The organism is Citrobacter sp. C348, assembly GCF_047467975.1.
Classification (GTDB): domain Bacteria; phylum Pseudomonadota; class Gammaproteobacteria; order Enterobacterales; family Enterobacteriaceae; genus Citrobacter; species Citrobacter gillenii.
In genome coordinates this window covers 627,700-743,042 of record NZ_JASJUJ010000001.1, presented here as the reverse complement: position 1 = coordinate 743,042, position 115,343 = coordinate 627,700, and the positions used below count along the sequence as shown (strand labels likewise).

Here is a 115,343-nt window from a genome sequence, read left to right as displayed (position 1 = left end):
GTCGTTAAAGCTCTGAACGCGGACGATGGCAAAGAAGTCTGGTCCGTCAATCTGGCGGAAAAAGACGGCTGGTTCTCTAGAGTCTCTGCACAGCTTTCTGGTGGTGTGACGGTTTCCGGTGGTCACGTCTATATCGGCAGCGAAAAAGCCCAGGTTTATGCGCTTAATACCAGCGACGGTACTATTGCCTGGCAGACTCGTGTTGCCGGTGAAGCGCTGTCTCGCCCGGTGGTGAGTGATGGTGTGGTATTGATTCACACCAGCAACGGCCAACTGCAGGCGTTAAACGAAGCTGACGGTGCCGTCAAATGGACCGTCAACCTGGATATGCCATCGCTTTCGTTACGCGGCGAATCAGCCCCGGCTAGCGCTTTTGGTGCGGCGATTGTCGGCGGTGATAACGGTCGCGTGAGCGCCGTGCTGATGCAACAGGGCCAGATGATTTGGCAGCAACGTATTTCTCAGGCGACCGGTCCAACAGAAATCGATCGTCTGAGTGATGTTGACACCACGCCGGTTATCGTTAATGGCGTTGTGTATGCTCTGGCTTATAATGGTAACCTGACGGCGCTTGATCTGCGCAGCGGTCAGATCATGTGGAAACGCGAGCTCGGCTCGGTGAATGATTTCATCGTCGACGGCAACCGCATCTATCTGGTTGATCAGAATGACCGCGTGCTGGCGTTAACCACTGACGGCGGCGTAACGCTGTGGACGCAGAGCGATCTGCTTCACCGTCTGCTGACGTCTCCGGCGCTGTATAATGGTAATCTGGTTGTCGGCGATAGCGAAGGCTATCTGCACTGGATTAACATTGATGATGGCCGCTTTGTGGCCCAGCAGAAAGTCGACAGCTCCGGTTTCCTGACCGAGCCAGTATCGGCTGATGGTAAACTGCTGATCCAGGCGAAAGACGGTACGCTGTATTCCATTACGCGTTAATCGTCCTGCCGCTCGCTTTGAAAAACGGCTCCTGGTGCAGGGGCCGTTTTCCTGTTTTTAACAATGGCGTAAAAATACGTCCGTTGTCTGATGATTTTTTAAATGAGGCTTTAAACATGGTACCTGTGGTCGCGCTTGTCGGGCGCCCTAACGTTGGCAAATCCACGTTATTTAACCGTCTAACTCGCACCCGAGATGCGCTGGTTGCGGATTTCCCGGGTCTGACTCGTGACCGTAAGTACGGTCGTGCTGAGATTGAAGGACGCGAGTTTATCTGTGTTGATACCGGCGGTATTGATGGCACCGAAGACGGGGTCGAAACCCGCATGGCTGCACAGTCGCTGCTAGCCATCGAAGAAGCGGATGTTGTGCTGTTCATGGTTGATGCGCGTGCTGGCCTGATGCCGGCAGATGAAGCCATCGCCAAACATCTGCGTTCGCGCCAAAAACCGACTTTCCTTGTCGCCAACAAAACTGACGGACTCGATCCGGATCAGGCGGTGGTTGATTTTTATTCGCTGGGGTTAGGTGAAATTCACCCGATCGCAGCTTCTCACGGTCGTGGTGTTCTCAGCCTGCTGGAGCACGTTCTGCTGCCGTGGATGGATGACGTAGCGCCGCAGGAAGAAGTGGATGAAGACGCGGAATACTGGGCGAAGCTGGAAGCCGAAGAAAACGGTGAAGAAGAGCCTGAAGACGACTTCAATCCGCAGGATCTGCCAATCAAACTGGCGATTGTCGGGCGTCCGAACGTCGGTAAGTCCACACTCACTAACCGTATTCTCGGCGAAGACCGCGTGGTGGTTTACGATATGCCGGGAACCACGCGTGACAGTATTTATATCCCGATGGAACGTGATGGGCGCGAATATGTGCTGATCGACACTGCAGGCGTGCGTAAGCGCGGAAAAATTACCGAAGCGGTAGAAAAATTCTCCGTTATCAAGACGCTGCAGGCGATTGAAGACGCCAACGTGGTGATGCTGGTGATTGATGCCCGCGAAGGTATTTCCGATCAGGATCTGTCGCTACTGGGCTTTATTCTCAATAGTGGGCGCTCACTTGTCATCGTCGTCAACAAGTGGGACGGCCTGACCCAGGAAGTGAAAGAGCAGGTTAAAGAGACGCTGGACTTCCGTCTGGGCTTTATCGATTTTGCCCGCGTTCACTTTATCTCTGCGCTGCACGGCAGTGGTGTGGGTAATCTGTTTGAGTCAGTGCGTGAAGCGTATGACAGCTCAACCCGCCGCGTCAGTACCGCGATGCTGACCCGCATCATGACCATGGCGACAGAAGATCACCAGCCGCCGCTGGTGCGCGGTCGTCGTGTGAAGTTGAAATATGCGCATGCTGGTGGCTATAACCCACCAATTGTGGTGATTCACGGCAACCAGGTTAAAGACCTGCCTGATTCCTACAAACGTTATCTTATGAACTACTTCCGTAAGTCGCTGGAAGTGATGGGTACGCCGATCCGTATTCAGTTCAAAGAAGGGGAAAACCCGTATGCGAATAAACGTAATACGTTGACGCCAACACAAATGCGCAAGCGTAAGCGTTTGATTCAACATATTAAAAAAAGTAAGTAACCCTTGCTGATTATGAAAACCCGCGCTTGTCGCGGGTTTTTTTCGTCTGTTTATAGTCCTGTGTGTCTGTATAATGTCAATGACTATTCTTTTTTGACCAAGTTTAAATCTAAGAAAGTAGACAATTGTCGAATTTTCATCTTAAAGTGCAGGGGTTGGTACTAGACAAAAATGGCTCCAGACCCTCAAATGGCTAATTAACTTTTCGCTACCTGTAAAAAAATCGACCAGATACATAACTGGCCGGCGTACAGCGTGGTGTTTACCCGCACAACACATACCTTTTCAGGAGAATTATGCAACCGTCTACTCAACCACAAGAAAGCCGAACGTTCTTCGGCCATCCCTATCCGCTAGGCTCGCTATTTTTCACGGAGATGTGGGAGCGTTTTTCGTTTTACGGCATCCGTCCGTTACTGATCTTATTTATGGCGGCCACCGTTTATGACGGTGGAATGGGGCTGGCGCGTGAAAATGCCTCTGCGATTGTCGGTATCTTTGCCGGTACCATGTATCTCGCTGCACTGCCGGGGGGCTGGCTGGCGGATAACTGGCTCGGCCAGCAGAAAGCGGTGTGGTATGGCTCTATTCTGATTGCGCTCGGCCACCTGTCGATTGCGCTCTCTGCTATCATGGGTAACAACCTGTTCTTTATCGGCCTGATGTTCATCGTGCTGGGTTCTGGTCTGTTTAAGACCTGTATTTCGGTGATGGTCGGTACGCTGTATAAAAAAGGCGATGCGCGCCGTGATGGCGGTTTCTCGCTGTTCTATATGGGCATCAACATCGGTTCGTTCATAGCACCGTTGATCTCAGGATGGCTGATTAAAACGCATGGCTGGCACTGGGGTTTTGGTATTGGCGGTATCGGGATGCTGGTAGCTTTGATTATCTTCCGTCTCTTTGCCGTACCGGCGATGAAACGTTACGATAGCGAAGTGGGGCTCGATTCCACCTGGAACAACCCGGTCGCGAAGAAAAACGGTGTCGGTGCGTGGTTACTCGCGCTGGCTGCGGGTGTGGCCGTCGTTGTTACGCTGATTGCTCAAGGCGTGATTGTGATTAACCCGGTTGCGGTTGCCAGCATGCTGGTGTACGTGATTGCGGCATCTGTCGCCTGTTACTTCATCTACCTGTTTGTCTTTGCGGGCCTGAACCGTAAAGAGCGCGCCAGACTGCTGGTCTGCTTTATTCTGCTGGTTTCTGCGGCGTTCTTCTGGTCTGCATTTGAGCAGAAACCGACCTCGTTTAACCTGTTTGCCAACGACTACACAAACCGTATGATTGGCGATTTTGAAATCCCGGCGGTGTGGTTCCAGTCGATTAACGCCCTGTTTATCATCCTGCTGGCGCCGGTATTTAGCTGGGCGTGGCCTAAACTTGCGAGCATGAACATTCGCCCAAGCAGTATCACCAAGTTTGTTATCGGCATTCTCTGTGCGGCGGCGGGCTTTGGCATAATGATGCTTGCGGCGCAGGACGTGCTGGCAAATGGCGGCGCGGGTGTTTCGCCATTCTGGCTGGTAGGCAGTATCCTGATGCTGACGCTCGGCGAACTGTGCCTGAGCCCAATTGGTCTGGCGACCATGACGCTGCTGGCGCCAGAAAGAATGCGTGGTCAGATGATGGGACTGTGGTTCTGCGCAAGCGCGCTGGGCAACCTGGCAGCCGGTTTGATTGGTGGTCACGTCAAGGCTGACCAGCTGGATATGCTGCCAGACTTGTTTGCGCGTTGCTCCATTGCGCTGCTAATCTGTGCCGCAGTTCTGATCGTCCTCATTATTCCGATCCGCCGTATGCTGGAAAATACCCAGACTAAACCGGCCGCTAGCGCCTAACAGAACCTCTATTTTACCGGGGTGAAGTTATGCCCCGGTAAACGCAGGTTACACCGCCTACATGAAGTGCATAGTGGTATCATTAACGACGTCATCAATTTTTCTATAGGCGTCATTATGTCGATTATTTGCCCGGATTGTCACACGGAACTGGAGCCACAAAACGGTGTGGCGCACTGTGAGCGTTGCAATAAAGATATTCAACTGGAAGCGCGTTGCCCTGAGTGCCATCAGCCGCTTCAGGTGCTAAAAGCCTGCGGTGCGGTGGACTACTTTTGCCAGAACGGCCACGGATTGATTTCTAAAAAACGCGTAGAATTTGTGCCGGTTTAACCCGGCTTTTTCTTCCGCGTTTTTTTCGCGACCGTTACGCCTTTCACTTCGCTTTCCACCCAGCCGTCTTCCAGCCGCGTGGTGATGAGATCGCCGGCTTGCACCTGACTGACCTTTTTCAACACGCCGCCGCCGGTGGCGGTAGAAACGCTATAGCCGCGCGCCAGTGTCGCGAGTGGACTGACCGCTTCGAGGTGCGTCACCGCGTTGCCAAAACGTTCTCGTTGCTCGCTAAGCCGTGCACGAATATTTTCCGCCAGCCGATATTCCAGTTGCTGAATGCGCGTTTGTGCACGATGAATACGTGGCTGCGGGTTTTGCTGGTTCAGACGATGCAGTATGCGCTGCTGGTGCTGGTTGGCCTGTTTGATTTGGTTTTCCAGCGCAAAGCTCATCCGCTGACGCAGTCGTTCCAGCGTAGTTTGCTGACGCGCCAGACGTAGCTGAGGGTGTTGCTGTTGCAGACGGTGGAAGGTCTGCGTGAAGCGACGACTACGGTTGGCGAGGTAGTAGTCCATTGCCATGCCCAGACGCTGCTGAACGGACTGAATCTGGCGTAATAATTCCTGCTGATTGCGGCTAACAATCTCTGCTGCCGCAGACGGCGTAGGGGCCCGCAGGTCACTGACAAAATCAGCGATGGTGACATCGGTTTCATGGCCGACTGCACTGACCACCGGGATGCGGCTGGCGAAAATAGCCCGCGCCACGCGTTCGTCGTTAAAGCTCCATAAATCTTCCAGCGAACCGCCGCCACGGCCAACGATTAACACATCGCACTCGTTGCGGGCGTTCGCCAGTTCGATAGCGCGAACGATTTGCCCCGGTGCATCGTCACCCTGTACCGCTGTCGGGTAGATAATCACCGGCAGGGAAGGATCACGACGTTTGAGTACGTGGAGAATATCGTGCAGCGCCGCCCCGGTTTTCGAAGTGATCACCCCGACACAATGAGCTGGCATTGGGAGTGATTGTTTGAACTGCTGATCGAACAATCCTTCGGCCTGCAGTTTGGCTTTGAGCTGTTCATACTTCTGCTGCAATAAACCTTCACCCGCAGGCTGCATGCTTTCGACGATGATTTGATAATCACCGCGCGGTTCGTACAGCGTAATATTGGCGCGCACCAGCACCTGCTGTCCGTGCTGCGGACGGAACGTGACGCGGCGGTTGCTGTTGCGAAACATCGCGCAGCGTACCTGGGCGGTATCGTCTTTTAAGGTGAAGTACCAGTGGCCGGAAGAGGGCTGGGTAAAGTTAGAAATCTCGCCGCTGATCCACACTTGCCCCATCTCTTGCTCGAGCAGCAGGCGCACCGTCTGGTTAAGGCGACTTACGGTAAAAATTGAAGCGGTTTGAGAGGATAACATGTGAGCGGGATCAAATTCTAAATCAGCAGGTTATTCAATCGAAAGTAACATGCTCACAGAGGAGCGCAAGGTTTTTTTGCAAAAAAGTGTGGATGCAATCGGTTACGCTCTGTATAATGCCGCGGCAATATTTAATAACCTCTCAGGTGAGATATTGCCCATGCTACGTATCGCAAAAGAAGCCCTGACGTTTGACGACGTCCTCCTCGTTCCCGCTCATTCTACCGTTCTGCCGAATACTGCTGACCTCAGCACCCAGTTGACGAAAACCATTCGCCTGAACATTCCTATGCTCTCTGCAGCGATGGACACCGTGACGGAAGCGCGCCTGGCAATTGCCCTGGCTCAGGAAGGCGGCATCGGTTTTATCCACAAAAACATGTCTATTGAACGCCAGGCGGAAGAAGTTCGCCGCGTGAAGAAACACGAATCTGGCGTGGTTACTGACCCACAGACCGTACTGCCAACCACCACCCTGCGCGAAGTGAAAGAACTGACCGAGCGTAACGGTTTTGCGGGCTACCCGGTAGTGACGGAAGATAACGAACTGGTCGGCATCATCACCGGTCGTGACGTGCGTTTCGTGACCGATCTCAGCCAGCCGGTCAGCGTATATATGACGCCGAAAGAGCGTCTGGTCACTGTTCGCGAAGGCGAAGCACGTGATGTCGTGCTGGCAAAAATGCACGAAAAACGCGTTGAGAAAGCGCTGGTTGTTGATGACAGCTTCCATCTGCGCGGCATGATCACCGTAAAAGACTTCCAGAAAGCCGAACGTAAACCTAACGCCTGTAAAGACGAGCATGGTCGTCTGCGCGTCGGCGCTGCAGTCGGTGCGGGTGCGGGTAATGAAGAGCGCGTTGACGCGCTGGTTGCTGCCGGCGTTGACGTGCTGCTGATTGACTCCTCTCACGGCCACTCTGAAGGCGTATTGCAGCGTATCCGTGAAACCCGTGCGAAATACCCGGATCTGCAAATCATCGGTGGTAACGTTGCAACGGGCGCAGGCGCTCGTGCGCTGGCTGAAGCCGGTTGCAGCGCGGTTAAAGTGGGTATCGGCCCGGGTTCAATTTGTACGACCCGTATCGTTACCGGCGTGGGTGTTCCGCAGATCACCGCCGTTTCTGACGCGGTTGAAGCGCTGGAAGGTACGGGTATTCCGGTTATCGCTGACGGCGGTATTCGTTTCTCTGGCGACATCGCGAAAGCGATCGCGGCAGGTGCGGCGGCGGTAATGGTGGGCTCTATGCTGGCCGGTACCGAAGAATCTCCGGGTGAAATTGAACTGTACCAGGGGCGTTCTTATAAATCTTACCGTGGTATGGGCTCTCTGGGCGCGATGTCCAAAGGCTCTTCTGACCGTTACTTCCAGAGCGATAACGCCGCTGACAAACTGGTACCGGAAGGTATCGAAGGCCGCGTGGCCTATAAAGGCCGCCTGAAAGAGATCATTCACCAGCAGATGGGCGGCCTGCGCTCCTGTATGGGTCTGACCGGCTGTGGTACTATCGACGCGCTGCGAACGAAAGCAGAGTTTGTACGCATCAGCGGTGCGGGTATTCAGGAAAGTCACGTTCACGACGTGACCATTACCAAAGAGTCCCCTAACTACCGTATGGGCTCCTGATCAGTTTCCGCGCCCGGCTTCTATGCCGGGCGAATTTGTTTCACTTGCCTCGGAATTAGCGTCAATGACAGACAATATTCATAAACATCGCATTCTCATCCTCGATTTCGGATCGCAGTACACGCAACTGGTGGCACGTCGCGTACGTGAGCTGGGCGTCTACTGTGAGCTGTGGGCATGGGATGTTACGGAAGCACAAATTCGCGAATTCAACCCTAGCGGTATCATTCTTTCCGGTGGTCCGGAAAGCACCACCGAAGCGAACAGCCCGCGTGCCCCAGAGTACGTCTTCAATGCAGGCGTCCCTGTATTTGGCGTGTGCTACGGCATGCAGACCATGGCGATGCAGTTGGGCGGCCACGTTGAAGGTTCTAACGAACGTGAATTCGGCTACGCGCAGGTTGAAGTTCAGACCGATAGCGCGCTGATCCGTGGTATCGAAGATTCCCTGACCGCAGATGGCAAACCGCTGCTGGATGTGTGGATGAGCCATGGCGACAAAGTTACCGCTATCCCGGAAGGCTTCGTCACCGTTGCCAGCACTGAAAGCTGCCCGTTTGCCATTATGGCGCACGAAGAAAAACGTTTCTACGGCGTGCAGTTCCACCCGGAAGTAACCCACACCCGTCAGGGCCTGCGTATGCTGGAGCGCTTTGTGCGTGACATCTGCCAGTGTGAAGCGCTGTGGACACCGGCAAAAATCATCGATGACGCCGTTGCCCGTATTCGTGAGCAGGTTGGCGACGACAAAGTGATCCTCGGTCTGTCCGGCGGCGTTGACTCTTCCGTAACTGCCATGCTGCTGCACCGCGCCATCGGTAAAAACCTGACCTGCGTCTTTGTTGATAACGGTCTGCTGCGCCTGAACGAAGCCGAGCAGGTCATGGATATGTTTGGTGACCACTTCGGTCTGAACATCGTTCACGTTAAAGGCGAACAGCGTTTCCTCGACGCGCTGAAAGGCGAGAACGATCCGGAAGCCAAACGTAAAATTATCGGTCGCGTGTTCGTTGAAGTGTTCGACGAAGAAGCGCTGAAACTGCAAGACGTGAAGTGGCTGGCGCAGGGCACCATCTACCCTGACGTGATTGAATCTGCCGCTTCTGCAACCGGTAAAGCCCACGTCATCAAATCTCACCACAACGTCGGCGGCCTGCCGAAAGAGATGAAGATGGGGCTGGTTGAGCCGCTGCGTGAGCTGTTCAAAGACGAAGTGCGTAAGATTGGTCTGGAGCTGGGCCTGCCGTACGACATGCTGTACCGTCACCCGTTCCCGGGTCCAGGTTTAGGTGTGCGCGTACTGGGCGAAGTGAAGAAAGAGTACTGTGACCTGCTGCGTCGTGCGGATGCTATCTTCATTGAAGAGCTGCACAAGGCGGACCTGTACAACAAAGTGAGCCAGGCGTTCACCGTGTTCCTGCCGGTACGTTCCGTTGGCGTGATGGGTGATGGCCGTAAGTACGACTGGGTGGTTTCCCTGCGTGCTGTTGAAACCATCGACTTTATGACCGCCCACTGGGCGCATCTGCCGTATGACTTCCTGGGCCGCGTGTCCAACCGTATCATCAACGAAGTGAACGGTATTTCCCGCGTGGTGTATGACATCAGCGGTAAACCACCAGCGACGATTGAGTGGGAATAATAACCTTCCCCTTTGCCTGATTTTACTCTGGCTATTTGCACAAAAACCCTCTGTCTTTACAGAGGGTTTTTTATTTTTGCAGTCAATCGACCAGTTGTAGCTGCGGCTGTGATTGTGATGGGACGTTCTGGACACGGATATCCATCTGCGGATAGGGCAAGTCGATATGGTTGGCATCCATCGCTTCTTTGATGTTTTCCAGTAGATCGTAATACGTGTTCCAGTATTCGCCGTTACGCACCCAAACGCGAACGTAGAAGTTAAGCGATGAGGCGGCAAGTTCGCCCAGACGCACGGTTACGCCGCGACTCTGATCAACGCGTTTATCCTGCTCGATGATATGAGTAATGACGCGTTTCACTTCTGCAATCCGACTCTGATAGCCAACGCCAATCACCAGGTCGATACGACGAAACGGGTGGCGAGAGTAGTTAATAATATTGTCCGAGATGATTTTACCGTTAGGGATCACCACCTCTTTGCTATCAGCGGTGAGTAGGGTAGTTGAGAAAAGATGCACTTTTTCGACTGTCCCGGTGACTGCACCAATTTGTACGATCTCGCCGGCGCGAAATGGACGCAGGGAGACCAGCAGCACGCCAGCCGCAAAGTTGGACCGCCAGACCGACGGCCAGCCCGGCGGCACCGATGATGGCAATAATGGATGACGTTTCAATGCCGATGCGGCCCAGAGCCGCAACGACAAAAAATGCGAGGATGATGTAGCGGACTAACGCAGTGAAGAACTGGATAATGGTGATATCAACTTTACGCTTTAACAGCAGTTTCTCCAGTCCGCGAGAAAGCAACCGTGAGACGAACTTACCGATAAACAGTAAAATCACGGCGGCAACAATGTTCCAGCCAAATTGAATTACTGCATCGCTGTGCCCAGTGATCCACTCAAGCCCGCTTCGTATTTTCGGAAATAATGTAAAACCCTGCATCGTATTACCCTGTTGAATGTATAAAAATAAAAGGCTTATATAAATATTCAATTACATTTGATATATAAATGTGCACGCCAGTTATATTAATTAACACTATTGGTTAGTGGCATTTGAGCTGTATTTGCGTTTATTATTTCCAATAAACAGAAACATAGAAAAGCAGCGTGAATAGTGTGGTGATAAGGAGCGAAAAGATAGTGTAATTGTGCGGAAATCAAAATTGATTGGCTGGGGTGACGTGTGGCGTTATAAAAATAGTGACAGGAGGGAACACAAATCCCTTACCGGATGGTTAACTGTCAGACGATTAGCCATCCGGTAAGGAATCTTGAAGCGCAGAGCTTTACAGCGGTCTTTAAGCGATTAATGTTTATCGATTTGAACAGGGGAAGTCTGTTGCGACAGGCTGCTCTGTTGGGATTCTTTCTTGTCCTGATGGTGGTGCCACGCACCGATAGCAGAGTAGACGAAGCGTCCAAAGAAGAAGAGGAAGCTGATAAGCAGTACGATCCGGATCATGCGACTGTTAAATCGGTGTCGTTTTCGTAGGCTGGTAACCTGGCTCACAAAGGGTTCCTTAAAGTGTGCCCAACAATGGGCGATGCTTACATTAAGGCACACTGTGAGGGAATGGTCAATTCATCATTATGTAAAAATGCATCAGTTGTTTTATCTTCTTATGTTATGAAAGATAATTTTATTATTTGCATTAATAATGAATTAACGATAACAAAAGAGGAAAAGGGTAATAAATGATTAATGGGTCCTGTTTTTCTTGATATATGTCAAACGCCCTACTCAGGTGATAACTAAAATTGATGAGTCATTATGATGTGTTGTACATCATTGTTTTAAAGTCAGGTGGGATACCTGTCTGAATACCCCTTCAGGATGTGAGGGACTCTACTGAGCATCTATGAAAATCAATAAAAAGTATATTGTTATTAGAGACCAATGGTGGGCACTACCTCTCATCTTACCCTCCCTGCTGTTGCCTTTACTGAGTTGTGTGAACACCTACGCGCATATTAGTACGGGGAACGTCGTTCTTTTTTATCTACCTTTAGCGCTGATGATTAGCCTGATGCTCTTTTTTGGCTGGGCCGCATTACCGGGAATTATCATTGCGATCGGCTGGTATAAACTCCCCCAGGTTGGCGTGTTTGAAACAGTGTCAATCATTGCACACTTTGTCGTAACGATTGTTCTGAGTTGGGGTGGATATCGGGTGTTTGCCCCCCGACGGAACAATGTGGCTCACGGTGACTCGCATCTGATGTTTCAACGTATATTTTGGCAGGTTTTCTGTCCGGCAACGCTGTTCCTGGTACTCTTTCAGTTTGCCGCGTTTGTTGGCGTGTATGCGAGCAAATCAGGGATGATGGGCGTCATGCCTTTCAATACCGGCACGTTGATCAATTATCAGGCCTTACTGACGGGAAACCTTGTGGGTATTCCGCTATGTTATTTCATCATTCGGGCAATACGGAACCCTTTTCACCTGCGCGGCTATTTTTCTCAGTTAAAACAGCAGTTTGATAATAAAGTCTCGAAGACGGAGTTTGCAGCGTGGTTGATAGTATTGACGACGTTGATGACGCTGTTGTGTATGCCGTTAAATGAAAATAGCTCGATATTCAGTACGAATTATACCTTATCCCTGTTATTGCCCGTCATGCTGTGGGGGGCGATGCGTTACGGTTATCGACTTATTTCACTGATGTGGGCGGTCATACTCATTACGGGAATACATCATTATCAGAGCTACATGCCCTGGTACTCAGGTTACGATACGCAGCTGGCGATCACCTCGTCGAGCTATCTTGTTTTCTCCTTTATCGTAAATTACATCGCCGTGCTGGCAACGCGTCAGAGAGCCGTTACCCGACGTACATATCGTCTGGCGTATTTTGATCCTATGGTACATCTTCCAAATCTGCGCGCGTTGAACCGGGAGCTGAAGAAGTCGCCCTGGTCCGTGCTCTGTTTCTTGCGGATCCCTGGCATGGAACCGTTGGTCAAAAATTATGGGATCATGCTACGTATCCAGTACAAGCAAAGAATCGCTCACTGGATAGCGCCCTTTCTGGAACAGGATGAGTACGTCTTTCAGTTATCGGGTAATGACCTTGTCCTGCGGTTTAACACCGAGTCCCACCAGCAGCGCATTGAGGCATTGGATCAGCACATCAAGCAATTCCGCTTTGTCTGGGATGGTATGCCTTTACAGCCACAGGTTGGGATCAGTTATTGCTATGTTCGCTCTCCGGTTAATCATATCTACCTGTTATTGGGCGAACTTAGCACCATTGCCGAACTTTCCCTTGCAACCAATACGCCTGAAAATTTGCAACGTCGTGGCGCCATGCACCTGCAGCGGGACCTGAAAAATAAAGTGGCGATGATGAATCGGCTACAGCAGGCGTTGGAGTACAATCGCTTTTTCCTGATGGCACAGCCCATTTATGGTGTGCGTGGCGATGTGTACCATGAAATCCTGCTGCGTCTGAAAGGGGATGACGATGAAATCGTTACGCCGGATTGTTTCTTACCCGTCGCGCATGAGTTCGGTTTGTCCTCCAGCATCGATCTGTGGGTCATCGAGAATACGTTGAAATTTATGGCTCAGAATCGGGAGAGAATGCCAGCCCGTCGCTTTGCTATTAATTTATCGCCTACCTCGGTGTGTCGCGCCCGACTGCCGACCGACATCGCGCAATTGCTGGCGAAATATAAGATTGAAGCCTGGCAACTGGTCTTCGAGGTAACGGAAAGCAATGCCTTAACCAATGCCGAGCAAGCGCAGGCAACGCTGCTGCAATTGCAGTTACTTGGCTGTCAGATAGCGATTGATGATTTTGGCACCGGCTATGCCAGCTATGCGCGACTGAAAAATGTGAGCGCCGATATCCTGAAAATTGACGGCAGCTTTATTCGCAATATTGTTTCGAATAGCCTCGACTACCAAATTGTGGCATCGATTTGTCACCTGGCGCGAATGAAAAAAATGATGGTGGTGGCGGAGTATGTTGAAAGCGAAGAGATACGCAGCGCGGTGGTTTCTTTAGGAATTGATTATATGCAGGGCTATTTGATCGGTAAACCGCAGCCGCTGCATGAGATTTTGCAAGAACAGGTGCCAGAAATTCTGGCACCTGTAGAAGCGTTATGCGGCGATATCAGGTGAGCGTTCTTCTTCAATTTTAAGCCGCCAGCCCGTTACGGCTTCCCAGTATTGCTGCTCTTTTTCCAGATCGAGCAAAACCAGCGCGTTCTGGCTGAACCAGTCATGCGGGAAGCGCAATGTCCAGTGGTTCTCGTCGGTGATAAGCGTCAGAGTCGGCGGCGTAGTTGTCGCCTGGCGCTGGTTGTTCAACAAGACACCCAGACGTAACAGCTGGATAAGCGGCAGGAACTGCTTCTTCTTAAACAACGCAAAGCGCGGCAGGTCGTCGAGCTTAACCGCTTTGCGATGGTAGCGAACCAATGTCGCCATCATCAACTGCTGTTCCTGGTTAAAACCTGGTAGGTCACTGTTTTGCAGAATGTAAGCCGAGTGGCGGTGCAGGCCACTGTGGTTGATGTTCAATCCCACCTCATGCAGCATGGCGGCCCATCTGAGTAATGCTTCCAGCTGCGGGTTCGCCAGCTTAGGCTGCTGCGCATGCCACTGCTCATACATTTGCATAGTGGTTTCCAGCACGCGGCGCGCCTGTTCGCTGTCGATGTTGTACTGGTTTGCCAGGCTGCTGGCGGTACGGCTGCGTACGTCCTGATGGCGGAAGCGACCTTCCATTTCATACAGTACGCCTTCCCGAAGCGCACCATCAGAAAGGCGCAGCTCACGTATTGCCAGCGCATCAAAAACACCGTACAGGATAGCCAGTCCGGGAACAAAAACCGCTTTCCGCTCCTCGGACAGCCCCGGCATGCTGAGCGCGGCAAAAGAGGAGTGCTTCAGGACTTCGCTGGTCAACATCTCCAGGCGTTCAGGGGTAATAAAACCGTCTTTTTCACCCATCTCCAGCAGCACCTCGTGCGCCGCTTTAATGGTGCCTGAGGCACCCAGCGCCACGTTCCAACCCTGAATTCGAAACTGCCAGGTTAAGGTTTCCAGTTTTTGCGCTGCCGCCATGCGGGCGCGCTGGAAGTTTTCCCGAGTGATAATGCCGCCTGGGAAATACATCTGGGCAAAGCTGACGCAGCCCATCCGACGGCTCTCGACCAGTTTAGGCTCGAAATCTTCACCGATCACCAGTTCGGTAGAACCTCCGCCGATGTCGATCACCAGCTTACGGCCTTTCTCCGGCTGCGTATGTTCCACGCCCATAAAAATCAGTCGGGCTTCTTCGTTACCGGAAATAATTTCGATCGGGTAGGGGATGACCTTTTCTGCGCGCTTGAGAAAATCAGGGGCATTTAGCGCCTGACGCAGCGTATGGGTCCCCACAATACAGACGCTTGATGGGGGAAAGCCCTGCAGTCGTTCCGCGAACAATGACAAACAGCTTAATCCACGCTCCATGGCTTCTTCGCTCAGCTTATTGTCTTCGCCGAGGCCATCCGCCAGATGTACGCGTTGTTTTAGTCGCCCTATAATTTGCATCGCTCCGTCAACTACGCGGGCAATAACCATATGGAAACTGTTTGAACCCAGGTCGACCGCAGCAAATTCCTGCGGTCGTGGTGACTTGTCGTGTATTGGCATAGCGTTTATCCGTCATACTTCAAGTTGTGTATGTGTTGGCTGCATTCGTTCACCCCAGTCACTTACTGGCGTAAGTTCCCGGGGATTCTCTCATTTGCCGCCTTCCCACAACTTGAATTATTTAGGCTAGTGTCAGGTTGCTCGAGTGATTTGATGTAGTCATAAATTGCCAACTGCGACTGAACCTTACGGCGGTTTCCACGTGGCACGTAGCGATTACTCAGTTCTTTATCAATGTAACGGGCTTTTACCGTATCGCTGAACAGGATCTCGATAATATCCAGCACGCGCTGCTTGAGGTGTGGATCCAGCAGCGGTGTGGCGACTTCGATACGATAATCGATGTTTCTTGTCATCCAGTCCGCCGAGGACAGGTATACCTGTTTATCGCCGCCATTCTCGAAGATATAGACCCGGTCATGTTCAAGATAGCGGTCAACGATGCTAATCACGCGAATATTATCACTGATGCCTTCCAGATTCGGGATCAGGGAGCACATTCCGCGGATCAGCAAATTAACCGGTACGCCCGAGCAGGACGCCGCATACAGGCGGTCAACGAGGCCCTTATCGACCAGGTTGTTCAGTTTTAGCGTAATGCCGGAAGAATGCCCCTGCTGTGCATTGGCAATCTCTTTGTCGATCATCGCGTACAGCAGACGTCGTGAGTTCTGCGGGGAAACCAACAGATAATCGAAGGTCACCGGACGATACGGGTTTTCGATAAAGTTGAACACCCGACGCACTTCGTTGGTAATACGCGAATCGGCGGTAAGCAAAGAGTAGTCAGTATACAGTCGCGCCGTTTTTTCGTTGAAGTTCCCGGTCCCGATATGGGCGTAGCGCACCACCTCGTCGCCTTCTTTACGCGAGATAAGGAACAGCTTGGCGTGAATTTTCAGACCCGGTGCGGAGAAGATGACGTGCACGCCGGCTTCGGTCAGACGCTTGGCCCAATGAATGTTGGCTTCTTCATCAAAGCGTGCCTGTAACTCGACGACCACGGTCACTTTTTTACTGTTGTGGGCCGCATGGATCATTGCGTCGATGATGCGGGAGTCTTTTGCCACGCGGTAGATATTGATCTTTATAGCCAGCACGCTCGGGTCAAACGAGGCCTGGCGCAGCAGTTCAAGGACGTGCTCAAAAGTATGATACGGATAATAGAGCAGCACATCACGCTCGCGGATCGCATCAAATCCGTTACGGAACTTCTCGTTATCAAACCAGATATGGCGCAGGCGAGGCAGCGGCTTGTTCACCAGATTAGCTTTGCCAACGTTGGGGAAATTAATAAAGTCTTTAAAGTTATGGTAACGCCCGCCGGGGACGATCGAATCGTAGCGAGAGATCGTCAGTTTTTCACGCAGCACTTCGACCAGCGCATTGGGCATATCTCGCTGATAGACAAAGCGCACAGGCTCTGCGGTCAGACGCTGCTTCAGGCTGGACGACATCAGCTCCATCAGGCTGGATTCCATCTCGTGCACCAAATCGTATTCGGCGTCGCGGGTCATTTTCATCGAATAGGCGTTCAGCGTATCGTAATCAAAGAACCCTTTGAAAATGTCATCCAGGCAATAGCGCAGAATGTTGTCTAGCAAAATCATCGGCTTGCGGCGGCGCGGTGTTTCCGGTGGCAGATTCACAAAGCGGGGAACCTTGTCGGACGGAATTTCCAGCAACGCATAGCGAATGGTATCGCCGCGAATGATCTCTACGGCCAGATAGGTATAGTCGTCCTTCAGAAACTGGACTAAATCTGTCTCGCGGTTAATCAGGATCGGCGTAATGTGCTGGCGCAGATATTGCTTGAAGTAATGACGCAACCAGCTCTGCTGATTGGCTGACAGTTGGCGCTCATTGATTAAGAATATCTGATTGCGCGCCATCTCCAGCAGTAATTCATTGTACAGGCCATCGAACTCCTGATCGGCTTTCAGTACGCGGGCCTGGATTTTGCCTAACAGATGGCGGGAGTGAGAGTTAGAACCCTGCTCTTCGCTAATAATGATGCGGCGTTTTAGTTCGGCAAAACGAACTTTATAAAACTCGTCGAGGTTATTGGAATAGATGCCCAGAAAACGCATCCGTTCAATCAACGGGTTTGACTTATCAGCAGCTTCCTGCAGGACGCGTTCGTTGAACGCTAACCAACTAAGCTCTTTCTCTATGTATAGCTTTTCCTGACCCATTAATACTTTTACTCCGTTTCATTCACGGGACACTACGTGATCATTATGGCGAGCACGACTGGCATGTGCCAGAAAAAATGAGGGGAATTGCAGGATGTAGGCCGGATAAGACGCTTTAGCGTCACCATCCGGCATAAAAGCCCACATGAGTGCCGGATGGAGGTGTGAATGCCTTATCCGACCTACGAGGCAGGGAGGCTATTTTATGCTTCGTCGGCCGCGTAGCCTTGTGGTGGAAGGCGAATGCCGTCCAGCCAGGCTGCGTTATCGCGCATTTGCAGACGACCATCGACAAACCAACTGACCACCAGCGGATAGATGGCATGTTCCTGGGCCTGAACGCGCGCCGTCACGTCATCTTCGCTGTCGCCGTCAAACACCGGCACTTTCGCCTGCAGAATAACCGGCCCACCGTCCAGTTCGTCAGTGACAAAATGAACGGAGGTTCCGTGTTCTTCATCACCGTTTTCCAGCACCTGACGATGTGTATGCAGGCCGGGATATTTGGGCAACAGAGAAGGGTGGATATTCAGCAAACGTTCGGCATAGTGGGCGACAAACGCCGGGCTGAGGATACGCATATACCCGGCCAGTACCACGACGTCCGGCGCATAGGCATCGATCTCTTGTATTAGCTGGCGATCAAAGGCTTCACGGCTGGCAAACTGGCTTGCCTCCAGCGAATGTGCCGGAATGCCTGCTTCGCGTGCACGTTCAAGGCCGAACGCGTCGGCCTTATTACTGAATACTGCACGTAGGGTGCCCTTGATTTTTTTCTGTTTGCAGGCGTCAATGATCGCCTGCAAATTGCTTCCGTTACCGGAAATGAGCACCACTATGTTTTTCATTCAATGACCACACGCTGTTCGGAATCAGACGCTTTGATGATACCGATTCTCCACGCGTTTTCACCTTTTTCATTCAGCAGCGCAAGAGCATTGTCCACTTCAGCTTCTGGCAGAGCGATAATCATGCCTACGCCGCAGTTGAAGGTGCGATACATCTCGTGCTGACTGACGTTACCCGCTGTTTGCAGCCAGTTAAAGACGGCTGGCCATTGCCAGGAGGATTCATCGATTACGGCCTGGGTGTTGTCAGGCAAGACGCGAGGGATATTTTCCCAGAAGCCACCGCCGGTCAGGTGGGCAATTGCGTGCACGTCAACCTGCTCAATCAGTTCCAGAATGGATTTCACATAAATGCGGGTAGGTGCCAGCAGATGATCGGCCAGTGATTTGCCTTCCAGTTCGGTCGTTTCCGGGTCGCAACCGCTGACTTCGACAATTTTACGCACCAGGGAATAACCGTTGGAATGCGGGCCGCTGGAGCCAAGTGCAATCAGCACATCGCCATCAGCCACTTTTGAGCCGTCGATGATTTCTGATTTCTCAACCACGCCTACGCAGAAACCGGCCACATCGTAATCTTCACCGTGGTACATCCCCGGCATTTCAGCGGTTTCACCGCCGACCAGCGCACAGCCAGACTGCAGGCAACCTTCGGCAATACCGGCGATCACGCTGGCAGCGGTATCGACGTCCAGCTTACCCGTGGCATAGTAGTCGAGGAAAAACAGCGGTTCAGCGCCCTGCACCACGAGGTCGTTGACGCACATCGCCACCAGGTCAATACCGATGGTGTCGTGGCGCTTCAGATCCATCGCCAGACGCAGTTTTGTACCTACGCCGTCAGTGCCGGAAACCAGTACCGGTTCACGATATTTTTGCGGCAATGCGCACAGCGCACCGAAGCCACCCAAACCACCCATTACTTCCGGGCGACGGGTTTTCTTTACTACGCCTTTGATTCGATCGACCAGAGCATTCCCTGCGTCAATATCAACACCGGCATCTTTGTAGCTAAGAGAGGTTTTATCGGTCACTGCCTGGTTCCCCACGTGTTTACTTGCAGTAAAAGTTAAATTCGGCGCAATTCTAACAGGGAAAGCAAACGTTTGCGAGTCTGCTCTGCATCGGCTTTTTTCTGCCGTTTTTTTCAGCGATTTACATTCACATACGTCTTTATTTGACCTGAGCCACGAAAATGAAACCGGGTTCAGCCTGGTGCTTGAAACCGGATGACGTAATGCACAGTATCTTACTGAAACCGGTTTCTGTTTTTATCAGCAGTGATGAAATTAACGGTGACCACACGTCAAAAGGAAGGGTCATTAATGAATATCGCAGCATTCGATATTGGTGGTACGGCATTAAAAATGGGCGTGATTAGCGAACAGGGCGAATTGCGGGAAAAGGGCAAGCTGTCAGTGCCTGACTGCGATGGAGACAAAATTTTGCAGGGCATGCTGGACTGGGTTGCAGCCCATCCTGACTGCGAGGGCATCGCCATTAGCGCACCGGGTTATGTCAATCCGACTACCGGCTATATCGAAATGGGCGGAGCGATTCGCCAGTTTGACCATTTTGCACTCAAAGCATGGCTGGAAGAGCGTGCCGGCCTGCCGGTGACGGTTGAAAATGATGCGAACTGTGTCGCGCTTGCTGAGCGTTGGCAGGGGAAAGTAGCCGGTATCGAAAATTTCCTTGTTCTGACCATTGGGACGGGGATCGGCGGGGCGATTTTCTGCAACAACCAACTGGTGCATGGCGCGCGTTTTCGTGCTGGTGAATTTGGTTATATGCAAACAGCCCGACCCGGAACACGTGATGTCAGACGCTATTCGATGAATGAAAATTGCACCCTGCGCGTTTTACGTCATCGCTATGCGGAACATATCGGGAGCGCACTGGAAGACGTCTCGGGCGAAGATGTTTTTGATCGCTACGACGACGGTGACCCTGTCTGCCAGCGTTTAGTCACTGAGTTTTTTAACGACCTCGGCACGGGTCTTTATAACCTCGTTAATGTGTTCGATCCGCAGGTGATATTAATCGGTGGCGGCATTGTTGAACGCCCTGGATTCCTGTCGCTGTTGCGTCATCATTTGGCCTGGTTCGGTATTGCGCAATATATCGATATCGTCAGCCACGGCAACGACGCCGGGTTGTACGGTGCCGTTTACCATTTCAATCAGCAAAACAGAACGGTATAGGAGCTAACATGTCTGGATTTAAAGCAAATTTCATGTGGGGTGGCGCGGTTGCTGCTCACCAACTGGAAGGTGGCTGGCAGGAAGGGGGAAAGGGGATTAGCGTTGCTGATGTGATGACGGCGGGGGCGCATGGCGTCGCTCGCGAAATTACCGATGGCGTGCTGGCAGGAAAAAATTACCCCAACCACGAGGCTATTGATTTTTATCATCGCTACAAAGACGACATTAAGCTGTTTGCCGAAATGGGGTTCACCTGCTTTCGTACGTCCATTGCCTGGACCCGTATTTTCCCGCAGGGCGATGAAACGCAGCCAAATGAAGCCGGGCTGCAATTCTATGATGAACTGTTCGATGAATGCCTGACATACGGTATCGAACCGGTGGTTACGCTGTCGCATTTTGAGATGCCGTACCATCTGGTGAAGGAATATGGCGGCTGGCGTAATCGTAAGTTGATTGATTTCTTTGTCCGTTTTGCCGAGGTGGTCTTCACCCGCTTCCAGCATAAAGTGAAGTACTGGATGACGTTCAATGAGATCAATAACCAGGCTAATTTCCACGAAGATTTTGCACCGTTTACCAACTCCGGCTTGAAGTACCAGCCAGGCGAAGACCGTGAGCCGGTAATGTATCAGGCTGCACACTACGAACTGGTGGCGAGTGCACTGGCGGTAAAAGCGGCGCGTGAGATTAATCCCACGCTGCAAATTGGCTGCATGATTGCCATGTGCCCGATTTACCCGCTGACCTGTGCGCCTGACGATATAATGATGGCGATGAACGCCATGCATCGCCGTTACTGGTTTACCGATGTCCATGTGCGTGGCAATTATCCGCAGCATATTCTCAACTACTTTGAACGTCGGGGATTTGAGCTGGATATTACCGAGGAGGACCGTCAGGCGCTGACTCAGGGCTGTGTTGACTATATTGGTTTCAGTTATTACATGTCCTTTGCTACGCAGGCTTCAGCGGAGAATCCGCAACTGGATTATGACGAAACGAAAAGCCTGGTCTCCAACCCCTATGTGCAAAAATCGGACTGGGGCTGGCAGATTGATCCGGTCGGCCTGCGCTACTCGCTAAACTGGTTCTGGGATCATTATCAACTCCCGCTGTTTATCGTAGAAAACGGATTTGGTGCCATCGATATGCTGGAAAGCGATGGGACGGTGAACGATCAGTACCGCATTGACTACCTGGCGGCCCACATCAGTGAGATGAAAAAAGCCGTGGTGGAAGATGGCGTCGATTTAATGGGCTATACGCCGTGGGGGTGTATTGATTTAGTGTCCGCTGGTACGGGCGAAATGAAAAAACGCTATGGTTTTATCTACGTCGATAAAAATAATGACGGTAGTGGGACATTAGCACGCTCGCCTAAGAAATCTTTTTCATGGTATCAGCACGTCATTCAGACCAATGCTGAATTTTTATAGAATTCAATGGATTGATGCTCGGCCCCGCCCAGCGCGCGGGGCGTGTCTTATACTCATTTTCCAGACGTAAATGACTTTGGTTGATCCATATCAAGCGTATGCAGTGTTGCGCCAGAGAGGAAAAGCGGTATAATCCGGCGATTTTTTTTGTGGTTGCCACTCGTCTGAGGAAAGGAGAAGAGTATGAAGATCGTGGAAGTCAAACACCCACTCGTCAAACACAAGCTGGGATTGATGCGTGAAAACGACATCAGCACTAAACGCTTTCGTGAACTCGCCTCGGAAGTTGGCAGCCTGCTGACTTATGAAGCAACCGCTGGTCTGGAAACCGAAAAGGTGACCATTGAAGGCTGGAACGGTCCGGTTGAAGTCGACCAAATCAAAGGTAAAAAAATCACCGTTGTGCCAATCCTGCGTGCGGGCCTGGGCATGATGGAAGGCGTACTGGAAAACGTTCCGAGCGCGCGTATCAGCGTGGTGGGCATGTACCGTAACGAAGAGACGCTGGAGCCGGTACCGTACTTCCAGAAACTGGTGTCTAACATTGACGAGCGCATGGCGCTGATCGTTGACCCGATGCTGGCCACCGGCGGTTCCGTTATCGCGACTATTGACCTGCTGAAAAACGCGGGCTGTAGCAGCATTAAAGTGCTGGTGCTGGTTGCTGCGCCAGAAGGCATCGCTGCGCTGGAAAAAGCGCACCCGGATGTTGAGCTGTATACTGCATCAATCGACCAGGGGCTGAACGAGCACGGATACATTATTCCGGGACTCGGCGATGCCGGCGATAAGATTTTTGGTACCAAGTAAATGAATAAATAAAAAGAAGCCGACTTTAAGAGTCGGCTTTTTTTTGAATAAAACAACCCAATCGCAATAACAAACAATACTCAGAGGAAAACACTATGACGCGCCGTGCTATCGGGGTGAGTGAAAGACCGCCGCTTTTACAGACAATCCCGCTTAGTTTGCAGCACCTGTTCGCCATGTTTGGCGCCACGGTACTGGTGCCAGTCCTGTTTCATATCAACCCGGCAACCGTCCTGCTGTTCAACGGGATTGGCACGCTGCTGTATCTCTTTATCTGTAAGGGGAAAATCCCTGCTTATCTGGGGTCCAGCTTTGCCTTTATCTCTCCGGTACTGCTGCTGCTGCCGTTAGGGTATGAAGTGGCGCTCGGTGGCTTCATTATGTGCGGCGTGCTGTTCTGCCTGGTTTCTTTCATCGTGAAGAAAGCCGGTACCGGCTGGCTGGATGTGATGTTCCCGCCTGCGGCAATGGGCGCAATCGTTGCCGTCATTGGTCTGGAACTGGCGGGTGTTGCGGCGGGGATGGCAGGCTTGCTGCCAGCAGAAGGACAAATGCCGGACTCTAAAACCATTATCATTTCGATGGTGACGCTGGGCGTAACGGTATTTGGTTCGGTACTGTTCCGCGGCTTTATGGCGATTATCCCGATTCTGATTGGCGTGCTGGCGGGTTATGCACTGTCGTTTGTGATGGGCGTTGTGGATACCACGCCGATTGCCGAAGCCCACTGGTTTGCGCTGCCGACCTTCTACACTCCGCGCTTTGAATGGGTGGCTATTCTGACTATCCTGCCTGCGGCGCTGGTGGTGATTGCCGAACACGTAGGACACCTGGTGGTGACCGCCAATATCGTGAAGAAAGATTTGATTCGCGATCCCGGCTTGCACCGTTCGATGTTCGCCAACGGCCTGTCGACGGTGATCTCCGGCTTCTTTGGTTCCACGCCTAACACCACCTACGGTGAGAACATCGGCGTAATGGCCATTACCCGCGTGTACAGCACCTGGGTCATTGGCGGAGCCGCCATTTTTGCCATTCTTCTCTCTTGCGTGGGCAAGCTGGCCGCCGCGATTCAGATAATCCCGCTGCCGGTTATGGGCGGCGTCTCACTGCTGTTGTACGGGGTGATTGGTGCGTCCGGTATCCGCGTGTTGATCGAATCAAAAGTTGATTACAACAAAGCGCAAAACCTGATCCTGACCTCGGTGATTCTGATCATCGGTGTGAGCGGTGCGAAGGTGCACATTGGTGCGGCTGAGCTGAAAGGCATGGCGCTGGCGACCATTGTCGGCGTTTGCCTGAGCCTGATTTTCAAAGTCATTAGTCTGCTGCGTCCGGAAGAAGTCGTTCTCGACGCTGAAGATGCTGACAGACCGCAACACTAAGTCTCTGACCGGGTGGCATCGCTGCCCGGTTCTATCGCGACGTATTTCTGTGGTAAACTCAACGCGATTTTATGCAATCCTGGGTTGAGGTATCTCTGAACACACCGGCACAGCTCTCTTTGCCACTTTATCTTCCTGACGATGAAACCTTCGCAAGTTTCTGGCCGGGGGATAACTCCTCTTTACTGGCCGCGCTGCAAAACGTGCTGCGTCAGGAACATAGCGGGTATATCTATCTCTGGTCGCGTGAAGGCGCGGGCCGTAGTCATTTGCTGCACGCAGCCTGCGCCGAGCTTTCTCAGCGCGGGGATGCCGTCGGCTATGTCCCGCTGGATAAGCGTACGTGGTTTGTCCCGGAAGTGCTGGACGGGATGGAGCATCTCTCGCTGGTGTGCATTGATAACATCGAATGCGTGGCCGGGGATTCCCTGTGGGAAATGGCGATCTTCGATCTCTACAACCGCATCCTGGAATCAGGAAAAACGCGCCTGCTGATCACTGGCGATCGTCCACCAAGGCAGCTTAATCTCGGACTGCCGGATCTGGCTTCTCGTCTGGACTGGGGGCAAATCTACAAACTTCAGCCGCTCTCGGATGAAGATAAGCTTCAGGCGTTGCAATTACGTGCCAGGTTACGCGGGTTCGAACTGCCGGAAGACGTGGGCCGCTTCCTGCTCAAGCGTCTGGATCGCGAAATGCGCACGTTGTTTATGACCCTGGATGAGCTGGATCATGCGTCGATCACCGCTCAGCGCAAGCTGACTATTCCGTTCGTCAAAGAGATTCTGAAGCTGTAAGCACCGCAGCCGGAAAGACTGCGGTGCATCACATTAGCCGACGATATCCAGCACCTGCTCCGGCGGACGCCCAATTCGCGCCTGGCCGTTGGCCACCACAATCGGACGTTCCATTAGTTTCGGGTTTTCCACCATCGCCTGAATCAGCGCCTCTTCACTCAGAGTCTCGTCCGCCAGGTTGAGCGATTTATAGAGATCTTCTTTCTGGCGCATCAGCTCACGCGCGCTGGACATGCCCAGCATCTGCAGCAGATTACGCAACGTTGCCGCGTCTGCGGGAGTGTCGAGATACAGCACTACTTCCGGCGCAACACCGTTAGACTTCAGTAATTCAAGCGTCTCACGGCTCTTTGAACAACGTGGATTATGGTAGATTTTAATCGCATCTGACATGACTTCTCCTTGCATAGCAATACTGCCGGATGGCGGCCAAAAGGCCTTATCCGGCCTACATACCGCGGCTGGCGTAGGCCGGATAAGACGCAATAGCGTCGCCATCCGGCAAGGGTTCGATAATTACATCTTCGTATAGGGTTTAAAGCGCTCTTGTAGCTGGCGTAGCTGATCGATACGGGCATCGTACCTTGCCTGCTGCTGGCTTCCCAGTTTCACCTGTGAACTTGCGCTGCTGAGCATAGAAATAGCCTGGTCGAGACGCCCCGCCAGCGCATAACCTTCCGCGCGCGCCGCCAGTTCCTGATCGCGGTTATTCAGCGTTGCTTCCGTTTGTGCTAACAGATCCCAGCCGTTGCCGTCATCCTTATAATTAAACGTATAACGATTCAGGATGGTGGCGGCCTCTTTGGCCTGACCGGCCTGTAAATAGGCATTCGCCAGGTTAAGCTGCAATACCGGGTTAACGCGCAAGTCGCGGGCGTTTTTCAGGCGGTTAATTGCCTCGCTGGTTTTCTTCTGACCGAGATCGATATCGGTCGCCAGGTCAAGATACCAGGCGTTGTTCGGATCGGCAGCCAGCAGCGGTTGTAGCGCCTTACGCGCCTCGTCGTATTTACTGGCTTCCATGGCCTGCAACGCACGACCGTATTGCGCTGCGCGCTGTTCGCGGACGTTGCCTTTCGCCCAGTTATCCAGCAGGTCGCTGCCCAACTGGTTGCGACCCGAGTTATACATGCCGAGGGTTCGCGCTTTTGCCAGGTAAAAATCTTCCGAGGATTGCACCACCGTCGGACGCATCTGGTTAGCGCGGTTACGCGCATCCGCCAGACGGCTTTCTGGCAGGGGGTGCGTCAGCAGAATTTCAGGCGGGCGCGTGGAATAGCGCGCCTGATCGAGCAGTTTTTCCAGGAACGTCGGCATGGCCTGTGGATCAAATCCTGAGCGTTGCAGGACCTGAATACCGATACGGTCCGCTTCCTGTTCATTTTGCTGCGTAAAGCTGATCATCCCCTGACGGGTGCCGGCCAGCGTACCGGTCAGTGCTGCCATCCCCGCCTGCGGACTGGCCATCGCCAACAGAATAGAACCCAGAGCCCCCACCCAGGTCAGCGGGGCAGAGCGCTTTTGGTCTTCCATGGCGCGCGCCAGGTGACGCTGCGTAACGTGAGAAATTTCGTGCGCCATCACCGACGCCAGCTGGCTTTCGTTATCGGAATAGCGGAAAAGCGCAGAGTGCAGCACAACGTTGCCGCCAAAGAAGGCAAAGGCGTTTATTTCATCGTTATTAATCAAAAAGAAATGGAAGGGGGTTTTGACGGAGTCCGCGTGTGAGACCAGACGCATCCCCAGAGAATTAATGTATTGAGTCAGCAAAGGATCGTTAATTAACGGCGCACTGCCGCGCAGCTGGCGTACGTAATAGTCGCCCATCTGCATTTCCTGCCCGATGGAAAGCGTGCTCCCTGCTGAGGTTCCCATATCCGGTAGGGTGTCCGCAGTGTCAGCAAATGCGGGCGCGACCTGACCGATGGCCAGTGCAGCAATGAGGGTAGCAACCAGGTTTTTTTTCAACTGCCTGAACATAACCTCTGTCCTGTATTCTTTTTTGAGATAGCCATTTGACCCATGCTGTGAAGTATCGTTCACCCTCAGCCAGCTTTGGGAGTGTAACTGCGAAATTCGACGATGAACACCCAGGAAAAATGTCTTTTCACTTTGCGTAAACCGCTATAAAAAGCGAAGTCTTTTTTGTGACATTTCGATACAATTCGGGATCGCAATCCCGCTATTGAGGTTCATGGAAGGGTTTTATGCTCGAGATGTTGATGCAATGGTATCGCCGCCGCTTTAGCGACCCTGAGGCTATTGCCTTGCTGATTATTCTGGTTGCCGGTTTTGGCATCCTTTTCTTCTTTAGTGGGCTGTTAGCGCCGCTGCTGGTTGCCATTGTGCTGGCTTATCTGCTGGAATGGCCCACCGTGCGGCTGGAAAATATCGGCTGTTCAAGGCGTTGGGCGACATCCATTGTACTGGTGGTGTTCGTCGGTATTCTGCTGCTGATGGCGTTTGTGGTAATGCCGGTCGCGTGGCAGCAGGGGATCTACCTGATTCGTGATATGCCCGGCATGCTTAACAAGCTGTCTGATTTTGCCGCCACCTTGCCGCGACGGTATCCGGCGCTGATGGATGCCGGCATCATTGATGCGATGGCAGAGAATATGCGCGCGCGAATGCTCAATATGGGCGATTCCGTGGTGAAATATTCGCTGGCTTCGCTGGTCGGATTGCTGACGCTGGCGGTGTATCTGGTTCTCGTTCCGCTCATGGTGTTCTTCCTGGTGAAAGACAAAAGCCAGATGCTGAATGCCGTACGTCGGGTGCTGCCACGTAATCGCGGGCTGGCCGGGCAGGTCTGGAAAGAGATGAACCAGCAAATCACCAACTATATTCGCGGCAAAGTGCTGGAAATGGTGGTGGTAGGCGTCGCCACCTGGCTGGGCTTCCTGCTGTTTGGCCTCAACTACTCCTTGCTGCTGGCTGTACTGGTCGGTTTTTCAGTCCTGATCCCGTATATCGGTGCCTTCGTGGTGACCATCCCGGTGGTGGGCGTGGCGCTGTTCCAGTTTGGTCTCGGGACCGAGTTCTGGAGCTGCTTTGCCGTGTACCTGATCATTCAGGCGCTGGACGGCAATCTGTTGGTCCCAGTACTGTTTTCCGAAGCCGTAAACCTGCATCCACTGGTGATTATTCTGTCGGTGGTGATTTTTGGCGGGCTGTGGGGATTCTGGGGCGTATTCTTTGCTATTCCGCTAGCGACGTTAATCAAAGCAGTCGTCCATGCCTGGCCGGATGGTCAGACGATTGACGAGTCATAGACCCTGACGCCCGGCGGTGCAATGCCGCCGGGCCAGAACTTGTCTGACCTCTATACACACTTTCTGAATAATCTTCCTGGGTGTCGTTTTTCTCCGTATTAGCCTTTAACTTGACCAATGTGATGTCTTTTTGTCACACAAGGAATAAGACCAACAGGAGAAAAAAATGGGTCACAACACGCACACGCAACAAAAAGCGGGATGGGTTGGCTATCTCGCCTTTTTCGTCACTATTATCCTTTTTTCCGGCATGTTTTCGAAAAGTACCGACTGGTGGCGGGTGTTCGATTTCACCGTTCTCAACGGCGCATTTGGGCAGATAAACGCGGCAGGCGAGACGGCGGTCTCGTTTCGCGGTGCCGGCGGGATGGGCGCAAAAGATGGCTTTTTATTTGCGCTGGAACTGGCGCCCTCCGTCATTCTGTCACTTGGCATCATCTCCATTACCGAAGGCTTGGGAGGGTTGCGCGCGGCGCAGCAGCTAATGACGCCGGTCCTGCGCCCCTTACTCGGCGTTCCGGGTATTTGCTCGTTGGCGCTGATTGCGAATGTGCAAAATACCGATGCCGCAGCCGGAATGACCAAAGAGCTGGCGGAAGAGGGGATTATCACCGAGCAGGAACGCGCTATTTTTGCCTGCTGGCAAACCAGCGGTAGCGCGTGTATCACCAACTATTTTTCCTCAGGCGCGGCGCTGTTTACGATGGTTACCGTTCCGGTGATAACGCCACTGGCGGTGATCCTGGTCTTCAAATTTGTCGGCGCGAACCTGCTACGGCTGTGGATCGCGCAGCTTGAAAATCGCCGTACGCAGCAGGAGGCCTGAGATGACAACACACGTACGTAAAAATGTCATGGATATGTTCATCGATGGCGCAAGGCGCGGGTTTACCATTGCCACCACCAGCCTGTTACCGAACGTGGTGATGGCGTTTGTGATTATTCAGGCGCTAAAGGTAACGGGGTTGCTCGACGTCGTTGGCCGGGTGTGCGAACCGGTAATGGCGCTGTGGGGATTGCCGGGGGAATCCGCCACCGTGCTGTTGGCGGCGGTGATGAGTATGGGCGGCGGCGTTGGCGTTTGCGCCAGTCTGGTTGTTGCCGGTACGCTTTCAGGACATGATGCCACGGTATTGCTACCGGCCATCTACCTGATGGGCAATCCAGTGCAAAATGTCGGACGCTGTCTGGGGACTGCGGGGGTTCATCCTCGCTATTATCCGCTTATTATTGCGGTATGCGTGATTAATGCGCTGCTCTCTATTTGGGTTATGCAGGTAATTGCCTGACAAGGAAGGTTATGAACTGTTCAATTCTTGGTCTGACGCTATTCCAGCGTGGACACGTTTACGCCCCTGAAGATTTGGGGCAACAGGATATTCTGGTTGCGGGCGGCAAAATTGTCGCCATCGCGCCGTCTATCCTGGCAGACGACTTTCCCGGCTGTCAGTGTATCAATCTCGACGGCGCGATTGTGTGTCCGGGATTTATCGATCAACACGTTCATTTGATTGGCGGTGGCGGAGAGGCCGGCCCCCACACCCGCACACCGGAAGTGCGCCTGTCACGACTGGTTGAAGCGGGTATCACCTCAGTGGTGGGATTGCTGGGTACCGATGGAATTACCCGTCATCCGGAGTCGCTGTTGGCGAAAACCCGAGCACTGGAATATGAAGGCATCAGTGCCTGGATGCTCACCGGCGCGTATTCATTACCCTCCCCCACCATTACCGGCAGTATTGAGCGCGATGTAGCGCTGATCGACAAGGTGATAGGGGTGAAATGTGCGATTTCAGACCATCGCTCATCAGCCCCGAATACCGCGGTGCTGGCGAATATGGCAGCGCAGTCGCGCGTCGGCGGATTATTAGGGCGCAAGTCGGGGATTAGCGTCTTCCATATGGGTGACAGCCCGCGCATGCTGGAGCCGCTGTATGACGTCCTCGCGCATTCAGATGTGCCGATAACCAAACTGCTGCCAACGCATGTTAACCGCGCGGAACCGCTCTTTGAGGCCGCCTTAGGCTATGCCCGCAAAGGCGGTTATATCGACATTACCAGCAGTATTGATGAGCCTGTGGATCCGGCAACAGCCATCGCGACCGCGCTGCGCAGCGACGTTCCGCTGTCGCGGATTACCTTGAGTTCAGACGGTAACGGCAGCCAGCCGGAGTTTGATGAACAGGGCAATCTGACGGGGATTGGTGTGGCCGGATTTGAATCACTGGCACACACGCTGCGCCAGCTGGTGACGGTTCATGCCATTCCTCTGGAGCAGGCATTGTGTCCGCTCACGCGCACGGTGGCGGAGTTTCTGGGGCTTGGGCATAAAGGACGTCTGGCGGTGGGATGCGATGCGGACATTCTGGTGCTGAGCGACGCGCTGGAAGTGAATGACCTGTGGGCGAAGGGGAAATCCGTGGTGAAAGAGAAAAAGGCGTGCGTTAAAGGGACGTTTGAGTAACCGGGCGGTTATCTGCCGGATGGCGACGCTAAAGCATCTTATCCGGCCTACGTGCGTGCATTTGTAGGCCGGATAAGGCGTTCACGCCGCCATCCGGCATTTCACGGTCAGGCGTTTTCCAGAACCCATTTCAGCACGATGTCGTGGTGATTGCTGGTTTTGAAATCATCAAACACATGTTCAATCTTGCCGTCAGCATCCACCAGGAAGCTGATGCGATGAATGCCATCATAGGTTTTACCCATAAATGACTTTTCTCCCCAGACGCCAAACTGCTCGCAAACCTGGTGATCTTCATCGGACAGGAGCGTGAAGTTAAGCACTTCCTTCTCCACGAAGCGGGAAAGCTTCTCCGGTTTATCGGTGCTGATACCCAGCACTTCCACACCGGCTTTTTTTAACTGATCCATGTTATCGCGTAAGCCACAGGCCTGTACGGTACAGCCGGGCGTCATGGCTTTCGGGTAGAAATAAACCAGAACACGCTGTCCCTGGAAGTCGGTTAAATTTACTTGTTCTCCGTCTTGATCCGGCAAGCTAAATTTCGGTGCGATATCACCGGCTTTCAGTGGGTTCATTACTTAACTCCATCCTGTTCATCATGCTGTGAGTAATTGACGACGTTAATACTGCCTTGCGCATTGAGTTCTGTACAGAGTGCTTTAAACGCATCCTCAATATTTGCCGAATCGTGTGATGCAGGGCTATGTGCGGTAATCTGAATAAACAACTGGGCAGCCTTTCCGTTCTCCGCCGGTTGAGTGCGAGAAACCAGTTCGGCAATATTCATTTGATGACTGTCGAAAAGGGCAGTAAAGCGCTCAATCAAATGGGGAGAGTCAGGGACATCAACTTGCACCCATACCGTGGCGGGCATCGCCGGGCGGGGACGGGCGGTTGTACGCTTCATCACAATCAATAAATCCAGCTCTGCGCCTTTCAACGGCAAGGTTGATTCAATCAGGGTGATGGCATTCCAGGTGCCAGACAACAGCATGATAAATGTAAACTCGTCACCCAGCATGGCCAGTCGGCTGTCTTCAATATTACAGCCACAACTGCTGACATGACGAGTGATGGTGTTCACAATTCCTGGGCGGTCGGCACCCAGCGCAGTAATGACCAGATAGTGTTGCGATGACGATGTCAAACCTGTTCTTCCTTTGAGCGGTGAGGTAATTATAAGGAAAGCATAAAAAAAACATGCATACAACAATCAGAAGGGCTCTGGTCGCTTGCTTTTATTGTCGTACCAAACGTACCATTGAGACACTTGTTTGCACAGAGGATGGCCCATGTTCACGGGAAGTATTGTCGCGCTTATTACGCCGATGGATGAGAAAGGTAAAGTCTGCCGGTCGAGCCTGAAAAAACTGATTGATTATCATGTCGCCAGCGGCACCTCGGCGATCGTTTCGGTTGGCACTACCGGTGAGTCCGCCACGCTGAGTCATGATGAACATGGCGATGTGGTGATGATGACGCTGGAGCTGGCCGACGGGCGTATTCCGGTGATTGCCGGAACTGGCGCCAATGCGACCGCAGAAGCCATTAGTCTGACGCAGCGTTTCAACGACAGCGGTATTGTCGGCTGCCTGACGGTGACGCCTTACTACAACCGCCCGACGCAGGAAGGTTTGTTCCAGCATTTCAAAGCCATCGCTGAACATACTGACTTGCCACAAATTCTGTATAATGTGCCGTCCCGTACTGGCTGCGATATGCTGCCGGAGACCGTGGGTCGTCTGGCGAAAGTAAAAAATATTGTCGCTATCAAAGAGGCCACAGGGAACTTAAGTCGTGTTCACCAGATCAAAGAGCTGGTTTCAGACGATTTTATTCTGCTCAGCGGTGATGACGCGACCGGGCTGGACTTTATGCAGCTCGGTGGTCATGGCGTGATTTCCGTTACCACTAACGTAGCGGCACGTGAAATGGCTGAAATGTGCAAACTGGCGGCAGAAGGGCGTTTTGCCGAGGCGCGGGTGATTAACCAGCGTTTGATGCCGTTACACAACAAACTATTTGTCGAACCCAATCCTATCCCGGTGAAATGGGCATGTAAGGAATTGGGTCTTGTGGCAACCGATACGCTGCGTCTGCCGATGACGCCAATCACGGACAATGCTCGTGATATCGTCAAAGCGGCGCTTAAGCATGCCGGTTTGCTGTAAAGTTTAGGGAGATTTGATGGCTTACTCAGTACAAAAGTCGCGCCTGGCCAAGGTTGCGGGTGTTTCGCTAGTTATGTTGCTCGCGGCCTGTAGTTCTGACTCGCGCTATAAGCGCCAGGTGAGCGGTGATGAATCCTATCTGGAGGCCGCACCGCTTGCTGAGCTTCACGCGCCAGCTGGGATGATTCTGCCGGTCACGACCGGTGATTATAACATCCCGGTAACCAACGGCAGCGGTGCTGTTGGTAAAGCGCTGGATATTCGCCCACCGGCTCAACCGCTGGCATTGGTTAGCGGTGCTCGTACCCAGATCGCAGGTGATACGGCAACGTTGCTGGTGGAGAATGGTCGTAGTAACACGCTGTGGCCGCAGGTCGTTAGCGTGATTCAGGCGAAAAACTACACCATTACCAAACGTGATGATGCCAGTCAGACTCTGACGACCGATTGGGTTGACTGGAACCGTCTTGATGAAGACGAGCAGTATCGCGGACGTTATCAAATCTCGGTTAAACCGCAGGGCTATCAGCAGGCGGTAACGGTGAAACTGGTTAACCTTGAGCAGGCCGGTAAGCCGGTGGCAGATGCTGCATCAATGCAGCGCTACAGCGCTGAGATGATGAACGTTATCTCTGCGGGTCTGGATAAGACCGCCACCGACGCCGCGAATGCCGCGCAGAGCCGCTCTGCCGCCACCATGGATGTTCAGAGCGCCGCCGATGACACCGGCTTGCCGATGCTGGTGGTACGTGGACCGTTCAACGTGGTGTGGCAGCGTCTGCCAGCAGCACTTGAGAAAGTGGGTATGAAAGTGACCGACAGTACTCGTTCTCAGGGCAGCATCGCCGTAACCTACAAACCGCTGTCCGATAGCAACTGGCAGGAACTGGGCGCGAGCGATCCGGGTCTGGTATCCGGCGACTACAAACTGCAGGTCGGTGATTTAGACAACCGCAGCAGCTTGCAGTTTATCGATCCGAAAGGACATACTCTGACGCAAAGCCAGAACGACGCGCTGGTCGCCGTCTTCCAGGCAGCATTCAGTAAGTAAAAATCAAGGGCTGGATAACTCCAGCCCTTTTTTCTGGTATGATACGCAAACGTGTGCGTCAGCAGAAAAACGCAATATTTATCGTTATTTCACACCCAGGAGTAATAAAGATGCAAAAGCAAGCTGAGCTGTATCGTGGTAAAGCGAAGACCGTATACAGCACGGAAAACCCGGACCTGTTGGTGCTCGAATTCCGCAATGATACGTCAGCAGGGGATGGCGCGCGCATCGAACAGTTCGATCGTAAAGGCATGGTGAACAATAAGTTCAACCATTTCATTATGACCAAGCTGCAAGAAGCGGGCATTCCGACCCAAATGGAGCGACTGCTATCCGATACCGAATGTCTGGTGAAAAAACTGGAGATGGTCCCGGTCGAGTGCGTGGTGCGTAACCGCGCGGCAGGTTCCCTGGTGAAGCGTTTAGGCGTTGAGGAAGGTATTGAACTGAATCCGCCGCTGTTTGATCTGTTCCTGAAAAACGATGCTATGCACGATCCAATGATTAACGAGTCCTATTGCGAAACGTTTGGTTGGGTGAGCAAAGAGAATCTGGCACGAATGAAAGAGCTGACCTACAAAGCCAACGACGTGCTGAAGAAAATGTTTGATGACGCGGGCCTGATTCTGGTCGACTTCAAACTTGAGTTTGGTTTGTATAAAGGTGAAGTGGTTCTGGGCGACGAATTCTCTCCGGACGGTAGCCGTCTGTGGGACAAAGAAACGCTGGATAAAATGGACAAAGACCGTTTCCGCCAGAGTCTGGGCGGCCTGATCGAAGCCTATGAAGCTGTCGCACATCGCCTGGGTGTGAAGTTAGACTGATCCCTTCCTGAGCCGGCGATCGCTCTCCGGCTCATCAATTCCCCCCTGGTTTGATTACTCTTTCTTATGGTAATCCTGTTCCGAACCGCCTACGATCATCATCATAATGAATAAAAAGTTGAGGTGATTATGCGCTGGCAAGGGCGTCGCGAAAGCGACAATGTAGAAGACAGACGTAACAGTTCGGGCGGCGGACCTTCTATGGGCGGGCCGGGCTTTCGTTTGCCACGTGGTAAAGGCGGCATCATCCTGCTGATTGTGGTCCTCGTTGCCGGTTATTATGGCGTCGATCTCACCGGGTTAATGACCGGCCAACCTGTTTCGCAGCAGCAATCCACGCGATCCATTAGTCCGAATGATGATGAGGCGGCCAAATTTACCTCGGTGATCCTCGCCACGACCGAAGACACCTGGGGCCAGCAGTTTGAAAAAATGGGCCGTACTTATCAGCAGCCTAAGCTGGTGATGTACCGTGGCGCGACGCGAACCGGATGTGGAGCAGGCCAGTCAGTGATGGGGCCATTTTATTGCCCTGCGGACGGCACGGTCTATATCGATCTCTCCTTCTATGACGACATGAAAAGTAAGCTCGGTGCTGACGGTGATTTTGCTCAGGGCTATGTCATTGCCCATGAGGTTGGCCACCACGTGCAGAAACTACTAGGCATAGAACCGAAAGTTCGCCAGATGCAGCAGAATGCCTCGCAGGCGGAAGTGAATCGTCTTTCCGTGCGTATGGAGCTGCAGGCCGACTGCTTTGCTGGCGTCTGGGGCAACAGTATGCAGCAGCAGGGCGTGCTGGAAACGGGCGATCTGGAAGAAGCGCTGAACGCCGCCCAGGCAATTGGTGACGATCGCCTGCAGCAGCAGGGGCAGGGACGCGTGGTACCGGACAGCTTTACGCATGGCACCTCTGAACAGCGCTATAGCTGGTTCAAACGTGGTTTTGATAGCGGCGACCCGGCGCAATGTAATACTTTTGGCAAAGGCATTTAAGATCCTGAGGCAGGGATGTCCGATAACACCGCACTGAATGCGTTAACTGAACACATGGCCCGGGAAGGCATCCGTCGTCTGCTGATTATTAGCGGCGAGGGTCTGTGGCCTCAGGAGCGGGCGCTCGCGCTACGCAACACATTACCCGGCGACTGGCTTTGGGTGGGGGCAACGGCTCCCGCTGAACCGTACTGCACGCCGCAAGCGCTACAAACGTTACTGGGGCGTGAGTTTCGCCATGCGGTTTTTGATGCCCGTCAGGGATTTGACGCTGCGGCGTTTGCCGCCCTAAGCGGTACGCTGCGTGCCGGAAGCTGGCTGGTGCTGCTGACGCCCCCCTGGCTGACCTGGCAAACACATCCCGATGTGGATTCACTGCGCTGGAGTGATTGCGCCGAACCTATCCCTACGCCGCACTTTGTCGAACACTTTCAACGGGTGATGACCCGTGACGGACAAACCCTGCACTGGCAACAGCATCAGCCTTTTGCGCCTGGACATTTTCCCGCGCGCGCTCGCTGGCAGCCAGCCAACGGCGAGCCTCAGCCAGAGCAGGCGGTCATTTTACAGCAGCTGCTGGATATGCCGCCCGGCGTGGCGGCGGTAACCGCCGCGCGAGGCCGGGGTAAATCCGCGCTGGCCGGGCAGTTGATATCACGCATGAAGGCAAGCGCCATTGTTACCGCCCCGGCAAAAGCGGCGACGGATGTGCTGGCGCAGTTTGCCGGAGAACGTTATCGCTTTATGGCGCCAGATGCGTTACTCACCGGCAGCGAAACCGCTGACTGGTTGATTGTGGATGAAGCGGCCGCTATTCCCGCCCCGTTGCTGCATCAGCTGGTTTCGCGTTTTCCACGTGTGCTGTTGACTACCACCGTTCAGGGCTACGAGGGAACCGGCAGAGGGTTCTTATTGAAGTTCTGCGCGCGTTTCCCCCATCTTCTGCGTTATGAACTGCAGCAGCCCATCAGGTGGGCTCAGGGGTGTCCGCTGGAACAAACCGTCAGTGAGGCGCTGGTGTTCGACGATGACACTTTTTTGCATCCCCCTCAAGGCGATATCCACTTCTCCACCTTTGAGTCGGCGGCCTGGCATAGCAACCCGCATCTGCCGCTGGCGGTATACCGGCTGCTCTCCGGGGCGCATTACCGTACGTCTCCACTGGATTTGCGTCGAATGATGGACGCGCCTGGCCAGCATTTTATGCAGGCATCGGCGGCTGACGCGGTGGTGGGGGCCGTCTGGTTGGTGGATGAAGGCGGCTTATCCGCTGAACTTAGCCAGGCCGTCTGGGCAGGTTATCGTCGTCCAAGAGGAAACCTGGTGGCGCAGTCACTGGCGGCGCACGGCGGCGATCCGTTGGCGGCAACGCTCATTGGGCGGCGGGTAAGCCGAATTGCGGTTCATCCTGCTCGCCAGCGAGAAGGTATCGGGCAGCAGTTGATTATGCAGGCCCAGCGTTACTCCACGCAGTGTGACTATCTGTCGGTCAGTTTTGGGTATACGGTCGAGCTATGGCGTTTCTGGCAGCGCTGTGGTTTTGTTCTGGTGCGTATGGGCAATCACCGCGAAGCCAGCAGCGGCTGCTATACCGCCATGGCGTTATTGCCCATCAGCGAGGCGGGAAAACGCCTGGCCGCAACCGAACACCTGCGCCTGCGTCGGGATGCTGACGTTCTGGCACAGTGGAACGATGAGGCGATCCCGGTCGTGCCGCTGAAAGAGACTACGCTTAATGATGACGACTGGCAGGCATTGGCTGGATTTGCCTTTGCGCATCGGCCGCTGCTCACGTCGTTAGGCTGTCTGAGTCGCCTGCTCCAGGGCAGCGAGCTACCTCTTCCGGCATTGCGCGGACGTGTCGACGAGAGATGCGGCGACGCTGAACTGTGCCTACGACTGAAGGTGCCCGGGCGTAAAGCGCTGTTGTTGGTTCAGCGAGCTGAAGCGGCGCAGGCGTTGGCCCAGAACGATGCGGCCCGGACGCAACAGCTACAGAATCGCATTATGCAATGGCAATTTTTTCACTGACTTCTTCAATTTCCTGGCATGGTCATTGCGATTAAGCGGCGTAGAATTACTCTTATCAGTTAAGGAGATCGCCATGAAACATGACCATTTTGTTGTTCAAAGTCCCGATAAACCCGCGCAACAGCTGTTGCTGTTGTTTCATGGCGTCGGCGATAACCCGGTTGCTATGGGCGAAATTGGTTCCTGGTTCGCCCCGCTGTTCCCGGATGCGCTGATTGTCAGCATTGGGGGGGCACAGCCTTACGGTTCCACCGGCGGACGTCAGTGGTTTTCGGTGCAGGGTGTAACGGAAGAGAACCGTCAGGAGCGGGTTGATGCCATCATGCCGGTGTTTATCGAAACCGTGCGTTACTGGCAGAAGCAAAGCGGCGTTTCGCCTCAGGCTACCGCGCTGATTGGTTTTTCTCAGGGGTCTATTATGTCGCTTGAGAGCATCAAAGCCGAGCCGGGACTGGCGTCGCGGGTCATTGCCTTCAATGGCCGCTACGCCACTTTGCCGGAGACGGCAACCACCGCGACGACAGTGCATTTGATTCACGGCGGGGAAGACCGGGTGATCGAGTTATCTCACGCCGTTGCCGCGCAGGAAGCATTAATTCGTGCCGGAGGGGATGTGACGCTGGATATCGTCGAGGATCTTGGCCATGCCATTGACGATCGCAGCATGCAGTTTGCGCTCGATCATTTGCGGTTTACCGTACCGAAGCACTACTTCGATGAAGCACTAAGCGGCGGTAAGCCCCACGATGATGATGTGATCGAAATGATCTAGCCCGTAGGCCGGATAAGGCGAGGCCGCCATCCGGTACTTAATGCCGGGTGGCGCTAACGCTTACCGGGCCTACGGGACTGCGTTTATTTCTTCGGCTGATCCTTGTTCGGCCAGTCATCGTCATCATCCCATTTATCGTTAAAGTCGCGATGCGGGGGAAGCTCCGGTTTATTGGCGAGAAATTTTTTATGGTCAACGCGCTTGAGATCTTTAATCACGTTCAGCAGTACGCCTACCAGAAAAACCAGTACTAAAATCCACCAATACTTTGCCAGCAAGTCCATGCTCATTTCCTCTTGCAGGAACGCTCATCAGGCGACGAGCTGCTCCATGATACGTTGATACATACGGGCAAGCAGCTGCAGGTCGGCGGCATTAACACATTCATTAATTTTATGAATGGTGGCATTGACCGGCCCAAGTTCTACTACCTGCGCCCCCATGCGGGCAATAAAGCGCCCGTCGGATGTCCCGCCTGTAGTCAGTAACTGCGGTTTAATTTCATTATAGTGCTCAATGGCGTTGACCACTGCATCCACCAGTTTACCGCGATCCGTCAGGAACGGCTGACCGGAAAGCCACCAGTCGACGGTATAACGCAGCTGATGCTTATCCAGCAGCGCCAGCACCCGCGATTTGATCATCTCATCGTTGAGTTCGGTGCTGAACCGGAAGTTGAACTGAACAAAAAGCTCGCCGGGGATGACGTTATTGCTGCCGGTTCCTGCCTGAATATTGGCAATCTGCATGCTGGTCGCGGGGAAAAATTCATTGCCCTGATCCCATTCAATGCTTACCAGTTCATTCAGCATCGGCGCCGCGCGGTGCACCGGGTTATCGGCCAGATGCGGATAGGCCACGTGTCCCTGAACCCCGTGAATCGTCAGGTTGCAGGTCAGCGAACCCCGACGCCCGTTTTTGACCACGTCGCCGACGATTTCAGTACTGGACGGCTCGCCGACCAGGCAATAGTCCAGTCGCTCGTTACGGGCCATCAGCGCTTCAACCACCTTTACAGTGCCATTTTTCGCGCTGGCTTCTTCGTCAGAGGTGATTAAAAATGCCAGACGGCCTTTATGATTAGGATGTTGGGCGACAAAGCGTTCTGCCGCCACGACCATCGCCGCCAGTGAACCTTTCATATCGGCAGCGCCGCGCCCGAACAGCAGGCCGTCGCGGATTGTCGGTTCAAATGGCGGATTGATCCAGCGATCAACATCGCCGGCAGGCACGACGTCGGTGTGACCGGCAAATGCCAGCGTCTCACCCTGTCCGCGCCATGCCCAAAAATTCTGTGTGTCACCAAAATCCATACGCTCAACGGTAAAACCTACCGCGCGCAGGCGCTCAATCATTAACGCCTGGCACCCGGCATCATCCGGGCTCAGAGAAGGACGGCGAATAAGCTGCTGTGTCAGCTCAATAACCGGGCACGACATAGACTACACCTCATTAAAAAACAGAGTATAACTGGATTCACTAAAACCCAGCAGCATAGGCTTACCCGGCGCGCAGAGCAATGGGCGTTTGATAATTGCAGGCATTTCAATCATCAACGCGGCGGCGGCGTCAGCCGTGGTGATGTGGCTACGCGTGGCTTCGTCCAGTTTACGCCAGGTGGTCCCGCGCGTATTGAGCAGCGGCTCCCAGCCTAACTCGCTGATAAAGGACTGCATGAGTGCGTTATCCAGACCGTCAACGCGATAATCATGGAAGCGGTACTCAATACCGCGTCCCTCCAGCCAGCGTCGGGCTTTTTTAATTGTATCGCAGTTTTTAATGCCGTAAAGGGTGATCATTTGAATCCTTATTGACGTAATTTGAATATTTATTCTTAATCTGTGTTATTGCAGATAATACATAGTGTCACTCAATCGTTATAGAAAAATATAACATTGTTGAACAACAGTGAATAATGATTCCTGAAAGTTCCAGAATCAGGGATGGCGTAAAATTCAGAATTTACTGCTTTGCATCTGACTGTTTTTCCATCAGAATTGTCAAAGTCGTAGATTATGTATGAATATTTCAAAATATTGCCGTAAGTCACATAAAATTTATGGGTATAGCACATAGTGATGACATACACCCCACACTCGGGAGGATGCAATCACAACCATTGGTTAAATTGTCTTCTTTTAATGATGATGATTTCGTAGAATGCTCATAATAATAAGAGAGGTTGTTATGATTGAACGTGAACTGGGGAACTGGAAAGACTTTATCGAAGTGATGCTTCGTAAATAAATTTCTGGCAGACATCCTGATCCCGCAAGGGATAAAAAAAGGCGACTCATAATAAGTCGCCTTTTTTGTGCTCTGATTATTCCGGGCGTGGCTTCAACGGGAAGCGCCTGCGTACCAGCACAAAAAACAGAGGCACGAAGTAAATAGCCAAAATGGTGGCGGATATCATCCCGCCCATCACGCCGGTCCCTACCGCATGCTGACCGCCGGAGCCTGCGCCGCTGCTGATGGTCATCGGCAGCACCCCGAAGATAAATGCCAGCGAGGTCATTAAAATTGGACGTAAACGCTGACGACAGGCGTGCAGCGTGGCGTCGAGCAAATCGTGTCCTTTTTCATTCATCTCATTGGCGAACTCAACAATTAATATCGCGTTTTTCGCCGACAGCCCGATAACTGTTAATAGCCCGACCTGGAAATAAACGTCGTTTTCCAGACCGCGCATCCAGGTCGCCAGCAGCGCACCAATCACCCCCAACGGCACTACCAGCATGACGGAGAACGGTACCGACCAGCTTTCGTACAGCGCCGCCAGACACAGGAACACCACCAGCAGCGAAATAGCGTACAGGGCAGGGGCCTGAGAGCCCGAGAGCCGTTCCTGATACGACATCGCCGTCCATTCGAGGCCAAACCCAGTCGGGAGCTGATGCACCAGCGATTCCATCACGTCCATTGCCGTCCCGGTACTGACGCCGGGCGCGGCTTCGCCGACGATCTCGACGGCAGAGTAGCCGTTGTAGCGTTCCAGACGCGGTGAACCGGTTTCCCAGCGCGAGGTGGCAAACGCCGAGAACGGCACCATACCGCCGCTATTGTTGCGCACGTACCACAGGTTGATGTCGTCAGGGAGCATGCGATATTTCGCCGCCGCCTGCACGTAGACTTTTTTCACACGGCCGCGGTCCATAAAGTCATTGACGTAACTGGAGCCCCAGGCTGTCTGCAGCGTGTCGTTGATATCATCGATAGAAACCCCCAACGCCTGTGCTTTGCGCTGATCGATATCAATTTGCAGCTGCGGGCTGTCGTCGAGGCCATTATGACGTACGCGGGTGAGAGAGGTGTCCTTCCCGGCAAGTTCTATCAGTTTGTCCCGTGCGGCCATTAACGCGTCATGACCCGCACCGGCGTGATCCTGCAACTCCATATCAAAACCGGCAGAGCTACCCAGGCCGCTGATGGCCGGAGGGCTGCTGGCAAAAACGCGCGCCTCTTTAATCTGGTTAAAGGCTTTGGTGGCGCGTTCGATAATGGCAAATGAGGTGCCGGTGGTCGTGTCGCGATCGTCCCAGTCTTTTAAGCGGACGAACATACGCGCTACGTTCTGCCCGTTGCCACCAGGGCCAGAGCCGACGGTTGAGAAGACCGACATGATGTTGTCTTTTTCATGGGTGAAATAATACTTCTCGACTTCTTCCACCACTTTTAATGTTTGCTGCTGCGTGGAACCGCTGGGCAGCTGTACCGAGGTGGTAAACATGCCGCGGTCTTCCAGCGGCAGGAACGAGGTTGGCAGGCGCAGGAACAGGAATACCATGCCGCCGAGCAGCAAGCCGTAGATCAGGATCCAGCGCAGGCTGCGATGTAAAATTCGGGCAACGCCTTTTTCATAGCGTTCAGCATTGCGGTTAAACATGCGGTTAAACCAGCCGAAGAACCCGGTCTGACCGTGATGTTCACCCTTATGCAGCGGCTTGAGCAATGTGGCGCACAGGGCCGGGGTCAGGATCATCGCCACCAGCACCGACAGCACCATTGCCGAGACGATGGTTATCGAGAACTGGCGGTAAATCGCCCCGGTGGTGCCGCCGAAGAAGGCCATTGGGATAAACACCGCCGACAGCACCATGGCGATACCCACCAGCGCACCCTGGATCTGCCCCATCGATTTCCGCGTGGCTTCACGCGGCGAGAGGCCTTCCTCGCTCATGATGCGCTCGACGTTCTCCACCACCACAATGGCATCATCGACCAGCAGGCCTATGGCCAGCACCATCGCAAACATCGTCAGCGTGTTGACGCTGTAACCAAAGGCATAGAGCACGGAGAAGGTGCCCATTAACACCACCGGGACGGCGATGGTTGGGATAAGCGTCGCACGGAAGTTTTGCAGGAACAGATACATCACGAGGAAGACCAGCGAGATGGCTTCCAGCAGCGTTTTGACCACGTCGATAATCGACGCTTTGACGAAGGAGGTGGTTTCATACGCCACCTTGTATTCCAGTCCGTGCGGGAAATATTGCGACAGCTCATTCAGGCGATTGATAACCAGATTCGCCGTCGCCATTTCATTGGCGCCAGAGGCTAATTTCACCCCCAGACCGGAGGCCGGATTGCCGTTAAAGCGGCTGAGGTAATCGTATTTCTCTGCGCCCATTTCGACTGTGGCGACGTCGCCCAGTTTGACGTCGGAACCGTCCTGGTTCACGCGCAGCGTAATCGCGCGGAAATCGTCCGGCGTTTGTAGCAATGACTGAGCATTGATCGTCGCATTCAGCGCCTGTTTGTCCACCGAAGGCGTACCGCCGAGTTGGCCAACCGCAATTTGCGCATTCTGCGACTCAATAGCGTCGGTGACGTCTTTGGCGGTCATCTGGAAGCTGTTCAGCTTGGCCGGGTCGAGCCAGATACGCATGGAGTATTGAGAGCCGTAGGCGTCAATATCCCCCACGCCGTTAATACGGCTGAGCGGGTCCTGAATATTACTCGCCACGTAGTCGGCAATATCCTGCTTGTCCATTGAGCCGTCGGTGGAGACAAAGGCGATAGTCAGGATATTGGTATCCCCGGTTTTACGTACCGTCACCCCCTGATCCTGTACCGCCTGCGGCAGCTTACGCATCGCCGACTGCAGTTGGTTTTGTACCTGCTGTACGGCTTCGTCAGGATCGGTCCCTGCCACAAAACTGAGCGTCACCGACGCCTGGCCGGTTCCGCTGCTTTGCGACGACATATACATCAGGTTATCGAGACCGGTCATGTTTTGCTCGATAACCTGGGTGACGGTATTTTCCAGGGTTTGTGCCGACGCACCTGGATAGTTTGCGGTGACGCGCACGTTCGGCGGCGCCAGATCGGGATATTGCTCAACGGGCAGCGAAAAAATAGCCAGGGTTCCTGTGAGACACAACAGGATAGCTAACACCCAGGCAAAAATGGGGCGATCGATAAAGAAATTCGCCATTAAAAGAGGACCTCGTGTTTCTGCGTATCGTTATCGGTATGACTTGCTTCACTGTAGCGGCAAGGTACGGGCCAAACGTGGAGAAAAAAAGAAGATAATGTAAATTATCATACGCGTTTACAGCGTACCTTTCGTGCCAACGCCGTCTGGACTGGATGCAGACCAGACGGCGCATTGCTGTTCTTTACGTTAGCTGACTTTCCGTCTCTGCCGATCGAAAACTAATGCTGACCAGCGTGCCGCCCCCGGAGGGTTGCGAGAAGGTCAGTGTACCGCTGAGTCTTTCCGCGCGCTCACGCATAATATTCAAACCATAATGCCCCGCAGGTTCTTGCGGTTCACCGATGCCGACGCCGTTATCGCGGATATACACGGTATGATTCCCATCTGGTGCAGTCACGCAGCTGACGGCAATTTCGCTCGCACTGGCGTGTTTAATGGCGTTCAACACCGCTTCGCGGATGATCTGCAACAGATGCACCTGCATTTGCGCATCCAGCGCCAGCGTCGGTAGCCGGCAATCGAGCGTCAGTTTAGCCGATGTTTGGTTTTGCAGCGTTTCCAGCATTTCATGCAGGGCAGAAGGCAGATCGGCCTGCTGTAAGGTCAGGCGGAAGGTGGTGAGCAACTCGCGCAGTTGACGATACGCATCGTTCAACGCCTGGGAGAAATCGGCCATGATACTCTGCGCCGGGGCATTATCTTCCGGAATCGAACGCTTCAGTAGCGTTAACTGAATGCGCAAATAAGACAGCACCTGTGCCAGCGAGTCATGGAGCTCACGCGCGATGGTCGCTCGCTCTTCCATTAACAACAGCTGCTGAAAATGTTTTTGCGCCTGGTTGAAGTACAGGCCGCGTCCCAGCATGGTTGACACACTATTAAGCAGCGGCGTAGAAGCACTCACGTTAGGGCTTTGCCAGTGTAGTTCGCCATAGACGGTGTCCTGCATGGTGACCGGCAGGATCTGCATCGGCAGGTCGGCACTTTTCGTTCCTTCGCTGATCCGCCAATTATCCCCGACGGTGAGTTCCAGGAAATATGCGGCGTCGTGCTCGCGGACAATTTGTAAAATATGGCGGAAGCAGTGCACGTCAATTTGGCTGGTATTCAGCGCCTGAGAGCACTGATACAGCACTTCCAGGCGGCGATTGGCTTCGTGAAGATCGTGTGTTTTTTCCGCCACGGAGGCTTCCAGCGAGCGGTACAGTTTATGCAGTTCACTCGACATCTGGCTAAACGTCTTCGCCAGCAGCCCCAGTTCGTTGGGCAAGCCGGTATCCAGTTGGGGGATATCAAACTGACCGTGTTCAATCTGCTGGCTGGCCATCACCAGCTTATTGAGGGGACGTACCACCTGCTGGCGAATCCGCCGCAGAGTAAAGAACACTAGCGTAAATATGCCGATCCCGCCTGCCAGCGAGATACCAAACACCAGCATCACTTTGCGCTCAGCATAATGCTGCAGCGCCAGCACGAAGAGGTCGATTTGATTGACATAGTTGTTGATATTGGCCTGATACCAGGGCAAATCGCCACTTATCAGCCGGGCGTTCATTTCCAGCCAGTTCGCATGCAGACGTCCATAGCGGCTTTTTACCGCTTCTGGAACATACCAGGCGTTTAGATTTTGTAATGCCGGCGCGTTTAACGCCTGCTGAAAAAGCTGGCGGTGGGCGCTGATCTGCGGGCTTTGGCTTTGCAGGTCATACCCCAGCCGATAGCTTTGCATACGCAGGGAACCGGCAATATTAATCGCCTCCGCGTCGCGCAAACTGCTGGTGAGCGTAAGCAGCGCAATACCCGTAGAGAGAATTGACAGCAGCACGATGTAGAAAAAAGCCTTGGCTAAACTGGCCGAGACAGGACGCTTTACCGTCACTCGCACATCCTCACACCATGCGCCTCGCGCCTGGTTGCAGCCCGAAAGACTCAGTGTATTTGTTAAATGTTAATAAAATCGCCATGAAACAGGATGGTAACTGAAACACAATTTCATATGCGATGAAATAAATTGATCTGCCACAGGTTCTGGATAAATAGTTGTACTTTCTGGGCAAATGGACATTGCCGCTCACTTCAGGGTCGGTTAATAACAGTCATATAAAGAATAAGGTTTTTGCAACCAAAAAAGAAGGAAGCCATGAATCGTTTTATTATGGTCAACAGCCAACAGTGCCTGGGATGCCACGCCTGTGAGGTCGCCTGTGTCATGGCGCATAACGATGAGCAGCATGTCCTGAGCCAACGGCATTTTCAGCCGCGCATTACCGTCATCAAACATCAGCACCAGCGCAGTGCGGTGACCTGCCGCCACTGTGAAGACGCGCCCTGCGCCAGAAGCTGCCCGAATGGCGCCATCTGCCATGACAATGACAGCGTGCAGGTGGACGCGAAAAAGTGCATTGGCTGTAAATCCTGCGTTGTTGCCTGTCCATTTGGCACGATGCAGATCGTACTGACACCCGTGGCGAAAGGAAAGGTGAAAGCGACCGCGTATAAGTGTGATTTGTGTCAGGGGCGGGAAAAGGGACCGGCCTGCGTCGAAAATTGTCCGGCGCAGGCGCTACAGCAGGTAACGGAAAGCTCGCTTGCCGGTCTGTCAAAAGCACGCAGGCTGCGCGCAGCCAGTCAGGAGAGTCAACCCTGGCATGCGATTGCCAGCGGAGTGACGCCGCATGTCACGAGTAAAGTTGAACAAATGCAGGCCACGCCCGCGCGCGGTGAGCCCGATAAACTGCCGATTGAAGCCCGCAAAACCAGCTTTGATGAGATTTATCTGCCGTTCCGCACGGCGCAGGCTGAACGGGAAGCCTCCCGCTGCCTGAAGTGCGGTGAGCACAGTATTTGCGAGTGGACGTGCCCGCTGCACAACCATATTCCACAGTGGATCGAACTGGTGAAAGCCGGAAACATTGACGCAGCGGTCGAGCTTTCGCACCAGACCAACTGCCTGCCGGAAATCACCGGACGCGTCTGTCCGCAGGACCGACTCTGCGAAGGGGCCTGCACGGTACGTGATGAACACGGTGCGGTCACCATTGGCAATATTGAACGTTACATCTCTGACCGCGCGCTGAGCAAAGGCTGGCGACCGGACTTAAGCCATGTACAGAAAGTCGATAAACGCGTCGCCATTATCGGCGCGGGCCCGGCGGGGCTGGCCTGTGCGGATGTGTTAGCCCGCAACGGCGTCAGCGCTACCGTTTTCGATCGCCACCCTGAAATTGGCGGCTTACTGACGTTTGGTATTCCGGCCTTCAAACTGGATAAATCATTGCTGGCGCGCCGTCGTGAAATCTTCAGTGCCATGGGTATTCATTTCGAGCTGAACTGCGAAGTCGGCAAGGACGTGACGCTGGCCGCGCTGCTGGATGACTACGATGCGGTGTTCGTGGGCGTCGGGACCTATCGTTCGATGAAAGCGGATCTGCCGAATGAAGACGCCCCCGGTGTATATGACGCGCTGCCGTTCCTGATTGCCAATACCAAGCAGGTTATGGGACTGGATGAACTGTCGGAAGAGCCGTTTGTTGACACCGCCGGACTGAACGTCGTGGTGCTCGGCGGCGGCGATACGGCTATGGACTGCGTGCGCACTGCGCTGCGCCACGGGGCAAGCCAGGTCACCTGCGCTTACCGTCGGGATGAAGCCAACATGCCCGGTTCTAAAAAAGAGGTCAAAAATGCCCGCGAAGAGGGGGCTAACTTTGAGTTTAACGTCCAGCCGGTTGAGCTGGTGCTGAATGCCGAAGGGCGTGTCAGCGGCGTGCGTTTCTTACGTACCCAGCTCGGTGAGGCTGATGCACAGGGGCGTCGTCGTCCGGTTCCTGTCGCCGGGAGTGAATTTGTGATGCCTGCTGATGCAGTGATCATGGCGTTTGGCTTTCATCCGCACGGCATGCCGTGGCTCGAGGCGCACGGCGTGAAGGTCGATAGCTGGGGACGTATCGCTGCTGATGTTGAGAGCGCTTACCGTTATCAAACCACGAACCCGAAGATTTTTGCCGGGGGCGACGCGGTGCGCGGAGCCGATCTGGTGGTGACGGCCATGGCAGAAGGGCGTCATGCCGCACAGGGGATCGTCGACTGGCTGGGTATAAAATCAGTTAAATCTCACTAATCAGCGAGTAGGCCGGATAAAACGCGTTAGCGTTGTCATCCGGCAATGCGCCGCATGATTGCCTGATGGCGCGTCGCTTATCTGGCCTACATTGCGCGCAGACAAACCCGGTTTCACGGCGTAGTATTATTGCTCACTTCTCTCCGTGGAGCCGGTATGTCGCAAAAAATTACCCTCATCAAAGACAAAGTCCTTTCCGATAACTACTTCATCCTGCGCAATATCACCTATGAACTGACCCGTAGCAACGGCGAGGTCATCCGCCACAAACGCGAGGTTTACGATCGCGGTAACGGGGCCACCATCCTGCTGTATAACCCGGAGAAAAAGACCGTGGTGCTGATCCGCCAGTTTCGCGTCGCGACCTGGGTCAACGGTAACGAAAGCGGACAGCTAATAGAAACCTGCGCCGGACTGCTGGACAACGACGAGCCGGAAGCCTGCATTCGCAAAGAGGCGATAGAAGAGACCGGCTATGAAGTGGGTGAGGTGCGTAAACTGTTTGAGTTGTACATGTCGCCGGGCGGCGTGACCGAATTAATCCACTTTTTTATCGCGCAATACAGTGACAGCCAGCGGGCGAATGCCGGCGGCGGCGTTGAAGATGAAGATATTGAGGTTCTGGAGCTCCCCTTTACGCAGGCGCTGGAGATGATCAAAACTGGCGAGATCCGAGATGGTAAAACGGTGCTATTGCTGAACTATTTGCAGTCGTCACATCTCATGGACTCATGATCGGAATTTATATTTCTTTACAAAATAACGGCCAATCCGACGATTCTGATTGAGCCTCATCAATCGCGCAAGGAAGATACGGCTCAGGTTGTTGGTTTTGACTTCGGGGTTGTACCGTCCATGCGCTATCGCGTTATTTTCATCTTTCTGCTCGGTTTGCTGCCGGTCCGCTTTTTGTGGGCGGCTCCTGCGCAGCAGGCATTTTCCGACTGGCAGGTGACCTGCAATAACCAGAATTTTTGCGTGGCGCGCAATACCGGTGAACATCACGGCCTGGTGATGACCCTAAGCCGCAGCGCCGGGGCGCATACCGACGCGGTGTTGCGCATCGAACTGGGGGGACTGGACTCCCCCGATGCCAGAGAGGCAGAGATTGCGCCGCGTCTGCTGCTCGACGGTGCACCGTTATCGCTGACCGGCGAGCACTGGAACATTACGCCCTGGCATCTGATGACTGACGATCCTGTCACCATTAGCGCCTTTTTACAGACCGTGCAAAACGCGCAGACGATTACCCTGCAAAAAGGGGGGCAAACCTTGTCGCTGGCAGGACTGAAAGCCTCACTGCTGTTTATTGACGCGCAGCAAAAACGCGTAGGCAGCGAAACTGCCTGGATAGAAAAAGGTGGCGAGCCGCCGCTCAGCGTGCCACCGGCTCCCGCCCTGAAAGGCGTGGCCATCGTTAATCCCACGCCAACCCCCCTGTCTGAACAAGAGCGCAACGACCTGCTGGATTACGGGAACTGGCGGATAAATGGCATGCGCTGTTCGCTCGACCCGATGCGTCGCGAGGTGCGGGTGTCTGCGTTAACGGACGACAAAGCGTTGCTGATGATTGGCTGTGAAGCTGGGGCGTATAACACCATCGATCTGGCATGGATTGTGTCCCGCAGCAAACCGCTGACTTCTCGCCCCGTGCGGTTGAGCCTGCCGTTTAAAACGGATGCAGAAAGCAATGATATGGAGTTGACCAATGCTGCGTTCGATGAAAAATCGCGCGAGCTGATTACGCTCGCCAGGGGGCGTGGCTTGTCGGACTGCGGGATCCAGACGCGCTGGCGTTTTGACGGCCAGCGTTTTCGTCTGGTGCGTTATGCACAAGAGCCAAGCTGTGATAACTGGCATGGCCCGGACGCCTGGCCCACGTTGTGGATCACCCGTTAATTTAACGCCGGATGCGGCTATGCCTTATCCGACCTACGGGCTTGATGGCGACGATCACCCGTTAAGCACCTTATGCGCTTTTTCGACGATGTTCTCTACCGTAAAGCCGAAGTACGGGAATAATTTGTCCGCCGGGGCGGATTCCCCATAGCCAGTCATGCCGACAATAGCCCCTTTCAGCCCGACGTATTTGTACCAGTAGTCGGCAATGCCCGCTTCCACCGCCACGCGCGCGCTGACGCTGGCTGGCAGGACCGATTCCCGGTACGCCTCATCCTGGGCGTCGAAGATATCCGTTGAGGGCAGAGAGACCACGCGGACGTTACGGCCTTCACCTGTCAATTTCTCCGCCGCCAGCAGCGTGATCTCCATCTCTGACCCGGTAGCAATCAGGATAATATCCGGCTTCCCGCCGCCGTCTTTCAGCACGTAGCCGCCGCGGGCAATCTCTTTGACCTGCTCAGGCGTGCGTTCAACCTGTGCCAGGTTCTGCCTGGAAAGGATCAGCGCCGTGGGACCGTTATGGCGCTCAACGGCTAGTTTCCAGCCTACTGCCGCTTCGACCTTATCGCACGGACGCCAGGTGCTGAAGTTGGGCGTCAGGCGCAGGCTGGCGAGCTGCTCTACCGCCTGGTGAGTCGGACCGTCTTCCCCCAGACCAATCGAGTCGTGGGTATAGACCATGATCTGTCGGGCCTTCATTAATGCTGCCATGCGTGCGGCGTTACGGGCGTATTCGACAAACATCAGGAAGGTGGCTGTATACGGGACAAAACCGCCATGATGGGCAATGCCGTTGGCAATGGCGGTCATGCCAAATTCACGCACGCCGTAGTGAATGTAATTCCCGGCCGGGTCGTCTTTCAGCGAGGTTGAGCCTTTCCAGATAGTCAGGTTGCTGGGGGCGAGATCGGCAGAGCCGCCAAGCAGTTCGGGCAGCATCGGGCCATAGACGTTGAGGGTGTTTTGCGATGCCTTACGGGTGGCAATTTTTGCCGGATTAGCCTGCAATTCGCGAATGTATTTCTCGGTACTCTTTTCCCACTCTTTTGGCAGCCCACCACGCATCCGGCGGGTAAACTCTGCTGCCAGTTCAGGATGTGCTTGCTGGTACGCGGAGAAGGTCGTATTCCAGTCCTGCTGGGCTTTTTCGCCTTTTTCCCGCGCGTCCCAGGCCCGATAAATCTCTTTGGGGATGTGAAAGGCGGGATGATGCCAGCCCAGCTTCTGGCGGGTCAACGCCACTTCTTCTTCACCCAGTGCCGCGCCGTGCGCCTCTTCTTTCCCGGCCTTATTCGGCGAACCAAAGCCAATTACCGTCCGACAGATAATGAGTGATGGCTTATCGGTCACGCTTTGGGCTTCCAGAATGGCTTTCTTCACCGCTTCAGGATCGTGCCCGTCTATCTCGTGTACCACATGCCAGTGATACGCTTCAAAGCGCTTCGCGGTATCGTCGGTAAACCAGCCTTTGGTTTCGCCATCAATAGAGATGCCGTTGTGGTCGTAAAAGCCGATCAGCTTGCCCAGTCCTAGCGTCCCCGCCAGCGAACAGACTTCGTGGGAAATCCCTTCCATCAGGCAGCCGTCGCCCATAAAAACATAGGTGAAATGGCTGACAATCTCATGGCCCGGCTGATTAAACTGCGCGGCCAGCGTTCGTTCGGCCACCGCCAGCCCGACGGCGTTCGCCAGGCCCTGACCCAATGGCCCGGTGGTGGTTTCCACGCCCGGCGTGTAGCCCAGTTCCGGGTGCCCGGGCGTTTTTGAATGCAGCTGGCGGAAGTTCTTTAACTCGTCCAACGGCAGGTCGTAACCGGAAAGATGCAGCAGGCTGTAAAGCAGCATTGAGGCGTGACCGTTGGACAAAATAAACCGGTCACGATCGTACCAGTGAGGATCGCTCGGGTTATGGCGGAGAAAATCGTTCCACAGCACTTCGGCAATATCGGCCATGCCCATCGGTGCGCCGGGATGGCCTGAGTTGGCTTTCTGGACCGCATCCATACTCAGCGCACGAATGGCATTGGCAAGCTCTTTACGGGTCATAGGAAATACTCCTTGAAAAGTAAAGTGTTAGAGCGTGTGTTAATTCACACTTTTGGAGAATTTGCAGGCGTTGTCAGCAAAAAGCATAGCAGACAGGCATGGTATTGCTGGCTTAAGCAGGTAACATGGCTGTTATAAATTGATAACAAATTCTTTCTTTGAGTAGTGAGAGTTTGGCGACCTTCAAAGTTTGCGCCGCTGACTGAGGTGATAATGTGCGGCTCTGCAAAAGGGTTACCTGCGCCACTTTATTGATCGATACGTGAAAGGAACAACAAGATGGATGACCAGTTAAGACAAAGCGCCCTCGATTTCCACGAGTTTCCAGTACCCGGCAAAATTCAGGTTTCGCCAACCAAACCCCTTGCCACCCAACGTGACCTGGCGCTGGCCTATTCACCCGGTGTTGCTGCCCCGTGTCTGGAGATTGAAAAAGACCCGCTGGCGGCCTACAAATACACCGCGCGCGGCAACCTGGTGGCGGTGATTTCCAACGGTACTGCGGTACTGGGGCTGGGCAACATTGGTGCGCTGGCCGGCAAACCGGTGATGGAAGGGAAAGGCGTTCTGTTTAAGAAATTTGCCGGGATTGACGTGTTCGATATTGAAGTCGACGAACTCGATCCGGATAAATTTATTAACGTGGTGGCGGCCCTTGAGCCGACGTTTGGCGGCATCAACCTCGAAGATATCAAAGCGCCGGAATGCTTCTACATAGAGCAAAAACTGCGTGAGCGCATGAATATTCCGGTATTTCATGACGACCAGCACGGCACGGCTATCATCAGCACCGCTGCGATCCTCAACGGTCTGCGGGTGGTGGAGAAGAATATCTCTGATGTGCGTATGGTGGTGTCCGGTGCGGGGGCGGCGGCGATTGCCTGTATGAACCTGCTGGTGGCGCTGGGCATGCAGAAGCACAACATTGTGGTCTGCGACTCCAAAGGTGTGATTTACAAAGATCGCGAACCAAATATGGCTGAAACTAAAGCAGCCTACGCGGTGGAAGATGACGGCAAGCGTACACTGGATGACGTGATCGACGGGGCTGACATCTTCCTTGGCTGTTCCGGCCCGAAAGTGCTGAGCCAGGAGATGGTCAAGAAAATGGCGCGTGCGCCGATGATTCTGGCGCTGGCCAACCCGGAACCGGAAATTCTGCCGCCGCTGGCGAAAGAAGTGCGTTCCGATGCCATTATTTGTACCGGTCGCTCCGACTACCCGAACCAGGTCAACAACGTCCTGTGCTTCCCGTTCATCTTCCGCGGTGCGCTGGACGTGGGTGCCACTGCAATCAACGAAGAGATGAAGCTGGCGGCGGTACATGCTATTGCGGAACTGGCGCATGCTGAGCAGAGCGAAGTGGTGGCCTCCGCCTATGGCGATCAGGACCTGAGCTTTGGCCCGGAATACATCATTCCTAAGCCGTTTGACCCGCGTCTGATTGTCAAAATTGCACCGGCGGTGGCGAAAGCGGCCATGGACTCCGGCGTGGCAACGCGCCCGATTGCCGACTTTGATGCGTACATCGATAAGCTGAGTGAGTTTGTCTACAAAACCAACCTGTTCATGAAGCCGATTTTCTCGCTGGCACGCAAAGCGCCGAAGCGCGTGGTGCTGACGGAAGGGGAAGAGGCGCGCGTGCTGCATGCGACCCAGGAATTGATCACCTTAGGTCTGGCGAAGCCGATCCTGATTGGCCGTCCGAGCGTGATCGAAATGCGCATCCAGAAACTGGGGCTGCAGATCAAAGCCGGTGTTGATTTTGAGATCGTCAACAACGAATCCGATCCGCGCTTCAAAGAGTACTGGAGTGAGTATTATCAGATCATGAAGCGCCGGGGGATCACCCAGGAGCAGGCGCAGCGTGCGGTGATTGCCAACACCACGGTGATTGGTGCGATCATGGTGCAACGCGGTGAAGCGGATGCGATGATCTGCGGCACGATTGGCGACTATCACGAGCATTTCAGCGTGGTGAAAGCGGTATTTGGTCACCGCGACGGTGTGCATACGGCGGGGGCGATGAACGCGCTGTTGCTGCCAAGCGGCAACACCTTTATCGCCGATACCTACGTTAACGATGACCCGACGCCGGATCAGCTGGCGGAAATCGCCGTGATGGCGGCCGAAACCGTACGGCGTTTTGGTATCGAACCGAAGGTGGCATTGCTGTCGCACTCCAACTTTGGCTCTTCCAACTGTCCGTCGGCCAGCAAAATGCGCGCAGCGCTGGAGCTTATCAAGGCGCGTGCGCCAGAACTGATGATCGACGGTGAGATGCACGGTGATGCCGCGCTGGTAGAAAGCATTCGTAACGATCGGATGCCGGACAGTCCGCTGAAAGGCTCCGCCAATATTCTGGTGATGCCGAATATGGAAGCGGCGCGTATTAGTTACAACTTACTACGCGTGTCCAGCTCTGAAGGCGTAACAGTCGGCCCGGTGCTGATGGGGGTGGCGAAACCGGTTCATGTATTAACGCCGATCGCCTCTGTTCGTCGTATCGTGAATATGGTGGCGCTGGCGGTTGTAGAAGCGCAAACACAGCCGCTGTAATTTCACTTTAATTAATTCTGGCGCGGGTTTCTCCCGCGCCTTTTTATTTTCCCTTTCTTAGTGATCTCCCTCACCTTTTAAACCTGGTTGCCGAATTTTGTTATTTACTCTGACGAAAAATTGTCACGATGGGGTCAGTTTTAGCAGAGGCGGTGAGCAATGGAAAAAGAACGCATCATCCAGGAATTTGTGCCGGGGAAACAGGTCACGCTGGCGCATCTGATAGCGCACCCCGGCGAAGAGTTGGCGAAAAAGATCGGCGTTCCCGAGTCTGGCGCGATCGGCATTATGACCTTAACGCCGGGTGAAACGGCGATGATTGCCGGTGATTTAGCCATGAAGGCGGCGGATGTACATATCGGCTTTCTCGATAGATTCAGCGGCGCGCTGGTGATCTACGGCTCTGTAGGTGCAGTGGAAGAGGCGTTGCTCCAGACGGTGAGCGGTCTGGGCCGGTTATTAAATTTCACTTTGTGCAACCTGACAAAAAGTTAATCAGAGGCGGCGATGAAACGTATTGCGTTTGTCGGTACGGTGGGAGCGGGAAAAACCACGCTCTTTAATGCGCTCCAGGGGAATTATTCCCTCGCCAGAAAAACACAGGCTGTCGAGTTTAATGAAAACGGCGATATCGACACCCCGGGAGAATATTTTAGCCATCCGCGCTGGTATCACGCCTTAATTACCACGCTGCAGGATGTCGATACGTTGATTTATATACACGCAGCAAATGATTTAGAAAGTCGCTTACCTGCCGGGCTGTTGGATATCGGCGCCAGTAAACGACAAATCGCCGTTATCAGCAAGACGGATGTGCCGGATGCCAATGTCGCCGCAACGCGACAATTACTTCGCGGGATAGGGTTTCAGGAGCCGATTTTTGAGCTCAATAGCCACGACCCAAGCAGTGTGCAGCACCTGGTGGATTATCTGACTGAGCTCAGCCAAAAGGAGGAAAGGGCAGGTGAAAAAACTCATCACAGCTAACGATATTCGTGCGGCCCACGCACGCGGTGAACAGGACGTATCGGTTGTTCTGCGCGCCAGCATCATCACCCCGGAAGCACGCGAAGTTGCGGCGCTGCTGGGCGTCACTATCACTGAATGCGATGAATCCGCGCCGGCAGCCGTATCAACGTCTACGGCAGCACCAACTGCGGCGGATGACGGCAAAACGGAAAGCCAGCGTATTCGCGAAACCATCATTGCGCAGTTACCGGAAGGACAGTTTACCGAAAGCCTGGTCGCGCAGCTGATGGACAAAGTGATGAAGGAGAAACAGTCGCTGGAGCAGGGCGGAATGCAGCCCAGCTTTGCCTCGGTGACCGGCAAAGGTGGCGTCAAAGTCATTGACGGCAGCAGCGTCAAGTTTGGCCGTTTTGATGGCGCCCAGCCGCACTGTGTCGGTTTAACCGACTTAGTCACCGATCAGGACGGGAGCAGCATGGCCGCCGGGTTTATGCAGTGGGATAACGCATTTTTCCCATGGACGCTGAACTACGACGAAATCGACATGATCCTGGAAGGCGAGCTGCACGTTCGTCATGAAGGCGAAACCATGATTGCGAAGGCCGGGGATGTGATGTTTATCCCGAAAGGTTCCAGCATTGAGTTTGGTACGCCGACGACGGTGAAGTTCCTGTATGTGGCCTGGCCTGCGAACTGGCAGTCCTGCTAAGGCGGATGTATGAAGGATTTCATTACCGAAGCATGGCTCAGGGCGAATCATACGCTCAGCGAAGGGGCTGAAATTCATCTCCCCGCTGATGCTCGCCTGACGCCGTCTGCCCGGGAGTTGCTGGAAAGTCGTCGACTGCGCATTAAGTTTATCGATGAGCAGGGAAGCCTGTTTATCGACGACGAGCAGCAGCAGCCGCAGCCGGTGCATGGTTTAACCAGCAGCGATGCACACCCGCAGGCGAGCTGCGAGCTGTGTCATCAACCGGTGGCGAAGAAACCTGACACGCTGACGCATCTGACGGCAGACAAAATGGTCGCTAAAAGTGACCCGCGCCTGGGATTTCGCGCGGCGCTGGACAGCACGATTGCGCTGGCCGTGTGGTTACAGATTGAACTGGCCGAACCGTGGCAGCCGTGGCTGGCGGATATCCGCTCGCGCTTAGGCAACATTATGCGCGCCGACGCCATGGACGAACCTCTGGAAGCACAGGCCATCGTTGGCTTAAGCGACGGAGATTTACACCGGCTCTCGCATCAACCGCTGCGCTACCTCGACCACGATCATCTGGTGCCGGAAGCCAGCCACGGTCGTGATGCTGCACTGCTTAATTTGCTGCGCACCAAAGTCCGCGAAACGGAAACGGTGGCGGCGCAGGTGTTCATCACTCGGGGTTTTGACGTACTGCGCCCGGATATCCTGCAGGCGCTGAACCGTCTTTCAAGTACGGTTTACGTAATGATGATTCTGAGCGTGGCGAAGCATCCGCTGAGCGTCAGCCAAATCCAACAGCGACTGGGGGAGAAGTCATGATCATTGAACGCGCTCGCCAACTCGCCAAACGAACTCCTGCTCGGGTGGTGTTCCCGGACGCGCTGGATGTCCGGGTACTGAAAGCGGCGAACTACCTGCATCAGCACGGTCTGGCTCGCCCCATTCTTGTTGCCAGCCCATTTGCGTTGCGCCAGTTTGCCCTCAGTCACCGCGTGGCAATGGACGGTATTCAGGTTGTTGATCCGCAAAGCAATGTGCAAATGCGTGAAGAGTTTGCCCTGCGCTGGCTGGCCCGTGCGGGCGAAAAAACGCCGCCGGATGCGCGGGAAAAACTCAACGATCCGCTGATGTTTGCCGCCGCGATGGTCAGTGCCGGTAAAGCCGATGTCTGTATTGCCGGCAACCTGTCGTCAACGGCCAACGTGCTGCGTGCCGGGTTGCGCATCATTGGCTTACAGCCGGGTTGCAAAACGCTGTCGTCGATTTTCCTGATGTTGCCGCAGTATCTCGGGCCGTCATTAGGATTTGCCGACTGTAGCGTGGTGCCGCAGCCGACCGCCGCACAGCTGGCGGATATAGCCATCGCCAGTGCGGAAACCTGGCAGGCGATTACCGGTGAAGAGCCGCGCGTGGCCATGCTGTCGTTTTCAAGTAATGGCAGTGCCCGTCATCCCAACGTCGCTAACGTGCAGCAGGCCACCGAGATCGTTCGTGAACGCGCGCCGCAGCTTACCGTCGACGGTGAACTGCAATTTGATGCCGCCTTTGTACCGGATGTCGCCGCGCAAAAAGCGCCCGCCAGTCCGCTACAGGGCAATGCCAATGTGATGGTTTTCCCGTCGCTGGAGGCAGGCAATATTGGTTATAAAATCGCCCAGCGCCTGGGAGGGTATCGTGCAGTAGGCCCCTTGATTCAGGGACTTGCCGCACCGCTTCACGACCTCTCTCGCGGCTGTAGCGTGCAGGAAATTATCGAACTGGCGTTGGTGGCAGCTGTGCCGCGCCAGACTGAAATGAGTCGTGAAAGCGCCTCGCAAACACTGGTTGTTTAGGTCCCGTTCTGGACCCCTTCTACTAAGAGGAAAACACAATGGAAGCATTAGGAATGATCGAAACCCGGGGCCTGGTTGCACTGATTGAGGCTTCTGACGCAATGGTTAAAGCGGCACGCGTGAAACTGGTTGGCGTGAAGCAGATCGGTGGCGGCCTGTGTACTGCCATGGTTCGTGGTGATGTGGCCGCTTGCAAAGCAGCTACGGATGCCGGAGCTGCTGCTGCGCAGCGTATTGGCGAACTGGTTTCTGTACACGTTATCCCGCGTCCGCATGGCGATCTGGAAGAAGTATTCCCGATCAGCTTCAAAGGCGACAGCAACGATATGTAAGTCGTCCATGTGACGCCACTGGATTGTTAAGAGAAAGCTGGCGTCACCCTCTCTCCTTTTCACATTACCTTCTGCGGAGGGTAGGGGGAGGTTTTACCTGAAATATGCCACGGAGGCGGGTATGAAACTGGCAATCGTCACAGGACAAATTGTTTGTACCGTACGCCATCAGGGGCTCGCGCACGACAAGTTGCTGATGGTGGAAATGATTGATGCTCAGGGAAATCCCGACGGGCAGTGTGCTGTTGCTACCGACAGCATCGGAGCGGGAACCGGAGAGTGGGTGCTGCTGGTCAGTGGAAGCTCTGCCCGCCAGGCGCACAGTAGTGACTCATCGCCTGTCGATCTGTGCGTGATTGGCATTGTCGATGAAGTCGTGGCAGGCGGTCAGGTGATCTTCCATAAATAAGGCAGAAAATCATGAATCAACAGGATATTGAACAGGTCGTGAAAGCGGTGCTGCTGAAAATGAAAGACAGCAGTCAACCCGTCAATGCCGTTCAAGAAATGGGCGTCTTTGCCTCCCTGGATGACGCAGTGGCGGCAGCAAAACTGGCACAGCAGGGGCTGAAAAGCGTCGCTATGCGCCAGTTGGCTATTCACGCTATTCGTGAAGCAGGCGAAAAACACGCCAGAGAATTAGCGGAATTTGCCGTCAGTGAAACCGGCATGGGACGCGTTGAAGATAAATTTGCCAAAAACGTGGCGCAGGCGCGCGGCACGCCGGGCGTGGAATGCCTGTCTCCACAGGTACTGACCGGCGATAACGGCCTGACGCTGATTGAAAATGCGCCGTGGGGCGTGGTGGCATCGGTAACGCCGTCCACCAACCCGGCCGCGACCGTCATTAATAACGCCATCAGCCTGATTGCGGCGGGTAACAGCGTGGTATTTGCACCGCATCCTGCTGCAAAAGGCGTTTCTCAGCGTGCGATTGGTCTGCTTAACCAGGCGGTAGTCGCTGCGGGTGGTCCGGCAAACTTGCTGGTGACCGTTGCCAATCCGGACATCGAAACCGCGCAGCGTCTGTTTAAGTACCCAGGCATTGGTTTGCTGGTGGTGACCGGCGGCGAAGCGGTGGTGGAATCGGCGCGTAAACACACCAACAAACGTCTGATTGCCGCCGGTGCCGGTAACCCGCCAGTGGTGGTGGATGAAACCGCCGATCTGGCACGCGCCGCACAGTCCATCGTTAAAGGTGCGTCGTTTGATAACAACATCATCTGCGCCGATGAAAAAGTCCTGATCGTCGTGGATAGCGTTGCTGATGAGTTGATGCGTCTGATGGAAGGCCAGCAAGCGGTCAAACTGACCACGGCTCAGGCCGAACAGCTGCAACCGGTACTGCTGAAAAACGTCGATGAACGCGGTAAAGGCACGGTTAGCCGTGACTGGGTCGGGCGCGATGCGGCCAAAATCGCCGCGGCGATCGGCCTGAATGTCCCGGAGCAAACCCGCTTGTTGTTCGTCGAAACCTCAGCCACACATCCGTTTGCGGTAACTGAACTGATGATGCCGGTGCTGCCGGTGGTGCGGGTGGCTAACGTTGACGAAGCCATTGCGCTGGCGGTCACGCTTGAAGGTGGTTGCCACCATACGGCGGCGATGCACTCACGCAACATCGATAACATGAACCGTATGGCTAACGCCATCGACACCAGCATTTTCGTCAAGAACGGACCGTGCATTGCCGGTCTTGGGCTTGGCGGTGAAGGCTGGACCACCATGACCATTACTACGCCAACCGGGGAAGGGGTGACCAGTGCGCGCACGTTTGTCCGCCTGCGTCGCTGTGTATTGGTGGATGCGTTTCGCATCGTATAAGGAGTGAAAGAGATGGCGCATGACGAACAACTGTGGCTCACACCCAGGCTGCAAAAAGCAGCAACGCTGTGTAACCAGACGCCTGCGGCGAGCGATTCACCGCTGTGGTTGGGCGTTGATTTGGGGACCTGTGATGTGGTGTCGATGGTTGTCGACAGTGAAGGACAGCCGGTTGCGGTGTGTCTGGACTGGGCCGACGTCGTGCGTGACGGCATCGTCTGGGATTTTTTCGGTGCCGTGACCATTGTTCGTCGCCATCTCGATACGCTCGAACAACAACTGGGTTGCCGCTTTACCCATGCGGCAACCTCGTTCCCGCCAGGAACGGACCCGCGTATCTCCATCAACGTGCTGGAATCTGCCGGACTTGAGGTTAGCCATGTGCTGGATGAACCCACCGCTGTGGCGGATCTGCTTCAGCTGGATAACGCAGGCGTGGTGGATATCGGCGGTGGGACGACCGGTATTGCCATTGTGAAGCAGGGCAAAGTGACCTATTCCGCCGACGAAGCGACCGGCGGGCATCACATTTCTCTGACGCTGGCCGGGAACCGTCGTATTCAACTGGAAGAAGCCGAGCAGTACAAGCGCAGTAACGGCAAAGAAATCTGGCCGGTGGTGAAGCCGGTTTACGAAAAGATGGCGGAAATTGTCGCCCACCATATTGCCGGGCAGGGCGTCATGGATTTATGGCTGGCCGGTGGGTCCTGTATGCAGCCGGGGGTTGATGAGCTGTTCCGTAAGCGTTTCCCGGAGCTGCAGGTACATTTACCGCAGCACAGTCTGTTTATGACCCCGCTGGCGATTGCCAATAGCGGAAAAGTAAAAGCGGAAGGAATCTATGCAAGCTGAATTGCAGACCGCGCTCTTTCAGGCATTCGATGCCCTGAATCTGCAACGCGTAAAAACGTTCAGCGTTCCACCGGTCACGCTATGTGGACTGGGAGCGCTCAGCACCTGCGGGCAGGAAGCGCAAACGCGCGGGCTGACGCACATGTTCGTTATGGTGGATAGCTTCCTGCATGAAGCGGGAATGACCGCCTCACTGGAGCGCAGCCTGGCGATGAAAGGCGTGGCGATGACGCTGTGGCCGTGTCCGGTCGGTGAGCCGTGCATCACTGACGTTTGCGCGGCGGTGGCACAGCTGCGCGAGTCAAAATGTGACGGCGTCGTGGCCTTCGGCGGCGGCTCGGTACTGGATGCCGCCAAAGCCGTCGCGTTGCTGGTAACCAACCCAACGCAAACGCTGGCTGACATGACGGAAAACAGCGTGCTGCGTCCTCGTTTACCGCTGATTGCCGTGCCAACCACCGCCGGGACCGGGTCAGAAACCACCAACGTCACGGTGATTATCGATGCTGCCACCGGACTGAAAAAAGTGCTGGCCCACGCCACGCTGATGCCGGACGTCGCCATTCTCGATGCGGCGGTAACGGAAGGCGTACCACCGCACGTGACGGCAATGACCGGCATCGATGCACTCACCCACGCCGTGGAAGCCTACAGCGCGCTGAACGCGACACCGTTTACCGACAGCCTGGCGATTGGCGCGATCGCGATGATTGGCAAGTCGCTGCCGAAAGCGGTGGGCTACGGCCATGACCTGGCGGCGCGTGAAAGCATGTTACTGGCTTCCTGTATGGCGGGGATGGCTTTTTCCAGCGCCGGTTTGGGCTTGTGTCACGCGATGGCGCACCAGCCGGGTGCTGCGCTGCACATCCCGCACGGGCAGGCTAACGCCATGCTGCTTCCTACGGTAATGGGCTTTAACCGCATGGTGTGCCGTGAACGCTTCAGCCACATCGGGCGGGCGTTAACCAATAAGAAATCAGACGATCGTGACGCCATCAACGCGGTTGTTGAGCTGATCGCCGAAGTGGGCCAGACCAAACGGCTCGCTGACGTGGGCGCGAAACCTGAGCATTACAGTACCTGGGCGCAAGCCGCATTGAACGATATTTGTATACGCAGCAACCCACGCACCGCCACGCAGGAACAGATTATCGACCTGTATACGGCGGCACAATAAGGCATACCAGGAAGTAGGCCGGATAAGGCGTTCGCGCCGCCATCCGGCAACAACGCGACATCATTGCCTGATGGCGCTGCGCTTATCAGGCCTACTAAGCACCTGGCAAATGGAGATAGGGCTATGGGAATTAACGAAATCATCATGTACATCATGATGTTCTTTATGCTGATTGCCGCCGTGGACAGGATCCTGTCGCAGTTCGGTGGTTCAGCGCGTTTCCTCGGTAAGTTTGGTAAGAGCATTGAGGGATCGGGCGGTCAGTTTGAAGAAGGTTTTATGGCGATGGGCGCACTGGGCCTGGCGATGGTCGGTATGACTGCGCTGGCACCGGTACTGGCACATGTGCTCGGACCGGTAATTATTCCGCTGTATGAAATGCTGGGCGCGAACCCGTCAATGTTTGCCGGAACGCTGCTGGCGTGTGATATGGGCGGCTTCTTCCTGGCGAAAGAACTGGCGGGTGGCGACGTGGCCGCATGGCTGTACTCTGGCCTGATCCTCGGGGCAATGATGGGGCCGACGCTGGTCTTCTCCATCCCGGTTGCGCTGGGAATTATTGAACCGTCAGACCGTCGTTATCTGGCTCTGGGCGTACTGGCCGGTATCGTGACCATTCCGGTTGGCTGTATCGCAGGCGGTCTGGTGGCAATGTACTCCGGGGTTGAAATCAACGGGCAACCGGTGGAGTTCACCTTCGCGCTGATTCTGATGAACATGATTCCGGTGCTGATCGTCGCCATCCTGGTGGCGCTGGGGCTGAAATTTATCCCGGAAAAAATGATTAACGGCTTCCAGATCTTCGCCAAGTTCCTGGTGGCGCTGATCACCATCGGCCTGGCGGCGGCGGTCATTAAGTTCCTGCTTGGCTGGGAGCTGATCCCGGGTCTCGATCCTATCTTCATGTCTGCGGGTGATAAGCCCGGCGAAGTGATGCGCGCCATCGAAGTGATCGGTTCTATCTCCTGCGTGCTGCTGGGTGCCTACCCGATGGTACTGCTGCTGACCCGTTGGTTTGAAAAACCGCTAATGAGTGTCGGCAACCTGCTGAAAATCAACAATATCGCCGCTGCGGGTATGGTGGCAACTCTGGCGAACAACATCCCGATGTTCGGCATGATGAAAAATATGGATACCCGCGGCAAAGTGATCAACTGCGCGTTCGCGGTCTCCGCAGCCTTCGCTCTGGGCGACCACTTAGGTTTTGCCGCCGCGAACATGAACGCCATGATCTTCCCGATGATTGTCGGCAAGTTGATTGGTGGTGTGACGGCGATTGGCGTAGCGATGATGCTGGTGCCAAAAGACGAAAACGTTCCGGCCGTTGTTGACGCGGAAACCGCAGAAACAAAAGCGGAGGCGCAATCGTGAATACTCGCCAGCTACTGAGCGTCGGTATCGATATCGGCACCACCACCACTCAGGTGATCTTCTCCCGCCTTGAGCTGGTTAACCGTGCGGCGGTGTCGCAGGTGCCGCGCTACGAATTCATCAAACGCGAAATTAGCTGGCAAAGCCCGGTCTTCTTCACACCCGTCGATAAGCAGGGCGGGTTGAAAGAGGCTGAACTTAAAGCGCTGATCCTGGCTCAGTATCAGGCGGCGGGTATTGCGCCGGAAACGGTTGATTCCGGCGCGATCATCATTACCGGAGAAAGCGCGAAAACCCGCAACGCCCGTCCGGCGGTGATGACGCTCTCCCAGTCGCTGGGTGACTTCGTGGTGGCCAGTGCCGGTCCGCACCTGGAATCGGTGATTGCCGGTCACGGTGCCGGTGCACAAACGCTGTCTGAGCATCGTCTGTGCAGCGTGCTGAATATCGACATCGGCGGCGGGACGTCAAACTACGTACTGTTTGATGCCGGAAAGGTCAGCGGCTCTGCGTGCCTGAACGTCGGGGGACGACTGCTGGAAACTGACGGTCAGGGGCGCGTGGTCCATGCGCACCAGCCGGGACAGATGATTGTCGACGAGGTGTTTGGTGCCGGTACCGACGCCCGAACGCTCAATGCGGCGCAGCTTGCTCAGATTGCGCGGCGAATGGCGAATTTGATCGTGGAAGTGATTGAAGGCACGCCTTCTGCCCTGGCGCAGGCGCTGATGCAAACCGGTTTACTGCCTGCGGGCGTGAAACCGGATGTGATTACGCTTTCCGGAGGAGTGGGCGAGTGCTACCGCAACCAGCCTGCCGATCCGTTCTGTTTTTCTGACATTGGACCGCTGCTGGCGACGGCGCTGCATGAACATCCGCGCTTGCGTGAGATGAACGTGCAGTTCCCGGCGCAAACCGTGCGCGCCACGGTGATTGGCGCCGGGGCGCATACGCTGTCGCTGTCGGGCAGCACCATCTGGCTGGAAGGCGTGGCGCTTCCGCTGCGCAATCTGCCGGTGGCGATCCCGGTTGACGACGCTGATTTGGTGGCGGCCTGGCAGCTGGCGCTGGTGCAGCTCGATCTTGATCCGAAAACAGACGCCTATGTGCTGGCGCTGCCCGGGTCGCTGCCGGTGCGCTACGCCGCGCTATTAACGGTCATCGACGCGCTGCTGGCCTTTGTCGCGCGTTATCCGAATCCGCATCCCCTGCTGGTGGTAGCCGAGCAGGATTTTGGTAAAGCCCTGGGCATGCTGTTACGCCCACAGTTACAGCAACACCCGCTGGCGGTCATCGATGAGGTGATTGTCCGGGCGGGGGACTATATCGACATTGGTACGCCTCTTTTTGGCGGATCGGTTGTGCCGGTGACGGTGAAATCACTCGCATTTCCTTCCTGAGGGAACGACTTATGAAACTAAAGACCACATTGTTCGGCAATGTTTATCAGTTTAAGGATGTAAAAGAGGTGCTGGCCAAAGCCAACGAACTGCGTTCGGGGGATGTGCTGGCAGGTGTCGCCGCGACAAGCTCACAGGAGCGCGTGGCGGCCAAACAGGTGTTGTCGGAAATGACGGTGGCGGATATTCGCAACAACCCGGTGATTTCCTATGAAGAGGACTGCGTCACGCGTCTGATTCAGGATGACGTCAACGAAACAGCCTATAACCGCATCAAAAACTGGAGCATCAGTGAGCTGCGCGAGTACGTGTTGAGTGATGAAACCTCTGTCGATGACATTGCGTTTATGCGCAAAGGGTTAACGTCAGAAGTGGTCGCTGGGGTGGCAAAAATTTGCTCCAACGCGGACCTGATCTACGGCGGCAAAAAAATGCCGGTGATCAAAAAAGCCAACACCACGATCGGCTTGCCGGGCACCTTCAGCTGCCGTTTGCAGCCGAACGACACCCGTGACGATGTGCAGAGTATTGCCGCGCAAATCTACGAAGGGCTTTCTTTCGGTGCGGGCGATGCGGTGATCGGCGTTAACCCGGTAACCGATGACGTGGAGAACTTAAGCCGCGTACTCGACACCGTGTATGGCGTGATCGACAAATATAACATTCCTACTCAGGGCTGCGTGCTGGCGCACGTTACTACCCAGATCGAAGCGATTCGTCGCGGCGCGCCGGGCGGGCTGATTTTCCAGAGTATCTGCGGTAGCGAGAAAGGCTTGAAAGAGTTCGGCGTTGAGCTGGCGATGCTGGACGAGGCGCGTGCAGTGGGCGCTGAATTCAACCGTATCGCCGGGGAAAACTGCCTGTACTTTGAGACCGGGCAGGGGTCTGCGCTTTCTGCTGGCGCTAACTTCGGTGCCGATCAGGTGACGATGGAAGCGCGTAACTACGGGCTGGCACGCCACTACGATCCGTTCCTGGTGAATACCGTTGTCGGCTTTATCGGGCCAGAGTATCTCTACAATGACCGCCAGATTATTCGCGCCGGTTTAGAAGATCACTTCATGGGCAAGCTGAGCGGCATTTCGATGGGCTGTGACTGTTGTTACACCAACCATGCCGATGCTGACCAGAACCTCAACGAAAACCTGATGATTCTGCTCGCCACCGCAGGCTGCAACTACATCATGGGCATGCCGCTCGGTGACGACATCATGCTTAACTATCAGACCACCGCGTTCCACGACACCGCGACTGTGCGCCAGTTGCTGAACCTGCGTCCGTCGCCGGAGTTTGAACGCTGGCTGGAAAACATGGGCATTATGGCAAACGGTCGCCTGACCAAACGGGCGGGCGATCCGTCACTGTTCTTCTGATGACGCGGGGATGACACACGATGGATCAAAAACAGATTGAAGAAATTGTACGCAGCGTAATGGCGTCAATGGGTGAGTCACAACCGCAGGCTCAAGCGCCGTCAGCGGAAGTGAAATGCAGCACCACGCAGTGCGCCGCACCAACGGGCGAAAGCTGCGCCATGGATTTAGGATCGCCGGAAGCGAAAGCGTGGATTGGCGTTGAAAACCCGCACCGCGCAGAAGTGTTGACGGAGCTGCGTCGCAGCACCGCTGCACGTGTCTGTACCGGTCGTGCTGGCCCGCGTCCGCGTACCCAGGCGCTGCTGCGCTTCCTGGCTGACCACTCACGCTCGAAAGATACCGTGCTGAAAGAGGTGCCGGAAGAGTGGGTGAAAGCACAAGGCTTGCTGGAAGTGCGCTCGGAAATCAGTGACAAAAATCTGTACCTGACCCGCCCGGACATGGGCCGTCGTCTGAGTGCGGAAGCGATTGAAGCGCTGAAATCCCAGTGCGTGGCGAACCCGGATGTCCAGGTGATTGTCTCTGATGGCCTGTCTACGGATGCCATCACCGCCAACTACGAAGAGATTCTGCCGCCATTGTTGTCTGGATTAAAACAGGCTGGGCTGAAGGTTGGCACGCCGTTCTTTGTCCGCTATGGCCGCGTGAAAATCGAAGATCAGATTGGCGAGCTGCTGGGTGCGAAAGCGGTGATCCTGCTGGTCGGTGAACGTCCGGGCTTAGGCCAGTCGGAAAGTCTTTCCTGCTACGCCGTCTATTCACCGCGCGTGGCGACCACCGTTGAGGCCGACAGAACCTGTATTTCCAACATTCACCAGGGCGGTACGCCACCGGTCGAAGCGGCTGCGGTAATCGTGGATTTGGCCAAACGCATGCTGGAGCAAAAAGCGTCCGGCATCAACATGACCCGTTAAGGAGGCATCATGCCAGCATTAGATTTGATTAGACCTTCAGTCACCGCCATGCGCGTGATTGCCTCGGTAAATGACGGTTTTGCCCGCGAACTTAAATTACCGCCACATATACGTAGCCTCGGACTCATCACAGCAGACTCTGATGACGTGGCGTATATTGCCGCAGACGAAGCGACAAAACAGGCAATGGTCGAAGTGGTTTATGGCCGCTCGCTGTATGCCGGTGCGGCGCACGGACCTTCTCCAACGGCAGGTGAAGTGTTGATTATGCTCGGTGGACCTAACCCGGCGGAAGTTCGCGCGGGTCTGGATGCGATGGTGGCCAATATTGAAAATGGCGCCGCGTTCCAGTGGGCCAATGATGCAGAAAATACGGCTTTCCTGGCACACGTGGTATCGCGTACCGGTTCATACCTTTCTGCTACGGCGGGATGCGTACTGGGCGATCCGATGGCTTATCTGGTGGCTCCGCCATTAGAAGCAACCTACGGGATTGATGCTGCGCTGAAATCTGCCGATGTACAGATTGTTACCTACGTGCCGCCACCGTCAGAAACCAACTACTCGGCGGCGTTTTTAACCGGTAGCCAGGCCGCCTGTAAAGCAGCCTGTAACGCCTTCGCTGATGCTGTTCTGGATATTGCCCGTAATCCTGTCCAGCGCGCGTAAGAGAGGTTGCAATGATCAATTCACTGGGATTACTGGAAGTGGATGGCATGGTGGCTGCTGTAGACGCGGCGGATGCCATGCTGAAAGCCGCGAACGTGCGTCTGCTTAGCCACCAGGTGCTCGATCCTGGCAGGCTAACGCTGGTGGTGGAAGGCGATCTGGCGGCGTGTCGTGCAGCGCTGGATGCCGGTTGTGCTGCTGCTGCGCGTACAGGACGTGTTATCAGCCGCAAGGAGATAGGGCGGCCGGATGATGACACCCAGTGGCTGATCGGCGGTTTTACACGCCAGCCGAGAAAACCAGAACCGAAGAAGTCAGAACCGAAGCCGGAAGTGACATCAGACGTGAAATCAGAGAAGACGCAGGAAACACCGGTGTCCTCTGAATCCTCTGATGAATTACTGGCGTTGTTAACATCGGTCCGTCAGGGAATGACGGCAGGGGAAGTGGCCGCGCACTTTGGCTGGTCACTTGATAAAGCCAGAATCGCGCTGGAACAGCTCTTTTCTGCCGGAGCGTTGCGTAAACGCAGTAGTCGCTATCGCTTAAAAAATTAACCTGTCGGAGGGCCGGGGGCTTCAGTGAAGCTTCCGGCTTCAAAAGTCATGAAAAAGAAACGTACTGCAAACCTGCACCATCTTTATCATGAAGTATTACCCGAAGACGTTAAACTTACGCCGAAAGTGGAAGTGGACAACGTTCACCAGCGGCGAACAACGGATGTGTATGAACACGCACTGACCATTACCGCCTGGCAGCAGATCTACGACCAGCTGCATCCAGGGAAATTTCATGGCGAGTTCACTGAAATCCTGCTTGATGATATTCAGGTGTTCCGTGAATACACCGGTCTGGCGCTGCGTCAGTCCTGTCTCGTCTGGCCAAATTCATTCTGGTTTGGTATTCCTGCTACGCGCGGCGAACAGGGGTTTATCGGCACCCAATGTCTGGGTAGCGCTGAAATTGCCACCCGTCCGGGCGGGACGGAGTTTGAGCTGAGTACGCCGGATGATTACACCATTCTTGGCGTAGTTATCTCTGAAGAGGCGATTGCCCGTCAGGCCAACTTCCTGCACAACCCGGAAAGGGTGCTGCATATGCTGCGCAACCAGTCGGCGCTGGAAGTAAAAGAACAACACAAAGCAGCACTGTGGGGCTTTGTGCAACAGGCGCTGGCGACGTTCAGTGAGAATCCGGCGAATCTGCATCAGCCTGCGGTACGCAAAGTGTTAGGGGATAACCTGCTGCTGGCGATGGGCACCATGCTGGAAGAAGCCCAGCCGATCATCACCGCCGAGAGTATCAGCCATCAGAGTTACCGTCGGCTGCTGTCGCGTGCACGCGAATATGTGCTGGAAAATATGTCGGAGCCGCTGACCGTGCTCGACCTGTGCAATCAGCTGCATGTCAGCCGCCGGACGTTGCAAAACGCCTTTCATGCGATCCTTGGGATTGGGCCGAATGCCTGGTTAAAACGCATTCGTCTGAACGCGGTGCGTCGCGAGCTTATCAGCCCGTGGTCGCAGAGTACGACGGTCAAAGACGCCGCGATGCAGTGGGGATTCTGGCATTTAGGGCAGTTTGCCACCGATTACCAGCAGCTATTCGCCGAGAAACCGTCGCTGACGCTGCATCAGCGTATGCGTCAGTGGGCGTGATGAGATTATTGAGTCGGATGCGACGCTTCGCGTTTTATCCGACCTACGGGACGGTGCCATTATTGAAGTTGTAGGCCGGATAAGGCGTTAGCCGCCATCAGGCAATGACACCCAGTCGCGCACCTGAATAAACTCGCTAAGGGCGGCTTCCGGGCTGTTCGCTTCCGGCTGCCAGTCATACTCCCAGCGCACCAGCGGCGGCATCGACATCAGAATGGATTCCGTACGCCCGCCGGTCTGTAGACCAAACAGCGTGCCGCGATCCCACACCAGGTTAAATTCCACGTAGCGTCCACGACGATAAAGCTGGAAGTTGCGCTCGCGCTCACCCCAGCTCATCACTTTACGACGCTCAACGATCGGCAGGTACGCGTCGGTATAGCCGGTGCCAACCGCCCGCATAAAATCGAAACAGTGGTCGAAGTCCGGGGTATTTAAATCATCGAAAAACAGTCCGCCGATGCCGCGCTGTTCGTTGCGATGCTTAAGGAAAAAGTAGTCATCGCACCACTTTTTGTAACGCGGGTAAACGTCATCGCCAAACGGCTGGCACAGCTCAAGCGCCGTGCGGTGCCAGTGAACGGCGTCCTCTTCAAAGCCGTAGTAGGGCGTTAAATCAAAGCCACCGCCAAACCACCACACCGGATCAGCACCGGGTTTTTCGGCGATAAAAAACCGCACGTTGGCATGACTGGTGGGAATGTACGGGTTGAGCGGATGCACTACCAGTGACACGCCCATCGCTTCAAAACTTCGCCCGGCCAGCTCTGGTCGATGTGCTGTCGCCGAGGCTGGCATCGCGTCACCATGGACATGGGAAAAATTCACGCCCGCTTGTTCAAAAATCCCACCGTTACGCAGCACCCGGCTACGTCCGCCGCCACCCGCTTCGCGCTGCCAGCTATCTTCAACAAATTCAGCGCCGTCTACGGCAGACAGTTGCTGGCAAATATCATCCTGCAGACTGAGCAGGAACTGTTTAACGCGCTGGGCATCGGGCTTCATGATTAACGTTTCTTCGAGTGGGCTTTCTGGTTATCAAACCAGTGGAAATAGCTGATAACGCCATTGGCGATGGCGGTGGCAATTTTCTGCCGGAATGCCGTGGTGCCCAGCAGGCGTTCTTCTTCCGGGTTGGTGATAAATGAGGTTTCTACCAGCACCGAAGGAATGGACGGCGATTTTAGCACCACGAAGGCGGCCTGTTCTGTACTGCGGCTGTGCAGACGGTGTACTGGCTTGATCTTCTTCAGGATGTGCGACCCTAAGGTCAGGCTATTTTTAATGGTGTCGGTCTGTACCAGATCGAACAGCACTTGCTGCAACAAATGATCTTTGTCGGTGGCTTTTTTCCCGGCGACTTCATCCGCGCGGTTTTCACGATCGGACAGATACTTTGCCATGGCGCTACTGGCGCCGCGGTTAGACAGCGCAAAGACCGACGCCCCCGCCGCACTGGGATTGGTAAAACCGTCGGCGTGGATGGACATAAACAGGTCGGCACCGTGCTTGTGGGCGATCTCGACGCGGTCGTAAAGCGGAATAAAGGTATCGCCGGAGCGGGTCAGCCGGGCATCGATCCCCTGGCTACGCAGGATGGATCGCACGTTTTTGGCAATCGCCAGCACCACGTGTTTTTCCTTCGAACCATTGCGACCAATCGCCCCGGTATCAATGCCGCCGTGACCCGGATCGAGAACCACAACGCGCTTTGCGCCTGATTTTTTCGCTTTCGGTTTACTGTGACCATTGCTGGTTTTTAGCGCTTCTTCTTTAGCGATAGCTGGCGACATACCTGACAGCGTCAGGGCAGCCAGCCCGGCTTTCAGCACCTGGCGGCGCGATGTGAGAGTTTTTAGGGGTTTAAAAGTGCTCATACGGCCTGAGTTGTAATAAATAAGTTCCAGATGTTATATCGTATCGCGTAGTCCGTTGCGACGGATCGGGATAATAATTGTTTTACTTTTCATTTCAATACGTGACAGTTGCCTATTATGCCATTTTTTACGCCGCTTCGCGTCAGATATTGGCTTAATCAGTTGTTCACGCCATAATCACTATTTTTAGGGCTAAAAAGGGTCTCAATACCATGGAGATACGCGTATTTCGCCAGGAAGATTTCGAAGAGGTTATCACCCTCTGGGAGCGCTGCGACCTGCTGCGTCCATGGAACGATCCGGAAATGGACATTGAGCGCAAGGTAAATCACGACGTCAGCTTGTTCCTGGTCGCCGAGGTGAACGGTGAAGTCGTTGGTACGGTGATGGGGGGTTACGACGGTCATCGCGGCTCAGCGTACTATCTTGGCGTACACCCTGAATTTCGTGCTCGTGGCATTGCGAATGCACTGCTCAGCCGGCTGGAGAAAAAGCTCATTGCCCGCGGATGTCCGAAGATTCAAATTATGGTGCGTGACGACAATGACATCGTGCTGGGCATGTATGAGCGTCTGGGATATGAACATGCTGATGTACTCAATCTGGGCAAGCGCTTGATTGAAGATGAAGAGTACTGAGTTTCATCCCGCCGACTATGACGGTCACGGGCGTCTGCGCCTCCCTGTTTTGTTCTGGTGCGTGCTGCTGCTTCAGGCGCGTACGTGGGTGCTGTTTGTGATTGCGGGATCTTCTCGCGAACAGGGCAACACCTTACTGAGTTTGTTTTACCCCGATCACGATGCGTTCTGGCTGGGATTGCTCCCAGGTGTTCCGGCAGTGCTGGCGTTTTTACTCAGCGGGCGGCGCTTTGCTTTTCCTGCGCTATGGCGCTGGCTGCGCGGGTTGCTGATCCTGGCCCAACTGGTTCTGCTCTGCTGGCAGCCACTGCTGTGGTTGGGGGGCGATCCGGTCAATGGCGTTGGGCTGGCGCTGCTGGTAGCCGATGTTGTCGCTCTGGTCTGGCTACTGACTAACCCGCGTTTACGTGCCTGTTTTGCCATCGAAAAAGAATAACGGCACTTTTTTATGAAGCCGGACTCCAAGCAACGTTAATTAATAAAGAAAGGATGTGAGATGAAATCGCTGCGTTTGATGTTATGCGCGATGCCGCTGGTATTGACCGGCTGCTCGACGCTCTCGTCGGTGAACTGGTCCGCCGCAAATCCGTGGAACTGGTTTGGTTCTTCGACGGAAGTCTCCGAGCAGGGAGTGGGACAACTCACTGCTGCGACGCCGCTGGATGAGAAAGCCATTGCCGATGCGCTGGACGGAGATTATCGCCTGCGTAGCGGGATGAAAACCGATAACGGCAATGTGGTGCGCTTTTTTGAAGTAATGAAAGATGACAAGCTGGCGATGGTGATCAATGGCGATGGGGGGACCATCAGCCGTATTGATGTACTGGACGGCGATATTGAGTCAGCGTCCGGTGCAGAAATCGGTACACCGTTTAGTGACCTTTACACCAAAGCGTTCGGTAATTGCCAGAAAGCAACCGGCGATGACAGCGCAGGTGTTGAGTGTAAAGCTGAGGGAAGTCAGCATATTAGCTACATTTTTTCCGGTGAGTGGAGCGGGCCTGAAGGCATAATGCCGTCTGACGATACGCTGAAAGACTGGAAAGTGAGCAAAATTATCTGGCGGCGTTAATTTGCGTCTGAACAAATCGACAGACTAAAAAAACAGGTAGAATAACGCCCATCAATGCCACGAGGTCGTGGCATCTTTTTTTCAGGAGGAACAATGTCTCAGGTTCAGAGTGGCATTTTGCCAGAACATTGCCGTGCGGCGATTTGGATTGAAGCCAATGTAAAAGGCGACGTTGAGGCTTTGCGCGCTGCCAGCAAAACGTTTGCTGATAAGTTGGCGACCTTTGAAGCAAAATTCCCGGATGCCCATCTGGGCGCGGTTGTGGCTTTCGGTAACAAAACCTGGCGCACGCTGAGCGGTGGCGTAGGGGCTGAAGAGTTAAAGGACTTTATCCCTTACGGTAAAGGTCTGGCCCCGGCAACGCAGTATGACGTGCTGATCCACATTCTTTCTCTGCGTCATGACGTGAATTTCTCCGTGGCGCAGGCGGCCATGGACGCCTTTGGTGATTGCATCGACGTGAAAGAAGAGATCCACGGTTTCCGTTGGGTCGAAGAGCGTGATCTGAGCGGTTTCGTTGATGGCACGGAAAACCCGGCCGGGGAAGAGACGCGTCGTGACGTTGCGGTTATCAAAGATGGCGTGGATGCGGGTGGTAGCTATGTGTTCGTGCAGCGCTGGGAGCATAACCTGAAGCAGCTGAACCGCATGAGCATCCACGATCAGGAAATGATGATTGGTCGTACCAAAGAAGCCAACGAAGAGATCGACGGCGACGATCGCCCGGCCACCTCTCACCTGAGCCGCGTGGATTTGAAAGAAGACGGTAAAGGGCTGAAAATTGTTCGTCAGAGCCTGCCATACGGTACCGCCAGCGGTACGCACGGTCTGTACTTCTGCGCTTACTGTGCGCGCCTGCACAATATTGAGCAGCAACTGCTGAGCATGTTCGGCGACACCGACGGTAAACGTGACGCCATGCTGCGCTTCACCAAGCCGGTGACCGGCGGCTATTATTTTGCGCCATCGCTGGACCGCTTAATGGCGCTGTGAGAGTGAGTTGCCGGATGGTGGCATAACGCCTTCTCCGGCCTACACTCTGGCGTAAAATACATCTCCCCGCACTGTCGGGGATTTTTTTACCTGAAATTAACCTGATTTAGTGAGCCATTTCGCAGCACTGATTTGTTAATGCTGTATCTTCTGCGTGAATGAAGCGGATGCTTCATATTCAAAAGGAGAATATTGAAATGGGAAAACTCACGGGCAAAACAGCATTGATTACGGGCGCATCTCAGGGTATTGGCGAAGGGATCGCCAGAACATTTGCCCGACACGGTGCGAACCTGATCTTGCTGGATATCTCCGATGAGATTGAAAAACTGGCGGATGAGCTTGTTGGACGCGGTCACCGTTGTACGGCAGTTCATGCGGACGTCAGAGATTTTGCTTCTGTCACGGCGGCGGTAAAACGCGCGAAGAACATTGAGGGCAAAATCGATATTCTGGTCAACAACGCAGGCGTATGCCGCCTCGGCAGCTTCCTTGAAATGAGCGATGAAGATCGCGACTTCCATATTGATATCAACATCAAAGGTGTCTGGAACGTGACGAAAGCTGTTCTGCCGGAGATGGTTGCTCGCAAGGATGGGCGCATCGTGATGATGTCATCCGTCACCGGCGATATGGTTGCCGATCCGGGTGAAACGGCCTATGCACTGTCAAAAGCCGCGATTATCGGCTTAACCAAATCGCTGGCGGTGGAATACGCGCAATCCGGCATCCGCGTTAATGCGATTTGCCCCGGCTATGTCCGCACGCCAATGGCGGAAAACATCGCGCGTCAGTCTAACCCGGACGATCCGGAATCAGTGTTGACTGAAATGGCAAAAGCCATTCCGCTGCGTCGCCTGGCGTGTCCGCTTGAGGTTGGTGAACTGGCGGCGTTCCTGGCGTCTGATGAGTCAAGCTACTTAACCGGTACGCAGAACGTGATCGATGGCGGCAGTACCCTGCCAGAAAGCGTTAGCGTTGGCGTCTGAGTGATGCCTGTCTCCTCCCCAGGAATAGGGGAGGAGTTACCCCTTAGAGCTATCCCATTAGGCTATTTTATTTGCCAGTTTGACCCCGGGCAGTGCTCAAAATCCTCACGTACTTCGTGTACGCTCCGGTTTTTCCGCGCTGTCCGTGTCCAAACTGCCTGCAACAATTACACCTACTGGGATAAGCTCTTATTCTCTTTTCAACTTTCAAATCATCAAACGGTATATAAAACCGTTACTCCTTTTACTCCCGTTATAAATATGATGGCCATAAGAAAGTCATTAAATTTATAAGGGTGCGCAATGGCCGTTAACTTACTGAAAAAAAGAACCCTGACGCTGGCGGCGCTACTGCTGGTCGGTCAGGCGCAGGCAACGGAACTGCTGAACAGTTCCTATGATGTGTCTCGTGAGCTGTTTGCCGCCCTTAACCCGTCGTTTGAACAGCAATGGGCGCAGGATAACGGCGGTGACAAGCTGACGATTAAACAATCTCATGCCGGGTCATCAAAACAGGCGCTGGCGATTCTGCAGGGGCTGAAAGCCGACGTCGTTACCTATAACCAGGTCACTGACGTGCAGATTCTGCATGACAAAGGCAAGCTTCTCCCCGCTGACTGGCAAAGCCGTCTGCCGAATAACAGCTCGCCGTTCTATTCCACAATGGGCTTCCTGGTGCGTAAAGGGAACCCGAAAAACATCCATGACTGGAATGATCTGGTGCGTTCTGACGTCAAACTGATCTTCCCAAACCCGAAAACCTCCGGTAACGCGCGCTATACCTATCTGGCGGCGTGGGGGGCGGCGGCAAAAGCGGACGGTGGCGATAAAGCTAAAACCGAACAGTTCATGACCCAGTTCCTGAAAAACGTTGAAGTGTTTGATACCGGCGGTCGCGGTGCCACCACCACCTTTGCGGAACGCGGGCTGGGCGATGTGCTGATCAGCTTCGAATCAGAAGTGAATAACATTCGTAAGCAGTATGAGGCGCAGGGCTTCGAGGTGGTTATTCCTAAGACTAATATCCTCGCCGAGTTCCCGGTGGCGTGGGTCGATAAAAACGTGCAGGCCAACGGCACCGAGAAAGCGGCGAAAGCCTACCTGAACTGGCTGTACAGCCCGCAGGCGCAGACCATCATCACGGATTACTATTATCGTGTGAATAACCCGCAGGTGATGGACAAGCTGAAAGACAAATTCCCGCAGACCGAGCTGTTCCGTGTGGAAGACCAGTTTGGCGCGTGGCCTGAGGTGATGAAAACGCACTTTGTCAGCGGCGGTGAGCTGGACAAACTGTTGGCGGCGGGGCGTAAGTAAATGTTTGCTGTTTCCTCCCGACGCGTGCTGCCCGGCTTTACCTTAAGCCTGGGCACCAGCTTACTGTTTGTCTGCCTGATATTGCTGCTGCCGCTCAGTGCGCTGGTGATGCAACTGGCGCAAATGAGCTGGGCGCAATACTGGGAAGTGATTACCAATCCGCAGGTGGTGGCAGCCTATAAGGTAACGCTGCTGTCCGCGTTTGTGGCCTCGATCTTTAACGGCGTGTTCGGCCTGCTGATGGCGTGGATCTTAACCCGCTATCGCTTTCCAGGTCGCACGCTGCTGGATGCGTTAATGGATCTGCCATTTGCGCTGCCTACGGCGGTGGCGGGCCTGACGCTGGCCTCGCTGTTTTCGGTTAACGGTTTTTACGGCGAGTGGCTGGCGAAGCTGGATATTAAAGTAACCTACACCTGGCTCGGTATTGCGGTCGCCATGGCGTTCACCAGCATTCCGTTCGTAGTGCGTACCGTACAGCCGGTGCTGGAAGAGTTAGGCCCGGAGTATGAAGAAGCGGCGGAAACGCTCGGCGCCACGCGCTTGCAGAGCTTTCGTAAAGTGGTGCTGCCGGAATTATCTCCGGCGCTGGTTGCCGGGATCGCACTCTCGTTCACCCGCAGCCTAGGGGAATTTGGTGCGGTTATCTTCATCGCCGGGAACATCGCCTGGAAAACGGAAGTCACTTCGCTGATGATTTTTGTCCGCTTGCAGGAGTTTGACTATCCCGCCGCCAGCGCGATTGCGTCGGTGATCCTCGGGGCATCGCTGTTGCTGCTGTTTTCGATTAACACCCTGCAGAGTCGCTTTGGTCGACGCGTGGTAGGTCACTGATGGCAGAGATTACCCAATTGAAACGCTATGGCGCGCCCCGCATCAACTGGGGGAAATGGTTTCTGATCGGCACGGGTATGCTGGTCTCCGCGTTCATTTTGCTGGTGCCGATGATTTATATCTTCGTGCAGGCGTTCAGCAAGGGATTAATGCCGGTATTACAGAACCTGGCCGACCCGGACATGCTGCACGCCATTTGGCTAACGGTGCTGATTGCGCTGATCGCGGTACCGGTGAACCTGGTGTTTGGCGTGCTGCTGGCGTGGCTGGTCACGCGCTTTAACTTCCCCGGTCGCCAGTTGCTGCTGACGTTGCTGGATATCCCGTTTGCCGTGTCGCCAGTGGTCGCCGGTCTGGTCTATCTGCTGTTCTACGGTTCCAACGGCCCGCTCGGCGGCTGGCTGGATGAGCACAACCTACAGGTGATGTTCGCCTGGCCGGGAATGGTGCTGGTCACGGTCTTCGTCACCTGTCCGTTTGTGGTGCGTGAGCTGGTGCCGGTGATGTTGAGCCAGGGCAGCAATGAAGATGAGGCGGCTATTTTACTTGGCGCATCCGGCTGGCAGATGTTCCGCCGCGTGACCTTGCCAAACATTCGCTGGGCGCTGCTCTACGGCGTGGTGCTGACCAACGCCCGCGCGATTGGCGAGTTTGGCGCGGTATCGGTGGTGTCCGGCTCGATTCGCGGCGAAACCCTGTCGCTGCCTCTGCAGATTGAATTACTGGAGCAGGACTACAACACCGTCGGCTCCTTTACCGCTGCGGCGTTATTAACGCTGATGGCGATTGTTACCCTGTTTTTGAAGAGCATGTTGCAATGGCGTCTGGAGAACCAGGAAAAACGCGCGCAGCAGGAGGAAAATCATGAGCATTGAGATTGCCAATATTAAGAAGTCTTTTGGTCGCACCCAGGTGCTGAACGATATCTCACTGGATATTCCTTCAGGTCAGATGGTCGCGCTGCTGGGGCCGTCCGGTTCAGGCAAAACCACGCTGCTGCGTATTATTGCCGGGCTGGAGCATCAGTCCAGCGGGCATATTCGCTTTCACGGTACGGACGTCAGTCGTCTGCACGCCCGCGAGCGTAAGGTGGGGTTTGTATTCCAGCATTACGCGCTGTTCCGGCATATGACCGTCTTCGACAATATCGCCTTTGGTCTGACGGTACTACCACGTCGCGAGCGTCCGAATGCGGCGGCGATCAAAGCAAAAGTCACCAAACTGCTGGAAATGGTACAGTTGGCCCATCTGGCAGAACGCTTCCCGGCGCAGCTTTCCGGTGGTCAAAAGCAGCGCGTGGCGCTGGCGCGTGCGCTGGCGGTAGAGCCGCAGATCCTGCTGCTCGATGAACCATTTGGCGCGCTGGATGCCCAGGTGCGTAAAGAATTGCGTCGTTGGCTGCGTCAGTTGCATGAAGAACTGAAATTCACCAGCGTGTTCGTCACCCACGATCAGGAAGAGGCGACGGAAGTGGCGGACCGCGTGGTGGTGATGAGCCAGGGCCATATCGAGCAGGCCGATGCGCCGGATCAGGTATGGCGTGAACCGGCCACCCGCTTTGTGCTGGAGTTTATGGGCGAAGTAAACCGTCTGCAGGGCACCGTGCGCGGTGGGCAGTTCCACGTTGGCGCGCATCGCTGGCCGCTGGGATATACGCCCGCGTATCAGGGACCGGTCGATCTGTTCCTGCGCCCGTGGGAAGTCGATGTGAGCCGTCGTACCAGCCTCGATTCGCCGCTGCCGGTACAGGTGCTGGAAGCCAGTCCAAAAGGTCACTACACCCAATTAGTTGTCCAGCCACTGGGGTGGTATAACGAGCCGCTGACGGTGGTGATGCAGGGCGATAACCCCCCAAGCCGCGGCGAGCGTCTGTTTGTGGGACTGCAAAATGCGCGTCTGTATAACGGTGAACAGCGTATTGAAACGCGTGAAGCCGAGCTTGCTCTGGCACAATCCGCCTGATAGGTTAATTCGCATAGTTATCGCCCGGTGGCGCTACGCTTACCGGGCCTACGGGCTAAATCATGACCTGTAGGCCGGGTAAGCGCAGCGCCACCCGGCATTTTATTGAGCAGAAAACGTGAACACATTAGAACAAACAATTGGCAATACGCCTCTGGTAAAACTGCAACGTCTGGCGCCGGATAACGGCAGTGAAATTTGGGTCAAGCTGGAAGGCAATAACCCGGCAGGGTCGGTGAAAGACCGCGCCGCGCTGTCAATGATTGTCGAAGCGGAAAAACGTGGAGAAATTAAGCCTGGTGATGTGCTGATCGAGGCGACCAGCGGCAATACCGGGATCGCGCTGGCGATGATTGCTGCGCTGAAAGGCTATCGTATGAAGCTGTTGATGCCGGACAACATGAGTCAGGAGCGTCGTGCCGCGATGCGCGCCTACGGTGCTGAGCTGATTCTGGTTAGCAAAGAGCAGGGCATGGAAGGGGCGCGCGACTTAGCCCTGGAGATGGCTCAGCGCGGTGAGGGCACGCTACTCGATCAGTTTAACAACCCTGATAATCCGTATGCGCATTACACCACCACCGGGCCGGAGATCTGGCAGCAAACGTCAGGCCGTATCACTCATTTCGTTTCCAGTATGGGCACCACCGGCACCATTACCGGTGTGTCACGTTTTCTACGCGAGCAGGACAAACCCGTGACCATCGTCGGATTACAACCGGAAGAGGGCAGCAGTATTCCGGGGATACGTCGCTGGCCCGCGGAATATATGCCGGGGATTTTTAACGCTTCGCTGGTGGATGAAGTACTGGATATTCATCAGGACGACGCTGAGAAAACCATGCGTGAGCTGGCGGTTCGCGAGGGTATTTTTTGTGGTGTGAGTTCCGGCGGCGCGGTAGCCGGTGCGCGCCGTATAGCAGAGCAAAACCCTGGTGCGGTTGTGGTGGCGATCGTTTGCGATCGCGGCGATCGCTATCTCTCGACCGGCGTGTTCGGTGAAGAGCATTTCAACCAGGGATTAGGGATCTAATTTGTAGGCCTGATAAGCGTAGCGCCATCAGGCAAACATACGATACGATCGCCGGATGATGTCGTAAAGCGTGTTATCCGGCCTGCAATGTTCAATCGTTACGTTTTTCTACCAGCAGATCAAGGAACTGCCACAACTTCTCGTTCATCTGCTGGTAGTTCCATGCACGCATTTCTGTAACGGATCGAATAAACGGTTTACCTTTGGCATCCGCCAGTTCCTGCTCTGAGTGCTGGATCAGTCCTTCAACCGCTTCGGCAGTGAATTCCATATGGCACTGGAAACCATAGACAAAATTACCGTACTGCACAATTTGTCGTGGGCAACCCTCGCTGGTGGCAAGAACCGTGGCCTGATCGGTTAACCCCGGCATATCGTTATGCCAGTGCCCGACCATCAGCGGTGAACCGAAGTGGGCGATCAGCGGATGCGTTTTACCTGCGTCGGTCAACGTAATGGGGTAATGACCAATCTCTTTTTCCGGGCTTTGACACACCCTTGCCCCCAGAGCCTCACCGATCAGCTGCGAACCGAGACAAATACCGACCACAATCTTACGTGCCGCAATCGCCTGGTTGATCAGATGCTGTTCAGCCTGGGCATCAAAATATGGGCACTCTGCCAGCGTGGTACGCGGTGATTGCGGGCCACCGAATACCACCAGCATATCGAAACCATCGGTACTGGCGGGAACGGACTCTCCGGCGTAAACGCGCGACCAGCTGATGGCGTAACCGCGTTCTTCGGCCCATGGCAGATAGGCGCCAGCAGATTCAAATGACTCATGAATAACAAAATGAACTCGCATGTATTTCTCCGGTTAGCGCTTCAGCGCCTGATGAATATCAGCCGCCAGCCTGGTAATGTCGTGGTCGTCTAATGTTGACAGCGTAATGCGCAGGCCGTGTGACGGCGCATTGATGCCAAATACTTCGCCTTCTCGTACCAGCCAGCCGGCTTTCGCCAGCGCGAAAGCGAGCGACTGGCTGTGGGTCTGTAGCGGCAGCCACAGATTCAGACCATCGCCAGCGGCAAGTTCAATACCCTGTTGCTGAAGGGACTGGCTCAGCTTTTGTTGCTGAGCGGCGTAAAACTGCTGGGTCTGCACCAGCGCGTGCTGATAGTTCTCATCACTCAGACAGGCGCAGGCCAAATCCTGCAACAGGTGGCTGACCCACTGACTGCCGGCGTTGAGCCGCAGACGCAGTTTTGCCGAGGTTTCGGGATCGCTGGCAACGATGGCGAGGCGTAGATCCGGGCCTAATGTTTTTGACATCGAACGGATGACTGCCCAGTGTTTTGTCTGCGGCGCAATCACCGGATACAACGGGGATGCGGACAGCAGGGCAAAGTGATCGTCGATAATCACCAGCGTTTGCGGGTAGCGCGACAGGATCTCCTGCAACTGGGCGGCGCGAAGAGCACTGAGGCTACAGCCGGTTGGATTGTGCGCGCGCGGGGTGATGATCACCGCCCGAGCTCCTTTCTGTAGCGCCAGCTCCAGCATGTCTGGCTGCATGCCTTCGCTGTCCACGCTGACCGGGCTTGCTGAGTACCCGGCATAACGCAGCATATTGATGCTGCTTAAAAAACAGGGATCTTCGACGGCGACGCTATCACCCGGCAGCAAATGGGCGCACAGTAGTCGTTCGATGGCATCAATGGCGCCGCTGGTAATGTCAATTTCACCAGGGCCGGGCAGGACATCCTGCATCCATTGCGTCGCCCACGCCTTCAGGCCAGGGGAGACGGCCGCATCGCCATACAGGCGGGGATGCTTATTTATTTTCGCGAAATAACGACTCAGGTCGGGGAGGCGCGAGGGGGCAGGATTGCCGCCGGAAAGGTCGGTCAGCGGTGTATCCGGATTACCCCCTTCCAGCGCGACGGGTGAGGATACGCCCTTGATAACCGTACCGTTACGTCCCTGGCTAAGTGCCAGTCCGGTAGTGACCAGGCGTTTATAGGCCGCTGCGACAGTATTGCGATTAACGTTTAATACCGTTGCCAGATCCCTGACCGGCGGCAGCGTGTCTCCTGCGACAAGTGCACCTGTAGTGATATGTTGACGAATACTGTCAAAAATTTCGTTAGCGGTTTTTCCGTCGATCATTATTGACCTATGACAAAATGAATTTTAGCATATGACGATAATAGTGAGGCATCAGCCCGCTGTCCAGCGAGAGGAGAGGTTTATGGAGCAGGAGAGTGAAATACAGTCAGTGCTCTTCGACGACAAGCATCGGGCGTTACAAACCGATATCGTCGCCGTCCAGTCACAGGTGGTGTACGGCAGCGTAGGCAACAGTATTGCCGTGCCGGCCATTAAAGCGCATGGGTTACGGGTGACGGCGGTACCGACGGTGCTGTTCAGTAATACCCCTCATTATGAAACCTTTTACGGCGGGATTATCCCCAGCGACTGGTTTAACGGTTATCTCACCGCTCTACATGAGCGTGATACCTTGCGCGAACTCAAGGCGGTGACGACCGGCTATATGGGCAGCGCAGAGCAGATAGCGCTGCTCGCACGGTGGCTGGAAACCGTTCGCGCTGCGCATCCAGAGTTGTGTATTCTGGTCGATCCGGTGATGGGTGATATCGACAGCGGAATGTACGTGAAGGCCGAGATTCCGGAGGCGTACCGCACGCACCTGCTTCCGCTGGCACAGGGCGTGACGCCGAACGTATTTGAACTGCAAATGCTGAGTGGAAAACTGTGTCGCACGCTCGATGAGGCGATTCTGGCGGCGAAATCTCTGCTTACCGATACGCTGAAATGGGTGGTAATCACCAGTGCGCCGGGTGATATCGAGAAGGTTATCAACGTGGCAGTGGTGACGGCTGAAACGGTTGAGGTATTAGCCCACCCGCGGGTGAAAACGGACCTCAAGGGAACCGGCGATCTGTTTTGCGCTGAACTGATAAGCGGTATCGTTGCAGGAAAAACGCTCACCGCCGCCACGCATGATGCTGCACAGCGCGTGCTGGAAGTGATGACCTGGACCCACCAGTGCGGGTGTGATGAGTTAATTCTGCCACCGGCAGGGGAGGCGCGATGAAGAGTTATCGGTTGGTGGTTCGCCAGCATGGACGTTTAGTGGGACATTTCGATACCAGCGGCACCGAGGCGCTGGAAGATATCTGCGTCGCGCGCGCGATGTTTGGTATCGCCGGCGGGTATGACTGTGAGCTGCTGGTGGCGGATTCAGAGAGACGGATGCTGGAAAGCGGGCCTGAAGGGATGAAAATTTTGATGCGCGAAGCGTGTTACCGCCCGATGACCTCGCAGATTTAATGCCGGATGGCGGCGTGAACGCCTTATCCGGCCTACGGTGCAAGTTCTTTGTAGGCCGGATAAGCGCAGCGCCACCCGGCAAAGTGCTGCCTGATTGCCGGATGGCAGCGTAAACGCCTTATCCGGCCTACGCAGAATTACTTCTTGATGCGGATAACCGGGGTTTCGCCCACGGTCACGCTACCGGACAGTTTGATCAGTTCTTTGATTTCGTCCATGTTGGAGATAACAACCGGCGTCAGGGTAGACTTGGCTTTTTCTTCCAGCAGTGCCAGATCGAATTCAATAACCGGGTCGCCCACTTTAACGCGTTGACCTTCTTCAGCGATACGCTTGAAGCCTTCGCCTTTCAGTTCAACGGTATCAATACCGAAGTGAACGAACAGCTCAATGCCGCTATCAGATTCGATAGAGAACGCATGGTTGGTTTCAAAGATTTTGCCGATGGTGCCGTCTACAGGGGCAACCATTTTGTTACCGGTTGGTTTGATAGCGATGCCATCGCCAACGATTTTTTCAGCAAAAACTACATCCGGCACGTCTTCGATGTTGACGATCTCGCCAGAGAGCGGAGCTATAATCTCAATAGTTCCGGTGTCTTTCTTATCATCAGAAACCAGAGATTTCAGTTTATCGAACAAACCCATGATCTTCTCCTAAGCAGTAAATTGGGCCGCATCTCGTGGATTAGCAGATTGTTTTTTCTTCAATGAACTTGTTAACCAGCGTCATTAACTCGTCCGTTGTCGGTTGAGCAAGAGCCTGCTCTGCTAACACCTTCGCATCTTCGAAGTTCGTGTTACGGATAATCTTCTTAATGCGCGGGATAGAAATGGCGCTCATAGAGAATTCGTCCAGACCCATCCCCAGCAACAGAAGTGTAGCACGTTCGTCGCCTGCAAGCTCACCACACATGCCGGTCCATTTGCCTTCAGCATGAGAAGCATCAATAACTTGCTTGATCAGCGTCAGAACAGATGGCGACATCGGTTGGTAAAGGTGGGAAATCATATCATTACCACGGTCAACTGCCAGGGTGTACTGCGTTAAATCATTGGTGCCGATACTAAAGAAGTCAACTTCCTTGGCTAAGTGACGTGCAATGGTTGCCGCTGCCGGTGTTTCCACCATCACGCCAATCTCAATGGTTTCGTCAAATGCTTTGCCTTCGTCACGCAGTTCCTGTTTGTAGATTTCGATCTCTTTGCGCAGTGCGCGTACTTCTTCAACAGAGATGATCATCGGGAACATGATGCGCAGTTTGCCGAAAGCAGAGGCACGCAGGATGGCGCGAATCTGGTCACGCAGGATCTCTTTACGGTCCAATGCGATACGAATAGCACGCCAGCCCAGGAATGGGTTTTCTTCTTTCGGGAAGTTCATGTACGGCAGCTCTTTATCGCCGCCAATGTCCATGGTACGCACGATGACCGCCTGCGAGCCACAGGCTTCAGCAACGGCTTTATACGCCGCAAACTGTTCTTCTTCAGTTGGCAGCGAGTCACGGTCCATGAACAGGAATTCGGTACGATACAGACCCACGCCTTCAGCGCCATTACGCTCAGCGCCTTCAACGTCACGCACGGTACCGATGTTGGCGCAAACCTCAACCTGATGACCGTCCAGCGTGATGGCTGGCAGATCTTTCAGCTTAGCGAGTTCCGCTTTCTCGGTAGCAACCTGCTCCTGAACGGCACGCAGTTGATCAATAACGTCGTTGGTTGGATTGACGTAAACCAGATTGTTTACAGCATCCAGAATCAGATAGTCGTCGTTTTTCACCTGAGAGGTGACGCTACCGGTACCGACGATGGCAGGCAGTTCCAGAGAACGCGCCATGATTGAGGTATGGGAAGTACGTCCACCCGCGTCAGTGATGAAACCCAGCACCTTATTCAGGTTCAGCTGTGCGGTTTCTGACGGTGTCAGATCGGCGGCAACCAGGATAACTTCGTCCTGAATAGCGCTCAGGTCAATAATTGCCAGACCCAGGATGTTACGCAGCAGGCGTTTACCGATGTCACGTACGTCAGCCGCACGTTCTTTCAGGTATTCATCATCCAGCTCTTCCAGAGCGGTGGCCTGACCTTCGATAATTTCATGTGCAGCTGCGTCAGCTGTCATGTGCTTATCTTTAATCAGGGCTATGATTTCCTGCTCCAGCTCCTCATCTTCGAGCAGCATGATATGCCCTTCAAAGATGGCTTCTTTTTCTTCACCGAACGTTTCACCAGCTTTGGTTTTGATCGCTTCCAGTTGCGCAGATGCCTTGGCACGACCGCTCAGAAAACGTTCAACTTCCTGATCAACCTTGTCGGCAGAAATTTTTTTCCGGTCAATGACGATTTCGTCTTCTTTCAGCAGCAGTGCTTTGCCGAAAGCGATACCCGGGGATGCTAAAATGCCTGAAATCATAACCCTACCTTACTTGTGACTGATATTGAAAAGAACTCGTTGAACTTACTCGAGTTCAGCCATCAGTTTAACCAGATGCTCAACTGCTTTCTGCTCGTCTTCGCCTTCTGCGGAAAGGGTAACAACGGTGCCCTGAGTCAGGCCCAGAGTCTGCAGTTTAAACAGGCTTTTGGCGCTAGCGCTTTTGCCGTTGGAAGTCACAGTAATTTCAGACGTAAAGCCTTTTGCTTCTTTAACGAACTGAGCAGCAGGGCGAGTATGCAGACCGTTCGGAGCGGTAATGGTAACTTCTTGCTGGAACATTATATTTCCCCAACTTATAGGTTTAGTGTTGTGGAACTAAAGTCTAGCCTGGCGGCTCAACTTTAGCCTGTATTGTTAGCGTCGACCTAAACAGGTCGCGACACAAAAGGAGTTCGGTGCAATCCGTTGCGGGCAACTTCTTGCCACTGACGTTTCTTTCGTCATTAAACATTATGCCGCGAAAGGAAGAATTGAACCAAATCATTAAATCGATTCAGCTCGCGCTTTTCCTGTAACGATTAATTTCGCGCATCAAAATAATTAGTTTGGTTAAATACCAGTTCCGGCGGGTTGAATCAATGCCAGGTGGGGCGAAACTTTGAAGCAGGCCACAAAAAAGCACCCAAAAGGGTGCTTTTTTACGCGTTTTTAACATGCTGGCATTACTGTTGCAGTTCTTTCTCAGTAAAGAGATCGGCAAACAGTGCAGTGCTCAGATAACGCTCACCCGATGACGGTAGAATAACCACTATATTCTTATTGGTAAAGGTTTCATCTTCCTGGAGTTTAAGCGCGGCAGCAACCGCGGCTCCTGAAGAGATACCTGCCAGAATACCTTCTTCTTCCATCAAGCGACGCGCGGTAGAGATAGCCTCGTCGTTAGTGATGGCGACCACTTTATCAATCAGTTTCAGATCAAGGTTGCCCGGAATGAAACCAGCGCCAATGCCCTGAATTTTATGTGGGCCGGGCTTGAGTTCTTCACCCGCCAGCGCCTGAGCGATGACCGGAGAATCTGTCGGTTCTACGGCAACGGTGATCAAATCCGTTTTGCCTTTGGTCCCTTTGATATAACGGGAAACGCCGGTCAGCGTACCGCCGGTGCCAACGCCGGAGATAAACACATCCACCTGACCATCGGTGTCTTCCCAGATTTCCGGGCCGGTGGTTTTTTCGTGAATTTCCGGGTTAGCCGGGTTACTGAATTGCTGAAGCAGCAGGAATTTTTCCGGATTGCTGGCAACAATTTCTTCTGCTTTCTGAATCGCGCCCTTCATGCCTTTTGCGCCTTCAGTTAGCACCAGATTTGCACCCAGCGCTTTCAGCAGCTTACGACGCTCAATGCTCATCGTTTCCGGCATCGTCAGGGTCAGCTTGTAACCGCGTGCGGCAGCAACGTAGGCCAGGGCAATACCGGTGTTACCGCTGGTCGGTTCAACCAGTTCAATACCCGGCTTCAGCACACCACGTTTTTCGGCATCCCAAATCATATTGGCACCGATACGGCATTTGACGCTAAAGCTCGGGTTGCGTGATTCTACCTTCGCCAGAATGCGTCCGTTACCGATACGGTTCAGTCGAACCAGCGGCGTATGACCGATAGTCAGCGAGTTGTCTTCAAAAATCTTACTCATGGCCTGTCCTTAACTGTATGAAATTGGGATACCGCATCAGCATACCTGTTGAGAAAGTATGGGGAAGTAAGGAAATCGCATATCTATATGCTGATGAGAAATAATGCCTTGCAGTATGGAATAAGAGCGGGCATAAGACGGCCCGCATTTACACATTTTTGCATTACTTCCATAACGCGTGCTTAGCACGATAGCAATCTACCCACATCGCGGTGGCACCGCAAACGGCAACCGGCATGATAAACATGTTGAGCACCGGGATCAGGGTGAACAGGCTGGTCAGCGCGCCAAACTGCATATTGGTGACTTTGCGCGTGCGCAGGGCGGCGCGCATCTCTTTAAACGGCACCTTGTGATTATCAAACGGGTAATCGCAATACTGGATAGACAGCATCCACGCGCTGAACAGGAACCACAGTACTGGGGCGACGGTCTGCCCAATGCCGGGGATAAAATAGAGCAGCAGCAGTACGACAGCGCGCGGAAGGTACCAGGCCAGCTTTTGCCATTCACGTTTCATAATACGCGGAACATCTTTCATAATACCGAGCACGCCGGTGTCGGGTGGCGTTGCGCCGGTCAGTCGCGCTTCCAGTTGTTCAGCCAGTAAGCCGTTAAACGGTGCTGCGATCCAGTTGGCAAGCGTGGAGAAAAAATAGCCAAATACCAGCAGTACGGAGAATGTCACAATGGGCCACAGCAAATAACTGAGCCACTGTAGCCAGTCCGGAACATGACTCATTAGAGCGGGTATCCAGCTATCCAGTTGGCTAAATAACCACCAAAACGCACCCCCCATCAGCAAAATGTTCACCAGCAACGGCAGGAGAACAAAGCGACGGATCCCCGGTTGGCTGATGAGCTTCCATCCCTGAGAAAAATAATAAAAACCGCTGCGTGGTACACTTGCAGATGATGAAACCATAGTCGGGACATGCTCCTTGTGGTCTAAGTCCAGGTCAACTTCGCGTATATTACCGGGTTGTTGAGCGTTAGGCTGTTCAGAAATGTTCGAAAAAACAGCAAAAAGCACGATTTTATTCATCTTTATGCTGTGAAAGCCAAGAGTACACTTGCACTAGACGTAATCGGCAAATACTCTTAGTGAGTAAATGTTTGCCGTGGTGGCAAGGTGTTAGAACAACAGAGAATATAATGATGCAGGATTTGCGTCTGATATTAATCATTGTTGGCGCGATCGCCATAATCGCTTTACTGGTACATGGTTTCTGGACTAGCCGTAAAGAACGGTCTTCTATATTCCGCGATCGCCCACTGAAACGCATGAAGTCTAAACGTGATGACGAGGATTCTATCGACGATAACGTCGAGGAAGACGAAGGCGTGGGCGAAGTCCGCGTACATCGTGTGAATCATGCTCCCGGCAGCGGTCAGGAACATGGTGTTCCTCCTCAGTCGCCGCAACACCAGTACCAGCCGCCTTATGCGTCTGCTCAGCCGCGTCAACCCGCGCAGCAGCCCGCTGAAGCGCCGGTACCGCCGCCGCATGTTCAGCCTGTGCAGCAGCCTGTACAACCGCAGCAGCCGATGCAGCATCAGCCAGTACCACAGCAGCCGATGCAACATCAGCCTGTCGCGCCGCAGGTACAGCATGCGCCACAGCCAGCACCGCAGACCTTCCAGCCAGCCGAGCCTGTCGTCGAGCAACCGCAGCCAGAGCCGGTCGTTGAGCCAACGCCCGTTGCGGAAAAACCGCAGCCTAAAGAAACGGTCATTATTATGAACGTGGCGGCCCATCATGGCAGCGAACTCAATGGTGAAGTGCTGCTCAACAGCATTCAGCAGGCGGGCTTTAAATTTGGCGACATGAATATTTTCCATCGTCATCTGAGCCCGGATGGCAGCGGCCCGTCGCTGTTCAGTCTGGCTAATATGGTGAATCCAGGGACGTTTGACCCTGAGATGACCGGCGATTTCACTACGCCTGGCGTGACTATCTTTATGCAGGTGCCGTCCTACGGGGACGAGCTGCAAAACTTTAAGCTGATGCTGCAGTCTGCGCAGCACATCGCCGATGAAGTCGGTGGTGTGGTGCTCGACGATCAACGTCGCATGATGACGCCGCAGAAACTGCGCGAGTATCAGGACCGCATCCGCGACGTTATAGAATCTCACGCCTGATTGCCCTCTGGCGTGACATCTCCTTTCTGAACCCCCGCCTGTCGGGGGTTTTTTATCATTGATGGTGCGATATGGAATCAATCGAACAACAACTGACAGAACTGCGAACCACGCTTCGCCATCATGAGTATCTCTACCACGTGATGGACGCACCGGAGATCCCCGATGCGGAATATGATCGCCTGATGCGCGAACTGCGTGAACAGGAAGCGCAGCACCCGGAACTGATTACGCCCGACTCGCCGACGCAACGGGTCGGTGCGGCTCCGCTGGCGTCCTTCAGTCAGATACGTCATGAAGTGCCGATGTTGTCGCTGGACAATGTATTTGATGAAGAGAGTTTTCTCGCGTTCAATAAACGCGTACAGGACCGACTGAAGAGTACGGATAAGCTGACCTGGTGCTGTGAACTGAAGCTGGACGGTCTGGCGGTAAGCATTCTGTATGAAAACGGCGTGCTGGTCAGCGCGGCAACGCGCGGTGATGGCACGACCGGTGAGGACATTACCTCGAATGTGCGTACCATTCGCGCGATCCCGCTCAAGCTGCGCGGCGACAATATTCCAACGCGTCTGGAAGTACGTGGCGAAGTTTTTTTGCCGCAGGCGGGTTTTGAAAAAATCAATGAAGACGCGCGTCGTACCGGCAATAAAGTGTTTGCTAACCCACGTAACGCAGCAGCAGGTTCATTACGCCAGCTCGATCCGCGTATCACGGCGAAGCGACCGCTGACTTTCTTCTGCTATGGCGTCGGCGTGCTGGAAGGGGGGGAACTGCCGGATACCCATTTGGGCCGTTTGCTGCAATTCAAAGCGTGGGGACTTCCGGTCAGCGACAGAGTCACGTTGTGCGACTCTCCGGAGGAAGTACTTGCTTACTATCATCAGGTTGAAGCAGACCGACCAACGCTCGGCTTCGACATTGACGGCGTGGTGATTAAGGTCAACTCGCTGGCGCTGCAGGAGCAACTGGGCTTTGTGGCCCGCGCACCACGTTGGGCGGTGGCGTTTAAGTTCCCGGCGCAGGAACAGATGACCTTTGTTCGCGACGTCGAGTTTCAGGTCGGACGTACCGGGGCGATTACGCCCGTTGCACGTCTCGAGCCAGTACAGGTGGCGGGGGTGCTGGTCAGTAACGCTACGCTGCACAACGCCGATGAAATCGATCGTCTGGGTTTGCGCATTGGTGACAAGGTGGTGATTCGCCGCGCGGGTGATGTGATCCCGCAGGTGGTGAACGTGGTACTTGCCGAGCGCCCCGAAGAGACGCGTGAAATCGTCTTCCCAACCCATTGCCCGGTGTGTGGTTCTGACGTTGAGCGTGTGGAAGGTGAAGTCGTTACCCGCTGCACCGGTGGTCTCATTTGCGGTGCACAGCGAAAAGAATCCCTCAAGCATTTTGTTTCGCGTCGGGCGCTGGATGTGGACGGCATGGGCGATAAGATTATCGATCAGCTGGTCGAGAAAGAGTATGTCCATACGCCAGCCGATCTGTTCCAGTTAACGGCCGGTAAGTTGACGGGGCTGGATCGCATGGGGCCGAAGTCGGCACAAAACGTGGTCAATGCGCTGGAAAAAGCCAAACAAACCACGTTTGCCCGCTTTCTCTATGCGCTGGGTATCCGCGAGGTGGGCGAAGCCACGGCCGCAGGTCTGGCAAGCTATTTCGGTACGCTGGATGCGCTGGAAGCGGCGTCCATTGAGGAGCTGCAAAAAGTCCCTGACGTCGGCATTGTGGTGGCCACTCACGTGTTTAACTTCTTTGCCGAAGAGAGCAACCGTGAGGTCATTGGGCAACTGCTGGCACAGGGCATTCACTGGCCTGCGCCGGTGGTCATCAACGCCGAAGAGATCGACAGCCCGTTTGCCGGGAAAACGGTGGTACTGACGGGTAGCCTGAGCCAGATGTCGCGCGATGACGCCAAAGCCCGGTTGACCGAACTGGGGGCGAAAGTGGCGGGCAGCGTGTCGAAGAAAACCGATCTGGTGATTGCCGGTGAAGCCGCAGGCTCCAAGCTTGCCAAAGCACAGGAGCTGGGTATCGCTGTGATTGATGAAGCGGAGATGATCCGCTTACTGGGCGCCTGAGATGGAAAAAGAGCAACTGATTGACATCGCTAATACCGTCATGCCCTTTGGCAAATACAAAGGGCGTCGGTTGATTGATGTGCCGGAAGAGTATCTGCTGTGGTTTGCCCGTAAGGATGAATTTCCACCGGGTAAACTGGGCGAGCTGATGCAAATTACGTTGCTGATTAAAACTGAGGGGCTGACGCAGCTGGTGCAGCCCCTGAAACGTCCGCTTTAAGCCTTTGCGGCGCGGCCTTCCTGCTGCGCCTGCAAGGCGTCAGTTTGTCGCTTATAGCGACGAGCCAGCACCGCGCAGACCATCAGCTGGATTTGATGGAATATCATCAACGGCAGCACCATCATGCCGATCACCGACGTCGGGAACAGAATGTTTGCCATGGGGATCCCGTTCGCCAGGCTCTTTTTCGACCCGCAGAATACAATGGTGATTTCATCGGCCTTATTGAAACCGCATTTACGTGCCACAAAGACATTTATCCCGATCACAATAGCCAGCAGTACGACGCTGACTACCACGATAAACAACAGTGAACCTACCCCGACTTTGTGCCAGATCCCATTCACCACGGCTTCGCTGAAGGCAGAATAAACCACCAGCAGAATCGAAGACTGGTCCGTTTTAGCGATCCATTTTTTATGTTGTGACACCCAGTTACCAATCCACGGGCGTGAAAGATGCCCCAGCACGAACGGCAGCAGCAGCTGCAGCATGATTTTACCTACCTGCTCAAGGCTGCCTTCTGCGCCATGCATATTCATTACCAGACCGACCAACAGAGGGGAGAGAAAAATACCCAGCAGGCTGGAGGCGGAGGCGGAGCACACGGCGGCGGCCACGTTACCACCGGCCAGCGAGGTGAAGGCGATAGCCGACTGCACTGTGGCAGGCAAAATGCACAGATACAGGAAACCCGTGTACAGCATCGGATCGACGTTTACCGGTGCCCACCAGGCAAACAGCACGCCCAGCACCGGGAAGACGACAAAGGTGCTGCACATCACCCACAGATGCAACCGCCAGTGGCTACCGCCGGCAATAATGGCTTCTCGTGAGAGTTTGGCCCCGTGCATAAAAAACAACAGGGCAATCGCTGCGGTGGTTAACCCTTCAAAGAAAGGGACAAATCCGCCCTCAGCGGGGAAAAAAGAGGCCAGTAACACGACGGTAATCAGCGTGAGGGTGAACGGATCGAGGATACGAAAAAGTTTCATAAAAGCTCCTGGAATTCGGTCGTTCTAGTTTGCGTTTTTCCGTTTGAGAAATAAAATTGATTTATTGCATCCATATATGAATGAAATCGATGAATTACTCTCTGCGTCAACTGCGTGTCTTTGTCACCGTCGCTCAGGCTAAAAGCTTTAGTCGGGCGGGGGATATCATCGGCTTAAGCCAGTCGGCGGTGAGCCACAGCGTAAAAGAGCTGGAAGGGCAGACGGGCGTGCGCCTGTTGGACAGGACCACGAGAGAAGTGGTCCTGACCGACGCCGGACAACAGCTGGCAGCACGCCTTGAGCGCATCCTCGATGAGCTGCACAGCACGCTGCGCGAAGCCGGGCAGGTCGGCACGCAGCTCACCGGTACGGTTCGTGTAGCGGCCAGCCAGACCATCTCCGCCCATCTTATCCCCCAGTGTATTGCCCAAAGCAATGTGCTTTATCCGGCGATCGATTTTGTCCTGCACGACAGGCCGCAGCAGTGGGTGCTGGAAAGCATTCGTCAGGGGGAAGTGGATTTCGGCATCGTTATCGATCCCGGCGCGGTAACGGACCTGCAGTGCGAAGCGGTGCTGTCGGAACCCTTCCTGCTGCTGTGTCGCGAAGATCATCATTTAGCCGATCGGGAGTGGGTTAACTGGCAGGATCTCCAGCACGAACGCCTGGTGTTGCAGGATTATGCCTCCGGGAGTCGACCGCTGATTGATGCGGCGCTGACCCATTTCTCCATTGATGCCAACATTGTGCAGGAGATAGGCCACCCGGCAACGCTCTTTCCGATGGTCGAAGCGGGAATTGGTATCAGCATACTGCCCGCGTTGGCGCTCCCTCTGCCGCAGGGCAGCCATTTGCAGGTTAAACGCCTGACGCCGGTAGTTGAACGGCAGCTGATGCTGGCGAGACGTAAAAATCGCTCTTTATCGACCGCCGCTCAGGCATTGTGGGACGTAGTGCGTACGCAGGCCAGTGAATTAACCGCCGGTCGTGCGCGCGATCCGCTGTATCAGCTTTGATGACATGGCGAGTGTTGGTTATGCCGATAAGTTTGCTTACCGCATCGCTGAACCGATCCTTTGCTTTGATGCTTTTACCTGGAGCCGGACTACTTCGTTATATTTATAACTGCCCTTCAGATATTCTTTCTCAATTGCTCAGCTTACGGATTTTTAAGTGTATTTTAAATTATTGTTTTTTTCTTGACCTTCCACTTGCTGGAAGGTTGATACTCATTACACGCAAGTACGGATAGCCATATTCAATACAATGATGTATAGCGTTTATTAATGTAACTTATGCAGTAACTAATTATAGGTAGGATTAACGCACCCGCTATGGGTAATATTATTACGCGTTAACAAACCTACATTAGTTATCAGCTCAAACTAATCCGATAATTGTTTTTAACCCATGGGGTATTGGCGGCGATGATAAGCAAAAATAAAATTTTAATTGCAATGCAAATTAGTATGCTGGCATGGTCAGGTTATACGTTGGCTGCAGACAGAGTGTATGTGGCAAATGAAGGTGCGGACTCAGTTAATGTACTCGATGCTGCATCTTTAAAAACTGTCGATAAAGTGCATGTCGGTAAAATGCCACATAATGTTCAGGTGTCGCCAGATAATAAAACCGTATGGGTAACCAACCTTGGCGCTAATGGGACACATTCATCCGGCTCTGAACATATGGATATGAGTAAAGAAGCCCATTCTGAGAAAATGGAAATGGGCAAAGATACTCATGCTGGTAAAAAGGAGCATGGAGAGGTTTGGGTGATTAATTCTGAGAATGACACTGTTATTTCAAAGCTTCCCGTTGGCGCGCACCCTGCCCATGTCGTCGTGACACCTGACGGGAAAATAGCGTACATCTCTAACAGCGCAGATAACACCATCAGCGTGATTGATGCCGGGCACTTGAAAAATTTAACGACAATTAACGTCGGCAAATTTCCTCATGGTCTCAGAGTGAGTCCTGATGGCAAAGAGGTGTATATTGCGAATATGAAAGGAGGCTCGGTATCGGTTGTTGATACGGCCACGAATAAAGAAGTTGCACAGATTGCTTTAGGTAAAATGCCTGCCCAGGTAGGATTCTCATCGGATGGTAAACTGGTTTTCGTTTCGCTTTCCGGTGAAGATGCTGTGGCGGTCATTGATACTGCTACACGTAAGGTTGTGAAGAAAATTAATGTCGGTACCGTACCAATCCAGCTCTTTGGTACCCCGGATGGTAAAACTATGCTGGTAACCAATCAGGGATCGAAGAGCAAACCGGGTAACACGATAAACGTGATTGATATCGCAAGCCTTACAGTCGCTAAAACGATCACCACCGGAGATGGAGCCCATGGCGTGGTTGTTGATAAAAATGGGAAATACGCTTACGTAACTAACTCATTTGCTAACTCTGTCTCGATGATTGACATTAATGAGCGCAAAGTAGTGAGTACGTTTCCGGTAGATAACAACCCTAATGGTATTAGCTGGGGTTCTGTCGAAGTGACGCCTAAATAACTGTACTAGTATTTATCAATACCCGTCATTCGCTGGTGGGTATTTTTAGGTATATCAGATAAGTAAAGGAAAGGAAAGAGAGATGAGAAAGCCGAAACGGACAAAAACGCTGCCCAGTAAGTTCGATTTTGACGCGACTGTAAACAGACTTGTCAGTTTACTGAATACCAAAAATATCCGCATTTTTGCGCAAATTGATCAACAGCAAGCGGCAATGGAGGTTGGTCTTACTCTGCGACCGACGATGTTATTTCTTTTTGGTAACCCTAAGGGGGGGACTCCCGCAATGCAAGCAAACCCTCATGCGGCAATAGAGTTACCCTTACGCGTGGTTATCTGGCTGGATGACAATGGAATTACCCTGATAGATTACCAGGATGCGAGCAGTGTCCTCACCTCTGATTATGGTATTGCGCAAAGTGTCGTTGCTCCGGTTAGCACCCTGGCAACTCTTCTTAATGAAGTGGCGGGTAGTTAATTAAAGATAACACTAAGTGCCTCGTGGCTATTTAGTGTTATTTTCCTGTGTTTATTATACGAGTGCTTAACTCCCAATAATAAATCAATTAAACCAAATGTGTGCTGTTCATTACTCTTCAATATTTGTTGGTTCGTCTATTTTATAAATGGATGATTTTTTGTTTGCAATATTATGTGAAGGGTATATGTTGGCGCTCAAATATTAATATATAAGTTTATGAGGATTACCATGAAAAAAACATTAGTCACATCATTAGTTGCTTCTTTATGTTTTCTCAGCCTGTCTGCTTTTGCGGCCACAGAAATCTCACAGAAAGAAGCTGAAAGCTTAAAACATGTTAAATCAATCACGGTAACAGAAAATACGGTGAATGAATGTGTGCACAAGATTTCGAAACTGGCAGATAAAGAAGGGGCGGATTTCTTTGTCATTAAGAACTTTTCTTCTATCGGGAATGGTTCCCAGGCTGTAGTAACCAGCGATCTTTATAGAAAATAAATAGCCATAACCCCGCCTTAATTTTCAATCAGAGAAAGCAGGCCGTTATACCTGCTTTCGCTGAGTCATTATCAACCCATGTTTGTTCATGGTGAATCAGACGTATCCTTGTCCCTGCTGCCCTGACAGATTCCTGATGTTCTGCTACTCCCTGCCACTTCTGGCAGAAAAATAATGTGAATTCAAACCAGTTTAGCGCACCTCATCAATACCGATTTACTATCGATCGGAGGGATAAACTGTATTGGTAATCGATTGCGTAGTCTCGTTATAACATTGGGATACGCTACGTTATTGTCGATTACTCAGTTTTAAGGACATCTCATGAGCCACACTCTTTTCTCGCAGAATCCCTGGTATAGCGCTGATATCATTCGTGGTTATAAACCTGACTTCACTCCACGCGTGGCGTTTATTCTCGGCTCCGGGCTGGGCGCACTGGCCGAGCAAATCGAGGATGCGGTGGCTATCTCTTACGAGAAGCTGCCGGGCTTCCCGGTCAGCACCGTACACGGCCACGCCGGTGAACTGGTACTGGGGAATCTGGCGGGTGTTCCTGTGGCCTGCATGAAAGGGCGTGGGCACTTCTACGAAGGTCGCGGCATGACGGTGATGACCGATGCCATCCGCACCCTTAAACTGCTGGGCTGCGAACTGCTGTTTTGCACCAACGCGGCGGGCTCTTTACGTCCTGAAGTTGGTCCGGGCAACCTGGTGGCGCTCAGCGATCACATCAATACTATGCCGGGCACGCCAATGGTCGGGCTTAATGATGAGCGTTTTGGTGAGCGCTTCTTCTCGCTGGCGAACGCTTATGACGCGGATTACCGCGTAATCCTGCAAACCGTGGCAAAAGAAGAAGGATTCCCGTTGAGCGAAGGCGTATTCGTCTCCTATCCGGGACCGAACTTTGAGACGGCGGCAGAAATTCGCATGATGCAGATCATTGGCGGTGATGTGGTTGGTATGTCGGTGGTCCCTGAGGTCATCGCTGCACGTCACTGTGAATTGAAGGTGGTTGCGGTTTCTGCCATCACCAACCTGGCAGAAGGGCTGGGGGATGTGAAATTATCCCATGCCCAGACGCTGGCGGCGGCGGAACTCTCCCGACAGAACTTTATCAATTTGATCTGCGGCTTCTTGCGCAAACTGGCCTGAATAAAAACGATAACTGACCCCGCTTGCGGGGTCTTACTTTTTTGGCAAGGAACGGAAAAATGGGTATCGCCTCTCGCTTAAAGCTCATGTCGTTTTTGCAATATTTCATCTGGGGAAGCTGGCTGGTGACCTTGGGTTCTTACATGATCAACACCCTGCATTTTACCGGTGCCAACGTGGGTATGGTTTACAGTTCGAAAGGGCTGGCGGCGATTATTATGCCCGGCATCATGGGGATCATCGCGGATAAATGGTTACGCGCCGAACGCGCCTACATGCTGTGTCACCTGGTTTGCGCGGGTGTGCTGCTGTACGCCACTACTGTCACCGATCCGGATACGATGTTCTGGGTGATGTTAATTAATGCCATGGCCTATATGCCGACGATTGCGTTGTCGAACAGCGTCTCCTACTCCTGCCTTGCGCAATCCGGCCAGGATCCGGTCACGGCCTTCCCGCCGATTCGCGTGTTTGGCACGATTGGCTTTATTGTCGCTATGTGGACGGTGAGTCTGATGGGCCTGGAGCTGAGCAGCGCCCAGCTGTATATCGCCTCCGGTGCCTCGTTGCTGCTGGCGATGTACGCGTTTACCCTGCCGAAAATCCCGGTTGCTGAGAAGAAAGTGGCAACGACGCTTGCCGGTAAGCTGGGACTGGATGCGTTTGTGCTGTTTAAAAATCCGCGTATGGCGATTTTCTTTCTCTTTGCCATGATGCTGGGGGCGGTACTGCAAATCACCAACGTCTTTGGTAATCCGTTCCTGCATGATTTTGCCCGTAACCCTGAATTTGCTGGCAGCTTTGTCGTGAAATACCCCTCTATTTTGCTGTCGGTGTCGCAGATGGCGGAAGTGGGCTTCATTCTCACCATTCCGTTCTTCCTCAAACGCTTCGGGATTAAAACGGTGATGCTGATGAGCATGCTGGCGTGGACGCTGCGCTTTGGCTTCTTTGCGTTTGGCGATCCGTCACCGTTTGGCTTTGTGCTGTTACTGATGTCGATGATCGTTTACGGTTGCGCGTTTGATTTCTTCAACATATCCGGATCGGTGTTCGTCGAGCAGGAAGTCAGCTCCAACATTCGCGCCAGCGCACAGGGGCTGTTTATGACCATGGTGAACGGCGTCGGGGCGTGGGTAGGTTCAATCCTGAGCGGCATGGCGGTGGACTATTTCTCCGTCGATGGCGTGAAAGACTGGCAGACCATCTGGCTGGTGTTTGCGGCTTATGCGCTGGTGTTGGCCGTCATTTTTGCGCTGTTCTTCAAGTATAAGCATGAGCCGGAAAGGTCCGTGCAGAAATCGCTGGCGCATTAATCCTGACCTGTGGCGGGCTAATGCAGCCCGCCGTTTTAAGTTCTGTGATGCAATGTGGTAACTTTGCGCATTATCCTTCTCCGCTGGAGCGCATTACCCATGGAACGCACGCACCGTATCGATCTGAAGTTACTGCGTTATTTTCTGGCTGTCGCAGAAGAACTGCATTTTGGACGCGCGGCTGCTCGCCTGAATATGTCACAACCCCCGCTAAGTATTCATATCAAAGAGCTGGAACAGCAGCTCGGCACACTGTTGTTTATCCGGCATTCCCGTAGCGTGACGTTAACCCACGCCGGGAAAATCCTGATGGAAGAGTCACGCCGACTGTTATCCAGCGCTAACCAGGCGCTGGCACGCGTGGAGCAGATTGGTCGCGGTGAGGCAGGGCGAGTCGAACTGGGCGTAATAGGCACGGCGATGTGGGGAAAAATGCGCCCGGTGATGCGGCGATTTTTGAAAGAGAACCCGAACGTTGAGGTTCTGTTTCGCGAAAACATGCCGGCAATGCAGATGACGCTGCTGGAGCGGCGTGAGCTGGATGCGGGGATTTGGCGGATGGCAACAGCACCCTCGCCCGGATTTACCAGCCTGCGCTTGCATGAGTCTTCATTTCTGGTGGCGATGCCGGAAGAACATCCGCTGAGCGCTCGTGACGCCGTGCCGCTGGAAGCGCTGCGTAATGAATATTTTGTCACGATGCCTTCCATTCATACTGACTGGGCATTTTTGCAGCGTGTGTGCCAGAGCGCCGGATTTTCACCAATGATTATTCGTGAGGTGAGGGAGCCACAAACGGTGCTGGCGATGATCAGTATGGGGATTGGTATTACGTTAATTGCAGATAGTTATGCGCAGATGAACTGGCCTGGCGTGGTATTCCGCCCGCTGGAAGAACGCATTCCTGCTGATTTATATATTGTGTATGACCAACAGCAGGCAACACCTGCGCTGGAGAAACTGGTTGGGGCATTGACGATGTGATGTGTGCCGGATGGCGACTGACGTCTTATCCGGCCTACAACGACGTAGACTGTTGGCCTGATAAGCGCAGCGTATCAGGCAGAGAATGGCTGAATTGTTAAATTCTACGCATAGCAAAAAGGCGCCTTTAGGGCGCCTTTTTACATTGGTGGGGCGTGCAGGATTCGAACCTGCGACCAATTGATTAAAAGTCAACTGCTCTACCAACTGAGCTAACGCCCCGAAGTGGTGGGTGATGACGGGATCGAACCGCCGACCCCCTCCTTGTAAGGGAGGTGCTCTCCCAGCTGAGCTAATCACCCACTTCGGTACTTCATATTTTGACAGAAAATCCAGCTGGCGAGAAAGTGGTGGGTGATGACGGGATCGAACCGCCGACCCCCTCCTTGTAAGGGAGGTGCTCTCCCAGCTGAGCTAATCACCCACTTCTCAATTTTCTGTTCTACACGGCGGAGACTACATAAAGTAGTTGGTGGGTGATGACGGGTTCGAACCGCCGACCCCCTCCTTGTAAGGGAGGTGCTCTCCCAGCTGAGCTAATCACCCCCGCTGTGTGGAGTCGCATTATAGGGAGAGTTGAAAATGAGTCAACGCATTTTCTAAAGAAATTGTTCGTTCGTCGTAAATTTAAACAAAACGATCGAGAAATAGTCCATGCGGCATGATTTGTATACGAAAATGGCAAAGCGTGATGTTCCAACCTGAACAACATTGAGGAATCAGACCACGGTGATAGAATACGGGCCTGATAATCTTCCCAGGATTTGCCGGTTGTCGGCATCTTTATAAACGTAAGGCCATTTCATGAAAATCAAAACTCGCTTCGCGCCTAGCCCGACAGGTTATCTGCACGTCGGCGGTGCGCGTACTGCTCTTTATTCCTGGCTTTTTGCACGTAACCATAGCGGTGAGTTTGTGCTGCGTATTGAAGACACCGATCTCGAACGCTCCACGCCGGAAGCTATCGAAGCCATTATGGATGGCATGAACTGGCTGAATCTGGAGTGGGATGAAGGTCCGTACTTCCAGACTAAACGTTTTGATCGCTACAACGCCGTTATTGATGAGATGCTGGAAGCAGGCACCGCGTATAAATGCTACTGCTCCAAAGAGCGTCTGGAACAGCTGCGTGAAGATCAGATGGCGAAAGGTGAGAAGCCGCGTTATGACGGTCGCTGCCGCCACGGCCACGAACATCACGCCGATGATGAACCTTGCGTGGTGCGTTTTGCCAACCCGCAGGACGGTTCCGTTATTTTTGACGACCAGATCCGTGGGCCGATCGAATTCAGCAACCAGGAACTCGACGATCTGATTATCCGCCGTACCGACGGTTCTCCAACCTATAACTTCTGTGTGGTTGTTGATGACTGGGATATGGAAATTACCCACGTTATCCGTGGTGAAGACCATATCAACAACACCCCGCGTCAGATCAACATCCTGAAGGCGCTGAACGCGCCGGTGCCGGTTTACGCCCACGTGTCGATGATCAACGGCGACGACGGTAAAAAACTGTCCAAACGTCACGGTGCGGTCAGCGTAATGCAGTATCGTGACGACGGTTACCTGCCGGAAGCGCTGCTGAACTATCTGGTGCGTCTGGGCTGGTCCAGCGGCGATCAGGAAATCTTCACCCGCGAAGAGATGATCAAGCTGTTCTCTCTTGGTGCGGTAAGCAAATCGGCGAGCGCATTTAATACCGAAAAACTGCAGTGGCTGAACCATCACTACATTAACACTCTGGCGCCTGAATATGTGGCAACGCATCTGCAGTGGCACATTGAGCAGGAAAATATCGATACCCGCGTGGGTCCGCAATTGTCCGAGCTGGTTAAACTGCTGGGTGAGCGCTGCAAAACGCTGAAAGAGATGGCGCAGAGCTGCCGCTATTTCTATGAAGATTTTGCAGAGTTCGATGCCGACGCTGCGAAGAAACACCTGCGTCCGGTTGCGCGTCAGCCGCTGGAAGTGGTGCGTGATAAAATCGCCGCCATCACCGAATGGACCGCTGAAAACGTGCACCACGCCATTCAGTCTACCGCTGATGAGCTGGAAGTGGGTATGGGCAAAGTCGGTATGCCGCTGCGTGTTGCGGTTACCGGTGCAGGCCAGTCTCCAGGATTAGACGTAACGGTGCATGCGATTGGTAAATCCCGCAGCATTGAACGTATTAATAAAGCGCTGGCGTTTATTGCTGAGCGTGAAAATCAGCAGTAAGACAGTCTGAGAGACAACAAAACGGCAGGCGCAGATCCTGCCGTTTTTTTTGGCATTTATTCGGATTCATCAATGCCCAGACGGGTGAGAAAACTACGGATACCTTCGCGCGAAAGAAACAGCGCCAGTTTTTCTTGTTCCGCTGGTGACATGTTATCCAGTGCGCTGATTATCTGACGGCAGGCGTGACTGCGGATAACGTGCGAGTATTCTGCAACCGATTCTTCTGCCTGATAAAATTCTGGGATTTTGCGAAAAGCTGGGATATTGAGAATAAATTCCCGCACGCCGGCATCAATATGAATAAGCCTTGCGCGACCGCCCTTCACACCGGGAAACTTTTCGGTTTTCCAGTTTTGTTCTCTGATCCAACGATTGACCGTTTGTTTCGCGACTCCGAGACATTCAGCCAGCTCTTCGGTGGTCATTTTGCTGCGTAATTTTTTCATATTATTTGCTGTCGCGGATCCCTAAGCGTTGTAACAAACCGGTAATGCCTTCACGCAGGATCAATGACGTAAACATTTTCTGTTCTGCTGGCGTCATTTCTTTCGCGAGGGTGATCAGCAGTGTTTCAATAGAAGAGTCGCCAGCTAAAGATAAGTTGTCGGATAAACCTTCAGCTGAACGCTCTGCACTGCGAATGTATTCGCGAACTTGTTCGTTGACGTGAACCAGACGAGCTTTTCCGCCCTGAACGCCCGGTTTTGGTGACGTAGCCCAGCCTTCCTTGCGCACCCATTTATTAATGGTCTGCCGGCTGTAACCGGTCAGATTAGCAAGTTCTTCTGGCGTCATCCGTTCCTTGAACATAACGATTCCCTGAGTAGTCGTGGGGTTAATTAGTGGTTCAGTTTATAGCACCATTTTACTAGAAACCGTGACGCGTTTAACTACTGAATGCGAGTTGTTGCGCAATGTTCTTCATTTGCCTGCTTTTTCAGCGATTGAATTCAGTGAGTTAATTTTGCCGTTGACACGCGCGAAGGGAATTCATATTATGCCGCCCGTCAACTCGACAAGCTTTACGTGACGGGGCTATAGCTCAGCTGGGAGAGCGCTTGCATGGCATGCAAGAGGTCAGCGGTTCGATCCCGCTTAGCTCCACCAAATTTAATCCCACTAAATTTGGTACGTAAAGGCATCGTGGGGCTATAGCTCAGCTGGGAGAGCGCCTGCATGGCATGCAGGAGGTCAGCGGTTCGATCCCGCTTAGCTCCACCAAAATTAAGACCCTCGCTGAAAAGCGGGGGTTTTTTGTTTCTACTTCCTGCACGATCCTCTGCTTACTCTGTCAGATCACCAAATGACGGACATAAAAAAACCGGGGAGAATCTCCCCGGCCGAGTCACTACGATTGCGATGCTACTGTCTTACAGCACCAGTGCTGCGATGGATGCGGACAGTACGCTCACCAGCGTAGAGCCGTATACCAGCTTCAGACCAAAGCGGGATACCACGTTGCCTTGCTCTTCGTTCAGACCTTTGATTGCGCCTGCAATGATACCGATGGAAGAGAAGTTAGCGAAGGAGACCAGGAACACAGACAGAATACCTTCCGCGCGTGGAGAGAGCGTAGACGCGATTTTCTGCAGGTCCATCATGGCCACGAATTCGTTGGAAACCAGTTTAGTCGCCATGATACTGCCCACCTGCAGCGCTTCGCTGGACGGCACACCCATCACCCATGCAACCGGGTAGAAGATGTAGCCCAGGATGCCCTGGAAGGAGATGCTGTAGCCAAACCAGCCGGTGACGGTGGCAAACAAGGCGTTCAGCGCGGCAATCAGCGCGATGAAACCGATCAGCATTGCTGCCACGATAATCGCTACCTTGAAGCCTGCCAGAATGTACTCCCCCAGCATTTCGAAGAAGCTCTGTCCTTCATGCAGGTTAGACATCTGGATATTTTCTTCGCTGGCATCAACGGTGTACGGGTTGATAAGCGACAGTACGATAAAGGTGCTGAACATGTTCAGAACCAGCGCTGCAACAACGTATTTTGGCTCCAGCATGGTCATGTACGCGCCGACGATGGACATGGAAACGGTGGACATCGCCGTTGCTGCCATGGTGTACATGCGGTTGCGTGACATCTTGCCGAGAATATCTTTATAGGCAATAAAGTTTTCAGACTGACCCAGGATCAGTGAGCTGACGGCGTTGAAGGATTCCAGTTTACCCATACCGTTGACTTTGGATAACAAAAATCCAATTGCGCGGATGATAACAGGCAGAACGCGGATATGCTGCAGAATACCGATCAGGGCGGAAATGAAGACGATTGGGCACAGTACTTTCAAGAAGAAGAATGCCAGGCCTTTATCGTTCATGCTGCCGAAGACAAAGTTTGTCCCTTCATTAGCAAAACCGAGCAGTTTTTCAAACATCTCGGAGAAGCCTTTCACGAAGCCCAGCCCGACATCAGAGTTCAGGAAGAACCACGCCAGTAACACTTCGATAACAAGTAATTGAATAACATAACGAATACGAATTTGTTTACGGTCACTGCTTACCAGCAGTGCGAGTACCGCAACCACGGCAAGGGCCAGGACAAAATGAAGAACGCGGTCCATATTTGCTCCAAACATGAGGCAGGTTTAATTTCCGTGCACATTCTATGCAACAACCATAAAGAAAACGAGATCAAACACACACTATAATAAGGACCTGTGACGAGATTCAAAATTAGTGATCGGTAATACACTTCTGTGATGTTTAGTATGGAAGTGAAAAGTTATGTCATTGTGCTATTCTCATAACATTAATTAAACATCTCATCGGCGTTTCCAGTTCCCTGATCTATTTATAGACCAACGCTATCAAAGAAATCATTTTTATCTATCAAAATGAATTTGATAATCATTCTCAACTGGCGTAGTTTGAAATATAGCAAAGGCTATGTTTTTTGAGGCACGAAAATGACGAACGATCGCGTTGAGACAAGCAGTGGACGGGCAGCACGCAAGCTGAAACTTGCGTTAATGGGACCTGCATTCATCGCGGCGATTGGCTATATCGATCCCGGTAACTTTGCCACCAACATCCAGGCAGGGGCTAGCTTTGGCTATAAACTGCTGTGGGTCGTCGTCTGGGCAAACCTGATGGCAATGCTGATTCAGGTATTGTCGGCCAAGCTGGGGATTGCCACCGGTAAAAACCTCGCCGAGCAAATTCGCGATCACTACCCGCGTCCGGTGGTGTGGTTTTACTGGGTGCAGGCTGAAATCATTGCCATGGCGACCGATCTTGCCGAGTTTATCGGTGCTGCGATTGGTTTTAAGCTAATCCTCGGCGTTTCGCTGTTACAGGGAGCGGTGCTGACCGGTATCGCCACATTTTTAATCCTGATGCTGCAACGTCGCGGGCAAAAACCACTAGAAAAGGTGATTGGTGGCTTACTGTTGTTTGTGGCCGCGGCATATATTGTCGAACTGATCTTCTCGCAGCCGAATCTGGCGCAGCTGAGTAAGGGCATGATCATTCCCAGTCTGCCTAACTCTGAGGCGGTCTTTCTGGCAGCTGGCGTACTCGGCGCGACCATTATGCCGCACGTCATTTATTTGCACTCCTCTTTAACCCAGCATCTGCACGGCGGGACACGGCAACAGCGCTACGCGGCAACTAAGTGGGATGTGGCTATCGCCATGACCATTGCCGGGTTTGTCAATCTGGCAATGATGGCTACTGCTGCCGCAGCCTTTCACTTCAGCGGCCATACCGGCATTACCGATCTCGATCAGGCTTATCTGACGCTGGAGCCGTTGTTGAGCCATGCGGCGGCGACGGTATTTGGTCTCAGCCTGGTGGCGGCGGGGCTTTCTTCAACGGTTGTCGGCACGCTGGCGGGGCAGGTGGTGATGCAGGGGTTTATCCGTTTTCACATCCCGCTGTGGGTTCGTCGTACGGTCACTATGATGCCGTCATTTATCGTCATTCTGATGGGGCTGGATCCCACCCGTATTCTGGTCATGAGCCAGGTGTTGCTGAGCTTTGGTATCGCGCTGGCGTTGGTACCGTTGCTGATATTTACCAGTAACGGTACGTTAATGGGGGATTTGGTTAACACCGTCTGGGTTAAATATGTTGGCTGGATGATTGTGGTACTGGTGGTGGCGCTAAATCTCTGGCTGTTGGTAGGGACCGCGCTTGGTCTATAGCAGACTTATGGTTACCCGATAGTGCCGGGTAACCATGTCGCTTATTTTTTATTTAGGTGGCTACGGTAGGTATCAAGTACTACTGCAACAATAATAACTGCACCTGTTATGAAGCGTTTTGTGGGCTCGCTTGCGCCAACTTGCGCCAGCCCTGCTGCCAGAACGGAAATAATTAACGCGCCAAGAAAAGTACAAATAATTGAACCTCGTCCTCCCATCAAGCTTGTGCCGCCAATCACGACAGCAGCAATAACCTGTAGCTCCATGCCAACGCCGCTATTCGGGTCTGCGGCCTCAAGACGTGCCACCTGAAACAGTGAAGCCAGACCGGATAATCCCCCCATAAGTGCAAATACAGCAATCTTATAAGGACCTGGATTTATGCCTGATAATCGTACGGCCTCTTCATTTGTACCAATGCCAATCAAATGGCGGCCAAATACAGTTCTGGTTAATACTAAATGCCCGACAATAATGACTACGATCGCAATGATAAAAGAAGGGGAGACACCGAAGAAAATCGGGTCGGCCAGATAGTCATAAATAGAACCGATATAAGCTGTCCGCGAATCAGTCAACTGGTATGCTGCGCCACGCGCCATTTCCAGCACCCCAAGAGAGACGATAAATGCCGGAATACGCCAGGCCACAGTAATCAAGCCTGTTAGCGCACCAACCAATGTTGCGAGTGCTATACCAGAAAGAGCTGCTAGCCACGGCGTCCAATGGAAATTTAAATAGGTAACGCTTACCACTGCAGCGGCAAGAGCCAGTAGCGACCCCACGGAAAGATCGATACCGGCAATAATTAATATAAATGTCATCCCCACCGACATAACGATTAAGTCAGGGATTTGATTCGCAATAGTACTAAAAGTGTTCATACTCAGGAAATGCGTACTGAGGCATGAAAAGAGTACGATCATCGCTAATAATGCCCCGAGTAACCCGATGTAGCTACTTAGTCCTGTCCATGACGACTGGGCGTTTCTTTTCTCTGCTGCCGCTTGTTTTGTCGCTAAGTTGTTCTTCATTTTTTATCCCCGGCTATTCGCTGGAAGTCTTTTCTGCATGCTGATATGCAGAAAATGCTGCTGCTAAAATTCGATCCTGGCTCCAGTCTTCCCGCGAAAATGTGTTCACTAATTTTCCATCGGAAATTACCGCAATACGATCGCAAACGAGCATGAGTTCGCGAAGGTCACTGGAAACGACAACAACGCCTTTTCCCTTTTCCGTTAACATATTCAATAATTGGTAGATATCTTGTTTTGCACCGACATCAATACCACGAGTGGGCTCATCAAATAAGACAACCTCGCAATCTCGTTCCAGCCAACGGCTAATTAGCACTTTTTGCTGATTGCCACCTGATAAACTTTCCACGGCCTGCAAAGTGTTGGCTGTACGGACACCTAAACTTTTAATGTGTTTGTTCGCTAACGTCGTTTCGCTCAAAGTATTAACGACCGACAGATGGCTTATTTTGTCGCTGTTGCCCAGTGAAATATTAGCTGCAACTGATTGGGGTAATAAAAGGCCTTCACCTTTACGGTCTTCTGTGACTAATGCAATACCGTGTCGAATGGCATCTGCAGGAGAGTGAATTACTATAGGTTTTAATGGGTCGCCAGTCTGTAGCGTGCCACTATCAATTTTATCCGCGCCAAAAATAGCACGCAGAAGTTCGGTTCGACCAGAGCCAACCAGACCGCTAATACCTAATACTTCACCACTGTACAACGTAAATGAGGTATCCCGGATAATTTTCCCCCGCTTGAAATTTTCTACTTTCAGAATGGGTCGTCCAGCCTGGCGGCTACTTAAATCAAATGAACTTTCCAAATCGCGTCCGACCATCAGGGAAACAATTTGATCGCTGGTAAAGTGCTTGATCTCGTCTACGCAAACCAAATGGCCATCTCGCAGTACCGCAATGTCATCCGCAATTATTGCTAGCTCATCCAGTCGGTGAGAGATGTAAATTATTGAAACGCCACGGGCTTTGAATAGTGCTATCTGTTTAAACAATAATTCAACCTCGCGACTACTGAGCATGGCTGTCGGTTCATCCAGAATAAGTACTCGGCTTTCGCCTATTAAGTTTCTGGCGATTTCAATCATTTGCTGATGGCCGATACCTAATTCACCCACCAGAGTATTCGGGTCGATTGATTGCAGTCCAACCATTGCCATGACGGGACGAGCCATTTCCTCTAACTTTTTACGATCAATCCAGCCAAATCGGTGAGGGAGCTGTTCGAGAAACAGATTCTCTGCCACCGATAGCGTAGGGAGTAAATTGAGTTCCTGCATTACCATGCGAACACCCAATTTTTCAGCCTCTTTCCTGCTGGCTGGTGCGTAAGGTTGACCCTGATAAATCATCTGTCCGGCGGTTGCGCTAGTCAGTCCCCCAATGATTTTTGATAAGGTACTTTTTCCGGCTCCGTTTTCCCCCGTCAGCGCTAATACTTTTCCTGGATATAACGCTAGTGTCACATCCACCAGGACAGGTTCATTATAGGTTTTACCTATTCCCTGTATTACGAGGATCTCTTGCCCACTTTTCATATTCTGACCCTATCCGGTAAGCTGCTGTGATACCCGTGTCGTTGCAATATCACAGCGGCGTACTGTTATTAGCTTATTGTTTAACAATAAGTTTTATTGGTGTTTCAACGTTGCTGGATAACTCACTCTGTTTTTTGCCATTTTTGAGCGCGTCAAGTGCGGCATCAATGCCAAATACCGCTTGCTGGGATGCAAATTGATCCGCTGTCGCTAATACGCGGCCATCATTCAACATCGGCTTAATCGCTTCAATATTGTCATAGCCAACCACCATAACCTGTCCTTTCTTTCCTGCTGAACGAATCGCGGAAACAGCACCTAATGCCATATTGTCGTTATCTGCTAACAGCGCTTTGATATCGGGATATTCGCTTAACATTGCAGCGGCAACTGCATTAGCGTTGTTAATTTCCCATTGACCAGATTGAACAGAAACCACTTTCATTCCACCCTGAGCCATTGCATTCTGGAACCCAAGAGTACGCTGCTGAGAGTTGCTGGAGGTTGGAATACCCTCGATAATACCGACCTGATCGCCCGGTTTAAGGTGTTTTGCTAAATAGTCACCAATATCTTTTGCACCTTTTTGGTTATCCGGGCCAACAAAAGGAATGTTTAAGTTTTTATCTTTAAGTACGCCATCATCAAATTTATTATCAATGTTAATAACAATTATTCCCGCATCAATCGCTTTCTTAATTACGGGCAGGAGTGCTTTAGAGTCTGATGGTGCAATGATGATGGCATCAGCTTTAGAGACGATCATTTGCTCTACGATCTGAATTTGATTTGCTGTATCCGTTTCGTTCTTGATTCCGTTAGAAATCAAGTCAAATTTGTCTGCATTTTTTTTCTGATAATCTTTTGCACCTGTCTCCATTGTCAGGAAAAACTCGTTTGCCAGTGATTTCATGACCAGTGCGACTTTAGGTTTATGCATCTGCGTATCATCAGCAATAGCAGGCGCGGCGAAGGAAGCGGAGAGTGCTAATCCGATAGTTGCACTGATAACACGATAAAACATTTTATTTTTCATATGATTATCCTATAGGTGTAGGGGGGTAATGCTCTCAACAGTTACTGCATTCGGTGATAAACGAGCGAGTTACTGGGCATGTTTGATGCACCTTTGCGTTCAACTTTCAATGATGCAAACGCAGAAGCATACTGCGCTGCATTGATGAGTCCTTTACCGTTTGCAATACATGCAGCCAGCGCCCCGGTAAAGGCATCACCTGCTCCACTAGTATCGACGACCGCTGATTTATAGGCAGGAATATGAGTAAAAACTATACCATCAAAAATCAGACAACCTTCGCTACCTAACGTGATAATGACGCATTTTGCGCCTTGAATGTGGATGCTTTTGGCCGCATTTTTTGCCGAATAAATATCGACAATGCTAATGCCAGACAATGCTTCGGCTTCAATTTTATTCGGTGTAATAATATCTATTAAATGCAATATTTCTTTTATTTCTGAAACATAGGGGGCCGGATTCAATACAACAAGAGACTTCCCAAGTTTTGCTTGCATTACTGCATAACGGGTTATGGGAAAATTATTTTCTAGTTGAGTCAAAAAAACCTTACAATTGCGAATGGTATCAATATCCAGCAAAATATCCTCTTGGGTAAATGTTTCATTGGCCCCAAGATCGATACTGATCATGTTATCTCCGGTGGCGCCAGAAACCCAGACGATAGCAATGCCAGTTGATGACATTTCATTTTCAAAAAAAGAAAATGATGAGATTTCAGTGTTTGTTAAATAGCGCTTCGCTTTTTTTGAAAACTCATCTGCTCCTAACTTAACCGTCAAGTGAACGTTGTTATTTATTTTTGCCGCAGCGACAGCTTGGTTTGTACCTTTTCCTCCAGCATAAAAATGGGTTGCAGATGCGCGTATTGTTTGCCCAACCTGGGGCAGTGTCGTTGTTTCAGAGACAATATCGACGTTAAACGATCCGAGGATATAAATACTTTCATCAATATAGTTATTTTGTGTAGAACGGGTAGCGGTAGGCGCAGTCTCTTTGTTACTTTTAAATCCATTCAATATTGTTTTTGTAAATGATTGTTCAAATAAGGATTCATCATCAGGTGTATTTTTTAATTGTGCGCCACCATGAAATAATGAGAAACGTGTATTTTGACATAACTCGTTTAAGTCATTACGGATAGTACGAGTCGTTACTGATAATTCCCTCGCTAATTCGCTAACATAAACTTTTTTATCAGTTACCAGCTTGACGCGAATGGCTTTATGTCGTTCTTGTTTTTTCATTAGCGCTCACCCCCAACTTTTATAATATAATATTAAATTAATGTTAATATTTATGGCGTAAAGTTCAAAAAAAACATCATAAATCGGAATTTTTTTTTCCGATTTTGCGAATTAGTGAAATGATAAGGAAAGTTGAGAAAACGAAGGAAGGTCTTGCTGTTGGCGCGTGAAGTCTGGCTTTTGGGTAAGCATCACGCAAAAAGGGTCCCTGTAAAAACAGAGACCCTTTATAAATTTGCCATCGAAAATGCTTTCGCCATTCGTACGAAGGGATGGCTTACTGGCTTTTTGTTACATTAATGATGGTGGCCATGACCACGTCCGTGGCCTTTGCCGCGACCGCGATGGTCATCGCGATCGTTCCAGCCTTCACGGTAACCGCGCTCGTAAGCTTTGCGCTTATCCCAGCCGCGATGATTTCCGTTGTCATGACGCCACCAGCGGTTTTTGCGCCATTCATAATTATTGTGCCAGTAACCCCGGTCGCGCCAGTGGCCGCCGTCCCAGTAGTTACCATAATTATCGCGATCGCCAATTTGCAATTTTATTGATGGCAGCAGGGTGATTTCACCAGCGTTTGCGGCCAGCGGCGTGAAAGCCAATAAGGCTGCAGCCAGAATCAGTGACCTGAACATTTTTTCTCTCCTTCACGATCGAGCCGTAGCCGGCCTGTTAATGCAATATTACGGGGCAGTAAAGCCCCGTTTAATCGCCTGAACTCTTAAATCATGAAAGAGAGCACTTTTTGTTAATAAATGTGTCTTTATTTCAAACAATTCAGGATGGCGTCAATTTCCGCGCATTCTTCTGCGGACAAATGACGGTTTGCCAGCATGCCAACAGCATCTTCAATTTGCGCTGTTTTACTGGCACCAATCAACACTGAGGTGACTTTGTCTTCTCGCAACACCCAGGCCAGAGCCATCTGGGAGAGCTTTTGCCCCCGACGCTCAGCCATTGCGTTCAGTTGGCGGACTTTTTCCAGTTTCTCTGGCGTTATCTGATCCGGGTTGAGAAAACGGCTGCCGCTTGCCGCACGAGAATCCGCCGGGATCCCGTTCAGGTAACGGTCGGTTAACTGCCCGCCCGCCAGCGGAGAGAAGGCGATACTGCCGACGCCTTTCTCCTGCAACAGTGACAGCAATCCCCCTTCAACCCAGCGTTCAAACATGGAATATTTCGGCTGGTGGATCAGGCACGGGGTGCCTAAGTCGTCGAGGATCTCAATTGCCTGTCTGGCGAGGTCGGCGGGATAGTTCGATAGCCCGACATACAGCGCTTTTCCCTGGCGAACAATGTGATCCAGCGCCTTCATGGTTTCTTGCAGCGGCGTTTCGGGATCGGGACGATGGTGGTAGAAGATATCCACATACTCCAGACCCATACGTTTCAGGCTCTGGTCAAGGCTGGCAATCAGGTATTTACGCGAACCCCAGTCGCCGTAGGGACCATCCCACATGGTGTAGCCCGCCTTGGTGGAAATAATGAGTTCATCCCGCCACGGTAAAAAATCTTCCTGCAAAATACGGCCGAAATTACGCTCAGCTGAACCCGGCGGTGGGCCGTAGTTGTTGGCGAGATCAAAATGGGTGATCCCCAGATCGAACGCGCGCTGTAGCAGGTTTCGGCTGTTTTCTACCTGCGTGGTGTCGCCAAAATTGTGCCATAAGCCCAGAGAGATAACCGGCAGCTTTAACCCGCTTTGACCGCAGCGGCGGTATTCCATTGTCTGATAGCGATTTTCATCCGCGTGATAAACCATGTAGACCCCTTCCTGATAACAAGATGACGTATATGTTTTAGTGTATACGGTTACACCGTCGATTCTTCAAGGGTATTTCATCGGCAAAACTGTAAATCCTACTTTCCACCCCTCTTAAGGGTGACTTCCTGGACAGTCATCACAGTTCTTCGATACTCAACATGAGGTTACCGTCAGAAGGATAGCTGTCATGCAAACCGCGTATTCCGTTGCTGATTACCTGCTGGACAGACTGGCAGGGTGTGGTATTGGCCATCTTTTTGGTGTGCCGGGTGATTATAATTTGCAGTTTCTTGACCACGTGATTGACCACCCCGACGTGCGTTGGGTCGGCTGCGCAAACGAATTAAATGCGGCATATGCAGCGGATGGTTATGCCCGGGTCGCCGGGGCAGGGGCGCTTCTCACCACCTTTGGTGTTGGGGAGTTAAGCGCCATTAATGGAATCGCAGGCAGTTACGCAGAATATGTACCCGTGCTGCAGATAGTGGGTGCGCCGTGCAGCGGCGCTCAGCGGCGTGGGGAGCTGATGCATCACACCCTGGGTGACGGCGATTTTCAGCATTTTTACCGCATGCACCAGGCGGTAACGGCAGCCAGCGCGGTGCTTGATGCGCAAAACGCCTGCTATGAAATTGATCGCGTGTTGCGGGTCATGTTAACCGAACGGCGGCCGGGCTATCTGATGTTACCTGCCGATATCGCCAAACAGCCCGCCACGCCCCCACAGGACAGACTGATTATTCCTCTGAGTGAACCGGAAGGCAGCGTGGTGGCAGTATTTCGTTATCAGGCTCGTGAACGACTGCTGGACAGTTTACGCGTGTCGCTGCTGGCTGATTTTCTTGCGCAGCGCTTTGGTTTGCAGCCGGTTTTACAACGCTGGATGGCAGAAACACCGATGGCGCATGCCACGATGTTAATGGGTAAAGGGCTTTTTGATGAGCGTCATCCGGCGTTTGTTGGCACCTACAGCGCGGGAGCCAGCAGCGAATATGTACGCCAGGCGATAGAAGATGCCGATACCGTTATTTGCGTGGGTACCCGTTTTGTCGACACGCTAACCGCCGGTTTTACGCAGCGCCTGGCGCAGGAGCGCACGATTGAGGTGCAGCCGCATGCTTCCCGGGTGGGAAGCCAGTGGTTTAACGTCCCGATGGAGCAGGCGGTCACCACGCTACGGGATCTGTGCCTGGAGCTATCGTTTTCTCTGCCGCCAGAACGCCCGCCTGTCGGACGACGTCAGGTTGAAAAGGGGCCACTGACACAGGAAAACTTCTGGCATACGGTGCAGCAATACCTGGCGCCTGACGACATTATCCTCGTCGATCAGGGGACCGCGGCATTTGGTGCCGCTACGCTCTCGTTACCTTCCGGGGCGGAAGTACTGGTACAGCCGCTGTGGGGATCGATTGGTTATTCCTTACCCGCCGCACTGGGAGCGCAAACGGCATACCCGGATCGGCGGGTGATCCTGATTATTGGCGATGGCGCTGCCCAGCTTACCATTCAGGAATTGGGTTCGATGCTCAGAGAAGGACAAACGCCGGTTATTTTGCTGCTCAATAATGACGGCTATACCGTGGAGCGGGCTATTCACGGGGCAAACCAGCGTTACAACGACATTGCCGGATGGAACTGGACGCAGGTGCCACAGGCGCTGAGCCGCGAGTGTCAGGCGGAGTGCTGGCGCGTGACGCAGGCTGTACAGCTGGAGGAAGTTCTGGCCCGGCTGGCGTGCCCGCAGCGGCTTTCGTTAATTGAAGTGATGTTGCCAAAAGCCGATCTGCCTGAGCTTCTGCGCACGGTGACCCGCGCGCTGGAAGCCCGTAACGGGGGATAGTTATTGATCGGGGCGGTTGGCGATCATCATCGGTTTGCCTGCCAACAGCAGCCAGGCGGGAAGCATGACGATGCACAGCAGCGGCAGCAGGGTGGCGTCGGGGACCACCACTGCCGCCATAAACAGGCTTAGCCAGGCATCGCGGGTGACAACCAGTACCAGTCCCAGAATGGCGCAGGAGACGGTGATTGCTGCCGGAACCGCTTCGACATGGGCATGCAGCATCAATCCCAGTGCCACGCCAACGAATACTGCCGGGAAAATACGTCCTCCACGAAAACCACTGGCGGCAGCAACCACTAACGCCGCCAGTTTGATCACCGCGAGCATGAAATAGTCTGATGCCCCCAGCGTTTGGCTAAACGCCATTTGCTGCATCTCATCCAGCCCTTTAAACAGGGTAAGTGGTCCCCCAATAATGCCCAGAATCCCAAGCAAAAAGCCGCCAACGCCGAGAATCAGTACCGGGTGTTTCAGGCGATGAATCAACTGATGTAAACGGGGTAGACACCACACCGCCACCATGCCTGCCGCAATGGCAATGGCGGCAACCACCGCGCCGCTAAAGATATCGGTCAGCTGTAGCTGCGTATACTGGGCGATGGGCAAT

104 protein-coding genes, 6 tRNA genes and 3 pseudogenes (2 of these 113 only partly in view) are annotated in these 115,343 nt (G+C 53.4%); 71 read left to right on the top strand and 42 right to left on the bottom strand.

Annotation, left to right across the window (positions count from 1 at the left end):
- The 4 genes from bamB to QNN86_RS03540 form a co-directional block, all read left to right on the top strand.
- A protein-coding gene (gene bamB, locus QNN86_RS03555) for an outer membrane protein assembly factor BamB (RefSeq protein WP_414210632.1) crosses the window boundary here: on the top strand, positions 1-942 show its 3' portion. The gene continues 237 nt to the left of window position 1, outside the view; the window shows 942 of its 1,179 coding nt (coding positions 238-1,179); its start codon lies beyond the left edge, outside the window; the stop codon is at positions 940-942.
- A 116-nt stretch (positions 943-1,058) separates the two neighbouring features.
- Positions 1,059-2,531 carry a ribosome biogenesis GTPase Der gene (der, locus tag QNN86_RS03550; RefSeq protein WP_115257787.1) on the top strand — a complete coding sequence of 491 codons (1,473 nt, stop codon included), beginning with the start codon at positions 1,059-1,061 and terminating at the stop codon, positions 2,529-2,531.
- Between the two features lie 296 nt (positions 2,532-2,827).
- Positions 2,828-4,369: a peptide MFS transporter gene (locus QNN86_RS03545; protein WP_181617586.1), complete on the top strand. Its 1,542-nt coding sequence runs from the start codon at positions 2,828-2,830 to the stop codon at positions 4,367-4,369.
- 117 nt (positions 4,370-4,486) lie between these two features.
- On the top strand, positions 4,487-4,702 hold the full coding sequence (locus tag QNN86_RS03540) for a zinc ribbon domain-containing protein (RefSeq protein WP_181617585.1): 216 nt from the start codon (positions 4,487-4,489) through the stop codon (positions 4,700-4,702).
- On the opposite strand, the gene xseA is transcribed toward QNN86_RS03540, so the two are convergent.
- Complete coding sequence (gene xseA / locus QNN86_RS03535) at positions 4,699-6,072, bottom strand: exodeoxyribonuclease VII large subunit (protein WP_181617584.1); 1,374 nt, start codon at positions 6,070-6,072, stop codon at positions 4,699-4,701. The two genes, QNN86_RS03540 and xseA, sit on opposite strands and share 4 nt — an antisense overlap.
- Positions 6,073-6,232: 160 nt before the next feature.
- Here xseA and guaB point away from each other — a divergent pair, with 160 nt between their 5' ends.
- Both guaB and guaA read left to right on the top strand, forming a co-directional pair.
- The gene (gene guaB, locus QNN86_RS03530; protein ID WP_181617583.1) at positions 6,233-7,699 is read left to right on the top strand and encodes an IMP dehydrogenase; all 1,467 of its coding nucleotides are present in this window, start codon (positions 6,233-6,235) and stop codon (positions 7,697-7,699) included.
- 64 nt (positions 7,700-7,763) lie between these two features.
- Positions 7,764-9,341, top strand: a complete 1,578-nt coding sequence (gene guaA, locus QNN86_RS03525; RefSeq protein WP_182269363.1) for a glutamine-hydrolyzing GMP synthase — start codon at positions 7,764-7,766, stop codon at positions 9,339-9,341.
- 82 nt (positions 9,342-9,423) lie between these two features.
- Here guaA and QNN86_RS03520 read toward each other — a convergent pair.
- Together QNN86_RS03520 and QNN86_RS03515 are read right to left on the bottom strand one after the other, a co-directional pair.
- Positions 9,424-10,288 (bottom strand): annotated as a pseudogene (locus tag QNN86_RS03520) (mechanosensitive ion channel domain-containing protein).
- 366 nt (positions 10,289-10,654) lie between these two features.
- Positions 10,655-10,858: a YfgG family protein gene (locus QNN86_RS03515; protein ID WP_096756183.1), complete on the bottom strand. Its 204-nt coding sequence runs from the start codon at positions 10,856-10,858 to the stop codon at positions 10,655-10,657.
- Positions 10,859-11,207: 349 nt separating this feature from the next.
- Between QNN86_RS03515 and QNN86_RS03510 the strand changes: the two genes are divergently transcribed.
- On the top strand, positions 11,208-13,478 hold the full coding sequence (locus QNN86_RS03510; protein ID WP_182269364.1) for a sensor domain-containing phosphodiesterase: 2,271 nt from the start codon (positions 11,208-11,210) through the stop codon (positions 13,476-13,478).
- On the opposite strand, the gene ppx is transcribed toward QNN86_RS03510, so the two are convergent.
- The 4 genes and pseudogenes from ppx to purM form a co-directional block, all read right to left on the bottom strand.
- Positions 13,458-14,999: an exopolyphosphatase gene (gene ppx, locus QNN86_RS03505; RefSeq protein ID WP_181617580.1), complete on the bottom strand. Its 1,542-nt coding sequence runs from the start codon at positions 14,997-14,999 to the stop codon at positions 13,458-13,460. The two genes, QNN86_RS03510 and ppx, sit on opposite strands and share 21 nt — an antisense overlap.
- Before the next feature lie 131 nt (positions 15,000-15,130).
- Positions 15,131-17,194 (bottom strand): annotated as a pseudogene (gene ppk1, locus QNN86_RS03500) (polyphosphate kinase 1); the annotation flags it as partial.
- Positions 17,195-17,397: 203 nt separating this feature from the next.
- Positions 17,398-18,042: a phosphoribosylglycinamide formyltransferase gene (gene purN, locus QNN86_RS03495; protein WP_181617579.1), complete on the bottom strand. Its 645-nt coding sequence runs from the start codon at positions 18,040-18,042 to the stop codon at positions 17,398-17,400.
- A complete protein-coding gene (purM, locus tag QNN86_RS03490) occupies positions 18,039-19,076 on the bottom strand; it encodes a phosphoribosylformylglycinamidine cyclo-ligase (RefSeq protein ID WP_182269365.1) in 1,038 nt (345 codons plus the stop codon). The genes purN and purM overlap by 4 nt, the downstream gene beginning before the upstream one ends.
- Before the next feature lie 291 nt (positions 19,077-19,367).
- Between purM and bglK the strand changes: the two genes are divergently transcribed.
- From bglK to QNN86_RS03465, 5 genes are all read left to right on the top strand, one after another.
- On the top strand, positions 19,368-20,246 hold the full coding sequence (bglK, locus tag QNN86_RS03485) for a beta-glucoside kinase BglK (RefSeq protein ID WP_414210631.1): 879 nt from the start codon (positions 19,368-19,370) through the stop codon (positions 20,244-20,246).
- 8 nt (positions 20,247-20,254) lie between these two features.
- Positions 20,255-21,685 carry a 6-phospho-beta-glucosidase gene (locus QNN86_RS03480; protein ID WP_414210630.1) on the top strand — a complete coding sequence of 477 codons (1,431 nt, stop codon included), beginning with the start codon at positions 20,255-20,257 and terminating at the stop codon, positions 21,683-21,685.
- A 183-nt stretch (positions 21,686-21,868) separates the two neighbouring features.
- Positions 21,869-22,495 carry a uracil phosphoribosyltransferase gene (gene upp, locus QNN86_RS03475; RefSeq protein ID WP_096756189.1) on the top strand — a complete coding sequence of 209 codons (627 nt, stop codon included), beginning with the start codon at positions 21,869-21,871 and terminating at the stop codon, positions 22,493-22,495.
- Between the two features lie 95 nt (positions 22,496-22,590).
- Complete coding sequence (uraA, locus tag QNN86_RS03470) at positions 22,591-23,880, top strand: uracil permease (RefSeq protein WP_181617576.1); 1,290 nt, start codon at positions 22,591-22,593, stop codon at positions 23,878-23,880.
- 95 nt (positions 23,881-23,975) lie between these two features.
- Positions 23,976-24,677, top strand: a complete 702-nt coding sequence (locus tag QNN86_RS03465; protein ID WP_212726261.1) for a DnaA inactivator Hda — start codon at positions 23,976-23,978, stop codon at positions 24,675-24,677.
- 33 nt (positions 24,678-24,710) lie between these two features.
- Here the strand turns inward: QNN86_RS03465 and arsC are convergent, their stop codons facing one another.
- Positions 24,711-25,070, bottom strand: a complete 360-nt coding sequence (gene arsC, locus QNN86_RS03460; protein ID WP_181617574.1) for an arsenate reductase (glutaredoxin) — start codon at positions 25,068-25,070, stop codon at positions 24,711-24,713.
- A 123-nt stretch (positions 25,071-25,193) separates the two neighbouring features.
- Entirely contained in the window at positions 25,194-26,657 is a 1,464-nt protein-coding gene (bepA, locus tag QNN86_RS03455) for a beta-barrel assembly-enhancing protease (protein ID WP_279277844.1), read from the bottom strand.
- 227 nt (positions 26,658-26,884) lie between these two features.
- On the opposite strand from bepA, the gene QNN86_RS03450 reads away from it, so the two are divergent.
- The 4 genes from QNN86_RS03450 (at position 26,885) to iadA (ending at position 30,413) form a co-directional block, all read left to right on the top strand.
- Complete coding sequence (locus tag QNN86_RS03450; protein WP_096756194.1) at positions 26,885-27,949, top strand: AI-2E family transporter; 1,065 nt, start codon at positions 26,885-26,887, stop codon at positions 27,947-27,949.
- Between the two features lie 166 nt (positions 27,950-28,115).
- A complete protein-coding gene (locus tag QNN86_RS03445) occupies positions 28,116-28,775 on the top strand; it encodes a nucleoside recognition domain-containing protein (RefSeq protein ID WP_117343530.1) in 660 nt (219 codons plus the stop codon).
- A 1-nt stretch (position 28,776) separates the two neighbouring features.
- On the top strand, positions 28,777-29,238 hold the full coding sequence (locus tag QNN86_RS03440; protein ID WP_115257801.1) for a YjiG family protein: 462 nt from the start codon (positions 28,777-28,779) through the stop codon (positions 29,236-29,238).
- An 11-nt stretch (positions 29,239-29,249) separates the two neighbouring features.
- Positions 29,250-30,413: a beta-aspartyl-peptidase gene (gene iadA, locus QNN86_RS03435; protein WP_414210629.1), complete on the top strand. Its 1,164-nt coding sequence runs from the start codon at positions 29,250-29,252 to the stop codon at positions 30,411-30,413.
- Between the two features lie 107 nt (positions 30,414-30,520).
- Here iadA and bcp read toward each other — a convergent pair whose 3' ends face one another.
- Both bcp and QNN86_RS03425 read right to left on the bottom strand, forming a co-directional pair.
- Positions 30,521-30,991 carry a thioredoxin-dependent thiol peroxidase gene (gene bcp, locus QNN86_RS03430; protein ID WP_181617570.1) on the bottom strand — a complete coding sequence of 157 codons (471 nt, stop codon included), beginning with the start codon at positions 30,989-30,991 and terminating at the stop codon, positions 30,521-30,523.
- Complete coding sequence (locus QNN86_RS03425; RefSeq protein WP_003037954.1) at positions 30,991-31,563, bottom strand: glycine cleavage system transcriptional repressor; 573 nt, start codon at positions 31,561-31,563, stop codon at positions 30,991-30,993. The genes bcp and QNN86_RS03425 overlap by 1 nt, the downstream gene beginning before the upstream one ends.
- Before the next feature lie 145 nt (positions 31,564-31,708).
- Here QNN86_RS03425 and dapA point away from each other — a divergent pair, with 145 nt between their 5' ends.
- The 6 genes from dapA (at position 31,709) to ypfH (ending at position 38,261) form a co-directional block, all read left to right on the top strand.
- A complete protein-coding gene (dapA, locus tag QNN86_RS03420; RefSeq protein ID WP_096756200.1) occupies positions 31,709-32,587 on the top strand; it encodes a 4-hydroxy-tetrahydrodipicolinate synthase in 879 nt (292 codons plus the stop codon).
- Between the two features lie 16 nt (positions 32,588-32,603).
- The gene (gene bamC, locus QNN86_RS03415) at positions 32,604-33,638 is read left to right on the top strand and encodes an outer membrane protein assembly factor BamC (RefSeq protein ID WP_181617569.1); all 1,035 of its coding nucleotides are present in this window, start codon (positions 32,604-32,606) and stop codon (positions 33,636-33,638) included.
- Between the two features lie 110 nt (positions 33,639-33,748).
- Positions 33,749-34,462, top strand: a complete 714-nt coding sequence (gene purC / locus QNN86_RS03410) for a phosphoribosylaminoimidazolesuccinocarboxamide synthase (protein ID WP_096756202.1) — start codon at positions 33,749-33,751, stop codon at positions 34,460-34,462.
- 129 nt (positions 34,463-34,591) lie between these two features.
- Positions 34,592-35,458: a neutral zinc metallopeptidase gene (locus tag QNN86_RS03405; protein ID WP_117343535.1), complete on the top strand. Its 867-nt coding sequence runs from the start codon at positions 34,592-34,594 to the stop codon at positions 35,456-35,458.
- 15 nt (positions 35,459-35,473) lie between these two features.
- Positions 35,474-37,489 (top strand): tRNA(Met) cytidine acetyltransferase TmcA, encoded by a 2,016-nt coding sequence (locus tag QNN86_RS03400; RefSeq protein ID WP_414210628.1) that lies wholly within the window; start codon positions 35,474-35,476, stop codon positions 37,487-37,489.
- A 73-nt stretch (positions 37,490-37,562) separates the two neighbouring features.
- Positions 37,563-38,261, top strand: a complete 699-nt coding sequence (gene ypfH / locus QNN86_RS03395; RefSeq protein WP_181688889.1) for an esterase — start codon at positions 37,563-37,565, stop codon at positions 38,259-38,261.
- A gap of 83 nt (positions 38,262-38,344) precedes the next feature.
- Here ypfH and QNN86_RS03390 read toward each other — a convergent pair whose 3' ends face one another.
- From QNN86_RS03390 to QNN86_RS03380, 3 genes are read right to left on the bottom strand one after another with little or no spacing between them, the layout of a single operon-like run.
- A complete protein-coding gene (locus QNN86_RS03390; RefSeq protein WP_096756206.1) occupies positions 38,345-38,545 on the bottom strand; it encodes a hypothetical protein in 201 nt (66 codons plus the stop codon).
- A 27-nt stretch (positions 38,546-38,572) separates the two neighbouring features.
- A complete protein-coding gene (dapE, locus tag QNN86_RS03385) occupies positions 38,573-39,700 on the bottom strand; it encodes a succinyl-diaminopimelate desuccinylase (protein WP_279277847.1) in 1,128 nt (375 codons plus the stop codon).
- Positions 39,701-39,703: 3 nt separating this feature from the next.
- The gene (locus tag QNN86_RS03380; RefSeq protein ID WP_279277848.1) at positions 39,704-40,060 is read right to left on the bottom strand and encodes an ArsC family reductase; all 357 of its coding nucleotides are present in this window, start codon (positions 40,058-40,060) and stop codon (positions 39,704-39,706) included.
- 388 nt (positions 40,061-40,448) lie between these two features.
- On the opposite strand from QNN86_RS03380, the gene ypfM reads away from it, so the two are divergent.
- Positions 40,449-40,508, top strand: coding sequence for a protein YpfM (gene ypfM / locus QNN86_RS03375; RefSeq protein ID WP_001386977.1), 60 nt, complete (start codon positions 40,449-40,451; stop codon positions 40,506-40,508).
- A 76-nt stretch (positions 40,509-40,584) separates the two neighbouring features.
- On the opposite strand, the gene acrD is transcribed toward ypfM, so the two are convergent.
- Positions 40,585-43,698, bottom strand: a complete 3,114-nt coding sequence (acrD, locus tag QNN86_RS03370) for a multidrug efflux RND transporter permease AcrD (RefSeq protein ID WP_414210627.1) — start codon at positions 43,696-43,698, stop codon at positions 40,585-40,587.
- A 184-nt stretch (positions 43,699-43,882) separates the two neighbouring features.
- On the bottom strand, positions 43,883-45,580 hold the full coding sequence (narQ, locus tag QNN86_RS03365; protein ID WP_414210626.1) for a nitrate/nitrite two-component system sensor histidine kinase NarQ: 1,698 nt from the start codon (positions 45,578-45,580) through the stop codon (positions 43,883-43,885).
- Positions 45,581-45,841: 261 nt separating this feature from the next.
- Here narQ and aegA point away from each other — a divergent pair, with 261 nt between their 5' ends.
- The 3 genes from aegA to QNN86_RS03350 all read left to right on the top strand — a co-directional run bounded on the left by aegA (position 45,842) and on the right by QNN86_RS03350 (position 49,720).
- The gene (gene aegA, locus QNN86_RS03360) at positions 45,842-47,821 is read left to right on the top strand and encodes a formate-dependent uric acid utilization protein AegA (RefSeq protein WP_414210625.1); all 1,980 of its coding nucleotides are present in this window, start codon (positions 45,842-45,844) and stop codon (positions 47,819-47,821) included.
- 156 nt (positions 47,822-47,977) lie between these two features.
- Positions 47,978-48,556, top strand: a complete 579-nt coding sequence (nudK, locus tag QNN86_RS03355) for a GDP-mannose pyrophosphatase NudK (RefSeq protein ID WP_096756212.1) — start codon at positions 47,978-47,980, stop codon at positions 48,554-48,556.
- 120 nt (positions 48,557-48,676) lie between these two features.
- On the top strand, positions 48,677-49,720 hold the full coding sequence (locus tag QNN86_RS03350) for a DUF1176 domain-containing protein (RefSeq protein WP_182269372.1): 1,044 nt from the start codon (positions 48,677-48,679) through the stop codon (positions 49,718-49,720).
- A gap of 54 nt (positions 49,721-49,774) precedes the next feature.
- Here the strand turns inward: QNN86_RS03350 and tkt are convergent, their stop codons facing one another.
- Positions 49,775-51,769 (bottom strand): transketolase, encoded by a 1,995-nt coding sequence (gene tkt / locus QNN86_RS03345; protein ID WP_414210624.1) that lies wholly within the window; start codon positions 51,767-51,769, stop codon positions 49,775-49,777.
- Between the two features lie 279 nt (positions 51,770-52,048).
- Here tkt and maeB point away from each other — a divergent pair, with 279 nt between their 5' ends.
- The 18 genes from maeB (at position 52,049) to eutR (ending at position 69,405) form a co-directional block, all read left to right on the top strand.
- On the top strand, positions 52,049-54,328 hold the full coding sequence (gene maeB / locus QNN86_RS03340) for an NADP-dependent oxaloacetate-decarboxylating malate dehydrogenase (protein WP_096756215.1): 2,280 nt from the start codon (positions 52,049-52,051) through the stop codon (positions 54,326-54,328).
- 159 nt (positions 54,329-54,487) lie between these two features.
- A complete protein-coding gene (eutS, locus tag QNN86_RS03335; RefSeq protein ID WP_096756222.1) occupies positions 54,488-54,823 on the top strand; it encodes an ethanolamine utilization microcompartment protein EutS in 336 nt (111 codons plus the stop codon).
- 12 nt (positions 54,824-54,835) lie between these two features.
- Entirely contained in the window at positions 54,836-55,315 is a 480-nt protein-coding gene (eutP, locus tag QNN86_RS03330; protein WP_096756223.1) for an ethanolamine utilization acetate kinase EutP, read from the top strand.
- The gene (gene eutQ, locus QNN86_RS03325; RefSeq protein ID WP_117343542.1) at positions 55,293-56,006 is read left to right on the top strand and encodes an ethanolamine utilization acetate kinase EutQ; all 714 of its coding nucleotides are present in this window, start codon (positions 55,293-55,295) and stop codon (positions 56,004-56,006) included. Before eutP ends, eutQ begins: the two co-directional genes overlap by 23 nt.
- Positions 56,007-56,015: 9 nt before the next feature.
- A complete protein-coding gene (eutT, locus tag QNN86_RS03320) occupies positions 56,016-56,819 on the top strand; it encodes an ethanolamine utilization cob(I)yrinic acid a,c-diamide adenosyltransferase EutT (RefSeq protein WP_181617557.1) in 804 nt (267 codons plus the stop codon).
- Positions 56,816-57,832 (top strand): phosphate acetyltransferase, encoded by a 1,017-nt coding sequence (gene pta, locus QNN86_RS03315; RefSeq protein WP_414210623.1) that lies wholly within the window; start codon positions 56,816-56,818, stop codon positions 57,830-57,832. Before eutT ends, pta begins: the two co-directional genes overlap by 4 nt.
- Positions 57,833-57,870: 38 nt before the next feature.
- Complete coding sequence (gene eutM / locus QNN86_RS03310; RefSeq protein ID WP_005121908.1) at positions 57,871-58,164, top strand: ethanolamine utilization microcompartment protein EutM; 294 nt, start codon at positions 57,871-57,873, stop codon at positions 58,162-58,164.
- Between the two features lie 121 nt (positions 58,165-58,285).
- Positions 58,286-58,573: an ethanolamine utilization microcompartment protein EutN gene (gene eutN, locus QNN86_RS03305; RefSeq protein ID WP_096756227.1), complete on the top strand. Its 288-nt coding sequence runs from the start codon at positions 58,286-58,288 to the stop codon at positions 58,571-58,573.
- Between the two features lie 11 nt (positions 58,574-58,584).
- Entirely contained in the window at positions 58,585-59,988 is a 1,404-nt protein-coding gene (locus QNN86_RS03300) for an aldehyde dehydrogenase (RefSeq protein WP_182269375.1), read from the top strand.
- Between the two features lie 12 nt (positions 59,989-60,000).
- On the top strand, positions 60,001-60,840 hold the full coding sequence (gene eutJ, locus QNN86_RS03295; RefSeq protein ID WP_096756229.1) for an ethanolamine utilization protein EutJ: 840 nt from the start codon (positions 60,001-60,003) through the stop codon (positions 60,838-60,840).
- Positions 60,830-62,017, top strand: a complete 1,188-nt coding sequence (eutG, locus tag QNN86_RS03290; RefSeq protein ID WP_181617554.1) for an ethanolamine utilization ethanol dehydrogenase EutG — start codon at positions 60,830-60,832, stop codon at positions 62,015-62,017. The genes eutJ and eutG overlap by 11 nt, the downstream gene beginning before the upstream one ends.
- A 123-nt stretch (positions 62,018-62,140) precedes the next feature.
- Positions 62,141-63,388 carry an ethanolamine utilization protein EutH gene (gene eutH / locus QNN86_RS03285; protein WP_414210622.1) on the top strand — a complete coding sequence of 416 codons (1,248 nt, stop codon included), beginning with the start codon at positions 62,141-62,143 and terminating at the stop codon, positions 63,386-63,388.
- Entirely contained in the window at positions 63,385-64,788 is a 1,404-nt protein-coding gene (gene eutA / locus QNN86_RS03280) for an ethanolamine ammonia-lyase reactivating factor EutA (protein WP_414210621.1), read from the top strand. Before eutH ends, eutA begins: the two co-directional genes overlap by 4 nt.
- 11 nt (positions 64,789-64,799) lie before the next feature.
- Entirely contained in the window at positions 64,800-66,161 is a 1,362-nt protein-coding gene (eutB, locus tag QNN86_RS03275; protein ID WP_096756233.1) for an ethanolamine ammonia-lyase subunit alpha, read from the top strand.
- Between the two features lie 20 nt (positions 66,162-66,181).
- Entirely contained in the window at positions 66,182-67,078 is an 897-nt protein-coding gene (eutC, locus tag QNN86_RS03270; protein WP_096756234.1) for an ethanolamine ammonia-lyase subunit EutC, read from the top strand.
- Between the two features lie 9 nt (positions 67,079-67,087).
- The gene (gene eutL, locus QNN86_RS03265; protein WP_096756235.1) at positions 67,088-67,747 is read left to right on the top strand and encodes an ethanolamine utilization microcompartment protein EutL; all 660 of its coding nucleotides are present in this window, start codon (positions 67,088-67,090) and stop codon (positions 67,745-67,747) included.
- Positions 67,748-67,758: 11 nt separating this feature from the next.
- Complete coding sequence (eutK, locus tag QNN86_RS03260; RefSeq protein ID WP_414210620.1) at positions 67,759-68,304, top strand: ethanolamine utilization microcompartment protein EutK; 546 nt, start codon at positions 67,759-67,761, stop codon at positions 68,302-68,304.
- A gap of 48 nt (positions 68,305-68,352) precedes the next feature.
- Positions 68,353-69,405, top strand: a complete 1,053-nt coding sequence (eutR, locus tag QNN86_RS03255; RefSeq protein WP_181617550.1) for an HTH-type transcriptional regulator EutR — start codon at positions 68,353-68,355, stop codon at positions 69,403-69,405.
- Positions 69,406-69,492: 87 nt separating this feature from the next.
- Here the strand turns inward: eutR and hemF are convergent, their stop codons facing one another.
- Together hemF and amiA are read right to left on the bottom strand one after the other, a co-directional pair.
- A complete protein-coding gene (gene hemF / locus QNN86_RS03250; RefSeq protein ID WP_414210619.1) occupies positions 69,493-70,410 on the bottom strand; it encodes an oxygen-dependent coproporphyrinogen oxidase in 918 nt (305 codons plus the stop codon).
- 2 nt (positions 70,411-70,412) lie between these two features.
- Complete coding sequence (amiA, locus tag QNN86_RS03245) at positions 70,413-71,282, bottom strand: N-acetylmuramoyl-L-alanine amidase AmiA (RefSeq protein WP_117343548.1); 870 nt, start codon at positions 71,280-71,282, stop codon at positions 70,413-70,415.
- A 212-nt stretch (positions 71,283-71,494) separates the two neighbouring features.
- Here amiA and QNN86_RS03240 point away from each other — a divergent pair, with 212 nt between their 5' ends.
- The 10 genes from QNN86_RS03240 to cysM all read left to right on the top strand — a co-directional run bounded on the left by QNN86_RS03240 (position 71,495) and on the right by cysM (position 80,117).
- Complete coding sequence (locus QNN86_RS03240; RefSeq protein ID WP_096756240.1) at positions 71,495-71,920, top strand: GNAT family acetyltransferase; 426 nt, start codon at positions 71,495-71,497, stop codon at positions 71,918-71,920.
- Positions 71,907-72,356 carry a DUF2919 domain-containing protein gene (locus tag QNN86_RS03235; RefSeq protein ID WP_181617548.1) on the top strand — a complete coding sequence of 150 codons (450 nt, stop codon included), beginning with the start codon at positions 71,907-71,909 and terminating at the stop codon, positions 72,354-72,356. The genes QNN86_RS03240 and QNN86_RS03235 overlap by 14 nt, the downstream gene beginning before the upstream one ends.
- Before the next feature lie 60 nt (positions 72,357-72,416).
- A complete protein-coding gene (locus QNN86_RS03230; protein WP_414210618.1) occupies positions 72,417-72,992 on the top strand; it encodes an RpoE-regulated lipoprotein in 576 nt (191 codons plus the stop codon).
- A gap of 93 nt (positions 72,993-73,085) precedes the next feature.
- On the top strand, positions 73,086-73,985 hold the full coding sequence (gene yfeX, locus QNN86_RS03225) for a porphyrinogen peroxidase (protein WP_096756243.1): 900 nt from the start codon (positions 73,086-73,088) through the stop codon (positions 73,983-73,985).
- Positions 73,986-74,182: 197 nt separating this feature from the next.
- Positions 74,183-74,974 (top strand): SDR family oxidoreductase UcpA, encoded by a 792-nt coding sequence (gene ucpA / locus QNN86_RS03220; protein ID WP_096756244.1) that lies wholly within the window; start codon positions 74,183-74,185, stop codon positions 74,972-74,974.
- A gap of 303 nt (positions 74,975-75,277) precedes the next feature.
- Entirely contained in the window at positions 75,278-76,291 is a 1,014-nt protein-coding gene (cysP, locus tag QNN86_RS03215) for a thiosulfate/sulfate ABC transporter substrate-binding protein CysP (protein WP_181617546.1), read from the top strand.
- Positions 76,292-77,125: a sulfate/thiosulfate ABC transporter permease CysT gene (cysT, locus tag QNN86_RS03210; RefSeq protein ID WP_096756246.1), complete on the top strand. Its 834-nt coding sequence runs from the start codon at positions 76,292-76,294 to the stop codon at positions 77,123-77,125.
- Entirely contained in the window at positions 77,125-78,000 is an 876-nt protein-coding gene (gene cysW / locus QNN86_RS03205) for a sulfate/thiosulfate ABC transporter permease CysW (protein ID WP_115257826.1), read from the top strand. The genes cysT and cysW overlap by 1 nt, the downstream gene beginning before the upstream one ends.
- The gene (gene cysA / locus QNN86_RS03200; RefSeq protein WP_181617544.1) at positions 77,990-79,087 is read left to right on the top strand and encodes a sulfate/thiosulfate ABC transporter ATP-binding protein CysA; all 1,098 of its coding nucleotides are present in this window, start codon (positions 77,990-77,992) and stop codon (positions 79,085-79,087) included. The genes cysW and cysA overlap by 11 nt, the downstream gene beginning before the upstream one ends.
- 118 nt (positions 79,088-79,205) lie before the next feature.
- Positions 79,206-80,117 (top strand): cysteine synthase CysM, encoded by a 912-nt coding sequence (gene cysM / locus QNN86_RS03195; protein WP_115257828.1) that lies wholly within the window; start codon positions 79,206-79,208, stop codon positions 80,115-80,117.
- A 91-nt stretch (positions 80,118-80,208) separates the two neighbouring features.
- On the opposite strand, the gene QNN86_RS03190 is transcribed toward cysM, so the two are convergent.
- Both QNN86_RS03190 and ptsJ read right to left on the bottom strand, forming a co-directional pair.
- Positions 80,209-80,925: a type 1 glutamine amidotransferase gene (locus QNN86_RS03190; RefSeq protein WP_414210617.1), complete on the bottom strand. Its 717-nt coding sequence runs from the start codon at positions 80,923-80,925 to the stop codon at positions 80,209-80,211.
- A gap of 12 nt (positions 80,926-80,937) precedes the next feature.
- On the bottom strand, positions 80,938-82,230 hold the full coding sequence (gene ptsJ / locus QNN86_RS03185; protein ID WP_414210616.1) for a transcriptional regulator PtsJ: 1,293 nt from the start codon (positions 82,228-82,230) through the stop codon (positions 80,938-80,940).
- Positions 82,231-82,312: 82 nt separating this feature from the next.
- On the opposite strand from ptsJ, the gene pdxK reads away from it, so the two are divergent.
- Both pdxK and QNN86_RS03175 read left to right on the top strand, forming a co-directional pair.
- On the top strand, positions 82,313-83,179 hold the full coding sequence (gene pdxK, locus QNN86_RS03180) for a pyridoxine/pyridoxal/pyridoxamine kinase (RefSeq protein WP_414210615.1): 867 nt from the start codon (positions 82,313-82,315) through the stop codon (positions 83,177-83,179).
- Positions 83,176-83,415, top strand: coding sequence for a cytoplasmic protein (locus tag QNN86_RS03175; RefSeq protein ID WP_096756253.1), 240 nt, complete (start codon positions 83,176-83,178; stop codon positions 83,413-83,415). Before pdxK ends, QNN86_RS03175 begins: the two co-directional genes overlap by 4 nt.
- A 1-nt stretch (position 83,416) precedes the next feature.
- Here QNN86_RS03175 and QNN86_RS03170 read toward each other — a convergent pair.
- The 6 genes and pseudogenes from QNN86_RS03170 to cysZ all read right to left on the bottom strand — a co-directional run.
- Positions 83,417-83,497, bottom strand: a pseudogene (locus QNN86_RS03170) (hypothetical protein); the annotation flags it as partial.
- 55 nt (positions 83,498-83,552) lie between these two features.
- Entirely contained in the window at positions 83,553-84,062 is a 510-nt protein-coding gene (gene crr / locus QNN86_RS03165; protein WP_049841435.1) for a PTS glucose transporter subunit IIA, read from the bottom strand.
- 40 nt (positions 84,063-84,102) lie between these two features.
- Entirely contained in the window at positions 84,103-85,830 is a 1,728-nt protein-coding gene (gene ptsI, locus QNN86_RS03160) for a phosphoenolpyruvate-protein phosphotransferase PtsI (protein WP_414210614.1), read from the bottom strand.
- A gap of 45 nt (positions 85,831-85,875) precedes the next feature.
- Entirely contained in the window at positions 85,876-86,133 is a 258-nt protein-coding gene (gene ptsH, locus QNN86_RS03155; protein ID WP_002913505.1) for a phosphocarrier protein Hpr, read from the bottom strand.
- A gap of 383 nt (positions 86,134-86,516) precedes the next feature.
- Complete coding sequence (cysK, locus tag QNN86_RS03150; RefSeq protein WP_135911646.1) at positions 86,517-87,488, bottom strand: cysteine synthase A; 972 nt, start codon at positions 87,486-87,488, stop codon at positions 86,517-86,519.
- 163 nt (positions 87,489-87,651) lie between these two features.
- Positions 87,652-88,413 (bottom strand): sulfate transporter CysZ, encoded by a 762-nt coding sequence (cysZ, locus tag QNN86_RS03145; protein ID WP_414210613.1) that lies wholly within the window; start codon positions 88,411-88,413, stop codon positions 87,652-87,654.
- Positions 88,414-88,643: 230 nt separating this feature from the next.
- Here cysZ and zipA point away from each other — a divergent pair, with 230 nt between their 5' ends.
- The 3 genes from zipA to QNN86_RS03130 all read left to right on the top strand — a co-directional run bounded on the left by zipA (position 88,644) and on the right by QNN86_RS03130 (position 91,937).
- Complete coding sequence (zipA, locus tag QNN86_RS03140) at positions 88,644-89,630, top strand: cell division protein ZipA (RefSeq protein ID WP_414210612.1); 987 nt, start codon at positions 88,644-88,646, stop codon at positions 89,628-89,630.
- Positions 89,631-89,701: 71 nt separating this feature from the next.
- Entirely contained in the window at positions 89,702-91,717 is a 2,016-nt protein-coding gene (gene ligA / locus QNN86_RS03135) for an NAD-dependent DNA ligase LigA (protein ID WP_414210611.1), read from the top strand.
- Between the two features lies 1 nt (position 91,718).
- On the top strand, positions 91,719-91,937 hold the full coding sequence (locus QNN86_RS03130) for a DUF3820 family protein (protein ID WP_045445890.1): 219 nt from the start codon (positions 91,719-91,721) through the stop codon (positions 91,935-91,937).
- Here QNN86_RS03130 and QNN86_RS03125 read toward each other — a convergent pair.
- Positions 91,934-92,932: a bile acid:sodium symporter family protein gene (locus tag QNN86_RS03125; RefSeq protein ID WP_137361919.1), complete on the bottom strand. Its 999-nt coding sequence runs from the start codon at positions 92,930-92,932 to the stop codon at positions 91,934-91,936. The two genes, QNN86_RS03130 and QNN86_RS03125, sit on opposite strands and share 4 nt — an antisense overlap.
- An 89-nt stretch (positions 92,933-93,021) precedes the next feature.
- Between QNN86_RS03125 and QNN86_RS03120 the strand changes: the two genes are divergently transcribed.
- The 7 genes from QNN86_RS03120 to QNN86_RS03090 all read left to right on the top strand — a co-directional run bounded on the left by QNN86_RS03120 (position 93,022) and on the right by QNN86_RS03090 (position 99,888).
- A complete protein-coding gene (locus QNN86_RS03120) occupies positions 93,022-93,948 on the top strand; it encodes a LysR family transcriptional regulator (RefSeq protein WP_181617536.1) in 927 nt (308 codons plus the stop codon).
- Between the two features lie 411 nt (positions 93,949-94,359).
- The gene (locus QNN86_RS03115; protein WP_181617535.1) at positions 94,360-95,451 is read left to right on the top strand and encodes a beta-propeller fold lactonase family protein; all 1,092 of its coding nucleotides are present in this window, start codon (positions 94,360-94,362) and stop codon (positions 95,449-95,451) included.
- A gap of 82 nt (positions 95,452-95,533) precedes the next feature.
- A complete protein-coding gene (locus tag QNN86_RS03110; protein ID WP_181617534.1) occupies positions 95,534-95,929 on the top strand; it encodes a DUF302 domain-containing protein in 396 nt (131 codons plus the stop codon).
- A gap of 231 nt (positions 95,930-96,160) precedes the next feature.
- On the top strand, positions 96,161-96,430 hold the full coding sequence (locus QNN86_RS03105; RefSeq protein WP_181617533.1) for a YdgH/BhsA/McbA-like domain containing protein: 270 nt from the start codon (positions 96,161-96,163) through the stop codon (positions 96,428-96,430).
- 324 nt (positions 96,431-96,754) lie between these two features.
- Entirely contained in the window at positions 96,755-97,588 is an 834-nt protein-coding gene (xapA, locus tag QNN86_RS03100; protein ID WP_181617532.1) for a xanthosine phosphorylase, read from the top strand.
- 59 nt (positions 97,589-97,647) lie between these two features.
- Positions 97,648-98,904 (top strand): nucleoside permease, encoded by a 1,257-nt coding sequence (locus QNN86_RS03095; protein ID WP_181617531.1) that lies wholly within the window; start codon positions 97,648-97,650, stop codon positions 98,902-98,904.
- A 99-nt stretch (positions 98,905-99,003) separates the two neighbouring features.
- Complete coding sequence (locus QNN86_RS03090; RefSeq protein ID WP_096756263.1) at positions 99,004-99,888, top strand: LysR family transcriptional regulator; 885 nt, start codon at positions 99,004-99,006, stop codon at positions 99,886-99,888.
- Positions 99,889-100,034: 146 nt separating this feature from the next.
- On the opposite strand, the gene QNN86_RS03085 is transcribed toward QNN86_RS03090, so the two are convergent.
- The 4 genes from QNN86_RS03085 to QNN86_RS03070 form a co-directional block, all read right to left on the bottom strand.
- A tRNA-Lys gene (locus tag QNN86_RS03085) sits at positions 100,035-100,110 on the bottom strand.
- Positions 100,111-100,114: 4 nt separating this feature from the next.
- Positions 100,115-100,190: transfer RNA gene (locus QNN86_RS03080), tRNA-Val, on the bottom strand.
- A 46-nt stretch (positions 100,191-100,236) separates the two neighbouring features.
- Positions 100,237-100,312, bottom strand: a tRNA-Val gene (locus QNN86_RS03075).
- A 46-nt stretch (positions 100,313-100,358) separates the two neighbouring features.
- Positions 100,359-100,434: transfer RNA gene (locus tag QNN86_RS03070), tRNA-Val, on the bottom strand.
- 258 nt (positions 100,435-100,692) lie between these two features.
- On the opposite strand from QNN86_RS03070, the gene gltX reads away from it, so the two are divergent.
- The gene (gene gltX, locus QNN86_RS03065) at positions 100,693-102,108 is read left to right on the top strand and encodes a glutamate--tRNA ligase (protein ID WP_181617529.1); all 1,416 of its coding nucleotides are present in this window, start codon (positions 100,693-100,695) and stop codon (positions 102,106-102,108) included.
- A 56-nt stretch (positions 102,109-102,164) separates the two neighbouring features.
- On the opposite strand, the gene QNN86_RS03060 is transcribed toward gltX, so the two are convergent.
- Both QNN86_RS03060 and QNN86_RS03055 read right to left on the bottom strand, forming a co-directional pair.
- Positions 102,165-102,557, bottom strand: a complete 393-nt coding sequence (locus QNN86_RS03060; protein WP_279277862.1) for a MerR family transcriptional regulator — start codon at positions 102,555-102,557, stop codon at positions 102,165-102,167.
- A gap of 1 nt (position 102,558) precedes the next feature.
- A complete protein-coding gene (locus tag QNN86_RS03055; protein WP_096756266.1) occupies positions 102,559-102,921 on the bottom strand; it encodes a YfeC-like transcriptional regulator in 363 nt (120 codons plus the stop codon).
- 221 nt (positions 102,922-103,142) lie between these two features.
- On the opposite strand from QNN86_RS03055, the gene QNN86_RS03050 reads away from it, so the two are divergent.
- Positions 103,143-103,218 (top strand) — tRNA-Ala (locus QNN86_RS03050).
- A gap of 38 nt (positions 103,219-103,256) precedes the next feature.
- Positions 103,257-103,332: transfer RNA gene (locus QNN86_RS03045), tRNA-Ala, on the top strand.
- A 149-nt stretch (positions 103,333-103,481) separates the two neighbouring features.
- Here QNN86_RS03045 and nupC read toward each other — a convergent pair.
- Positions 103,482-104,684: a nucleoside permease NupC gene (gene nupC / locus QNN86_RS03040; RefSeq protein WP_181617527.1), complete on the bottom strand. Its 1,203-nt coding sequence runs from the start codon at positions 104,682-104,684 to the stop codon at positions 103,482-103,484.
- 345 nt (positions 104,685-105,029) lie between these two features.
- Here nupC and QNN86_RS03035 point away from each other — a divergent pair, with 345 nt between their 5' ends.
- On the top strand, positions 105,030-106,268 hold the full coding sequence (locus QNN86_RS03035) for an Nramp family divalent metal transporter (RefSeq protein ID WP_117343677.1): 1,239 nt from the start codon (positions 105,030-105,032) through the stop codon (positions 106,266-106,268).
- Between the two features lie 41 nt (positions 106,269-106,309).
- Here the strand turns inward: QNN86_RS03035 and QNN86_RS03030 are convergent, their stop codons facing one another.
- The 6 genes from QNN86_RS03030 to mgrA form a co-directional block, all read right to left on the bottom strand.
- Positions 106,310-107,302 (bottom strand): ABC transporter permease, encoded by a 993-nt coding sequence (locus QNN86_RS03030; RefSeq protein WP_181617526.1) that lies wholly within the window; start codon positions 107,300-107,302, stop codon positions 106,310-106,312.
- A 13-nt stretch (positions 107,303-107,315) separates the two neighbouring features.
- Entirely contained in the window at positions 107,316-108,842 is a 1,527-nt protein-coding gene (locus tag QNN86_RS03025) for a sugar ABC transporter ATP-binding protein (protein WP_096756270.1), read from the bottom strand.
- 73 nt (positions 108,843-108,915) lie between these two features.
- Complete coding sequence (locus QNN86_RS03020; protein WP_096756271.1) at positions 108,916-109,878, bottom strand: sugar ABC transporter substrate-binding protein; 963 nt, start codon at positions 109,876-109,878, stop codon at positions 108,916-108,918.
- Positions 109,879-109,919: 41 nt separating this feature from the next.
- Complete coding sequence (locus tag QNN86_RS03015; RefSeq protein WP_181617525.1) at positions 109,920-111,128, bottom strand: PfkB family carbohydrate kinase; 1,209 nt, start codon at positions 111,126-111,128, stop codon at positions 109,920-109,922.
- Positions 111,129-111,424: 296 nt separating this feature from the next.
- Positions 111,425-111,763 (bottom strand): DUF2502 domain-containing protein YpeC, encoded by a 339-nt coding sequence (gene ypeC / locus QNN86_RS03010; protein WP_096756273.1) that lies wholly within the window; start codon positions 111,761-111,763, stop codon positions 111,425-111,427.
- Positions 111,764-111,891: 128 nt separating this feature from the next.
- Positions 111,892-112,890, bottom strand: coding sequence for an L-glyceraldehyde 3-phosphate reductase (gene mgrA, locus QNN86_RS03005; RefSeq protein ID WP_181617524.1), 999 nt, complete (start codon positions 112,888-112,890; stop codon positions 111,892-111,894).
- A gap of 190 nt (positions 112,891-113,080) precedes the next feature.
- Here mgrA and QNN86_RS03000 point away from each other — a divergent pair, with 190 nt between their 5' ends.
- Complete coding sequence (locus QNN86_RS03000; RefSeq protein ID WP_414210610.1) at positions 113,081-114,733, top strand: alpha-keto acid decarboxylase family protein; 1,653 nt, start codon at positions 113,081-113,083, stop codon at positions 114,731-114,733.
- Here QNN86_RS03000 and QNN86_RS02995 read toward each other — a convergent pair whose 3' ends face one another.
- On the bottom strand, positions 114,734-115,343 hold the 3' end of the coding sequence (locus QNN86_RS02995) for an ion channel protein (RefSeq protein WP_414210609.1). Its footprint extends 626 nt past the window's final position; only the last 610 of its 1,236 coding nucleotides appear in the window; its start codon lies off the right edge, out of view; the stop codon is at positions 114,734-114,736.

What these genes read in the sequence shown, in the direction of transcription:
- der (WP_115257787.1), top strand. Translation starts at nt 1,059, where the DNA reads ATGGTACCTGTGGTCGCGCTTGTCGGGCGCCCTAACGTTGGCAAATCC.
- QNN86_RS03545 (WP_181617586.1), top strand. Translation starts at nt 2,828, where the DNA reads ATGCAACCGTCTACTCAACCACAAGAAAGCCGAACGTTCTTCGGCCAT.
- QNN86_RS03540 (WP_181617585.1), top strand. Translation starts at nt 4,487, where the DNA reads ATGTCGATTATTTGCCCGGATTGTCACACGGAACTGGAGCCACAAAAC.
- xseA (WP_181617584.1), bottom strand. Translation starts at nt 6,072, where the DNA reads ATGTTATCCTCTCAAACCGCTTCAATTTTTACCGTAAGTCGCCTTAAC.
- guaB (WP_181617583.1), top strand. Translation starts at nt 6,233, where the DNA reads ATGCTACGTATCGCAAAAGAAGCCCTGACGTTTGACGACGTCCTCCTC.
- guaA (WP_182269363.1), top strand. Translation starts at nt 7,764, where the DNA reads ATGACAGACAATATTCATAAACATCGCATTCTCATCCTCGATTTCGGA.
- QNN86_RS03510 (WP_182269364.1), top strand. Translation starts at nt 11,208, where the DNA reads ATGAAAATCAATAAAAAGTATATTGTTATTAGAGACCAATGGTGGGCA.
- ppx (WP_181617580.1), bottom strand. Translation starts at nt 14,999, where the DNA reads ATGCCAATACACGACAAGTCACCACGACCGCAGGAATTTGCTGCGGTC.
- purN (WP_181617579.1), bottom strand. Translation starts at nt 18,042, where the DNA reads ATGAAAAACATAGTGGTGCTCATTTCCGGTAACGGAAGCAATTTGCAG.
- bglK (WP_414210631.1), top strand. Translation starts at nt 19,368, where the DNA reads ATGAATATCGCAGCATTCGATATTGGTGGTACGGCATTAAAAATGGGC.
- QNN86_RS03480 (WP_414210630.1), top strand. Translation starts at nt 20,255, where the DNA reads ATGTCTGGATTTAAAGCAAATTTCATGTGGGGTGGCGCGGTTGCTGCT.
- upp (WP_096756189.1), top strand. Translation starts at nt 21,869, where the DNA reads ATGAAGATCGTGGAAGTCAAACACCCACTCGTCAAACACAAGCTGGGA.
- uraA (WP_181617576.1), top strand. Translation starts at nt 22,591, where the DNA reads ATGACGCGCCGTGCTATCGGGGTGAGTGAAAGACCGCCGCTTTTACAG.
- arsC (WP_181617574.1), bottom strand. Translation starts at nt 25,070, where the DNA reads ATGTCAGATGCGATTAAAATCTACCATAATCCACGTTGTTCAAAGAGC.
- bepA (WP_279277844.1), bottom strand. Translation starts at nt 26,657, where the DNA reads ATGTTCAGGCAGTTGAAAAAAAACCTGGTTGCTACCCTCATTGCTGCA.
- QNN86_RS03450 (WP_096756194.1), top strand. Translation starts at nt 26,885, where the DNA reads ATGCTCGAGATGTTGATGCAATGGTATCGCCGCCGCTTTAGCGACCCT.
- QNN86_RS03445 (WP_117343530.1), top strand. Translation starts at nt 28,116, where the DNA reads ATGGGTCACAACACGCACACGCAACAAAAAGCGGGATGGGTTGGCTAT.
- QNN86_RS03440 (WP_115257801.1), top strand. Translation starts at nt 28,777, where the DNA reads ATGACAACACACGTACGTAAAAATGTCATGGATATGTTCATCGATGGC.
- iadA (WP_414210629.1), top strand. Translation starts at nt 29,250, where the DNA reads ATGAACTGTTCAATTCTTGGTCTGACGCTATTCCAGCGTGGACACGTT.
- bcp (WP_181617570.1), bottom strand. Translation starts at nt 30,991, where the DNA reads ATGAACCCACTGAAAGCCGGTGATATCGCACCGAAATTTAGCTTGCCG.
- dapA (WP_096756200.1), top strand. Translation starts at nt 31,709, where the DNA reads ATGTTCACGGGAAGTATTGTCGCGCTTATTACGCCGATGGATGAGAAA.
- bamC (WP_181617569.1), top strand. Translation starts at nt 32,604, where the DNA reads ATGGCTTACTCAGTACAAAAGTCGCGCCTGGCCAAGGTTGCGGGTGTT.
- purC (WP_096756202.1), top strand. Translation starts at nt 33,749, where the DNA reads ATGCAAAAGCAAGCTGAGCTGTATCGTGGTAAAGCGAAGACCGTATAC.
- QNN86_RS03405 (WP_117343535.1), top strand. Translation starts at nt 34,592, where the DNA reads ATGCGCTGGCAAGGGCGTCGCGAAAGCGACAATGTAGAAGACAGACGT.
- QNN86_RS03400 (WP_414210628.1), top strand. Translation starts at nt 35,474, where the DNA reads ATGTCCGATAACACCGCACTGAATGCGTTAACTGAACACATGGCCCGG.
- ypfH (WP_181688889.1), top strand. Translation starts at nt 37,563, where the DNA reads ATGAAACATGACCATTTTGTTGTTCAAAGTCCCGATAAACCCGCGCAA.
- QNN86_RS03390 (WP_096756206.1), bottom strand. Translation starts at nt 38,545, where the DNA reads ATGGACTTGCTGGCAAAGTATTGGTGGATTTTAGTACTGGTTTTTCTG.
- dapE (WP_279277847.1), bottom strand. Translation starts at nt 39,700, where the DNA reads ATGTCGTGCCCGGTTATTGAGCTGACACAGCAGCTTATTCGCCGTCCT.
- QNN86_RS03380 (WP_279277848.1), bottom strand. Translation starts at nt 40,060, where the DNA reads ATGATCACCCTTTACGGCATTAAAAACTGCGATACAATTAAAAAAGCC.
- acrD (WP_414210627.1), bottom strand. Translation starts at nt 43,698, where the DNA reads ATGGCGAATTTCTTTATCGATCGCCCCATTTTTGCCTGGGTGTTAGCT.
- aegA (WP_414210625.1), top strand. Translation starts at nt 45,842, where the DNA reads ATGAATCGTTTTATTATGGTCAACAGCCAACAGTGCCTGGGATGCCAC.
- nudK (WP_096756212.1), top strand. Translation starts at nt 47,978, where the DNA reads ATGTCGCAAAAAATTACCCTCATCAAAGACAAAGTCCTTTCCGATAAC.
- QNN86_RS03350 (WP_182269372.1), top strand. Translation starts at nt 48,677, where the DNA reads ATGCGCTATCGCGTTATTTTCATCTTTCTGCTCGGTTTGCTGCCGGTC.
- tkt (WP_414210624.1), bottom strand. Translation starts at nt 51,769, where the DNA reads ATGACCCGTAAAGAGCTTGCCAATGCCATTCGTGCGCTGAGTATGGAT.
- maeB (WP_096756215.1), top strand. Translation starts at nt 52,049, where the DNA reads ATGGATGACCAGTTAAGACAAAGCGCCCTCGATTTCCACGAGTTTCCA.
- eutS (WP_096756222.1), top strand. Translation starts at nt 54,488, where the DNA reads ATGGAAAAAGAACGCATCATCCAGGAATTTGTGCCGGGGAAACAGGTC.
- eutP (WP_096756223.1), top strand. Translation starts at nt 54,836, where the DNA reads ATGAAACGTATTGCGTTTGTCGGTACGGTGGGAGCGGGAAAAACCACG.
- eutT (WP_181617557.1), top strand. Translation starts at nt 56,016, where the DNA reads ATGAAGGATTTCATTACCGAAGCATGGCTCAGGGCGAATCATACGCTC.
- pta (WP_414210623.1), top strand. Translation starts at nt 56,816, where the DNA reads ATGATCATTGAACGCGCTCGCCAACTCGCCAAACGAACTCCTGCTCGG.
- eutM (WP_005121908.1), top strand. Translation starts at nt 57,871, where the DNA reads ATGGAAGCATTAGGAATGATCGAAACCCGGGGCCTGGTTGCACTGATT.
- eutN (WP_096756227.1), top strand. Translation starts at nt 58,286, where the DNA reads ATGAAACTGGCAATCGTCACAGGACAAATTGTTTGTACCGTACGCCAT.
- QNN86_RS03300 (WP_182269375.1), top strand. Translation starts at nt 58,585, where the DNA reads ATGAATCAACAGGATATTGAACAGGTCGTGAAAGCGGTGCTGCTGAAA.
- eutJ (WP_096756229.1), top strand. Translation starts at nt 60,001, where the DNA reads ATGGCGCATGACGAACAACTGTGGCTCACACCCAGGCTGCAAAAAGCA.
- eutG (WP_181617554.1), top strand. Translation starts at nt 60,830, where the DNA reads ATGCAAGCTGAATTGCAGACCGCGCTCTTTCAGGCATTCGATGCCCTG.
- eutH (WP_414210622.1), top strand. Translation starts at nt 62,141, where the DNA reads ATGGGAATTAACGAAATCATCATGTACATCATGATGTTCTTTATGCTG.
- eutB (WP_096756233.1), top strand. Translation starts at nt 64,800, where the DNA reads ATGAAACTAAAGACCACATTGTTCGGCAATGTTTATCAGTTTAAGGAT.
- eutC (WP_096756234.1), top strand. Translation starts at nt 66,182, where the DNA reads ATGGATCAAAAACAGATTGAAGAAATTGTACGCAGCGTAATGGCGTCA.
- eutL (WP_096756235.1), top strand. Translation starts at nt 67,088, where the DNA reads ATGCCAGCATTAGATTTGATTAGACCTTCAGTCACCGCCATGCGCGTG.
- eutK (WP_414210620.1), top strand. Translation starts at nt 67,759, where the DNA reads ATGATCAATTCACTGGGATTACTGGAAGTGGATGGCATGGTGGCTGCT.
- eutR (WP_181617550.1), top strand. Translation starts at nt 68,353, where the DNA reads ATGAAAAAGAAACGTACTGCAAACCTGCACCATCTTTATCATGAAGTA.
- hemF (WP_414210619.1), bottom strand. Translation starts at nt 70,410, where the DNA reads ATGAAGCCCGATGCCCAGCGCGTTAAACAGTTCCTGCTCAGTCTGCAG.
- amiA (WP_117343548.1), bottom strand. Translation starts at nt 71,282, where the DNA reads ATGAGCACTTTTAAACCCCTAAAAACTCTCACATCGCGCCGCCAGGTG.
- QNN86_RS03240 (WP_096756240.1), top strand. Translation starts at nt 71,495, where the DNA reads ATGGAGATACGCGTATTTCGCCAGGAAGATTTCGAAGAGGTTATCACC.
- QNN86_RS03235 (WP_181617548.1), top strand. Translation starts at nt 71,907, where the DNA reads ATGAAGAGTACTGAGTTTCATCCCGCCGACTATGACGGTCACGGGCGT.
- QNN86_RS03230 (WP_414210618.1), top strand. Translation starts at nt 72,417, where the DNA reads ATGAAATCGCTGCGTTTGATGTTATGCGCGATGCCGCTGGTATTGACC.
- yfeX (WP_096756243.1), top strand. Translation starts at nt 73,086, where the DNA reads ATGTCTCAGGTTCAGAGTGGCATTTTGCCAGAACATTGCCGTGCGGCG.
- ucpA (WP_096756244.1), top strand. Translation starts at nt 74,183, where the DNA reads ATGGGAAAACTCACGGGCAAAACAGCATTGATTACGGGCGCATCTCAG.
- cysP (WP_181617546.1), top strand. Translation starts at nt 75,278, where the DNA reads ATGGCCGTTAACTTACTGAAAAAAAGAACCCTGACGCTGGCGGCGCTA.
- cysT (WP_096756246.1), top strand. Translation starts at nt 76,292, where the DNA reads ATGTTTGCTGTTTCCTCCCGACGCGTGCTGCCCGGCTTTACCTTAAGC.
- cysW (WP_115257826.1), top strand. Translation starts at nt 77,125, where the DNA reads ATGGCAGAGATTACCCAATTGAAACGCTATGGCGCGCCCCGCATCAAC.
- cysA (WP_181617544.1), top strand. Translation starts at nt 77,990, where the DNA reads ATGAGCATTGAGATTGCCAATATTAAGAAGTCTTTTGGTCGCACCCAG.
- QNN86_RS03190 (WP_414210617.1), bottom strand. Translation starts at nt 80,925, where the DNA reads ATGCGAGTTCATTTTGTTATTCATGAGTCATTTGAATCTGCTGGCGCC.
- ptsJ (WP_414210616.1), bottom strand. Translation starts at nt 82,230, where the DNA reads ATGATCGACGGAAAAACCGCTAACGAAATTTTTGACAGTATTCGTCAA.
- pdxK (WP_414210615.1), top strand. Translation starts at nt 82,313, where the DNA reads ATGGAGCAGGAGAGTGAAATACAGTCAGTGCTCTTCGACGACAAGCAT.
- QNN86_RS03175 (WP_096756253.1), top strand. Translation starts at nt 83,176, where the DNA reads ATGAAGAGTTATCGGTTGGTGGTTCGCCAGCATGGACGTTTAGTGGGA.
- crr (WP_049841435.1), bottom strand. Translation starts at nt 84,062, where the DNA reads ATGGGTTTGTTCGATAAACTGAAATCTCTGGTTTCTGATGATAAGAAA.
- ptsI (WP_414210614.1), bottom strand. Translation starts at nt 85,830, where the DNA reads ATGATTTCAGGCATTTTAGCATCCCCGGGTATCGCTTTCGGCAAAGCA.
- ptsH (WP_002913505.1), bottom strand. Translation starts at nt 86,133, where the DNA reads ATGTTCCAGCAAGAAGTTACCATTACCGCTCCGAACGGTCTGCATACT.
- cysK (WP_135911646.1), bottom strand. Translation starts at nt 87,488, where the DNA reads ATGAGTAAGATTTTTGAAGACAACTCGCTGACTATCGGTCATACGCCG.
- cysZ (WP_414210613.1), bottom strand. Translation starts at nt 88,413, where the DNA reads ATGGTTTCATCATCTGCAAGTGTACCACGCAGCGGTTTTTATTATTTT.
- zipA (WP_414210612.1), top strand. Translation starts at nt 88,644, where the DNA reads ATGATGCAGGATTTGCGTCTGATATTAATCATTGTTGGCGCGATCGCC.
- ligA (WP_414210611.1), top strand. Translation starts at nt 89,702, where the DNA reads ATGGAATCAATCGAACAACAACTGACAGAACTGCGAACCACGCTTCGC.
- QNN86_RS03130 (WP_045445890.1), top strand. Translation starts at nt 91,719, where the DNA reads ATGGAAAAAGAGCAACTGATTGACATCGCTAATACCGTCATGCCCTTT.
- QNN86_RS03125 (WP_137361919.1), bottom strand. Translation starts at nt 92,932, where the DNA reads ATGAAACTTTTTCGTATCCTCGATCCGTTCACCCTCACGCTGATTACC.
- QNN86_RS03120 (WP_181617536.1), top strand. Translation starts at nt 93,022, where the DNA reads ATGAATTACTCTCTGCGTCAACTGCGTGTCTTTGTCACCGTCGCTCAG.
- QNN86_RS03115 (WP_181617535.1), top strand. Translation starts at nt 94,360, where the DNA reads ATGATAAGCAAAAATAAAATTTTAATTGCAATGCAAATTAGTATGCTG.
- QNN86_RS03110 (WP_181617534.1), top strand. Translation starts at nt 95,534, where the DNA reads ATGAGAAAGCCGAAACGGACAAAAACGCTGCCCAGTAAGTTCGATTTT.
- QNN86_RS03105 (WP_181617533.1), top strand. Translation starts at nt 96,161, where the DNA reads ATGAAAAAAACATTAGTCACATCATTAGTTGCTTCTTTATGTTTTCTC.
- xapA (WP_181617532.1), top strand. Translation starts at nt 96,755, where the DNA reads ATGAGCCACACTCTTTTCTCGCAGAATCCCTGGTATAGCGCTGATATC.
- QNN86_RS03095 (WP_181617531.1), top strand. Translation starts at nt 97,648, where the DNA reads ATGGGTATCGCCTCTCGCTTAAAGCTCATGTCGTTTTTGCAATATTTC.
- QNN86_RS03090 (WP_096756263.1), top strand. Translation starts at nt 99,004, where the DNA reads ATGGAACGCACGCACCGTATCGATCTGAAGTTACTGCGTTATTTTCTG.
- gltX (WP_181617529.1), top strand. Translation starts at nt 100,693, where the DNA reads ATGAAAATCAAAACTCGCTTCGCGCCTAGCCCGACAGGTTATCTGCAC.
- QNN86_RS03060 (WP_279277862.1), bottom strand. Translation starts at nt 102,557, where the DNA reads ATGAAAAAATTACGCAGCAAAATGACCACCGAAGAGCTGGCTGAATGT.
- QNN86_RS03055 (WP_096756266.1), bottom strand. Translation starts at nt 102,921, where the DNA reads ATGTTCAAGGAACGGATGACGCCAGAAGAACTTGCTAATCTGACCGGT.
- nupC (WP_181617527.1), bottom strand. Translation starts at nt 104,684, where the DNA reads ATGGACCGCGTTCTTCATTTTGTCCTGGCCCTTGCCGTGGTTGCGGTA.
- QNN86_RS03035 (WP_117343677.1), top strand. Translation starts at nt 105,030, where the DNA reads ATGACGAACGATCGCGTTGAGACAAGCAGTGGACGGGCAGCACGCAAG.
- QNN86_RS03030 (WP_181617526.1), bottom strand. Translation starts at nt 107,302, where the DNA reads ATGAAGAACAACTTAGCGACAAAACAAGCGGCAGCAGAGAAAAGAAAC.
- QNN86_RS03025 (WP_096756270.1), bottom strand. Translation starts at nt 108,842, where the DNA reads ATGAAAAGTGGGCAAGAGATCCTCGTAATACAGGGAATAGGTAAAACC.
- QNN86_RS03020 (WP_096756271.1), bottom strand. Translation starts at nt 109,878, where the DNA reads ATGAAAAATAAAATGTTTTATCGTGTTATCAGTGCAACTATCGGATTA.
- QNN86_RS03015 (WP_181617525.1), bottom strand. Translation starts at nt 111,128, where the DNA reads ATGAAAAAACAAGAACGACATAAAGCCATTCGCGTCAAGCTGGTAACT.
- ypeC (WP_096756273.1), bottom strand. Translation starts at nt 111,763, where the DNA reads ATGTTCAGGTCACTGATTCTGGCTGCAGCCTTATTGGCTTTCACGCCG.
- mgrA (WP_181617524.1), bottom strand. Translation starts at nt 112,890, where the DNA reads ATGGTTTATCACGCGGATGAAAATCGCTATCAGACAATGGAATACCGC.
- QNN86_RS03000 (WP_414210610.1), top strand. Translation starts at nt 113,081, where the DNA reads ATGCAAACCGCGTATTCCGTTGCTGATTACCTGCTGGACAGACTGGCA.